This is a genomic window from Sphingobium agri (genome assembly GCF_023051225.1).
GTDB lineage: Bacteria > Pseudomonadota > Alphaproteobacteria > Sphingomonadales > Sphingomonadaceae > Sphingobium > Sphingobium agri.
The window spans coordinates 54,056-165,396 of the sequence record NZ_JALKHS010000018.1; the positions used below are offsets into that span (position 1 = coordinate 54,056).

Consider the following 111,341-nt stretch of genomic DNA (forward strand, 5'->3'; position numbering starts at 1 on the left):
GCGCGGATCGAGCGCGATGCGCACAGGCAGGCGCTGGACTACCTTGATCCAGTTGCCGGTCGCGTTCTGCGCCGGGATCAGCGCCAGCGACGATCCGGTGCCGCCCGAAAAGCCGACGACCTTGCCATGATAGACGACATCCCCGCCATAAATATCCGCAACCACCGTCGCGGGCATGCCGACGCGGACCTGCCGCAGCTGCCGTTCCTTGAAATTGGCGTCGACATAGACTTGGGCAAGCGGCACGATGCTCATGATCGGGTTCCCTTGCGCGACGCGCTGGCCGACCTGCACCTGACGCCGCGTCACGACGCCATCGATCGGCGCGCGGATGATCGTGCGGCCAAGGTCAAGCCGCGCATTTTCCAGCTTCGCCTTGGCGGCAAGCACGGCGGGGTCCGTCTCGATGGTCGATCCGCTGACAAGGGCGTCGTTCGCCGCAAGCTGCCCTTCGGCTGCGCCCTGCGTCGCCCGTGCCGTCGCCACGCCCGCGCGCGCCTGCTCCAGGCCGGCCCGCGCCGCAGCGAACGCCTTGCGCGCGCTGGTCACTTCCTCACCCGAGACCGCGCCTTCGGGCGATAGCGCCTCGCGCCGCTGAAGGTCGACCCGCGCCTTTTCATAATCGGCCTGGGCAGCGGCAAGCTGGGCGTTCGCCTGGGCTATGTCAGCGCCGCGCGCCCGCACCTGGGCGGAAAGCGACGTGCTGGTGGCCGCAGTCTGGCGGAAGCGGCGGCGCGCTTCGGCGAGGTCAGCCTCCGCCTGCGCAACGGCAATCCGCGCGTTGGTGGGGTCGAGCCGCACCAATATGTCGCCGCGCTTCACCGCCTGCGTATCGGTCACCCGCACTTCCACGGCCTGCGCGGAAATGAGTGGCGTCACCTGCGCGATCTCGGCATTCACATAGGCGTTGTCGGTGCTGACATGATTGCGGCCGATCAGCAGATACCAGAGCGCATAGATCGCGCCGATGACCAGCACGGCCAAGCCTAAGCGGACCAGCCATTTCTTGCGCTGCTCCATCCGCGCGCTCTTGTCGGCGCTGCCCGCGTCTGTGCTGGCGGTATCGGCGGTGAATTCGGGGGCTGCATCAGCCATTGGGCAGGTCCTTGGACGAGGTGCCGCGGGAGGCGAAGCCACCGCCCAGCGCGCGAATGAGGGCTATGTCAGTGGAAAAGGTGAGCGCTTCCAGCTCCGCTACGGACTGACGCGCGGAAAGCAGCTGATCCTCGACATTCAGCACGTCGAGAAAGGTGAAAAGCCCGCCGCGATAACGTTTCTGCGCAATCGCATAGGCTTCTTCCGAAGCGGCCAGAGCCGCCCGTGCTTCGGTCAGCCGCTGCTCCAGCAAGCGGCGGCCGGTGACGGCATCCGCCACGTCGCGATAGGCGCCCAGCACGGTCCGGTCGTAATTGGCGACGGCTTCATCAAAGGTCGCCCGCGCGCCCCGATAGCGGCCGCTCAGCTCGCCGCCATGAAAGATAGGCAAGCTGATCGCCGGGCCCACCGTGCCGAACAGCGAATCCTTGCTGAACAGCTTGTCGACGAACGATCGGGGTCCGCTTTGCGAAGGATCGGTGAAGGAGGAGTTGTAGCCAAGCGACTGCACGCCAACCAAGGCGCTCAAGCGAATGGCCGGGAAGAAATCCGCGCGCGCCACCTTGATCCGCTTGGCCGCCGCTTCGGTCCGCGCGAGCGCGGCGGCGACATCGGGACGGCGTGCGACCAGGTTTGTGGTGACATCGGCAGGCAGGCCCAAGCCAGTCAGCGCAGCCAGACGCGGCTGCGTGATGGCAAGGCCGCGATCCGGCCCCGCACCGATCAAAGCAGCGATCTGATGCCGCCGCACAGCGATGGACTGGTCAATGCCTGCCAGCGCGGCGCGGGCTGCGGATACCGTCGCATCGGCCTGCCGCACGCTGCCTTTCGTTTCCAGCCCATTGCGCTGCCGATCCGCCACCAGCTTCTGGCTCGCGGAGCGGATGGCGAGCGCGCGTTCTTGGATCGCCCGTTGATCGAACAGGCGGGCAAGGTCGGCATACGCATCGCCGATGCCGGTCGTAAGCGCCAGCCGCGCCTGCTGCGCATCGAAGCGCGCGGCCTCCGTTTCCGACGTGGCGGCAGCGAGCGCGGCCCGGTTGCGGCCCCAAAGGTCGAGATCGAAATTCAGGTCCAGCGCGACCTGACCCGTGCCCAGCCAGCCCTTGGGCACGAAATCCTTCGGCAGACCCATATTATAGCTCTGCTTCGTCGCGGCGGCCGAACCGTTGAGATCGAGCGAAGGCGCAAGCGGAGCCCCGGCCTGCTGGGCAGCGGCGCTTGCCTGCCGGAAGCGCGCGGCGGCGGCGGCAAGGTCGGGCGATCCCGCCAGCCCCTCCTCCATCAACGCATCGAGTTGCGAGTCGCCATAGGCCTTCCACCATCCGTCGGCGGGCCAGAGCGCGGTGCCCTGGCCGAACGTCTCCGACGCGGCGATGCTGGAAGCAGGCCGGGGCGCAGGCGCCTTGCCCAGGTCGGGCACAGCCGCGCAGGCGGACAGCGCCAGCACCGCCGCCGTCAGGCTTCCAGCATGAAGGAGATGGGTCAATCGACGTGTAGACATAGGAAACCGTACCATGTGGTATGAAAAACGCCTTTGCGCCTGCCGCATGACCTTGTCAACCAAATTATCGTACTATATGGTACGCTTTTATGACAGCCCCGACCGACACTGCCTGCCTGTCCCGCCGCGAAGTCCGGCGCCGCGACCGCCGCGACGCCATTATCGCCGTTGCGAAGCGATCGTTCCTCGAAACTGGTTATGCCGCGACGACCATGTCCTCCATCGCCGCTGAACTGGGCGGGTCGAAGGGCACCTTGTGGAGCTATTTCCCCGGCAAGGAAGAATTGTTCGCCGCCGTCCTGCGCGACGCGACGAAAGTCTATCATGCCAGCCTCGCCCAGTTGCTCGACACCGGGGGCGAGCTTGAACCCACGCTGCTGCGCTTCAGTCACGACCTGCTGCGCAAGGTGACGTCGCCGGACGCAATCGCGCTGCACCGGCTGGTCGCGGCAGAGGCGAGCCGCTTTCCCGAAATGGGCGCGATCTTCCATGAACTGGCCCCGCTCTACACCCGCAACCTGCTGGCCCGTTTCCTTGAAGGAGCGATGGACAAGGGGCAGTTGCGGCGGGCCGATGCCATGCTTGCCGCGCGGACGCTAGTGGTGCTGACGCTCTCGGGCTGTCATCAACAAATGATCTGGGGCGAGATAGATGCACCTGAAGCCAAGCAGATCGACGCCGATGTGTCCTTCGCGGTGGATTGTTTCCTGCGCGCCTATGCGCCCGATGCCGAAGCGCCGAATCCCTGACAGACGCATTAACCATTTTTTTGCGCACTTATCCTAGATCAAGTCGTGGAGGAGATCCACGCGATGCAGTTCTTCAGGGCAATGGACAGCAGCGACAGCGCCAGGACGGAAGGCGCTCGGCCGCTTCGCCGCCGCAGGCTGCTGCTGATCGACGAGGACGAAACGGCCCGCGCCGTGATCGGGCGGCGCCTCTCCCACCTCCATCATGACGTGGCGCTTGCTGAAAATGGCTTCGTTGCCCTGAATCGCCTTCTCGCGCGCCCAGCCGACATCATCCTCATCGACATGGGCCTCAAAATCCTGCCGGCGATCGCTACCATGAGGAAGATCCGCGCGGCCGGGCTCTCGGGTCAGGCAAGCTTCGTGATGATCGCGGGGCGGCAGGACAGCGGCAGCGTCGTCGAAGCGTTGGAAGCGGGTGCGGACGATTATGTCGCCAAGCCGTTCGACTTCGCCGTCCTGGATGCGCGGCTGCGCCAGCTCTGCCAGCGCACGGACGAGATCAATGCGCTGACCCGCCACAATGCCGAACTCGATGCCCGCATCGCGCGCCGCGCCGTGGAACTCGGCGAAACCCGCGACGCCCTGCAGCTGTTGCAAGCGGACCGGGCACGGCTGGTGTCTTCCATCCAGGCGCTGAATGACGAGATCACAAGGCTGAGCGCTGGCCGGGCGTGACGCCGCGCGCACCTTAGAGACCACCTTCCAAAACCCGTTCGCCCTGAGCCCGTCGAAGGCCTCTATCGACAAGCTCAGCCCGAACGGATTTCGGAATTACTCTAACGCTTCAGCCAGCGCGTCGCGGCGAACCAGCCACTGATCCCCACCGACATGACCACGCAGACCGCCACCACGCCCCAAAACGCCCAGCGCTCATGGGCGAAGGGTATGCCGTTGACGTTCATGCCGAGCAGCCCGGTGAGGAAGGTCAAAGGCAGGAACACCAGCGCCACGACCGATATGATCAGCGCCTGCCGGTTCATCTGCTCGGCGCGCAGGTCCGTCAGCTCTTCATGGGCCAGCGCCGATCGTTCCCGCACCGCCTCCAATTCCTCGGCCATGCGCGCGCAGCGGTCCGCCGCTTCCTGCAAATGCAGCCGGTCGTCGGGATGCAGCCAGGGCGCGTCCGCCGCCGACAATCTTTCCAGCGCCTGCCGCTGCGGCGAGATGAAGCGGCGGTAGCTGATCGCCGAGGCACGGATTTCCGATACCTGCCGTCGCACGTCCGCCGCGCCGCTGTCGCTCAGGCTGCTTTCGATCTCATCCAGATCATCGCCAAGCTGCGCGACTTCAGGGTCGAGCGCTTCGGTGATTTCCTGTGCGAAGGCGGCGATGAGGTCGCCCGGATCGCGGATTTCCCCGGCAAGCATCCGCTTCACCACCGGCTCCATCGCCGCGAGCGGGCGGTAGCTGACGGTGATCACGCGCGCATGTTCGGCCCACAGGCGGATCGACACCAGCGGATCGCCGCCCGCGCCCTCATCCGCGCCCAGGCCGCGCAGGTTGATGAGCGCGCCATGCCCCATCAATGTGCAGCGCGGCCGCGTCTCCTGCGCCAGCAATGCCGACAGCGCTGCCTGCGGCATATGGTCGCAGCGCGAGACGATGCCGTGCGCATCCTCGCGCCAGCCATCGGCATGGACCCAGCTGAAAGCCGCATGATCCGCCTGCGCGCAAAAATCGTCGAGCGAGATTTCGCGCGCTCCGTCGCCATTATAGACGAACACCCGGCTCATCGCGGCATCTCCAGCCATAGCGACAGCCCCTCGCCCGGCGCTTCCGGCGGCGCGTCGGCAGGGATGCGCACGGCATCGGCGCGCGCACGATCAAGGATCGCGGGCGGCACGCGGGACTCATGATAGATGCGGTCAGCCTCCCCCAGCAGGCGGGCGGCGCGCAGCGTCAGCTCATCGGGATCACCTGACAGCAGACGCAACGCGACCAGGCGGGAAGGTTCGGCCTCCCCCTGCTCCGCCAGCCAGCGCGGCACCGCATCGGCAGCATCCTCGCGCAACGGGTCGATCAGCCCTCCCGCCGACAGCCCGGCATCAATTGCCCGGCGGCGCGCGCTCGCATCGGGCCAGCGCGCGCGGATGGCGGCGCGCGCGTCGTACAACGCGGCGGCGAGCGTCCCCAGCCGCTGTGGCAAAAGCGCCTCGATCCGCTGGCGCAGCGCCTTGGCCAGTCCCGCCGAAGCCCCGCTCGTGCCAATGGCGATCAGCACAGGCTCCCGATCGATGATGGCGGGCAAGGTGAAGTCGCAAAGCTCCGGCCGGTCGGTCGCATTCACCAGCACGCCGCGTGCCTTCAGCCGGGCGACCGTCGCATCATCGCCGTCAGCGACGATAGCGATCCCCGCGTCCGCATCCTCACCGACAATATGAGCGCCCACCCGTTCCAGCAGCCGCCGCTTGGCCTCCGCCGCCTCGCCCTTCCCCGTCAGGATGACGGCCCTGCCCTTCAACACCAGGAAGACGGGCAGGCTTTGCATCAGCCCTGCACCCAATCGGGGATTATGTCCGCCTCGATCAGCGCCTCGATCGGCGGGCGGGCGCGGACCACCGCCCATTTGTCGCCGGACACCAGCACTTCGGGCGTCAGCGGGCGGCTGTTATAGGTCCCCGCCATGGTCGCGCCATAAGCGCCCGCCGTCATGAAGGCGACCAGATCGCCCGCCTTCACCACATCCATGTCGCGATGCATTGCAAAAGTGTCGCCCGTCTCGCACACCGGCCCCACCACATTGGCGGTCTCCCGCGCGCCCGAAGGATCCACGGCACGGATATCATGCCAGGCATCATAGAGGCTGGGCCGCATCAGGTCGTTCATCGCCGCATCGACGATGACGAACGGTGCCTGCGCCCCCTGCTTGACCCGTACCACCCGTGACAGCAGCGCCCCTGCATTGCCGACGATGACCCGGCCCGGCTCGAACATCAGCCGCACGTTCCACCCTTGCGTCACCCGCGTCACCATCTCGCCATAGGCTTGCGGCAGCGGCGGAACAGGAAGCGAGGGATCGTAGGGAACGCCAAGTCCGCCGCCAAGATCGGCGGTGCGGATATCATGCCCCTCGGCGCGCAGCTTCTCGATCAGCGCGCCGACTTTGATGAAGGCCGCCTCAAGCGGTGCAAGGTCGGTCAGCTGGCTGCCGATGTGAACGGCGACGCCCCGCACGTCCAGGCCCGGCAGGTCGCGCGCAGCGGCATAGCTTTCCAGCGCCCTGTCATAGGGGATACCGAACTTGTTCTCGGACTTGCCGGTCGAAATCTTGGCATGCGTGCCCGCGTCCACATCGGGGTTGATGCGATAGGCGACAGGCGCCCTCTTCCCCATCGACAACGCCACCTCGGACAGCATCTCCGCTTCCGGCTCGCTCTCCAGGTTGAACTGGAAAATGCCATGGTCAAGGGCAAGGCGCATTTCCTCCGCCGTCTTGCCGACGCCGGAAAAAACGATGCGGCTGGCCGGAATCCCCGCCGCAACCGCCCGCAGCAGCTCGCCGCCCGACACCACGTCCGCGCCCAGCCCCAGCTTCGCCAGCGTCGCCAGCACCGCGCCATTGGGATTGGACTTGACGGCAAAGGCGATCAGCGGATCGTCCAGCCGTGACAGGGCATCGCGAAAGACATTGACGTGGCGCGTCAGCGTAGCGGTCGAATAGATATAGACGGGCGTGCCGACCGCCTGCGCGATCTCCGCCATCGGCACCTGCTCCACATGCATGGCGCCGTTCACATAATCGAAATGGTCCAAGGCTTGTCTGTCCTAGCGAAGCGTATCAGGGCTGGTTTTCAGGCGGCAGGTCGAACGGATCATCCTTGCGCAGTTCCGACTGCGAAAGGATGTCGACGCTCCGCTCCGGCCGCGACTGCATGGTTGGCGTCATCAGCTGCTGCGCGGTGGGCGCGGCAGCAGCGCCGACCGGCACCGCTGGCATTTTCTGCCCTTCAATGGGTTTCAACGGCTGCCGTCCGCCACAGGCCGCGAGCCCGAGCGCCAGCAGGGCAAAGACGACGTTCTGACTTATGGCAATCCTCATGCCGTTTCCTTCCGCGCCTCAGCGATACGCGCACGCACCTGGTCAGGCGCGGTGCCGCCATGGCTCTTGCGGCTGGCGACCGACGCATCGACCGTCAGCACCGCATAGATGCGCTCATCGATGCGGGCGTCAATGGCCTTCAGCGTCTCGATCGGCAGGTCGGCGAGCGGCGTGCCCGCGCTCTCCGCCGCCGCGACGGCCCGGCCCGTGATATGATGCGCCTCGCGGAACGGCACATTGGCTTCGCGCACCAGCCAGTCGGCCAAATCGGTGGCGGTGGCAAAGCCGCTCTCCGCGAGGCCGCGCATGCGATCGGTGCGGAACGTCACCGTCTCAATCATCCCGGTCATCGCCGCGATCGAGAGGCCCAGCAGATCATGCGCCTCGAACACCGGCGGCTTGTCGTCCTGCATGTCCTTCGAATAGGCGAGCGGCAGGCCCTTCATCGTGACGCAGAGCGCATTCATGCAGCCCATGATCCGCCCCGCATGGCCGCGCACCAGCTCGGCGGCATCGGGATTGCGCTTCTGCGGCATGATCGAGCTGCCGGTCGAATAGGCGTCGGGCAGCTTGACGAAGCCAAAAGGCTGGCTCGCCCAGATGATGAACTCTTCCGCCAGCCGCGACAGATGCAGGCTGCATTGCGTCGCCGCCATCAGATAATCGAGCGCGAAATCGCGGTCGCTGACACTATCCAGGCTGTTGTCGGTCGGCTTGGCAAAGCCCAGCGCCGCCGCCGTCGCATGTCGATCGATCGGGAAACCGGTCCCTGCCAGCGCCGCCGCGCCCAGCGGGCATTCATTCGCCCGCGAGCGCGCATCGGCAAAGCGGCTGCGGTCGCGGCGGATCATCTCATAATAGGCCATCAGATGATGACCCAGCGTCACCGGCTGCGCGGATTGAAGGTGCGTGAAGCCCGGCATCACCGCATCGGCATGCTCCTCCGCGCGCGCCAGCAGCGCCTGCTGCAACGCATCCAGCCCCGCCTCGACCTCATCGATAGCGTCGCGCACCCACAGGCGGAAATCCGTCGCCACCTGATCATTGCGTGACCGCGCCGTATGCAGCCGCCCCGCCGCCGGGCCGATCAGTTCGGCGAGGCGAGACTCGGTCACCATGTGAATATCTTCAAGGTCCAGGTTCACCGGCACGCCATTGGCTTCATATTCAGCCGCAATGGTGTCGAGCCCCTGGGCGATCGCCGCCGCGTCGTCGGCCGAAACGATGCCTTGCTTGGCCAGCATCGCGACATGCGCCTTCGACCCTGCGATGTCCTGCTTCCACAATCGCTTGTCGAACGGGATGGAGGCATTTATCTCGCGCATGACCGAAGCCGGGCCCGCTGCGAAGCGTCCGCCCCACATGCTGTTGGAGCTCCCGTTGCGATCTTCCCCGCCCCGATCGTTCTTGCCCTGCGTAATGACTCTGCTCCTGCTGGCTGGCCTCGGCGCGTGCGATAGGCAATCGCCGGGCGCGGGGCAAGATCAAGCCAATAGCAGCGCGCAAGTCCCGCCGACAAGCGGCGAGGCAATGGGCGCGCCGCAAAGCGCCAAGGGCGATTTCAGCTACACGCTTGACCGCTCGAAGGCAGGCGCAGCCGCCCCGGATTTTGCCTTCGCAGCCCCCGACGGCGCGGACGCGACCTTGCAGGATTTCGCGGGCAAGCCGTTGCTCGTGAACCTCTGGGCCACATGGTGCGCGCCCTGCGTCGCGGAAATGCCCACGCTCGACGCCGTGGCCAAGGCTTATGAGCCGAAGGGCCTCGCCGTGCTCACCATTTCGCAGGACAGCCAGGGCGAAAGCGTGGTGAAGCCCTTCTTCGCCAAGCACAGGCTGCCGCACCTCAAAAGCTTCATCGATCCGGAAAATCAGTTCGGCTTCCACTATGCGACCGGCATGCTCCCCACGACCGTCCTCTACGACCGGCAGGGCAAGGAGATGCTGCGCGTCGTCGGAGCCATGGACTGGAACAGCAAGGAAGCACGCGACCTCATCGAGACGGCGCTGAAATCCTGACGTTCGCCCTCTCCACACCCGACATGCTGACTAAGGCCAGGTCAGCAATCCTAATACGAACCACGTCTGAAATTCCGCTACCCAGCCTGCATGCAAATTGCGCAAGCAAGTTGCAGCTTTCTCAATCGCATGATTGCGCGCTGTAATAGCGGCTAACCACCACCTCTTCGTCTTTCCCACTGCACGATAACGCATAAGCGGGGGGCAATAGATGAAACGATTATCCGCATTCCGGCTTTCTCTTGTTCTGGCTTCCTCATGGTCTGCTTGCGCCATGGCACAGGAAACGCCGCAGGAAGCCCAGGCTGACGACGGCGGCGCAATCATCGTCACGGGCACCCGCGCGACGGGCATGCAGGCCGCCGAAAGCGCCGCGCCCATCCAGGTGCTGAGCGAAGAGGCGATCAGCCATGTCGGCCAGCCCAACCTCAATCAGGTGCTGACGCAAATCGTCCCCAGCTTCACCGCGCAGACGCAGGGCACGGATCTTTCCAGCTTCTCCCTGTCCGCCCGGCTTCGCGGCCTCAGCCCCAATCACACGCTGGTGCTGGTCAACGGCAAGCGTCGTCATGGCAACGGCATCCTCCAGGTCATTTCCGGCGCGTTTCAGGGCTCGGCCGCGCCCAGCATCGACCTCATCCCGCCGGACTCCGTCGCCCGCGTCGAAGTGTTCCAGGAAGGTGCCGCCGCCGTCTACGGCACCGACGCGATCGCGGGCGTCATCAACTTCATCCTCAAGGACCAGGACGAAGGCGGCAGCTTCAAGGTCACCGGCGGCCAGCATTATGACAGCGAGGGCGAGCTGTTCTCCGTCTCGGGCAATATGGGTTTCAAGCTCGGCGAGGACGGCTTCTTCAACCTGACGCTGTTCCACCGGCGGCAGGATTACACCACGGTCGGCGAAGGCCAGGTTCAGGTAACGCAGCGCGACGGGACCCTGCAAACCAATGCGCCCGCGCAATGGGCAAACCTCGCTGGCGACGCTCTTTCGGGCATCAACGGTGGCCAGCCACGCACGAAGCTGACGCTCGGCTTCTACAATATGGGCTATGATTTCGGCGGCGTCGAACTCTACAGCTTCGGCGATTATGCCCGCCGCGAAGGCTGGGCTCGCCAAGGCTACCGCCATCCCAAGCGCATCTGCTACGAACCCGGCAACCTCGGCGGCAGCGTGACGCCCGCACCCTATGATCCCGGCATCTGCTACAGCGATACCGGCATCTACGGCATGGTCCCGCTTCAGCATGTGGTGGAGGACGAATATAGCTTCACCATCGGCGCGAAGGGTGAATTTGGCGGCGGCTGGAACTACGATATTTCCGGCACCTATGGCGCCCAGAAGGACAGCATCTACACCGAACAGTCGGCGCACCGGGAACTGTGGCAGGAAAGCTTTGCCGCGGGCGGCGCAGCGCGGGCGATCACGCCCAGCAGCGCCTATGACGGGGGTTTCAAGCTGGCGCAGACGACCATCACCACCGACATCCGAAAGGAATTCGAAGTGGGCATGGCCAGCCCGCTGACCTTCGCATTCGGCGGCGAATATCGGAAGGATGAATATGAAATCCTTCAGGGCGACGCCGTCTCCACCTACAAGACCGGCGTTCAGTCCTTCCCTGGTTACAAGGCAACGGACGCTGGCGATTATCAGCGCAGTTCGAAAGCCGTCTACGCCAACCTGATCGGCGAGCCACTGGACGGCTGGAGCGTCGATCTTGCCGGGCGCTATGAGGATTATACCGACTTCGGCGACACCGCGATCTGGAAGGCGACGACCCGCTACGACGTCTCGCCCGCCTTCGCGCTGCGCGGCACCGTCAGCACCGGCTTCCGCGCGCCGACGCTCGCGGAACAGAAATATTCGACGATCAGCGTGGGTCCGACCAGCGCGGTGGCTCAGCTGCCCGCGGGCACGCCCGCAGCCCAGTTGCTCGGCTTCGGACCCCTGAAGCCCGAAAAGTCGAAGAATTTCTCCGCCGGTGTCGTGTTGCGGCCAGTGCCGAAACTCGCAATCACCCTCGATGGCTACATCATCAAGATCAAGGACCGCATCACCGGAACGGCGGCGCGCAATGCCGTCCTGAACGGGATCGTGCAGCCGGGCGCGAGCGATATATTGAACGCGCTGAGCGCAGCAGGGATCGTGCTCGACAGCGCCCTGTTCACCGGCGGCACGATCGGCGTGTCGAGCTTCACCAACGGCATCGACACGAAGACTTGGGGGCTCGATTTCTCGGCGAGCTACCCGGTCGCGCTGGATTTCGGCTCCCTCAACCTGTCACTGACCGCAAATTACAACAAGACGAAGATCACCGACAACAAGGTCGGCTACCCGATCTTCAACGCAGCGTCGGAAAGCAATATCGAACGGTCCAACCCGGACTACAAGATCGTCGCCAATGCCCTGTTCAAGAGCGGGCGGTTCACCCTCAACCTGCGTGAAACTTTCTATGGAAAGACCAGCGTCCTTGTCCGCCCGGCCTTCACGCCAGCGGGCGGATTCATTCCCGATGGCGGCTTCCTGATCGCGGACGGCGCCTTGGTGGGCGGGGTCAACGCCAACCAGCTCTACTTCAACGGCGTGGTGAAAGCGGCGGCCATCACTGACCTGGAGGCAAGCTATGACTTCACCGACAATGTGACCTTCGCGATCGGCGCGAACAACCTCTTCGACAAGCGGCCGGAAATCCCCGCCCTCATGCAGGGCGTCACCCCCGGCGCGGGCGTGTCGCCCTATGTCAATGGCACGGGCACTTACAACGCCTATTACGGCCACGGCCCCTATGGCACCTCCGGCGGCTATTATTACGCGCGCCTGGACTTCAAATTCTAAACAGCCCGTCAGGGTCGCGAACGGAGGCCGGTTTCCCAAAATGGGAGCCGGCCTTTTCCCTCTGACCGTCACCCCAGCAAAAGCTGGGGTCTCAGGCCCCACTGCACGACTTCTCCTGAGATCCCAGCCTCCGCTGGGATGACAGCACTTTAAAGCGAACGCGCCTCGCGCACCACCAGCACCGGCACGCCATCGCGCACCGGAAAGGCAAGCCCCGCAGCCTCCGACACCAGTTCGCTCCGCTCCCCATCCCAGCGGAGCGGCGTCCGCGTCACCGGGCAGACGAGCTTCGCCAACAGAAAGGGATCAGGCCCGCTGCTCACTGCATCGTAGCCCCGCCATCGGGCTCCATCCGGCCGACGATCTGCATCAACTGGATGATCCGATCGCATCGCTCGCTTAAAGTATCCGCTTCCAGCAAAGTCTGCTTGGCGGCCGGATCGAACGGCGCGATCTGGGCAATGCCGTTCACCAGCGACGTATCGTCAAGCCGTGACACCGCCGTCCAATCGACGACATAGCCCAATGCTTCGGCAAAGCGCCGCGATTCCTGCTCCAAGGCGGCACGCTCGACGGCATGGAGCACCTCATCCTCGCCCACCTCTTCCACGTCCGCCTCGATCTGGCGAAAAGCGGTGGTGACGTCGAGCTCGCGGATCACCCGAAAACGGGCCAGCCCTTCCAGGATGATGTTGAAGCGGCCATCGTCCAGCAGCTCGAACTCGCTGATCCGGCCGAGGCAGCCGACATCGTAGAGCGCAGGCTTCGCCCCTTCCCCGCGCGGCTGGATCATGCCGATGCGCCGGTCGCGCGCCATCGCATCGTGGATCATGGCCCGGTAGCGCGGCTCGAATATATGCAATGGCAAGTCCATGCCCGGCAGCAGCAAGGCTCCGGGCAAGGGAAAGATCGAGACGCGCGCGCGGTTCACCGGCCGCGCCGTCAGGAAAAGAGGATTTGCGACAATTTGCGCCGCTGCCCCGCGACCCACGGGTCCTCAAGGCCGGTCGCCTCGAACAGCTTGAGCAGTTGCGCCTTGGCCGCGCCCTCATTCCATTCGCGGTCGCGGCGGACGATCTCCAGCAGTTCCTCGGCAGCCCGGTCCCGATCGCCATTGGCCATCAACCCACCGGCCAGTTCAAAGCGCGCGTCATGATCATCGGGGTTGGCCGCAACCTTCGCCTCAATGCCGGAAAGGTCAGAAACGGGCTTCGCATCCCGCGCCAGCGCAATGGCGGCGCGGGCGCGGTCCACCGCCTGCTCCTTCGCCAAATCGGCGGGCAGCGCGGCCAGCACCGCCTCCGCCTCGTCCAGCTGCCCAAGCGCCACCAGCGCCCGCGCATGGCCGGAAGCGACCTCCGCATTGTCGGGCACCATCTGGCCGATCTGCTCGAACACGGAAAGCGCGCGGTCAGCCTCCCCGCCCGCCAGCATCTCCTCGCCCATTTCGATGAGCGGGGCGATTTCCTGAAGCTGCGCCTTTTCATCCGATTCGATCGGCAGCTGCGCCAGCAACTGGTCGAGATATTGTTTCAGCTGCCCTTCGGTGCGGGCCTGGCTGAGGTCAGCGACCGGCTGGCCCTGAAACACGGCATAGACGGTCGGGATCGACTGGACGCGGAATTGCGCGGCGATGAACTTATTCTCATCGACGTTGATCTTGACCAGCTTCACGCCCTTGGGCGCATATTCGGCGCACACCTTTTCGATGACCGGCGTCAGCTGCTTGCAGGGTCCGCACCATTCCGCCCAGAAATCGACGATGACCAGGCTGGTGCGCGACGGGTCCACCACGTCGCGGCGGAACGCCTCCACCGCTGCCTTATCGGTGTCGCTCATTCCTAGGGTCGCCACTGCCGTCTTCTCCTGCCTTGTTGCGGTTGGGTGCCGCCTCCATAGAACGCCTTATGTGGGGCGTCACCCTTTCCGCACAAGATCAGAAGGTGTAGCCGACCCCGACCGCGCCGATCCACTGGTTCCTGGACCCGGCGATGCTGACCACGGGCGAGTCCGCATAGTCGCCCAGCATGCGCGAATATCCGCCCAGCGCGAACAGGGCCCAACCCTTGCGGATATCGCCCGACAAGGACACGCCGCCCGTCAGGTTGACGCCGATCTTCTTGAAACCGGCCCCCTCGCCCGCGCGCGAATAGGCGGGCAGGCCAGACGCCAGCGCCCCGGCGGCATCGACGTCATAATAATAGCGGCCATATTTCTTGCCCACATAATCGGCCGAAACGCCCAGGCCCACGAAGCTGCGCGTCGAAAGCGGCGTGAAATATTCGATGGCGGGCGTCACGATATAGCTGCTATGCGCCCCCGCGACATCCTTGGTCACGGCGACGCGCACCGACAGATTGTCATAATCGCTGGTGATGATGCCCGTCTTGCCGACGCCGACGAAGCCGCCCAGCTCCACCGCCACGTCACGCTCGCCCAGCGCCCGCACCGCGTCATCCTTGATACTCTTGAGGCTCGACCGGTCGAAGCGGACGCCCGCGACAGGCCCCAGCTGAAGGTCGATGTCCTGACCCCGGTTCGGGATCACATCGAAATAGAGGCTCGGGCCCCGGGTCCAGAAGGCGAAGTCGCTTACCTTGCCGCGCAGCTGCGGAACGGGGATCACGCGATAATCGTCCGACCCTTCATAGCTCGGGATGACGGCGGCCCCGATGCCGACGGTGAGTGCATTGCTATCCTCAACCTCCTTGACTTGGGCATAAGCGCTATTGGCGGCACCCAGCGTAATAAAGGCCAGGCCCGCGAACACTATCTGGCGATGATTCATAAATCCCCTGTTCCCACGAATATGGTCAGCGCCTAGAATGTTTCGCTGCCATTACGGTTCCGATTAACTTCAATCAGAGGAAATATTTGATCTTTACGTCCTGACGCACCGCCGATCCCGTCATGGCGAATTGCGCGGATCGGAAGCTCGGCGCGCCAAAGCGGATCGCCGGGTTCCGGGAAAAGCCCACGCCCTCGCGCGGGATACCGGCAAAGGTATCCAGCTTCCCATTGCCATTTTCGTCATGGATGATGGCGATGGCATAAGTCCCCGGAGCCATGTCGCCCAGGGGAATAGCCGCGCTCGTGGCGGGCACCACCAGATGGCGCTTTTGCGGGTCCTTGCTGCAATCCGGGAAATAGGCCGCCGAGCGCGCCACGCAGATGAGCAGGTCGCCCTTCATGGATCGCAGGCCCTGCACTCCAATGCTGAGCGGCTGGGCCTCAGGCGCCGGGGCAGCGCCGGAACCGGCCATCAGCGCCCCCGCCAGCAACAGCAGCTTCCCCCTCATCGACGCCCTTTCCTGAACTCGCCCAATCCCCGATCCGTCCCGCACAGCCGGTCCCAGACACGGAAATAGAGCCCGTAATTGCAATTATATTGTTCATGATGCCGCTGATGATGACTGGCCGTGATCAGCCAGCGGCCCGCCGGACCTTGCACCATCCAGCGCGGAAACATCTCCCAACCCATATGATTGGACACGCCCATCACCGTCATGATCGTCAGCACGCAGCCCAGCGCCGCCACATGGATGGGGATCAGGAAGACGAGCGCCGGAATGACGATCGCGCCGCTCAACGCCTCCCACGGGTGAAAGCTCATCGCCGCCCAGGCCGTGGGCGGACGGCTGGCATGGTGCACCGCATGGGCCGCGCGGAACAGGCGCGGACGATGCATCCAGCGATGCGTCCAGTAAAACCAGCTGTCATGCGCGGCGAGGTAGAGCAGCACCGAAACCGGCAGATACCAGAGCGGATAGGCGCCGACATCCGTATAGATGCGCGTCCAGCCCTGCGCCTGCCATCCCCAGGCGACCACGCCCGCCGGGATGCCGTAGATCAACGCAGACGCCAGCGACCATGCGATCTCCCGCCGGATCTGCGGGTCGAGCCCGGCATAGAGGCCCGGTTGCCGGACACGGGTCGCGAAGGCAAAGCCGCCGCTGGTGATCAGGTAGCGCACCGCCACGATCGCGCTCATGGCAAGAGCGGAAAGAAGGATCGCGGCCAGCATGGGGTCGACTATAAGCGGCAGCACCCGGCCCGTCACCCCTTCAGGTCCCTCCATCAGGTCCGCGGACGCGCCTGGCGGTAGCTGCCCAGCATGCGCACCCACTTGCTGTGGAATTCCAGTTCGGCAAGCGCCCGGTCCACGGCGGGATTGCCCGGCATACCCTCGATGTCGCAGAAAAACTCCGTCGCCGCGAAGCTCGCGCCCCGCTGATAGCTTTCCAGCTTGGTCATGTTGACGCCGTTCGTCGCAAAGCCGCCCATCGCCTTGTAAAGCGCGGCGGGCACATTCTTCACCTCGAACAGGAATGTCGTCATCACCGGCGCGTCGCCGGCCTGCGGCATCTGCGGCTCGCGCGACAGCACGAGGAAGCGCGTCATATTGTCGTCGCTATCCTCGATATTCTCCGCCACCATCTTAAGGCCATAAAGCTCTGCCGCCAGATAGGGGGCGACGGCGCCTTCGCCGGGCTTGCGCGATTCAGCCACCAGCGCCGCCGCGCCCGCCGTATCCGCATAGGCGACCGGCTGGATTCCCCGCTCGCGCAGATAATGGCGGCATTGCCCCAGCGCCTGCGGATGGCTGATCGCGCTTTTGACCGGGCTGTCGTCCACCGCCATTAGGCAGTGGCGAATGCGCAGGAAATATTCATCGACGATATGCAGCCCCGATTCGGGCAGCAGGAAATGCATGTCTGCGACGCGCCCGTGCAGGCTGTTTTCGATCGGAATGATCGCCCGCGCCGCGATTCCGCCGCGCACGGCATCGATCGCATCTTCAAAGGCGAAGCAGGGCAGCGGCACCCAATCGGGCGCATATCCAAGCGCCGCGAGGTGCGAATTGGCGCCCGGCGCGCCCTGGTAGGCGATGGCGCGCGACGGGTCGGCTGCGGCCTTTTCAGCGAGTTCCGCGACCAGCGCGCGGGCGGGGGCAGGATAGTTTTCCATGGATGCAGCGCGCTTAGGCACTCCTCCCCGCGCGCGCAAGCGGAACGGGCGCTTGGCCGCGCACCGCCCCGGCGCCCCGCCGTTCAACCATGCTTGCACGTTCGCTCTTGCGCCATTATGGCAGCGCGCTAGAGGGGGCGCGGAAACCAAGCCGCCAGAACAGAAATTCAAGGGAATCCAAGCGAAATGAGTGATCGTTTCAACACCGTTGCAGGCTGGGCGTTGTTTGCGGGAATCATTGCGCTGGGTGGCGGCATCGTCAGCTCCAAATATTTCCATGCTGAACGTCCCGAAAAGATGGGCTACGCGATCGAAGGCGTCGAGGCCGAAGGTGAAGGCGGCGCGGCCAGCGGCCCCGGCCTCAACACCCTGCTCGCCAGCGCCGATGTCGCGGCCGGTGAAAAGGTCTTCGCCAAGTGCGCCGCATGCCACACCATCAATCAGGGCGGAGCCAACGGCATCGGCCCCAACCTCTTTGCGACCGTGGGCGAAGCCATCGGCCAGGGCAAGGGCGGCTTCGCCTTCTCCGACGCGCTCAAGAGCAAGGGCGGCAACTGGACTTTCGAAAATCTCGACCATTGGCTGAAGAGCCCGCGCGAATTCGCGCCCGGCACCAAGATGACCTTCGCTGGCCTCGGCAACCCGGCCGACCGCGCGAACCTCATCGCCTGGATGAACACGCAGGGCTCCAACCTGCCGCTGCCCGCCGCCGACGCGGCACCCGCCGACGCCAGCGCCACCCCTGCTGAAGCCGCAGGCAACGCCACGAACGCCGCCGAAAGCGTCGAAGGCAAGGCCCCGGCCAACGCCGCACCCGCGACCGGGCCCGCTGCCCCCGGCAAATAAGGGCTAGCCCCTTCTGACGAACTGACGGGCGCGGCACGATTGCCGCGCCCGTTGTGTTTAGGGGGTAAGCGGCCCATCCGGAACCAAAGCCAGGAGCGCGCACCTGCTCCCCCTCCCGCAGGCGGGAGGGGGTTAGGGGGTGGGCCTGCGCAACGCTCGTGTGGTTCCGACCGCTGCTCACCCCATGCTTCAATCATCAAGCCCATCCAGTCACCTCACCTACCGCTCGCCCACCCTCTTCCCGTCGCTCGCCACGGAACATCGGCATGCGCTTCGGGTTCAGGCTCGTCTGCAACACAGCAGCAAAGCCCAGGAAAGGACCCGGTCATGGTACAGGCATCAGCTATTTTCGACTCACACGCAGAGGCCGAAAGGGCAGTATCGGAACTACGCACGCTCGGCGTGAATGACAGTGACCTGTCCGTCATCGCCCACCATGGCGGCACGACCACGACCACCAGCGGCGACGGCGAGATCACCGACGAGCACCATCGGAACATTCTCCGGGGCATTCTGGGTGGCGGCGCGCTGGGCGCAGGACTGGGCGTCGCGGCGCTGGCGATCCCCGGCGTCGGGCCGCTCGCAGCCGCTGGCGCCATCGCTGCCTCGGCCGTGCCCGAAGCCGTCGGCATCGGCGCTGTCGTCGGAGCGATCGGCGGAAGCCTCAATGAGGCGCTGACCAAGCACGGGGTCAGCAAGGAAGACGCCGACTATTATGGCGGCCGTTTGAAGGATGGCGCCGTGCTCGTCACGGTTGCCGACGCCGGACTGGATGCCGGGCGCGTCCGCGAGGTGCTTTACCGCAACGGCGGCCACAACGCGTCTCAGGCCCGCAACGCCACCATCTAAAAAACGCATGGAGCCGGAAAGCATCGCTTTCCGGCTCCTGCTTACCCGAGCTGTTCCTTCACCGCTCCGCCACCAGCAGCTTGTCGATCTTGCGCCCGTCCATATCGACGATCTCGAACCGCCATCCCTGATCCTCGATGAAGTCGCCCACTTCCGGCAGGCGCTTGAGCAGCCACAGCGCATGGCCCGCCACCGTCGCATAGTCGCGGTCCTCCGGCAGGTCGATACCGATCCGGTCCGCCAGCAGGTCCACCGGCATCTGCCCCGACACCAGCAAGCTGCCATCGTCCCGTTCCACGACATCGGGCTCGTCATGCACGTCGCGGTCGGATGCGAAGTGGCCCGCGATCGCCGACAACAAGTCGGCAGGCGTCGCGATGCCTTCGAAATGGCCATATTCGTCATGCACCATGACCATCGGCACGTCCGCGCGGCGCAGCACTTCCAGGGCGTCCATGGCGTCGACCTGGTCGGGCACCACCTCCACCCGGCGCATCAACGATCCGACGTCGAGCCGCTCGCCCCGGAACAACGCCGTCATGATGTCGCGCGCCTGCACGACGCCGATAATATCCTCCACCGTGCCGCGTCCCACCGGAAGCCGCGTGTGGGGGGTCTGGAGCAGCCTTGCGCGGACCGTCTCATCGTCCGCGTTGATGTCGATCCAATCGACGTCCATCCGCGGCGTCATGACCTCGCGCACCGGGCGGTCGGCCAGCCGCACCACGCCCGAAATGATGGCGCGCTCGCTTTCCTCGATCACGCCGGAACGGCTCGCTTCCGCCACGATCAGGTGCAGCTCCTCGGCCGTCACATGATGTTCGGACTCCCGCGTCATGCGCAGCAGGCGGAAAATGAGCGCGCTCGACCCGTCCAGCACCCACACGATGGGCGCGGTGATCTTCGCCAGCCACAGCATCGGCGTCGCCATGACAACGGCGATCGGCTCGGGCGCGCGCAGGGCGAACTGCTTGGGCACCAGCTCACCGATGATCAGCGACGCGTAGGTCGTCAGGCCGATCACGACCGCAAAGCCGAGATTTTCGGCAACGTTGGGCGACAGGCCCAATAGCTGCAACCGCTCACCCACCGGCCCACCCAGGCTCGCCCCGGAATAGGCACCCGCGACAATGCCGATCAGGGTGATGCCGATCTGGACAGTGGACAGGAACTTGCCGGGATCGCTCGCCAGCATCAGCGCCGTGTGCGCGCCGCGCCGCCCCGCCTTTTCCATCGCCTGCAAGCGCGGACGGCGGGCGGATACGATCGCCAGCTCCGACATGGCGAAGACGCCATTCAGCGCGACGAGCGCCAGAATGATGACGATATCTACCCAGGGAAAGGGCGTCGGAGCGTGCGGGGGGATCGTGGCCATGGTGGTCAGCTACGCCCTATAACCCTGTTTCTTACAATTTCACAACCGTTGCATCATCTGGGGTTCAGTTCGCTGGTGGAACAAAAGCGGCGGTTCGATGATTGGGGCCTGCATCCGCGCTTTCGGGTGCAAGATAAATAAGGGAACTCAAATCTATGCGGATTTCTCATCGCATCCTGGGTACGGCGGGACTAGCCGCCATGCTCGCCACCGCCGCCTGCACGACTGATCCCAACACCGGCCAGCGGCAGATTTCGAAGGCCGCGATCGGCGGCATCGGCGGCGCGCTCGGCGGCTATCTGCTGGGCGATCTGGTCGGCGGCAAGCGTGACCGGACGGAAAAGATCCTCGGCGCAGGCATTGGCGCGGTCGCCGGCGCAGGCATCGGCGCTTACATGGACGCGCAGGAGCGCAAGCTGCGCGAGGAAACCGCAGGCAGCGGCGTCGACGTGATCCGTGACGGCGACAATCTGGTGCTGCGCATGCCGTCCGGCATCACCTTCACCACCGACAGCGCCGCCGTCCAGCCGCAGTTCCGCCCGACGCTGGACGAAGTGTCGTCCGTGTTGGCGCAATATCCCAAAACCTATATCGACGTGTACGGCCACACCGACAGCGACGGCGCGGACGCCTATAACCAGACCCTGTCCGAACGCCGCGCCCAATCGGTCGCGGACTATCTGACCAGCCACGGCGTCCAGTCGGCCCGCATCGCGACGCGCGGCTTCGGCGAAACCCAGCCCATCGCCTCCAACGCCACCGCCGAGGGCAAGGCCAGCAACCGCCGCGTGGAAATCAAGATCGCGCCGGTTACGGAAAGCGACATCCGGGCCTAAAGCCTGCCGCCATGACCAAAAAAGCCGGGACGCGCCCCAAGCGCTCCCGGCTTCTTTACCCTCTCCTCCGTTCGACCTGAGCCTGTCGAAGGGCTCTTCTTTCTTCATAAGAAGTAAAGAGCTTTGACAGGCTCAGCCCGAACGGAGAAGGACCTCAGACGGCGTGCCGCACCTCAAAAACTCGCCTTCAACCCATCGATCACGAACTGCGCAGCCAATGCGGCCAGCAGCACTCCGAGAAGCCGCGTAATCACCGCCTCGATCTTGCTGCCCAGCCGCGCCATGATCGGCCCCGCCGCCAGCAATGCCCCCAGCATCAGCGCCAGCGTCACCACCACCGCACCGATCACCACCAGCCGCTGGCTGATCCCGTCGGCCTGCGACATCAGCAGCATCACCGTCGCGATCGATCCCGGCCCGGCGATCATCGGCATCGCCATCGGGAATACCGACACGTCCTCGACCTCAGGCGTCTCCGCGATCTTGTGCGCCCGGTCCTCGCGCCGCTGCGTGCGCTTTTCGAACACCATGTCCATCGCGATGATGAACAACATGATCCCGCCCGCGATCCGGAAGCTGTCGAGCGCAATGCCCAGCACGCCCAGCAGCTGCTTTCCCCACAGCGCGAAGATCAGCAGGATGACCGCCGCAATCCCCACCGCGCGGATCGCCATCGCCCGCCGCTGCGCATGGCTCGCGCCATTGGTCAGGCTGGCATAGATGGGCGCGCAGCCCGGCGGATCGATGACCACGAACAAGGTGACGAAGGCGGATATGAACAGTTCGATCATGCTCCCGGCGCCTTCACCCGATCATCGATCACCACCTCATAATCCGTGCCGTTCCAGACGCGCACCATGACCTGCCGTCCGCCATCGGGCGCAACCTCCGCGCTCCAGATCAGGCTTTCATCGGCAGGCGGAACCGCAGCTTTCGCCTTGGGCACCACTCCGTCAGGCGCTTTGCCGCGCTTGCACGTCGCGACCTTGCCCACCAGAAATTCCGGCGCAGGACGGGGAGCGCCCAGCGTATCCCCATGGTCGAGCACCCATTTCCACGCGCCCTGCTTGTCCCGCCGCCAGATCGTCGTGAAATAGCCGACCGTTCCATCCGGCCGCTGCCAATTGCCCGTGCTCGCCGCCATGTTGCCGTCGCACGACACATGGATGACGGATGGCGTCCAACTCACCGGCTGCGGCGGATCGGCCCGGCCCTTCAGCCATTGTTTCGCCAGCACCCGTTGCGGCACGAACATCACCGCATCATCGGCAGCGGTCGCGCGAAAGGCGGTCCACTGCCCCTTGTCCCGCGCCAGCCGGTTGAAGGCGATTTCGGCGGCGAAGACGGAACTGGGATCAGGCTGATGCCGCATCGGCGGCCGCGCCGCGACCAGCCCCGTCAGGCAAGCCGCGATCAGGACGGCCCGCCTTGCCGTCACAGGCCCTCCGGCTTTGCCAGCCCCGCGCGGGCATGGGCCGCTACCAGCGTATTGCGCAGCAGCACCGCGATCGTCATCGGCCCGACGCCACCCGGAACCGGGGTGATCGCCCGCACATGCGCCAGCGCCTCGGCCGTCGCGACATCGCCGACGATCCGGCTCTTGCCATCCTCCGTGTCCGTCACGCGATTGATGCCGACGTCGATCACGGTCGCGCCCGGCTTGATCCACTCGCCCTTCACCATCTCGGCGCGTCCCACGGCGGCCACGACGATATCGGCGCGATGCACGACCGACGCCAGATCCCGCGTGCGGCTATGCGCGATCGTGACCGTGCAATTCTCCGCCAGCAGCAGCTGCGCCATCGGCTTGCCCACGATGTTGGATCGGCCGACGACCACCGCCTCCATGCCCGACAGGTCGCCCAGCTCGTCCTTCAGCAACATGATGCAGCCGAGCGGCGTGCAGGGCACCAGCGCCTCCTGCCCCGCCGCTAGCCGCCCGCTATTGACGACATGGAAGCCGTCCACATCCTTGGCCGGATCGATCGTCCCGATCACCGCCGCCTCGTCGATATGGCCGGGCAGCGGCAGCTGGACCAGGATGCCGTCCACCCGGTCATCCGCGTTCAGCTCCTCGACCAGGTCGAGCAATTCTTCCTCGCCGATGCTCGCGGGCAGCTTGAATTCCAGGCTTTCCATGCCCGCCTCGACCGTCATCTTGCCCTTGTTGCGGACATAGACGGAACTGGCCGGGTCCTCTCCCACCAGTACGACCGCCAGCCCCGGCTTGCGCCCGGCGCGCCCGACGAACGCGGATACGCCATCAGCCACCTTCGCGCGCAGCGTGGCGGCGAAAGCCTTTCCGTCGATGATCTTGCCGATGGTCATGCTGCCTCAACCCATTCCCTGATGATGGCGGACAGCCGCGCCAACGCGTCGGCACCGCCCTTGATACGCAGCCGCTTTAGCCGGTTGCTGTCACCCGATTCCAGCGAAAACGCGCTGCGTGGCCAATCCATCTCCTTGGCGAGCAATGCAACGAGCGCCCCGTTCGCCTTTCCCTTTTCCGGGACGGCGCGAACCCGCGCGCAGAGCCACTGCGCGCCTTTCTCATCCGTCCAGCACCCGCCAACATCCTCACGCGCCGCGCCCGGTGACAACCGGACGGAAAGCAGCAGGTCAGTCCCGTCCTGCCGCCAGACGCTCACACCAGCCCGAAAATCGGCGGCAAAATGGCCTGGCGGATGATCAGGATGGCGAGCAGCACGACCATCGGCGACAGGTCGAGCGCGCCAAGGTCAGGCATCACCCGGCGAATGGGATTATAGATCGGCGCCGTCATCCGGTCGAGCGCCACGATGATCGTGCGCACGATGTCGCTGGACGTGTTGATGACATTGAAGGCGATCAACCAGCTCATGATCGCCTGTATGATGATGATCCACCACAGCACATCGAGCAGGATGACGATGATCTGATAGAGCGCGTAGGCCATGTGGTCTCCAATTGATTGCCGATGCTCTAGCCGAGCGGGGCATGGCGCGACAAGAGTCCCTTTCGCCATCACCCTCTCGCCCCACTCCGTCATCCCAGCGGAAGCTGGGATCTCAGGAGAGGATACGCCAAGCCGCCCAAGATCCCAGCTTCCGCTGGGATGACGGACAAAGGAAGGACGGATTGCAAACGACGATTACCGGCGCACTAAAGTCCCCGCACCGCGCTTGGTGAAAATCTCCAGCAGCATGGCATGCGGCACCCGCCCGTCCAGGATGACGGCAGCATCCACGCCGCCCTCGACCGCCTTCACGCAGGTCTCCAGCTTCGGGATCATGCCCCCGCTGATCGTGCCATCCTCCTGCAATATCTTGATCGCGGCCGGATCAAGGTCGGTCAGCAACTGCCCCTGCTTGTCCAGCACGCCCGCCACATCGGTCAGCAGGAAGAAGCGCGAAGCCTGAAGCTCCGCCGCGATCGCGCCCGCCATCGTGTCGGCATTCACATTATAGGTGTGCCCATCCGCACCGATGCCCACCGGCGCGATGACCGGAATGATGCCGCTTTGAGACAGCGTGTCCAGGATCGACCGGTCGACCTTCACCGGATCACCGACGAAGCCGAGGTCGACATTGCGCTCGATGCCCGAATTGGGATCAGGCGCGCGCGTATCGCCAACCTTTTCGCACAGGACCAGCCCGCCATCCTTGCCCGAAATGCCGACCGCCTTGCCGCCCGCGCCGGAAATCCAGCCGACGATTTCCTTGTTGATGGAGCCTGCCAGCACCATTTCGGCGATCTGCGCGGTTTCCTTGTCGGTGACGCGCAGCCCGTTCACGAAATGCGATTCGACGCCCAGCTTCTTGAGCATTGCGCCGATCTGCGGCCCGCCGCCATGGACGACGACGACATTGATGCCGACCGCCTTCATCAGCACCACGTCCTCGGCGAAATCGCGCGCCGCTTCGGGGTCGCCCATCGCATGGCCGCCATATTTCACGACGAATGTCTGCCCCGCATATCGCTGCATATAGGGCAGCGCCTCCACAAGCGTTTCGGCCTTGGCGAGGAGAGCGGGATCGGGGGCGTGCTTGCTGTTCATGTGCGCGCGCAATAGGGCCTTATAGATGCGGGGGCAAGTTGGTGCAGAAGGACTATAATCCCCTCTCCCCTTCAGGGGTCGGCCGGAGGCACGTGACTCTGGCCGAGGTGCCGAGCGCAGCGATGGCGAGAACCCGTTCCCTCTCTCCTTCAGGGGAGAGGGTGCCGAGCGTAGCGAAGGCGGGAGAGGGGAATGCTAAACCCTGGCGTAAATTCCCTCTCCCCAACCCTCTCCCCTAAAGGGGAGAGGGAGCCGGTTGCTCAACACCTCGTCCCGAAACCCAAGCTCGATCCAGCGTCCCGCTTCCAAGCCGATCATCGCGAATAAAGGCGAGCAATCCACCCTCACCAGGCCATCCGATACTTCACCCCCATCGCCTGCGCCAAATGCCGCTGCCGCCGCTCGACCGCCTCGCCGAACAGGTCCACATCCACGCCTTTCAGCCGCAGTTCCAGCGTATCGCCATCCATCTCCAGCGTCGACGCGAGCAGAGGCCCCTCGACCCCGCCGGACAGCCGCTGGCCAAGCCGGATCGCCAGCCCCCACAAGGTCGCGCGCTTCAACGCAGCGACAGAAGCCAGCCCCGCAATCCCGGCAGGCGGCGTGGACGATCCTCCGAAATTGCTGTGCAACGCCTGCGCCAGCATCGCCCGCTCGCATGCAGTGATGCCCACCCAATTGCTGTGCAGGGCAATCTCCACCCCCCGCTCCGCGCGAAAGTCCGGATTGGCGCGCCAGCCGACATCGGCCAGCAGGCACGCCGCGCGACGAATCCGCCGCCAGGACGGCTCGTCATCACGGAACAGCGGCCCGATCCACCGGTCGATCATGTCGCCATGGCCCGCAAAGCGCCCCTGCGCCTCGCCCTCCGCCTCCGCCGCGACCAGCAAGGGATCATGCGTCCGGATTTCGGCGGGCAGGTCTTCGAACAGCAGCCCCTCGCGTAGGCCATAGGCGGACACGATCAGCTCGCTCGACTGCAATTGCCGGACGACCACCGACAGCAAAGCCGCCGCATCGGGCAAGGTCGGCACGCGCGATCCGGTGATTGCCGGAATGTCCTTCAGCCGCGCGCGCCCGACATGGGACACGATCCGCGTCAGCTGCTCGGCGCGGGAAGCGGGCATCGCATATTGATGCACCACTGGCAGCGGAAAGTGGGTCAGCTGCATGTCGAACCGGGCCAGCGCGCGCCACGATCCACCCACAAGATAAAAGGGCAGGTCAGGCCCCGCGCTCCAGCCCGCCTTCGCCAGCATCTTCTTGACGCAGCGTTCCAGCGCGCCCGGCCCCTTCGCCCGGATTTGCGGCAGCCGCAGCACGCCCAGCGGTAGCGATATCGTCTCATGCACCGCGCCATCGCGAATTCGCGCCAGCTCCAGGCTGCCGCCGCCCAGGTCCCCTACGATGCCGTCCGCGCCGGGAATGCCCGACAGCACGCCATAGGCCGCCGCGACCGCTTCCTGCCTCCCCGACAGCAGTTCGACCTCAAGCCCCATCTCCTGCGCGCGCAGGATAAACTCCTCGCCATTGGCCGCGTCGCGCACGGCCGCGGTGGCGACGCAGCGCACGTCCCGCACCTCCATCTCGCGGCAAAGATGGGCAAAGCGCCCCACGGCCCGCAATCCGCGCTCCATCGCTTCCGGCTCGATCCGCCCCGTCTTCCCGAGCGACGCGCCCAGGCCCGCCATCACCTTTTCATTGAACAGGATGAACGGAATGCGCCGTGGCCCGTCATAGACGACCAGGCGAACGCTGTTGGACCCGATGTCGATGATCGCCGTGCGCGCCTTGGCATGGGCGGGGGAGGTCACCATCGTTTCGGCGATGGCGCGCACCTGGCTCAGCATCGAATTCATGGCGCTTCAGGCCCGGCCGCGCAGGCGCAAAGTCGGCACCGTCCCGCTGTCCATCGCCGCGCCCCGGCCCGACAGCGACGGGTTTGTCATGAAATATCGGTGCAGGTTGAACGGCCGATCGCTCGAATCCACGCGCGCATAATGGCCGTCGCTGTCCAGCTCCCAACTCTGTTCGGTGTCGATCAGGTTGGCGACCATCACCTGGTCCAATATCTGGTCGTGAACGGTCGGGTTCTCCACAGGGGCAAGAAATTCGACGCGGCGGTCAAAGTTCCTCGGCATCCAGTCCGCCGAGCTGATGAACACCTTCGCGCCATTATTGGGCAGCGCCTTGCCATTGCCGAAGGCGGTGATGCGGCTATGCTCCAGAAAGCGCCCGACCACCGATTTCACCCGGATATTCTCCGACATGCCCGGCACCCCCGGCCGCAGGCAGCAGATGCCGCGCACGATCAGGTCGATCTCCACCCCCGCGTTGCTCGCCGCATAGAGCTTTTCGATGATCGCCGGATCGACCAGCGAGTTCATCTTCGCCCAGATATTGCCCGGCCGCCCGGCACGGACATGCTCAATCTCCGCATCGATCAGCTGGCAAAGCCGATTGCGCAGGTCGCGCGGGCTCATCACCAGCTTTTCCAGGCTCTGCGGCTCGACATAGCCGGTGATGTAATTGAACAGCGCGGCGGCATCCCGGCCATAGGCGGGATCGGCGGTGAAGAAGCTGAGGTCAGTGTAGATGCGCGCCGTGACCGGGTGATAATTGCCCGTGCCGAAATGGCAGTAGGTGCGGAACGCCTCGCCTTCGCGGCGGACGACCATCGACACCTTGGCATGCGTCTTCCAGTCGATGAAGCCATAGACCACCTGCACGCCCGCGCGCTCCAGCGCGTCGGCCCACATCAGGTTCTGCTCTTCGTCGAACCGCGCCTTCAGCTCCACCACCGCCGTCACCGACTTGCCCGCCTCCGCCGCATCGATCAGCGCGCGGATGATCGCCGACTGCTTGCCCGCGCGGTACAGCGTCTGCTTGATCGCCACTACATCGGGGTCGGACGCCGCTTGTTTCAGAAACGAAACGACCACATCGAACGCTTCATATGGGTGATGGACGACGATGTCCTTCGCCCGGATCGCCGCAAAGCAATCCCCGCCATATTCGCGGATTCGTTCAGGGAATCGCGGCGCATAGGGTTCGAACTTCAGGTCGGGCCGATCCTCATCGACAATGCCGCTCAGGTCGCCGATGCCGACAAAGCCCTCGACCTCGGCAATGATCGCCTCATGCCCCTGGAGCATGTCCTGCAACATTTCCTCAACCGGTTCGGGAATGCGCTCCTCTATCTCCATGCGGATCACGCGCCCCCGCCGCCGCCGCTTGATGGCGCTGCGGAAATAGCGGACCAGATCCTCCGCCTCTTCCTCGATTTCGATATCGGAGTCGCGGATGATGCGGAACACGCCGCTGTTGCGCACCCGATAGCCGGGGAAGAGGTCGCCCGAAAAGCGGCGGATCACCGCCTCCAAAGCCATGTAGCGCGCCGGCGCGCCCGGCACCCGGACAAAGCGGGCCAGCGAGGACGGGATCATCACCAGTTCGCGGATCGGCTGCTTGTCCGACAGCCGCTCCAGATCGAAGACGATCGACAGCCCCTGATTGGGGATGAAGGGGAAAGGATGCGCCGGGTCCAGCGCCTGTGGCGTCAGGATCGGGAAGACCTGGCTCAGGAAATGCTCCCGCAGCCATGTCTCGCTGCCCGCATCGATCTCGCTGGCGGGCCCCATCACCTCGATCCCGACCTGCGTCAGTTCACCATGCAGCGCGCCCCAGACCTTCTGCTGCGCCGTCATCAGGCGCGCGGTCTCATCGGCGATCGCGGCAAGCTGTTGCGCGGGAGTTAGCCCATCGGCCGACCGCATGTCGACATCCTGCAGCTGCTGGCCCTTTAGACCGGCCACGCGCACGCTGAAAAATTCATCCAGGTTCGCCCCGGAAATCGACAGGAACCGCAGCCGCTCCAGCAGCGGATGCGCGCGGTTCATCGCCTCTTCCAGCACGCGCTGGTTGAACGCCAGCCAGGACAGCTCCCGGTTGAAATAGCGGTCGGTGGGTAGTGTCAGGCTGGCGGACGGATCAGCTTCGGCCACGTCTCTCTCACTATGATGAGGGGTGCGGATCGTCCGCCACTATAGGCAAGAAACCCGCCGCTTGCAGACTCTCTTTGGCCATAGCGACGGAAATCTTACGTCCCGATGACAATGCCGCCTCGTTAAGCAGGCGCGTCACCTCGGCGATAGCGGCATAGCTGCGCTCGATCCGGCGGAGCAGCCAGTCGGGCAAATCCTGCCCATATCGTGACCCCGCGCCCCCCAGCGCCCGTTCGATAAGTGCGCGGGCGAGCGGCTCGTCCGGCTGCTCGATCGCAACATGCGGCGCGGCGGCAAGGCGCGACCGCAGGTCCGGCAGCGCCACGTCCCACAGCGTCGGCGCGCTGTCCCCGATCAGCAGCAGCGGCTTGCCGCTCGTCTGCGCATCGTTCCAGGCGTTGAACAGCAGCCGGTCCTCCTGTCCTTGCGCATCGTCGATCACCATGCCCCCGCTCATCGCGGCGAAGCGGCGGCCCAGCATCGACCGCCCCGACCGGGCCGGACCGCTCAGGACGCTGATCGCCAAGGGCCATTCGCGCCAATTTTCCAGATGGCGAACGGCGACATGATTGGCGTCGCTGACCAGGAAGTCATCGTCCGTCCCCTGCCCTGGCCATTCGAACGGCAGGCTTATCTGGCTCATTGCGGCGCTGACGTCCCCGCTCCCGCTCCGGCAGGTGCCGCCGCCCCGCCCCGGCGGATGCGCAGCGCATTGCCGGAACCCGTCACGGTGAAGCCTCGCGCCTGAAGCCCGGCGCGCAACGCTTCGACACTGCCGTCGAAGCTCACCTGCATCACCGACGTGCCCCCCAGCGCAAGGCTGCTCGTCGCCGCCGACCTGACGCCCAGGATAGAGCGCACCGCCGCCTCACCCTGCGCCACCGATCCGACATCGGGCGTATCGAACTGGATCGAAAAGCTGCTGGTGGTCGCAGATGGCGTTGGCGTTTCCAGCGTCTCCAGCGGCTGCTCGGTCGCATTCTCGATCTCGAGCGCGTCGGGATTGACCGGCTCCTCGATGATCAGCGAGGGGTCAGGCCGCAAACGCCCGTCATTGAGCGCGGCTGTATAAAGCTGGTCGATCCGCCGCGCGGCCTCATCCATCATCTGCGGCAGCGCGCTTTCGGCCGATGCGCGAAGCGAAAAGCTGCCGATAAGCGTATCGTCCGGCCCATAGCGCGCGGTGAACGTGCCCCTTACCGGGCCGCCCGGATATTCCCGTTGCAATCGGGCGATCGGCACCACCACGTCGGCCGCGCCATATTGGTCCAGCAGCACGCGCCACCACAACCGCCCACGCCGCCCCACCTGGCCCGCATTCAGCAGGATGGGGTCGGCGATCGAACCGCTCACCCGCACATAGTCGATGGCGCTGTCCCCGGTGCGGAACCGCGCCCACGCCTTTTGCCATTCATTGATCCGCTCATAGGATACCGCAGACCCGCCGTCCCACATTACCGGAATGACCAGCAGCGGCGGCGAACGCATGACATTTCCGGACACGCCCAGCAGCTGCCCCGTCCGCGCGCGGTCGAACAATATGCCCAGCGTCGCGACATAGCGCGTCGGCCCGATCTGCTCATATTCGATCTCGATGCCGGAAATCATCGCTTCCAGCTGCGAATCGGACAGGTTCGGCACGCCCGCCGCGCCATGGGTGCGCGTCCACAGCATCCGCCAGCCCTGCCGCTGCGCCAGCCGCCAGCCCGCCTGCCGCGCGCTGCTGGCGTCCTTGCCCATCACGTCGACTTTGATGCCGCCCACCTGATAATCGCCGCCACTGGCGATCGGCGGCACGCCGCGTTCGCCCTCCATCTGCGCGAACAGGGCCGCAGCCGCGAGGCCAAGCATGATCGCACCCAGAATCTGGACGGGCCGCGACAAGCGGCGAAGCAGCGAAGAAGGCCGGAAAATCTGGCTTTGGAAGGCAGTGGACAGGCTCACGCGCGCCCTTTTGGCGGGATTTCCCCCATCTGCCAAGCGGCAACCCATTTGCCGTTCCGTTTTCCGCATCATTGCTATAGTGGGCGCGGGCATGAGCGACACCGAATCCTACAGCTACGCCAAGGCTGGCGTGGACATCGCGGCAGGCAATGCGCTGGTCCGTGCCATCGCCCCCCTGGCCAAGGCGACCCGCCGACCCGGCGCGGACGCCGAACTGGGCGGCTTTGGCGGTTTCTTCGACCTCAAAGCCGCTGGCTATGACGACCCTCTGCTGGTCGCGGCGAATGATGGCGTCGGCACGAAGCTCAAGCTCGCGATCGACCATGACCGCCATGACGGCGTCGGCATCGACCTTGTCGCCATGTGCGCCAACGACCTCATCGTGCAGGGCGCGGAGCCGCTCTTCTTCCTCGACTATTACGCCACCGGCAAGCTGGAGAGCGGCGTCGCCGAACGCGTGATCGCGGGCATCGCCGAAGGCTGCAAACAGGCCGGCTGCGCCCTCATCGGCGGCGAAACCGCAGAAATGCCGGGCATGTACGCCGCCGGAGACTATGACCTTGCCGGATTCTGCGTCGGCGCGGTGGAACGTAGCCAGGCGCTCACCGGCAACAAGGTGAAGGCAGGCGACGTCCTCCTCGGCCTCACCTCCTCGGGCGTCCATTCCAACGGCTTCTCCCTCGTCCGCCGCCTCGCCGCCGACAAGGGGTGGAAGCTCGACCGCCCGGCCATCTTCGACAATGAAGTGCTGTTGATCGACGCGCTGATGGCCCCGACCCGCATCTATGTGAAGCCGCTCCTTCCGCTGGTACGCGGCGGCAAGATCAACGCGCTCGCCCACATCACCGGCGGCGGCCTTCTCGAAAACATCCCCCGCGTCCTGCCCGAAGGCTGCCATGCCGTGGTCGATGCCGACGCATGGGAACAGCCGCGCCTCATGGCCTTCCTGCAAGCGCAGGGCCATATCGAGCCGGAAGAAATGGCGCGCACCTTCAACTGCGGCGTCGGCATGGTGCTCGCCGTGGACGCTGATGCAGCCGACAGCGTAACCGCCGACCTCGAAGCCGCAGGCGAAACAGTCGTCCGCGTGGGGCTGGTCGAAGCGGGCGAAAAGGGTTGCACCGTCAAGGGCAGCCAGGAGACCTGGAGCGCCAAGGCCGACTGGACCGCCACGCATCTGGGTTAATCAACCAATCCCCCTCCCGCTGGCGGGAGGGGCTAGGGGAGGGCATGTCACAGGGTCGGCTTGAGCAAGCCTACCCCCGACACCTCCCGCAGCGGCAGGGAAGTTCCCCATGCAAAAGGCAAAAGTCGGCGTTCTGATTTCCGGACGCGGGTCCAACATGGCGGCGCTGCTGTACGCCGCCAAGCATCCCTCCTGCCCCTATGAACTCGTCCTGGTCGCCGCCAACGACCCGGACGCCGCTGGCCTCATCCTCGCCCAGGCTGAAGGCATCCCCACCTTCGCCCAAAGCCACAAAGGCCTGAAACGCGCCGAATTCGACCAGATCATCGACGCGAAGTTACGCGCGGCAGGCGCGGAATATGTTGCGCTGGCCGGTTACATGCGCCTGCTTTCCCCGGAATTCGTCAGCGGCTGGGAAGGTCGGATGCTCAACATCCACCCCAGCCTTCTCCCTAAATATAAGGGCCTAGACACGCACCAGAAGGCGCTCGACGCGGGCGACAGCCATGCGGGCTGCTCCGTCCATGTCGTCACCAGCGAACTGGACGACGGCCCGGTGCTGGCGCAGACGGAGGTCGCGATCCTGCCCGGCGACACCGCCGACAGCCTTGCCGCGCGCATCCTCATCGCCGAGCATCAGCTTTACTCCCGCACCCTCGCCGACTTCGTCACACGAGAGCGCCTCTCGCCCCTTCCAAAATAGGATTTCCCCTGATCTATCCTGCCGGATGGAACAGCCTCTCCCCACTCCGCCCTCCGCGCGCGACCTACCGCCGCCATCCAGCCATGGCCGCTGGACCCCAGGCCTTCAGCGCCTCTTCCTCACCGCGCTGATCGAAACCGGCAACGTCTCCCAAGCCGCGCGGTCGGTCGGCATGTCGCGGTCCAGCGCCCACCGCCTGCGCCAACGCCTCACCGGCACCGCGTTCGACCGCTGCTGGAACGACGCGCTCAAGATTCACGCGACGCGCATGGCCGATCCCTTCGCGCTGGAAACACGCCCCCGCGCCCCCGCCTGATCCTGTCGCCCACCTGTCGCGTTCCCGCCGCCTTTTCGTCGCGATCCCCGCGATTTCAGCCCAAATCAGCCAACGACACTGTGAACTTCGGCCGTCCCAGCCTCTTTCCTTAGCCGCCTACGATCCCCATAGAGTTCAGCCATGACCCACAGCCCAACCGCCGCCATCGAAATCACCAACCTCACCAAAGTCTATGCAGGCGGAAAGCGCGCGCTCGACAATATCAACCTCACCATCCCGCGCGGCCAGATCTACGGCCTGCTCGGCCCCAATGGCGCTGGCAAGTCGACAACGATCAACATCCTCGCCGGCCTCGTCAACAAGACCAGCGGCACCGCAAAAATCTGGGGCTTCGACATCGACCAGAACCCCCGCAATGCCAAGAACAGCATCGGCATCGTGCCGCAGGAAATCGTCTTCGACCCCTTCTTCACGCCGTTCGAAACGCTGGAAAACCAGGCGGGCTATTATGGCGTGCCCAAGGAACGCCGCCGCTCCCTCGAACTCCTGCGCGCCGTCCATCTGGAGGACAAGGCCAACGCCTATGCCCGCACCCTCTCGGGCGGCATGAAACGGCGCCTGCTGGTGGCGAAGGCCATGGTCCACTCACCGCCGATCCTGGTGCTGGACGAACCCACCGCAGGCGTCGACGTCCAGCTACGCCAGCAACTCTGGGCCTATGTGCGCGAACTCAATGCGCAGGGCGTGACCATCGTCCTCACCACCCATTATCTCGAAGAAGCCGAGGAACTGTGCGACCGCATCGGCATCATCAACCATGGCCGCGTCATCACGGATAAACCTACCCGCGAACTCATCGCCATGGCGCAGGAGAAAGTCGTGCAGGTAATTGTCGACCGCGACATCACCGCTCCGCCCGATGCGCCCTGTTTCGAAAAGGTCGAACTGTCGGACCAGCGCACGCTCACCATCACCTACATGAAGGACCGCGCCAATGCCGGGCAGGTGCTGAGCGCCGTTCAGGCAAGCGGCCTCTCGATCGTGGACGTCGTCACGAGGGATCCGGATCTTGAGGATGTTTTCCTCAACCTGACGGCGGCGGCGTGACAGAGGGCCTCAAAGTTCCCCCTCCCGCTGGCGGGAGGGCGTTAGGGGGTGGGCCAGCGCAACCTTTCCAACCGCGTAACACCGCTCGGGCCAAACAGCTCAGAAGAGCGGCACCGCCCGCCGAGCGGCTGTTGTGGCAAGCGCTACGCGCTCGCAAACTTGGCTTCAAGTTCAGCCGTCAGATGCCCATTGGCCCCTATTTTGCCGATTTCCTATGCCGCGAGCTAAACTTCATCATCGAAGTCGACGGGGACAGCCATGATCAAAGCGTCGACTATGATGCACGCCGAGAAGATTACTGCCGCTCCCTCGGCTATCAAATCTTGCGCTTTTCCAATGCCGATGTGATGAAAAACCTCGAAGGCGTCATAACGCACATCCAGACCACCCTTGCGCAGGCCCACCCCCGGCCCCTCCCGCAAGCGGGAGGGGAGCAGTAGAAGTAATGCCCACCACCACCCACGACGTCGTCATCATCGGCTCCGGCGCGGCAGGCCTCACCGCCGCCATCAACCTGGCGCAGGATCGCAAGGTGGTCGTCCTCGCCAAGGCAGCGCTCGACAGCGGCTCGACCAACTGGGCGCAGGGTGGCATCGCCGCCGTCCTCGACGCGGGCGACAGTTTCGAAGCCCATGTCAACGACACGATGGTCGCAGGCGCAGGCCTCAACAATCGGGAAACGGTGGAGTTCGTCGTCTCCGAAGCCCCCGCCGCCATCGAAAGGCTGGCAGAACTGGGAGTCCCCTTCAACGGCGGCGAAGAGTTCGGAGAACGCTGGCACCTGACGCGCGAAGGCGGGCACAGCCACCGCCGCATCGTCCATGTCGACGACGCCACCGGCCATGCCGTGCAGGTCGCCTTGCTCAAGGCCGCGCGCGCCAACCCCAACATCACCCTGCTGGAGGATATGGTCGCCATCGACCTCATCACCTCCCGCCATGGCGAGCGCTATTCGGGCGACGGTCATGTCTGGGGCGTCTACGCCTTCAACAAGCGGACCAAGCATGTCGACGCGCTGCTGGGCCGTGCGACGATCCTCTGCACCGGCGGAGCGGGCCGCACCTACCTTTTCTCCACCGCCCCGCGCGGCGCGACCGGCGACGGCATCGCCATGGCCTGGCGCGCCGGCTGCCGCGTCTCCAACATGGAGATGAACCAGTTCCACCCGACCTGCCTCTACAATCTGGAGGTCAAGAATTTCCTGATCACCGAAGCGGTACGCGGCGAAGGCGGTCACCTGAAGCTCCCCACCGGCGTCCCCGGCGGCGGCGAGCGTTTCATGCCCCGGTTCGATCCCCGCGCCGAACTTGCGCCCCGCGATGTGGTGGCACGCGCCATGGACCATGAGATAAAGCGGCTCGGGCTCGACTATGTTCATCTCGACATCAGTCACAAGGAACCCGAATTCGTCCGCACCCACTTTCCCACCATCTACGCGCGGCTGCTCGACCTCGACATCGACATCACCAAGGAACCGATCCCGGTCGTCCCGGCGCAGCATTATACCTGCGGCGGGGTCATCATCGACCTGGACGGCCGTACCGACCTGCCGGGACTCTATGCTGCTGGCGAAGTCACCGAAAGCGGCCTGCATGGGGCCAATCGCCTCGCGTCCAACTCGCTGCTCGAATGCTTCGTCTTCGGCGAGGCGGCGGCCCGCCATATCCGCGCCCATTGGGGCGAACTGCCGCCGCCCCCAGCGATCCACCCATGGGACGAAAGCCGCGTCACCAACAGCGACGAAGAGGTCATCGTCCAGCATAACTGGAAGGAAATCCGCCGCTTCATGTGGGACTATGTCGGCATCGTCCGCACCACCAAGCGGCTTGAGCGCGCGCAGCACCGCATCGACCTGCTCGCCAAGGAAGTGGACGAATATTACGGCCATTTCCGCGTGACGCCCGACCTGATCGAGTTACGTAACCTTCTGGAGGTCGCCCGTCTCGTCGTCCGCTCGGCGCTCCGCCGCAAGGAAAGCCGGGGCCTGCACTATACGCTCGACTATCCCGACATGCTTCCGCAAGCGGTCGACACGGTACTCGCGCCCTGATGGCGGTCGGCTCAGCTCGACAGGAACCGCTTCACCACGGCGCTGAACCGCGCGGGCTGGTCCGCCATGATGACATGGCCGCTCGGCCCGATCGGCGTCAGCTTCAGGTCCTTCTTGGCCGCATAGGCGCTGCGGAAATTGCGCGCGATTTGCGCCGACTGCGCGGCGTCAGCCCCGACCGCATAGACCACCTCCATCGGCACGGCGATCCGTCCAAGCTGCGGCCCCAGATCGACATTGGCGAGATCGCGAAGCGCATTGGCGATGACATCAGGATCGCTCCCCTTGGCCCCCGGCGAATCCGCGACGATCTGCGCCAGATAAGCCCGGCCCGCCTTGGTGCCGGTGAAATACTGGCTCAGCTGGTTGGCGAGATAGCCCATGCCCCGCGCCGTGCCGCCGACCATCGCCGCGCCTTCCGGCAGCATGTCGACGACCATGATCCGCCCGGCTGCGCCCTTCAGGCCCAGCATCATCGCCAGCGTGCCGCCCATCGAATGCCCGACCACCGCGGGCCGCACCAGCCCGGCCGCCTTGATGTAGCGCGCAATCTCATCAGCCAGCGGCTGCACCAGCGGCCCGCTCGCATTGGCATCGGCTGCGAGCCCGGCAAAGCCGCGCACATGGACAAGGTGCCAGCGATAGCCGGGCAGCTTCGCCATCATGCCGCTCCACAGCGATGGCCCGCTGGCGAGCCCCGCGATCAGGATCACGTCGCGTCCCGCCCCGCGCGTCGTCACGGCGATCCGGCGCGATGCAAAGGGCGCGGCCGACGCGCTCTGATGCCGCAGCAATATCAGCCCGGCGCAAGCGCCCGCGCCCATCCGCAGCAATGCCCGCCTGTCGATGATCGATCCGTCCATGCGCCCTTCCTTGCCCATCCCTGCTTAACGGCGGGTGAGCGCTGCTCGGCCATATCGTTCAGGCTCCTTACATCGCAAATGTGGAATCATTCGTCGCATCGTCCTTGTCAGCCGAAGGGTGCCGCAGGCCTAAATGAAGGAGAAGTCGGGGATATTCATGGACAAGCGAAATAAGGGGCGCAGCCTGCGTCCGGACGGGGGATCGCTCCGCCTCATCCTGTTGGTTGCGGCACTTTCCGCGTGCGTCAGCGCTCCCATGGAGCCGCAAGCCAGCGCCGCCCGGCAGGTGCAGCCCACGACGGCCACATTCCCGATCAAGCGCGTCGCTAACCCGCCCAAGACTTTCGACGAACTCGACGTCGATCAACGCCAGACCCCGCCGCCTGCCCTCGTCAGCGTCGTGCGCAACCTCGGGCAGAGCTTCAATGGCAAGGTCGGCATCGCCGTCCGCCGCATCGGGGCCGACTGGACCGTCGCGTGGAACGGAACCTCACTCTTCCCGCAGCAAAGCGTATCGAAGCTCTGGGTGTCGATGACCTTCCTCGACGCGGTCGACCGGGGCAAGATCCGCCTGACCGACACGACCACGATCACGCGCAAGGACCTCACCCTCTTCCACCAGCCGACCGCCGCGCTCGTCGGGACCAGCGGCTGGACGACCAGCTATTCCGACCTCATGCGCCGTGCGATGACGCAGAGCGACAATACCGCGAACGACACGCTGCTGCGCGCGGTCGGCGGCCCCGAAGCGGTGCGCGCCTACCTCGCGCGGCGGACGATCAAGGATATCCGCTTCGGCCCCGGTGAGCGGCTGCTGCAATCGGCCACCGCCGGGCTTGACTGGCGGCAGGATTATTCGATCGGCCGCAACTTCTACGCCGCCCGTTCCCGCCTGCCCATGTCGGTACGGACCAAGGCGCTCGACAATTACCTCTCCAATCCGCCGGACGGCGCTGCGCCCTCCTCGATCGTCAAGGCGCTGGCAAAGCTCAAGGAAGGCGAGATGCTGTCCCCCGCGTCAAGCCAGTTGCTCATGTCGATCATGAGCGAGGCGAAGACCGGCCCGCAGCGCATCAAGGGCGGCGTGCCTCCCGGCTGGAAATATCTGCACAAGACCGGCACGGGCCAGGAATTGGCTCCACGCTCGACCGGCTATAACGACATCGGCATCATGACCGCGCCCGACGGCACCAGCTATGCCGTGGCGGTGATGATCGGCAGCACGACAGAGCCTATCCCGGTCCGCTGGCAGCTGATGCAGGCAGTCGCGAAGGCCGTGGCCGCGAACCACGAGAAGCGGTAGGCGCGGCCTTATTTGCCCAGCATCCGGTCGAGCGCATCCGCGATCGCCGTCATGCCGGGCAGCGTGGGATGATAAGGCGCGCTCACCGGCTTCCCTGGAACAGGATAGCCGTTCATCCACGGATCTGGCGCGCAAACATCATGCCCCTTGGTCAGGCGCGAAGCAGCGAGGATCGCCCCGCCCGTCTCCCGCGCCACCCGCGCCGTCAATGCCGCCAACCGTTTCGCTACCTGACGCGCTCCATCCGCCTGCTCCGGCGAAAGCGGCGCCGCCGCGCAACCGCCCCGCTCGGGCAGGACGGCAGGATAATCGACCCAGATCAGCCGAGCCTTTGGCGAACGCTGCCGCACCTCGTCCGCGATCCGGCGAAGCGCAGCTTCCAGCGCCGCCCACTTCTCCTCAGTCGCCGGGACAGCGGGCGGACAACGGACGCTGCTCGCCGCATTCGCCCTCTGACAGGATGCCGCCATCACCCCCCCGATGTAGCCGACATCATTACCGCCGATGGTGATCGTGACGAGCCGCGTCTCCGACGTCAGCGCATCGATCTGCGGCGCAATCCCCGCCCAGCCATCAAGCACACCGCGCGTCGTCGCCCCGCTGCAACTGACATCGTCAAGCTGCAGCCCCCGCCGCTTCGCCAGTTGCTGAGCATAATTATTCGCCGACCGTGCGCACAGGGTCGGCTTGCTCCCGGCAGAAGGCGCAATCCCCGGTCCTGCGGCAAAGGAACTGCCCATTGCCACATAAGCGGCGCCGACCGGCATGGCCGCATCGTGGCGCACACGCTGATCATGGGCACAACCTGCCGTCATCAGCCCTGACAGAAGCGCACAGTAGGGGAAAAAGCGGATCATGCGCTTGTCGCTCCTCAATCCAGGTTCGGCCGCAGCCAGCGCTCGGCGGTCTCCACATCGATCCCGCGTCGCTGCGCATAATCCTCCAACTGATCGCGCCCAACCCGCGCCACGCCGAAATATTCCGCCTGCGCATGTCCGAAATAAAAGCCGCTGACCGCCGCTGTCGGCAGCATCGCGAAGCTCTCCGTCAGCGTCACACCCGTCGCGTGATGGGCATCGAGCATGTCGAACAGCAACGGCTTGAGGCTATGCTCCGGACAGGCCGGGTAGCCGGGCGCGGGACGGATGCCGCGATATTGCTCGCGGATCAGCGCCTCGTTGGTAAGCTGTTCCCCCTCGGCGTAACCCCACAGGGCGGTACGGACATAATGATGCAGCCGCTCGGCAAAGGCTTCGGCCAGACGATCGGCCAAGGCTTTTAAAAGGATGTCCGAATAATCATCGATCGCCGCCTTGAAGCGCGCAAGATGCGGCTCGATACCATGGATCGAGACAGCAAAACCGCCCATCCAGTCGCCATTGGGGCTGATGAAGTCGGCCAAACACATATTCGCCCGCCCTTCGCGCTTGGCGATCTGCTGCCGCAACATGGGCAGGCGGACATGCTTTTCGTCTTCGACATGGACGATGATGTCATCGCCTTCGCGGCGGCAGGGCCATAGCCCGACCACGCCGCGCGCCGTCAGCCACTTTTCGCTGACGATCCGGTCCAGCATCTTCTGCGCGTCGTTGAAGAGGCTCGTCGCGCTTTCGCCAACCACCTCATCCTGCAGGATCGCCGGATAGTTGCCCGCCAGTTCCCAGGCCCGGAAGAAAGGCGTCCAGTCGATATAGTTGATGAGGTCCTTCAAATCCCAGTCGGGGAAACTATGAATACCCGGCAGCAGCGGGCGGGGAGCCTTCAGCGCCTCATCCATCTCGAACGCGTTGGCGCGCGCGTCCTCGATCGAGAGCAACTGGCTCTGCCCCTTGCCCTCGCGCGCGGCGCGGACATGGGCATAATCATCCTTTGTCTTCTGGACGAAGTCGGTCTTCTGCGTCTCGGACACAAGAGCCGTCGCGACGCCGACCGCGCGGCTGGCGTCCAATACATGCACGACCGGACCAGTAAAGGCTGGGTCGATGCGCAGCGCGGTATGCACGCGTGAAGTGGTTGCGCCTCCGATCAACAGCGGCATCGTCATGTTGGCGCGCTGCATTTCCGCCGCCACCGTGACCATCTCGTCGAGCGACGGGGTGATGAGGCCGGACAGGCCTATCATGTCCGCGTCATTCTCGTTCGCTGCCTTGATGATGTCCTGCCACGGCACCATCACGCCCATGTCGATCACTTCAAAGCCGTTGCACTGAAGCACGACGCCGACGATGTTCTTGCCGATATCATGCACGTCGCCCTTGACGGTCGCCATGATGATCTTGCCCTTGCCCTTCGCGCCGGGCTCCTTGGCCGCCTCGATGAAGGGCAGGAGGTGTGCCACCGCCTTCTTCATGACGCGCGCCGATTTCACCACCTGGGGCAGGAACATCTTGCCCGCGCCGAACAGGTCGCCGACCACGTTCATGCCGTCCATCAGCGGGCCTTCAATGACATGGATCGGCTTTTCGGCGGCCAGGCGCGCTTCTTCCGTATCCTCGACCACCCAGCTGTCGATGCCCTTGACCAGTGCATGTTCCAGCCGCTTGGCGACGGGCCAGCCGCGCCATTCCTCGGCCGCCTTTTCGGACGCGGCATCCTTGCCCTTGAAGCTTTCGGCCAGTTCGACCAGCCGGTCGCCCGCTTCCGGATCGCTGTTCAGCAGCACATCCTCGCACGCCTTGCGCAGCGCCGGGTCGATGGCGTCATAGACGTCCAGCTGCCCGGCATTGACGATCGCCATGTCCAGCCCCGCCGGGATGGCATGGTAGAGGAAAACCGAGTGCATCGCCCGCCGCACCGGCTCGTTGCCACGGAAGGAGAAGCTGAAGTTCGACAACCCGCCTGAAATATGGACATGCGGGCAGCGTGCCTTGATCTCGCGGCACGCCTCGATGAAATCGACGCCGTAATTATTGTGCTCTTCGATGCCCGTCGCCACCGCGAAGATATTGGGATCGAAGATGATGTCCTCGGGCGGAAAGCCGATGGTCATCAGCAGCTTGTACGCGCGCTCGCAAATTTCGACCTTGCGGTCCTTGGTGTCCGCCTGACCGGTTTCGTCGAAGGCCATCACCACCACGGCCGCGCCATAGGCCATGCATTTGCGGGCGTGGTCGAGGAATGCTTCCTCACCCTCCTTCATGCTGATCGAGTTGACGATCGGCTTGCCCGAAACGCATTTCAGCCCGGCCTCGATCACCTCCCATTTGGAGCTGTCGATCATCACCGGCACCCGGCTGATGTCCGGCTCGGACGTCATGAGCTTCAGGAAGGTCGTCATCGCCTCCACGGCGTCTAGCAACCCCTCGTCCATATTGACGTCGACGATCTGCGCGCCATTCTCAACCTGGTCACGGGCAATGTCGATGGCGGCGGCATAGTCGCCCGCCATGATCAGTTTCTTGAACTTGGCCGATCCGGTGACGTTGGTACGCTCACCGATGTTGACGAAAGTGGCGGTCGATTGGGTCATGTCATTCTCTTCCCCCCTCCCGCGAGCGGGAGGGGCCGGGGGTGGGCTTTCTCGGGATGACGCCTCGACCGGCCCACCCCCTAACCCCCTCCCGCCTGCGGGAGGGGGAACAATTTACGCAGCGATGTGCATGGGCTCCAGTCCGGCAAGCCGCGTAACCACCGGCAATTCCGGCACGATCCGCGGCTTATGCCCCGCCAGCGCCTTTGCCACCGCACCTATATGCGCAGGGGTCGTGCCGCAGCAGCCGCCGACCATATTAACTAGGCCCTCATCCACCCACTGGCGGATCAGGGTCGCCGTCGTCTCGGGCAACTCATCATATTGGCCCAACTCGTTCGGCAGCCCGGCATTGGGATAAGCCAGGATCAGAGTATCGGCATTCTTCGCCAGCTCGGAGAGATAGGGCCGCAGCAAATCCGCGCCGAACGCGCAATTCACCCCAATGGTCAGCGGCTTCAGATGCCGCAGCGAATACCAGAAGGCGTTGATCGTATGCCCGGACAGGTTCCGCCCCGACATATCGGTAATGGTGAAGCTCAGCATCAGCGGCACGGGCCGCCCCGCCGCCGCCTCCGCCTCGCGCGCAGCCATGCCCGCCGCCTTGGCGTTCAGCGTGTCGAAGCAAGTCTCCACCAGCAGGAAGTCCACCCCGCCCTCGATCAAGGCATCGCACTGCTCGCGATAGTCCGCCTTCAGCGTATCATAATCGACCTCGCGATAGGCCGGATCATTGACGTCGGGCGAAATCGACAGCGTTTTGTTGGTCGGCCCGATCGACCCCGCCACGAAGCGCGGGCGGCCGTCCTTCGCAGTCGCGGCTTCACATGCCTTGCGCGCGATCTGGGCAGCCGCGATGTTGATCTCCCGCACCAGATGCTCAGCTCCATAATCGGCCATCGCGATCTTGGTGGATGAGAAGGTGTTCGTCTCGATCATGTCCGCACCGGCATCCAGATAGGCGGTGTGAATGCCCTCGACGATATCCGGCCGCGTCAGGCACAGAAGGTCGTTATTCCCCTTCTGATCCTTCGCCAGATCGAGCGATCCGCGATAATCCGCCTCGGTCAGTCCATGCTTCTGGATCGACGTGCCATAGCCACCGTCGAAAATCATGATCTTTTCAGCGGCAACGGCTCGAAAGCGCTCCTCAGCGGTCATGCCGTCTTCTCCGTGTTCGCAGGCCGCAAACCAAGCAGATGACATATCGCATAGCTCAGCTCCGCCCGGTTGAGCGTATAGAAATGAAAGTCGCGCACCCCGCCCGCATAAAGCTTGCGGCACAATTCCGCCGCCAGCGTCGCGGAAACCAGCTGCCGCGCGGCGGGCAGATCGTCCAGTCCTTGAAACAGCTTGCCCATCCAGCCCGGCACATCGGTATTGCACATCGCCGACATGCGCTGAACCGCGGCGAAGTTGCTCACCGGCATGATGCCCGGGATGATGTCTGCCGTAATCCCTGCCGCTGAAGCAGTGTCGCGGAACCGGAAGAAGGTTTCCGGTTCGAAGAAGAATTGCGTGATCGCCCGGGTAGCACCCGCATCCAGCTTGCGCTTCAGATTATCGACGTCGCTCTGCGCGCACGCCGCATCGGGGTGCGTTTCGGGATAGGCCGCGACCGAAATCTCGAACGGATGGCGCTTGCGCAAGCCTTCGACCAGCTCGGCCGCGCCCTGGTATCCTTGCGGATGAGGCATGAACTTCGTGCCCGCTTCCGGCGGGTCGCCACGCAGCGCGACGATATGCCGAACGCCCGCGTCCCAATAGGCGTCGGCCACCTCGTCGATCTCGGCCTTGCTCGCCGCCACGCAGGTGAGATGCGCAGCGGCCGACAGCGGCGTTTCCTTTGCGATCCGCGCCACCGTGTTATGCGTCCGCTCCCGCGTCGAGCCGCCCGCTCCATAGGTCACGGACACGAACTTGGGCGCCAGCGGCGTCAGCGTCTCGATCGCCGACCAAAGCTGCTCTTCCATCTTCTCCGTCTTGGGCGGGAAGAATTCGAAGCTTACATTCAGATCGCCTGCCAGATCCGCATAGAGCGGCGCTTGCCAAGCCCGCGCGGCCTCTTCGCTGGAGGGGATGCTTAGGGTCATAGGGAAAGTCGTCCTTCGATGGGCAGGATGCGCGCGCCCCGGCGGCGGCCCAGCCATAATACTACCGTCAATTCCTGGCTGGGCAGCACTTCTACCCGTTCCAGTTCCAGGCCCGCGTCCGCGAACCAGCTTTCGATCTGCTCATCGGAAAAGCCAAGCCGCGCATGCTGGTCGCGCAGCCGAAGCTCTTCCCGTTCATGCGCCGCGAAATCGGCGATCAGCACACGCCCGCCGCCCGTCGTGACGCGCGCGGCCTCCGCGATCACCGCTTCAGGCGCCTGCGCATAGTGCAGAACCTGGTGCAGGACCACCGTGTCCACGCTGCCCGGCTCCAAAGGCAAAGCCGTGAAGTCGCCCAGAACCAGCGCATATTTATCGCCTGCATCTTCCGGCAGCTTGGCCCGTGCCAGCCGCAGCATGTCGGGGCTGCGATCCAGCGCCGTCACCTGATCGGCCGAACGCCCGAACAGCTCTATCATCCGGCCAGTGCCGGTGCCGATGTCGAGCAGATGGCCGATCGTTTCGGGTCCGAGCAACGCCGTCATCACAGCTTCGACATCCACATCCGGCACGTGAAGCGATCGGATCGCGTCCCATTCGTCGGCATGTTCGGCAAAATAGCTTTCCGCCGCGCGCGACCTGTCGGCGCGGACAGCTGCCAGCCGGGCGAGGTCGGCCTTTTGCCATAGCTCCTCGCTTTCCGACGGTATCAGCTGATCGAACAGCGCCAGGAAGGGCGCTATTACCTCGCCCCTCACCAATCGCAGAAACACCCAATTGCCTTCCTTGCGCCGCTCGACCAAGCCCGCTTCAGCGAGAATGCGGACATGGCGGGAGACGCGCGGCTGGCTTTGGCCCACAACTTGGGCGATCTCGCCCACCGCAAGTTCCATCGCGCGCAGCAGATAGATGATGCGCAGCCGCGTCGGGTCGCCTAGGGCGCGAAAGATGTCGAGTGCGGCGCTCATGACATTACCATATAAAGAAATCTTTATATGCGTCAATGGCCGTACGCAAGATCGGGGCCGATCGCTGGTTCAACTCCCGCAAATGCGCGAGTCGCACTATGGGGATTGCCTTGAGTCGTTCAAAGCATTACGAATCGGCCCCGCAGGCGCAAAGGGGGGTGAACTTTTCTCCGAGAGTGGTCTGCACCGTTTTATCTCTGAGAGGGGTTTGCCCATGTCCAAGTCGATTGCTCTTTCGCTCGTTCTCGCCGCATCGCTCGGCCTCGCCGCTTGCTCGAAGGGCGAAGAAAACGCCGCCAACGCTTCGGCCAACGCTGCTGAGAACGCTTCGAATGCTGCTGACAACGCCATGAACGCTGCCGAAAACGCTGCTTCGAACGCTGCCAATGCTGCTTCGAACGTCAGCAACACTGCTGAAAACGCTGCTTCGAACGCGATGTAATTTCCCTCCTCGGGATTTTCGGAAACAGGGCCGCCCGGCAACGGAGCGGCCCTTTTCTTTTGCGCGGCCTACACGACATGAAAAGGGCCACCCTTTTCAGGGCGGCCCTCCTTGTTCAACGGTAAGTGGCTGATCAGCAGTCGCGATCGATAGCCCGGCCGGCCAGCGCACCTACGCCCGCACCCACGATCGCACCGGTGGTGCCATCGCCGCGGCGGCCATAGCGGCCACTGCCCTTGCCAATCTCATTACCCAGCAGGCCACCGGCGATCGCACCTATGATCGTGCCGCCCGTGCCATTGTCCCGGCAGCGATAGCCACCGCGATAGCCCCGGTAATAATTGTTGCGGTAGTAGCGGTCACCCCGGTAGCCGCGATAAGAGTCACCGCGATAATAATCGCCACGGTAGCCGCGATAGCCCCGGTCGCCACGATAATAGTCGCCGCGCTCGTAACGGCCCCAGCCATCCCGCGCCTGCGCAGGCGCTGCAGTGACGGCGAAGGAAGCAGCGCCCATTGCCAGCGCCGCCCCCATATTGATCAGAAACTTGGTCTTCATGGCGTGCTCCTCAATAATCTTGCTCTCGACCCGGTGAGCCATTGACGCCGCACCTTCGATTGCACCCCTTTTGACCGATTCGCATTGAGCCGAGCCTGAATGGGCGTGTCAGCCGCCGTTCAGAAAAAATATCCGCTTCCACTGTGATGCGGGCGCACCAAGCCTCGGTCCCGACCGGCGACCTTACACCAAAAGCGCTCGGCTGTCGCCAAGGGGAGCAATCAGCCGTTGGTGGAGTGCGATGGATTGCCTATGGCGAGGCGATGCGCCGTATCCTGATCGTCCTGTTGCTCGCGATCCTGCTTTTGCCAGCGCCCCACAAGAACAAGCCTGAACTGCTCAAAGCGGGCCCGCTGCTCGTCACGGTCCGTCCCCTGTCCCTGAACTCGGCAGATCCCGCGGACAGGAGCGCAGGGGCGCTCGACTATCTGGGAGGCTGGCAGCTGAGCAGCCCGCATCATGGCTTCGGCGGCATATCCTCGCTCCTAGTCGACGAACAGGATCAGGTGCTGGCGCTCAGCGATTCCGGCACGCTCATGGGTTTCGCTCTCACGCCCAATCCCAAAAACAGACATTCTTTCATCGCGCCGCTGCCTGTCCGCCCGCAGGATAAGGACCAGCCTTGGTGGGCGTGGGATTCAGAGGCGATCGCCTACGACGCTGTCACCAGCAGATATTGGGTCGGCTTCGAGATGCTCCAGCGCATCTGCCGCTATGCACCGGGATTTTCGCGGGTAGAGGCGTGCCGCACCTGGCCTGAAATCGAAGCGTGGCCCGAAACAGGGTCGATCGAATCCATGGCGCGTCTTCCGGACGGCCGCTTCCTTGTGATCGCGGAAATGGGGATGATGGCGGATGGCAGCCATGACAGCCTGCTTTTTGCTGCCGACCCCGCCGAAGAGAGCACCCCACGGCCCACACGCCTCCGCTACGTCGCCCCGCGCGGCTATCGCCCCACGGATGCCGTTGCTCTCGATGATCGTCACATTCTGGTTTTGAACCGCCGCGTCACATTGCGCGACCTGTTCACGGCGACGCTCGCCCTGATCGAGCTGCCCGACCGCCCAAAGCCGGGCGACCGGCTGATCGCTCGCACCTTGGCCCGGCTCGCGCCGCCGCTGTTGGCGGACAATTTTGAAGGGCTGGCGGTAACGCGGGAGCACGGACAAACGATCGTCTGGATCGCGTCAGACGATAATCATGAATTCTTCCAGCGTACCTTGCTCCTGAAATTCGCCCTGCGTGGAGCGCCCGGCTCTTCGTGAGCCGTAAGCGCAGCTTTGCTCCGCCCGCTACACCCGTTCGGGCTGAGCTTGTCGAAGCCTGCCCTGAGCCCGTCGAAGGGGTTTTTTCTTTCTGGAGAACAGTAGAACCCTTCGACAAGCTCAGGGCGTACGGTTTTCGAAACTATGCCGACTGAAATACGACGTCCTAAACCGAACGACACCTCGCTCATTCCTCGTGGACGCAAAAAAGCGGCCCGTTGCCAGGCCGCTTCTTAAAGCCGAAACGAATCGAACCGAATCAGGCGGCTGCGGCAGCCTGCTTCTTGACGATGTCGCGCTTCAGGCGGCGCGCCTTCAGCGACAGCTTTTCATCGCTGGTCTTCAGCAGCCAGTTGTCCAGGCCGCCATTATGTTCGACCGAACGCAGACCATGGGTCGACACGCGCAGCTTGACGGTGGTTTCCAGCGTTTCGGAAATCAGCGACACATTCTGCAGGTTGGGCAGGAACACGCGCTTGGTCTTGTTATTGGCGTGGGAAACATTGTGACCCACCTGGCGGCCCTTGCCGGTCAGCTCGCAAATGCGCGACATAGTCAATCAACCTTGTAGTTCATGTTCGTTCGGAAAGCGGCGCCAGTAGCGGGATTCCGGATGGCCGTCAACCCGCCAAGCCGGTGAGATCGGACCGCTTGCGCAACCCTTTCCGCCACTCGGACGTTTGCAGCCGATAGACGAAAGGAGGGCGCAATGCGACTCATTGGTGGCTTGTTGCTGATTGTTCTGCTGGTGCTGGCCGCCGGCATCGCGACCGGCTTTGTCGATCTGCAAAAGACCCAGGAAGGCAGCCTTCCCAGGATCGCCGTCGAGGGCGGTCAGCTCCCCAAATTCCAGGCCGACGTTGCCAAGGTCGAAGTGGGCACGCGCAATGAAACGGTCGAGGTGCCGACAGTGGACGTAAAGAAGCCCTGACCATTTCTCGAACGGACGAGGATGCTGTAAGGGCGTGCCGATGGCACCGCCCTTCCCCCTTCCCGGACCGATGCGCCGCGCGCTTGAATTGGCGCGCGCTGCGGAGTTGGCGGGCGAAGTGCCGATCGGCGCGGTCGTCACGCTCGACGGGCATATCCTTGGCGAAGGGGAAAACCGCAACCGCCGCGACCGTGATCCCACGGCCCATGCCGAAATAGTTGCCCTGCGCGCCGCGGCGGAGCGGCTGGGCGATTTCCGCCTAACCGGCTGCGACCTTTGGGTAACGCTCGAACCCTGCCCGATGTGCGCGGGGGCGATATCCCACGCGCGCATCGCCCGCCTCTATTATGGCGCTGCCGACCCCAAAGGCGGCGCGATCGAACAGGGCCCAAGGCTTTTCACCCAACCCCAATGCCTCCACCGCCCCGAAGTTTATGGCGGGCTCGGGGAAGCGGAGGCGTCAACGCTGCTGCGCGACTTTTTCGCTGCCCGCCGTTGAGTAATCGATGCGATAAAGGGTGTAGGGCAAGGCAAAGCCGCTCTTGAGCGTCACGGGTTTGAGCCAACCGGGAACCTCGCCGCGTATCAACCCCGCATAGAAGCCGCGCGGGCTGCGGGACTGGTAGACTGTTCCTTCCGGAAACCCAGGACAGATCAGCAGATAGGTGGCATGATGCCGCGCAGCGATCGGCCGGAATGCCTCTGCGGTGCCATCGAAGGCATGATGCAGGTCCAGGATCACTGCTCCGTTCCGGTGATAGGGCCCTGCAACGGCGCTGTGATGCGTCGTGGCGATCAGGCGCGGCCCCAGATCGACCATAGTGAATATGGTGGCGGCCGGAAGCTGGTTCAGCACCTCCAGCGCTGGCAGCGACCGGCAACGCCCATTGGCCTTGTTGATCGACTGCAATCGGCTCTTCGCCGCCGGACGCTGGACCTTAGGCTTTTCGCCGGTCACGCCCGCCCATAATTGATTGATCTGCGGGTAAAGCGGCGTCGCGAACGCGGCTACGCCCAGCAGCGCGGCTCCGGCGATGCCGAACGCGCGGGCAACGGGCCTGCCGGAAAATATGATCTGAAGAACACGATGCGCCGCCCATGCCGCCGCCGGAATGGCGAGCAGCTGCGCGGCAGGCCCCGCCCGCAACTGCCAGAAAAGCAGGGCGGTTGAAAACAACATCATCAGCCCGACGGTGGCCCAGGCCCATAGCCGGTCGCTATCACGCCGCGACTCCCACAGCGCCCAGATCAGGCCGAACAATCCCGCAACCGGAATGGCCATGAGCGGCACGATCAGGCTGCGCGCCTGAACCGTGATCGGCTTCGCCTCCCTAATATTGGCGAGCCACAGCCGCTCCAGCTCCGGCGAAATCTGATAGGCGCCCGTCAGGCACTGCGGCCAGTTGAGCCATGCAAAGGCGGCGACGGCCGCGCCAACCACCACGCCAGCGCCCAATCTCGCCTGCCAGCTTCGAAGCGGCAGCACCGCCAGCAGCGTCATCCCCGCGCCCACGGCTCCGAATATCGCCACCCAAATGGGCGAGATAGCGTCACACACCATCTGCCGGTTCGCGTAGCTGGCGAAGAGCAGGAACAGCACCGAAATCGAACCGGCAAGGCTGAGCGCATAAGGCAGCATCCGCCTCGCCGCGCCTTCCTTGAACACCCAGCGTAGCGCGATCAGCGCGCCGCCTGCCGCCAGATAGACGATCATCTCCATGCCGATGGTGATGGAAAGCGCGCTGCTCACGCCCGCGACGACGCCGCCGCGCAGCCAGTTGCGGTCGACAAGCCCCGCCAGCATCAGCACCGTCAGCGCCAGTTGCCAGCCATGGTGATCGACCCGCATCGGCAGGAACATGGCTATGCCCATCTGCGCTGCGAACGGCGCCAGCACCGCCAATATCCAGCCATTGCCTCCCGCCAGGCGACGAGCGATGAAGCCCAGTCCTAGCATGAGCGGCAACAAGGGAAGCGTCGGCGCGATGGCGCAGGCAAGCCGGTCGGCCAGCCCCTGCTCCAGAAACGCCCGGAACAGCAGCATCAACGCCGCGAGGGGCAGATCGACCAGCCTGGACCAGTGGATGTTGAACCCGGCGGGCGGGTCCAGACGATATTGCCTCAGATCATACCAGCCCTGTCCCGCCAGCCAGTCCTTGACCTGCAAATACCGCATATTGTCGTCGGTATCATTGAGCGTCAGCCAGTGGATGGCTGGCCAGCGCGAATAGAGCAGCCAGCTGACGGCCGCGACCCACATCAGGAAGGTCAGCCATTTCCAGTGCACCTGCGCCCAGGCAGATATCCAGACCAGGGCGCGCCGGATTCTTTCCCGCACGGTGAAGCCGCTTTGCAAGTTCATGGCCGGTGGATTAGAGCGTTCGCATCAAATCGCAACGGGGCCTTCATGAAATTGCTGTCACGCCTGACGCCAGAGCGGCAGGCCCTGTTCTGGCAGATCGTGCGCTATGGGCTGAGCGGCCTCTTCATCACAGCCTGCCAGGCGGTGATCTACTGGACGCTCGCCGCCCTCGCGGGGTGGCACCCGCAGCTTGCCAATGTCACGGGCTATGTCGCGGCGGTGATGATCGGCTATGTCACGCACAGCCTCTTCACCTTCCGCGATCAGGGCAGCGATGGAAACCACGCCGCACGCGGCGTCAAGTTCGTGGCCGTGTCACTGCTGAGCTACGCGCTGAACGCTCTCTGGGTCTTCCTGTGCGTCACCCAAATGCAATGGCCGGAATGGTCGCCCATCCCGGCCATGCTGTTCGTAACGCCAGCCGTGGTGTTCGGCCTCAATCGTCAGTGGGTATTCCGTTAGCGTCCCCTTAATGGACGAAGCGAGCGACCACGTCCCTGTAGGACCGGCTGACCTTCACCTGAGCGCCCGATTCCAGCACCAGGAAGCATTCGCCATTGGTGTGCGGCTTCACCTGCCGCACCTGGCTTAAGTTAACGATGGTCGATCGGTGCACCCGCTGGAAATTGCGCGGGTCGAGCCGCTTTTCCAAGTCCTTCATCGTCTCGCGCAGGATGAGGGAATTATCCGCCGTGTAGATGCACATATAGTCGCCCGCGGCATCGATCCGCTCGATCGAATCCACATCGACCCGGAAGATCTGCCCCCGGTCCTTGATGTTGATGAGCTTTTCGAAACGGTTCGACGAGGGTGCCTCTTCATCGGCGTTGAATTCGTTCATCGCATCGGGCGCGACCTCCGCCAGCACTTCGCGCAGCTTCTCCGCTTCCTGCACCTGCTTCTTTTCGGAAAGGCGCTGGCGCACCCGGTCGAGCGCGTCGGCCAGGCGGCCTTCATCGACCGGCTTCATCAGATAATCGACAGCCTGCGCCTCAAAAGCCCGAATCGCGTGATCGCTATAGGCGGTGCAGAAGATGAACAGCGGCGGTTCGACTTCCATCAGGCCCTGGACAACGGAAAAGCCGTCAAATCCGGGCATCTGAATGTCGAGGAACACAAGGTCGGGTTTATGCGTCTTGATAGCGCGGATGGCTTCACGGCCATTCGAGCAGGTTTCTACGATTTCGACATCCTCATGCGCTTCCAGACGGAGCTTGAGGCCTTGGATAGCCAGGCTTTCGTCATCGACGAGGATTGTTCTAATGGTCATGCGGCCACTTTCGATGGTTCATCCAGATTAAGCGGCATTTCGATATGGACCGAAAAGCCGCCTGGCGTGGAACGCGTTTCAAAGCTCTGTCGTTCCCCGAACGCCTGGATCAGGCGGTCGCGGATATTCGCCAGGCCAACGCCTGTCCCTTCGCTCATGGGAGTGTTCGGCCGCGTGAACCCTTCGTTCAATCCCGGACCCGTATCGGACACGACGATCCGGACGTTTTCACCGGCAGGCTGCGCCGTAATGGCGATTTCTGCTCCCTCTTCCTTGGGTGTGACGGCATATTTGATGGCATTTTCGACCAGCGGCTGCAGCAGCAGGGACGGCAATCGCGACTGCGCCACCGCCGGGTCGATGTTGAAGACCGGCCGCAACCGGTCCTCGAACCGCATCTTCTCGATTTCAAGATAGAGTTTGAGCGTCTCTACCTCCTGCTCGATCGTCACCTGCGCGGTCGGCTCGTTGATCAGCGTGTAGCGCAGGAAGGACGACAGGCGCGACAGCATCGCATTTGCCCGATCGGTCTGCTTGAGCAGCACAAGGGTCGAAATGCTGTTCAGCGTATTGAACAGGAAATGCGGATTGAGCTGGTAGCGAAGCATCGCCAGTTGCGCGCTTGATGCCTGATTTTCCAGAAGCAGCAGCTGGTCCGCCTGCTCCTCCACCTGCAGATAGAAATTGATGGCGTAATACAGCGCCGACCAGGCACCGAGCAATGTGATGCTGAGATAGAAAGCGCCCAGGAACAGCTGCACGCCAGCCGTATCGCTCCCTCGGTTCTGGGTCGAAAATACCCATGCGTCGATGAAGGCGACCAGACCGGCGGCCAGCACCACCGTCACGATCGAAGCGCCCCAGGTGATGATCGGCCGCTGCCTTTGCAAAAAGCGGAAGATGACCGCGATGAGCAGCGTTACCGAATAGCCGGACACCGTCGATATCATCACCGGGATCAGGCTGGAAAGCGGCTGCCCATTCGCGATGGTAGACGACCCACGCAGCAGGAAGGCCCCGGCCCACCCGACCGATTGCAGATTCCAGAAGGCGCGGTTCTTGTCAGCGAAAAAGGGCTGAGGCTGAATACGTTGGACAGACATCGCCGCCAGCCTAGGCGAATTCAGGCCCAGGGTGAAGCCACCCGCATCACGCCGCGGTAGCAGCTTCCTGATCCATCGGCGTGACTTCGTCAGGGCAAAGCCAGACAAGGTCCCTCAACTCAAGCGGGCGGCCGTCATGCGCCTGTATGGTCACCCGGCGGATCGGTTGGCCGTCCCGCTTGTCGGCCAGCACCTGGCAGGACAGCGGACCGCATCCCCATTTCTCGCCCCATTGGCGCAGCGCGATCATGACGGGGGCCAGCTCCTGCCCTTTCTCGGTCAGCCGATATTCGATTTTCCGCCGATCGCACTGCATCGGCTGGCGCAACATGATCCCGTTTTCAACCAGGCGCGAAAGCCTGTTCGCCAGGATGTTGCGGGCTATGCCAAGCGATGACTGGAAATCTTCGAAATGCCGGATGCCCGATAAGGCGCCGCGGAGGATGAGAAACGACCAGCGCTCACCCATCGCCTCCAGTGCGCTCGGCAGCGCGCACTGTTCCAGATCCTGCGCCAGATTATGCTTCATCGTCCGCCTAGATAGCTCAAAGCCACGGCCCATGCAAAAGTGCAGCCATTTGCCCCAAGATGGGATTTTTTTGTTGCACAGCAAGATGCTTCCCGGACAATCGGCAATACGATGCTGCGTCAATATGAACTTGTTGAGCGGGTGAAGCGCTACGATCCGGATGCGGACGAAGCGATGATCAACCGCGCCTATGTCTTTTCCGTCCAGAAACACGGGTCCCAGAAGCGCGCCAGCGGCGACCCCTATTTCAGTCATCCCATTGAAGTCGCAGGCATCCTGACCGACTTCAGCCTGGACGATCAGACGATCGTGACGGCGCTGCTGCACGATACGATCGAGGATACGCTCGTCACCTATGACGAGATCGAAAGCGCGTTCGGCAAGGATGTCGCCAGGATGGTCGACGGCGTCACGAAGCTGTCGAAGATCGAGGCGATGTCGGAAAATGAGCGGGCGGCGGAAAATCTCCGCAAGTTCCTGCTCGCCATGTCGGACGACATCCGTGTGTTGCTGGTCAAGCTCGCCGATCGGCTGCACAATATGCGCACGCTGCATTTCATCAAGAATGAGCAGAAGCGCCGCCGCATCGCCCGCGAAACGATGGACATCTATGCCCCGCTGGCCGAGCGGATCGGCATGTATGATTTCATGCGCGAGATGCAGCTGCTCGCTTTCCGCGAGCTGGAACCGGAGGCCTATGACAGCATCACCAAGCGCCTCGAACAGCTGAAAGAAGGCGGCCACGGCAAGGTCGACCGTATCGGCGCGGAATTGCAACTGCTGCTCGGTGGCAAGAATCTGTCCGTCACCGTGTCCGGCCGCGAAAAGCACCCCTATTCCATCTGGAAGAAGATGCAGGAACGACACATCAGCTTCGAACAGCTGACCGACGTCATGGCGTTCCGCGTGATCACCGACACGACGGAAGACTGCTACCGGGCGCTCGGCTTTATCCACCAGACCTACAAAATGGTCCCCGGCCGGTTCAAGGATTACATCTCCACGCCCAAGCGCAACGGCTACCGGTCGCTGCACACCACCGTCATCCACCAGGACAATGCGCGCATCGAGGTGCAGATTCGCAGCCGCGACATGCACAACGACGCCGAACTCGGCCTCGCGGCGCACTGGGCCTACAAGCAGAAGGGCGACGCGGCCGATCATCATGCGGCATGGCTGCGTGACCTCGTCGAAATTCTGGAACAGAGCCAGGATGCGGACGAACTGCTCGAACATACCCGCATGGCGATGTACCAGGATCGGATATTCGCCTTCTCTCCCAAGGGCGAGCTGCACCAGCTGCCCAAGGGTTCCACCCCGGTCGACTTCGCCTATGCGGTGCACACCTCCCTCGGTAACCAGACGGTGGGCGCGAAGGTCAACGGCCGCGTGGTCCCGCTGCGCACCAGCCTTGAAAATGGCGACCAGGTCGAAATCCTCAAATCCGAGGGGCAGGAACCGCAACCGGGCTGGCTGACATTCGCCATTACCGGCAAGGCGCGCGCCGCCATTCGCCGCTATATCCGCCAAAAGCAGCGTGGCGAGGAAGTGGCGCTGGGTGAGAAGCTCTATGAGGAAATCATCGGCCGCTTCTCCCCCGAACTGGCCAGCGAACTGGGCGACAAGGCGCTGAAGGCTGCGTTGAAGCGCTTGAAGCTGGAGGACCGTGCCTCTTTGATGGTCGCCATCGCCACGCACCGCCTGCTGGACTCAGAGGTGATGGAGGCGCTCGTCCCCGGCTCCACCAGCGTCGAAGGCGTCGAAGAAGCCCATCCGCGCCAACACGCCCCCGTCTCGATCCGTGGCCTCACGCCCGGCATCGCCTATAATCTGGGCGATTGCTGCCACCCCGTGCCGGGCGACCGCATCGTCGGCGTCCGCCGCACGGGCGAACCGATCGAAGTGCACACTATCGACTGCCGTTCGCTCGAAGCCGGGCAGGATGACGATTGGGTTGATCTCAGCTGGGACAGCAGGTCCAAGGGCGGCACCGCGCGCCTGCAGGTTATCGTCAAGAACCAGCCCGGCGCCCTCGCCGCCGTCGCGAACGTGTTCGGCGCGACCAAGGCGAACATCCTGAACCTTCAGCTGGTGAACCGCGAAGGGCCGTTCCACACCGACATCATCGACCTGGAAGTCAACGACGCCCAGCACCTGAACCGCATCCTCTCGGCACTCCGGGCCCTCGACATAGTGGTGCAGGCGGACCGCGTATAAGCGGCGTGACCTCCCCCTCCCGCAGGCGGGAGGGGGCTGGGGGGTGGGCCAGCGCAACCTCGATCCTTCAGAATATGCTCGCGCAAATCCGAACCTGTATCCCGAAAATCACAATCTGCGAAAAACCATCCTATTTCGCTCCACACCCTCCCATTCCCGCTGTCCTACACAGCCCCAACCTGCCTATCTCCCAGCGGTCTTTGAAAACGTCGAACCGCTTCCCACCACGCCTACGCGCGCTCGCGCACGCGCGCGCATATGGTGTGAACTTCGGTGCAGAAACGGCGGTTTTCCGCCATTTGCCCGGCCTGCGTCAGAATCCGCGTGACACAAGGCGTCCTATTTTGTAGAGGCCCGCGCAGCAGGCTCCTTCGGGAGTCTTCCGTCCGAGACAGTTGGTGAAGGGAATTTGCCCTTCTTAATCTCCAGCCTAGACGGGGAAAAGTTCTCTACCGGCCGGGCTCTGCCTGTCCGGGTCTGCCTGTTCTCCCATGAGGATGCGGGCCAGTCGATCTCTCCCCTTCGGACTTTAGTGCCCCGCGATCCGTCGCGGGTTTTAGCCGTTCGCTGGTTCGCCAGTGGACATGAAGTGGAGAATGGCATGGATCGTAATCAGAAAGCTGAGGTCGTTTCCGCGCTGAACGCACATCTGGCAGAAGTTGGCGTGGTCGTCGTGACCCGCAACCTCGGCATGACGGTCGCTCAGTCGACCCAATTGCGTCAGAAGATGCGCGAAGCCGGTGGCACCTACAAGGTTACGAAGAATCGCCTCGCCAAGATCGCCCTTGAAGGCACCGACTATACCGGCATCAGCGACCTGCTGACCGGCTCTGTCGGCCTCGCCTCCTCGGCCGATCCGGTTGCAGCCGCCAAGGTTGCAGTCGAATTCGCCAAGACCAACGATCGTCTTGAGATCGTTGGCGGCGCGATGGGCGAAGTGCTGCTGAACGCGGAGGGCGTGAAAGCGCTCGCCTCGATGCCGTCGCTGGATGAACTGCGTGCGAAGCTGGTCGGCCTTCTGGTCGCCCCTGCTACCAAGCTCGCAACCGTCACCCAGGCGCCGGCTGCCCAGCTCGCGCGGGTCTTCAACGCCTATGCGGAGAAGGACGCGGCCTGATCGCCGTCGTCTCGACCGTCAATACACGTTTTCAACTCTTGATTTTGCGGGGTTCATCCCCCGCCCAGAAGGGAAATTAACATGGCAGATATCAATGCTCTGGTCGATCAGCTGTCGGCCCTGACCGTTCTCGAAGCCGCTGAGCTTTCGAAGGCCCTGGAAGAAAAGTGGGGCGTTTCGGCTGCTGCTGCTGTTGCAGTTGCTGCTCCTGCCGGTGGCGCCGCTGGTGGCGCGCCTGCTGAAGAAGCCAAGGACGAATTCGACGTCGTTCTGACCGGCGACGGTGGCAAGAAGATCAACGTCATCAAGGAAGTCCGCGCTATCACCGGCCTGGGCCTGACCGAAGCCAAGGCGCTGGTCGAAGGCGCGCCGAAGGCTGTCAAGGAAGGCGTCGGCAAGGAAGAAGCCGAAAAGCTCAAGAAGCAGCTGGAAGAAGCCGGCGCGACTGTCGAACTCAAGTAATCGGATCGCTCCGCCTCGCGCGGGGCACCGATCCAGCTCAGCTGGAACAAGGGGCGGTATCTTCGGATGCCGCCCTTTTCGTGAGCGCCTAGCAACTCCCCGTCAGGCGCGGTCCAGGGCCCCGATCAACGCCTGAGTCAACAGCCTGACCTTCTCATCTTCAGCATCTGCATCCACCGCTTCTTCCAGCGCGGACGCACTGCTGCTGATCTCTCCATAACCAAATATCCCGGCAACCCCCGCCAACCCATGCGCGAGTTGCAGAAGCCGGGGGCAATCGCCCGCCGCCAACGCCGCCTCGATCGCCGCGCGATCGGACGCTGCCCGCTGCTGAAAACGCTGCCGCATCTCCTGCATCTGCCGTTCCATGCCGCTCATGGCTGAAGCAATGTCCGCACATTCCCAGCAAGACTCATCGGATCGAACGGCTTGGCCAATACCGCACGCGCACCAAGCGCCTTCAAGTCCGTCACATGCCGCGGATGCGTCTTCGCCGTTATGAATGCGGCGGGGATTTCGCTGGTGTCCGGATCGGCGCTCAACGCCGCCAAGGTCGTCGGCCCATCCATGCCCGGCATCATCACGTCAAGAAGGATGAGCGCAGGCTGCCATTGCTTCGCCTGTTCCAATGCTTCAGCGCCAGACGCCGCCGTGCGCACCTCAATTTCCGGGTCCAGTTCAAGCGACATGACGGCTATTTCCCGCAAGTCAGCTTCGTCATCGACATACAGGATGCGGATCAACCCGGCCTCTCCTTCAGCTCGCGGTGACGGCAGGCAGTTCTACACGGAAGGTCGCGCCCTTTTCCGTCTCCGGGTCGAGCGTGATACTGCCGCCATGCGCCTCTACTATGGCCTTGCTGATCGCCAGACCCAGGCCGGTGCCTGCATGACCTTGTTGATGGGCGCCGTCCTCCTGTTCAAAACGCTTGAACAGTCTGGCCCGGAACTCCGGCGAAATACCCGGCCCTTCATCAGCCACGCTGATGTGCGCACTATCGCCCGCACGCTGCAGCGAAACGCGGACCGTGCCGCCGGAGGGCGAGAATTTGCAGGCGTTCGACAAGAGATTGGTCATGACTTGGCACAGACGGTTGCTGTCAACCTTCGCCACCACGGCGTCAGTTGGCCTTTCGAAAGCGAGCCTGACGCCGAAACGCTCCGCATAGGGTTCGATCTGCTCAATCGCTTCCGTCAGCAGCAGGCCCAGTTCCCGCCCCTCGAAATGGAAAACCAGTTTGCCTGATTGAAGCTTGTCCATGTCCAGCAGGTCGTTGACCAGATGGATCAACCGCTCGGCGTTCTTGCTGCCGATCGCAACCAGTTGCTTGGCCCGGTCGGGCAGCTCTCCCGCAGCCCCGCCCGCCATCAGTCCCAAGGCCCCCGAGATAGCTGTCAATGGCGTGCGCAGTTCATGACTGACCGTCGATACCAGTTCGTCCTTCAACCGGCTGATCTGCCGTTCCTGGGTTACATCCCGTGCGGTCATGATGAAGCGCCCGCCGCGGATCGATTCGCGCCTTATGTCGAGGATACGGCCGTTCCGGCGCTGAATTTCCAGACGCCGACTATCGCTTGTGCGGATGGACTCCACAAAGCCCGTAACGATCTGATCCGGATCGCCAGGACCCAATTCGCCACGCTGCGCCGTGAGCCGGATGAGATCACGCGCATCCCGGCCGCCCGTGACACTATCGGGAGCATAATCGAAGAGATCGACGAAAGCCTGATTCCAAAGCATCAAGCGTAAATCCCGATCGACCACCGCGACGCCACCGCTGACGTTTTCGACCGTCAGCTTGAGCAACTGGCGTTCGTCGTCGAGCTTACGCCGATGCTCCTCCGCCGCAAAACCCTCCACCCTGAACTCGATGAGATCGACCACCGTCCGCGCAAGTTGCGCAAGGCGCTTTTGCTCCTGCTCCCCAAAATCGCGGGGCTCGTGATCGATGATGCAGAGCGTCCCGATCGGCTGCCCGTTGGCCACCCGCAACGGCGCACCCGCATAGAAGCGGATGTGCGGCGCGCCGGTAACTAACGGATTGCTGCGAAATCTGGGGTCCTTTGCGGCATCCGGGACTACCATCACCTCAGGCTGCAAGATCGCGAAGGCGCAGAAGGCAACGTCACGCGGCGTATGGGTTTCATCAATCCCGCATGCGCCGCGAAAACATTGCGCGTCCGATCCCACGATCGACACCAGCGACATGGGCGCGTCGAACAGGTCGGCGGCGAACTGGGTGATATGATCGAAGGGCTGTTCCCGGCCGATGCCCCCCAGCCGATAATGCTCCAGCGCTTGCAGCCGGTCAGCCTCATCCGCCGGGATAGGGGGTTTTACCGTGCCAGAATGCTGTTGGCGCTCTTGCGTCCCTGACATCTGTCCTCACATCCGACATGTCGTCATCACATAAGTCCACACCTTATCTGGCGTGAAATCAACTACTTCCTGAACCATTCAGGATCATAGCGGGTCAGGATCAAGGTACAGATAGCGTTCGTCAAAGCTGGCGAGGGACTTCAAGCCCTCAAGATCCACAATCTGCGCTTCCCCCCGCTGATAGTTCAAAAGCCGCTGCTCCCGCAAATGACGCAGCGTGCGATTCACATGAACGGGCGTCATACCCAGGCTATCGGCGAGTTGCGATTGGCTCATCCCGAGATTGAAGCGGGCACTTTCAAGACCAACGACCTGCAGCCGGACCTGCAGTTCGCAAAACAGCGCCGCCAGCCTTCCAGCTGCGGACCTTTGTCCCAATGACAGTTCCCATTCGCGATTCATGGAGGCGTCCAGATTGGTGCTGAACCAATATAATCGCCCCAATCGCGGCCATTGTTCGATCAGTTGGCGGATATGCTCATGAGGCACCAGGGCCACGGCACAGTCCGTCAGCGTCATCACATCATGTTCAAGGCGCTTCAATGTAAAGCCGTGCAGGTCGACAAAATCGCCGGCGATATGGATTTGCGTGATCTGCCGCTTGCCGTCGGCGAGGTCCTTGAAGCGGCACATGACACCTTCTAGGAGCAAGGTGCTGGCTTCCAAAAGCTCCCCTTCGTGAACGATGGTGCTGTTGCGCGCCACTCTCTTGCCTGGTGGGACGATGGCCCGGATCGCCGCCTCTTCCTCACTGGAGAGCGGATGGCGGAACCTAAGTTTGGCGAGATGCGCCGCTATCATCGCGGTCTCCTGGGTCGAGCCGGAGACACACGGCCTCGCTGAAGGTCACTCGCCCGATTTCTATACCAGCTTCGTTCCTTATATCGATCCAGCCGGTAAGATCGACCATGCCCCTCAGCACTTCTTCGCTCAGGATGGAGCGGATACTCCTTATAGCCACATCACGGGCATCCTCTTCATCAGCTAGTTCGCGGCCCTCCTTGTCGCTGGTGAAGCCGGTGCCATTGTGAAGATCAAAGTGAAGGCGGCGCATGGCAGGGGAACGCCGCCCTCACCGGTAAGTTTCACGGATCACTCGAGAAGTGTTGCAGGAGCGCCGTCACTTCCGGACGCCACCTCCTCTTCAATCAACGCGCTGCCAGAAGAATTGGACGCTCGCCTGAAGCGTCAGCCAAATGTTCGGCGCGCAGGCTGTTCAGCATCGTATCCCTTTCCCGCGCGTCATTGGCGACGATGACCCAGGCTTCAAACTTTGATCCTGGCCGCACTTCCTGGGGTAAAGGATAAAGCGATCCCATCGAGCGGATAGCCCGCATCGATATGCGATCGACATTCCGCGATGTGGAAGAGCCTGCTAGAGAGATATTTTCCGGCCGCCCCTGTTCTCCAAGGCGAAACTGGACACGGGAGTAACCGGTCGATGCTGCATCCCGATAAAGAGATGTTGCTTGACGGATGCTCCGAGACAATCTCGACGCTGTGCGGTCCGTCCACTTTTCATAGCTTATCGCGCTCTTGTCGGGTGCAACGACGGTGAGTTGCCCACCCTGTTTCGCATCGGCGGCAATCGGCATAGCCAGGCAGACGCAAAGCGCCGCCATTACAGGCTTGGCATACATAGAGGCCTCCTCTGTTTATCTATCGATTTTTACTGAAAAGCCACTGCGGCAGCGTCATACCGGCCGAGAGCAGCAACAGCCTTATATGGCAAGGCCGATCGGTAGGGTAATAAATTAACGCCAGCGATGTCATGGGCCTATGATTATTTCATACGACCTTCATGTTCGCGTCATATTCGAACTTAACTGCTGCATCTATGTCCGGATACGAAAACCTGCGCCTAAGCCAGCATAAGGGTTGGATTTTCGCGATTTCCCCTACGGCAAGGCTATGGCGAATCACTTTGAAGGGCGCATTTAATTGGTGATTGCCAACCCGATGGCTTCGCCGACCTTGATGCCATCAATCGCAGCGGACAATATCCCACCCGCATAGCCAGCGCCTTCACCCGCAGGGTAGAGTCCAGCGACGTTCAAGCTTTGAAGATCTTTCCCCCGCGTAACTCGGATTGGGGAGGAAGTGCGTGTTTCCACCCCTGTCATAACGGCGTCGGGATGGTCGTAATTGGCGATCTGTCGGCCAAAGATAGGCAAGGCCTCACGAAAGGCCTCTGTCACGAAATCGGGGAGGCAGGATGACAAGTCCGTCATCTTCACGCCCGGCTTGTAGGAAGGAACAACTTCCCCCAGCGCCGTGGATGGCCGCCGCGCGAGGAAGTCACCCACCTTCTGTCCCGGCGCCCAGTACGAAGAGCCGCCCGCAATGAACGCTTGGCTTTCCCAATGCCGCTGAAGATCGATACCAGCCAGCGGACTACCGGGGTAGTCACGTGCGGGATCGATACCGACGACTAAACCGGAGTTGGCATTGAACTCGGCCCGGCTATACTGGCTCATGCCATTGGTGACCACGCGGCCTTCTTCGGATGTTGCCGCAACTACGCGGCCGCCGGGGCACATGCAAAAGCTGTAGACGGTGCGGCCATTCTCGCAATGGTGCGCCAAGCTATAGGCCGCCGCGCCCAACAGCGGATGGCCCGCGCAATTGCCGTAACGCGCGCGATCAATCCAGCTTTGCGGATGTTCGATCCGCACGCCGATGGAAAATGGCTTCGCTTCGATATGCACGCCGCGTCGGTGCAGCATTTCGAATGTCGGACGGGCGCTGTGCCCTACCGCAAGCACAACATGGTCGGCCTCGATGAAGCTGCCGTCGGATAGATGCAACCCGCGCAGCCGCTGCGTCCCGTCGGATCGCCGCTCCAGTTCCAGGTCATCGACCTTATGCTGCCAGCGATACTCGCCGCCCAACTCCTCAATCTGGCGGCGCATGTTTTCGACCATCGAGACCAGTCGAAATGTCCCGATATGCGGATGCGCTTCAGTCAGAATATCTTCAGGCGCGCCAGCCGCCACAAACTCTTCCAGCACCTTGCGGCCGAGAAACCGGGGGTCCTTCACCCGGCAGTAGAGTTTGCCGTCAGAAAAGGTGCCCGCGCCGCCTTCACCGAATTGCACGTTGCTGTCAGGGTTCAGCTCGGCCCGTCGCCACAAACCCCAGGTATCCTTGGTCCTCTCACGCACCACCTTGCCGCGGTCGAGGATGATGGGCCGGAAACCCATCTGCGCCAGGATCAATCCGGCAAAGAGACCGCAGGGGCCTGCACCGACCACGACCGGCCTCTTGCCCGACCATCCTTGCGGCGCATGGGCGACGAAACGATAATCCGTATCCGGCCGTCGGCGCACGTCATGATCATGGGCGAGCCGCTCAAGCACCTCCGCCTCATCGGCGAGCGTGACATCGACGGTATAGACCAGCTGGATCGCATTCTTGCGCCGGGCGTCATTGCCCCGGCGCACGATCATGTGACGCAAAAGCTCCGATGCCTCTATCCCCAGCCGCGCACAAATGGCGGCGAGCATCGCGTCGGCCGGATGGTCGAGGGGCAGCTTAAGGCCGGAGAGGCGCAACATGGCGCCGCCTCTAGCCGCATTTGCCGCCCCGCTCCACCCCCTCATGAGGATAGGCCGACACCTTTTCAGAGACGCGCGCGCAGCCCGGCATAGATCGCACGTCGCTCAATGGGGTAGAAGGCGGCACTGGCTTCGTTCGCCGGGGTCAGCGGATTGTCCCGCTTGTAGTTGACGAGCGCTCCTATGTCGCCGATCGCTCGCTTGCCCGTCAGGTTGCGGGCGTCGATGAAGAAACTGACAGCTTTCGTCAGTTGCGCCTGCGCCCCGAGGTTGAACGTGGCATAGCCATCGACCCGCTTGCTGTTGGCATAATCTACCCAGGCGCCCTGTGGGACCCATTCGACGGCCGGAGCGACGCTGGCGCGATCCGTCCCCAACCTCAGTTCGGCCCGATAGAAATGGCGCGGCACGACGGGGAGGCAATTGTTGCCAAACTGCGCGTCGCCCCGGAATCGGAAATCGCTATATTGATAAACCTGCCGCAACGCCGTCCAAGGTGAGATCTTCAACTCTAGCGCTACCTCCACACCCTGATGCAGCGTCCGGCCCGCGTTGAAGGTGGCAGCCGGGATAACCCCTGGCTGAACATTATATTGAAGCAATTCGCCCTTCAGGTCCGCACGGTAGATGCTTAGATCCCACCGCGCCGGACCCAAGCTGCCGCGCGTACCGATTTCCGCCGTCCAGGCCCGTTGCGCGTCAAGCGGCGTGAAGCCAGGCAATGCCAATCCGCCAGAGCCGACCGCTGTTTGCCCCAATTCGATGAAGCCCGGGAGTTCCACCGACCGGCTATAATTGGCGTAGAACTGCATCGCTTGAGATGGTTCAAACAACAGCCCGAATTTTGGAGCGAAACCATCAAACTTCGCCTCCCCGCTACGTGCAGGGGCAAGGCGGTTGTCAAGTCGCCGTTCGCCATGCGTGTAGACGCCGCCTGCGATCAGCCATAGTCCTCGAACGGGCGCTATCCTCGCTTCCGCATAGCTGTTAATCGTCCGAGCACGCGCCTTCTGGATGGAGGTGGGAACACCTGCCTTACCATTGATGTTCACAAACTGCCGGAAGTCGCCATGACCAAAGCGCGCCTGCGTGCCGAGCGTGATTCCAACCGGAAGCCCTCGTATGTCGCCCGCCAGTTCCAGGCTCGCGAACAGCCCGCGGTCTTCGGATTTCTGATCCACCACCTGGTAGATGGGATGATCCAGCGCCTTGGCGTTGAAATAGGCGCCAAATGCAAATTGTCCGCCGTCCAGCTGCACCGTGGTCCGATTTTGAAAGCGGATCGAATCGATGTTCCTCGCCTGATCCCCTGCGAAATTACCGCGCGCCGGGTCGTTCAGAGCATCCATTTCGTTCAATGCGCCCGACAATTTTTGCCTTATCGACTGTGCGCTGACGTAGAAGCGGGTTTCCACACGCTCGCTGAGCTTTATCCCGACATTGCCGTTGAAGCGCAACGCACGCCTCTCGCCATGAGCGCGGTCACCATCGGACCGGTCGGCGGTAATTGCTACCCAGGCATCTCCACGGTCATCCGCATAGCCATAGGCGGCCTTGGCCCGGAGCGTATCAAAAGAACCGCCATCGACGCGCAGTTCAGCCCCAGACGCTGTCCGCCCGGTCGGCGTCACTGCGTTGATCGCGCCGCCCAGCGTCGATCCACCAAGCCGCAGAGCATTGCCGCCGCGATACACCTCCAGATGCTGGAAAACCTGCGGGTCCAGTTCCTGAAAGTCCCCATTGTCATCGGCCATGTTGATGGGAATGCCATCCTGCAACAGGGTCAAGCCGCGCATATGGAAGCCTCGCGAAAGGCCAGAGCCGCGGATCGAAATCCGAACCTCCTGCCCGAAGCGGGGCTGCGTGTAGACGCCAGCCGAAAAGGCAAGCGCATCGCGCAGCGATACGGCCAGCTTGTCCTCGAAATCCTTGGCAGTGACGATATCGGCGCCGCCAGCGGTACGGCTGATATTGGCGGCGGCATCCTCAGGGGTCGAGGCAGCCGTAACAACGATGCGGCCTTGATCGCCCGCCTCATCAGCCAGGGCGGGTACGGACATCAGAGAACAGGCAAGTGCGCACAGCGAAACGCTGCGCAAAGCGGTAGGTGCAGACATGAATTCATCCTCATGAAAAATCGTGCCGCGCTCAGCGCGGCATAAGCGGCATTGTCAGGAGGATTGAGGGGGACCGGATGATGGAGGCGGGGGCGCCGCAAGCCTGGCGATCAGCCCTGTTTTGAGGGCGAAGGCAATGGGCCCGAAAACCGTCTGCCAGGCTGGCAGGGGCAGATCGGCCAATAGCAAAGGCGGCACCATCGGCTGCACTGATGCGGCGAAAGCGCAATGCTGCTGAATGGGGCCGCCCTCATCGGGCGAATGATGCACCTTGCCGGGCGCCTCTTCGCGATCCACCATGACGCGGACGGCGCCCTGACCGGTGCAGAGCGTCACCATCACGCCGTGCGAGGTCCGTACCGGCATGAAACCGGCAGGCGTGACGAGCTGGATCGCGAGGACAAGCAGCCCCAACGCAGCCAAAAGGCCCCGCGCAAGTTCTGATCGTCTGATCGCCCCCATCATCGGAAGCCGCTTAGCTCCCCCAGCCCACCCTGTCATCAGGCCAAATCGTTCCAGATCACACTTGACGTTAACGTAAAGCTCTCCTAGCTAAGGCGCCATGGACCAGCGCAGCAGCATCGCGGGCATTGAGCTGCCCGATCACAAGGAACGGCAAAGCTACACGATAACCGACCTGTCCGAGGAGTTCGGCGTCACCGCGCGCGCGCTCCGCTTCTATGAGGATGAAGGACTGATCGCACCCGAGCGCCAAGGTTTGGCGCGCATCTATTCCCGCCGCGACCGCGCCCGCCTCGCCTGGATCCTCCGCGGCAAGAGGGTCGGCTTCAGCCTGGCCGACATTCGCGAGATGATCGACCTTTACGACGCGGATGAAGAACATGAGGAGCAGCGGCGGGTCACAGTTGCCAAGTGCAAAGCGCGTATCGAACTGCTCACCCGCCAGAAAAGCGATATCGACGCCGCAATCGCGGAACTGTCGGACTTCGTAACCGCTCTCGACAGACCGTGACACTTCGCCCTGCCAAGAAAAGAAACATCGGAGAAGATCATGCCCAGCTATTCAGCCCCCATCCGCGAAACCCGTTTCGTCCTCGACCATGTGGTAGGGCTTGAACGCTACGCAAACCTGCCGGGCTTTGAGAGCGCGACGCCGGATCTTGTCGACGCGATTCTGGCGGAAGGCGGCAAGATAGCGGAGGAGGTGCTCTTCCCGCTCAACGCGGTCGGCGACAAGGAAGGCTGCGTCCGCCATCCCGATGGCAGCGTGACCACGCCTTCCGGCTTCAAGGAGGCGTTCGACACCTATGTCGAGGGCGGCTGGACCACGCTGCATGCGCCTGTGGAATATGGCGGACAAGGCTTGCCCAACGTCGTCGCATCCGCGGTCGGGGAATATGTGCTTTCGGCCAATCACAGTTTCGAAATGTATCACGGCCTGACGAGCGGGGCTGTCTCCGCATTGCTCGCGAAAGGCAGCGAAGAACAGAAGCAGAAATATATCCCTAACATGGTGTCGGGCAAATGGACTGGCACGATGAACCTGACCGAGCCGCATGCGGGCACGGATCTGGGCCTGATCAAGACCAAGGCGGTGAGCCAAGATGACGGCAGCTATTCGATCACCGGCACGAAAATCTTCATTTCATCGGGCGAGCAGGACCTCACGGAGAATATCATCCACCTGGTCCTCGCCAAGACACCCGATGCGCCGGAAGGCAGCAAGGGCATTTCGCTCTTCGTCGTTCCCAAGGTTCTGGTGAATGATGACGGCTCGCTGGGTGAGCGTAATGCGGTCTCCTGCGGGTCACTGGAACATAAGATGGGCATCCACGGCAACGCGACCTGCGTCATGAATTATGACGGAGCGAAAGGCTGGATCGTGGGCGAGGAGAATAAGGGCCTTGCCGCCATGTTCATCATGATGAACGCCGCGCGGATGTGGGTCGGCATGCAGGGGCTGGGACAGGCCGAGGTCGCTTTCCAGAACGCGGTCCATTATGCTCGCGACCGGCGGCAGGGCCGCGCGCTTACCGGGCCGCAGGACAAGGATGAGAAAGCCGACACTCTCTTCGTCCATCCCGACGTGCGCCGTATGCTGATGGAAGCCAAGGCACTGACGGAGGGACTGCGCGCGCTGATGCTCTGGGGTGCGCTTCAGGTCGATCTGGCGCATCATGCCGCAACGGATGAGGAGCGGCAGGCCGCTGACGATCTGGTCCAGCTGTTGACCCCCGTGCTGAAAGGCTATGGCACCGACAAGGGCTTTGACGTTGCGGTCATGTGCCAGCAGGTTTTCGGCGGTCACGGCTACATCTGGGAGAATGGCGCCGAACAATATGTGCGCGACGCTCGCATAGCCCAGATTTACGAGGGCACTAACGGCGTTCAGGCGATGGATCTTGTCGGCCGCAAGCTGCCCATGAACGGCGGCAGGGCGTTGCAGGCTTTCCTGAAGATGGTCGCTGACGAGGTAGCTGAAGCGAAAGGCAATGCGCGGCTGGCGGGCGTGGCGGAAGCGCTGGAGAAAGCGAGCGGGCAGCTAGGCGCGGCGACCATGTGGCTGATGCAGAACGCGATGCAGAACCCCGACAATGCCGGGGCTGGCGCGGTGCATTACATGCACATATTGGGGATTGTCTCGACCGGCCTGATGTGGCTGCGCATGGCGAAGGCGGCGGCTGAGTTGCTGGAGGCGGGCGAAGGCGATGCGCGCTATCTGGAAGCGAAGCTGGTGACGGCGCGGTTTTTTGCGGAACGTGTCATGCCGGATGCCGGGGCGTTGCGGCGCAAGATCGAGGGCGGGGCGGAAAGCTTGATGGCGATCGATCCGGACATGTTCCTGGCGGCTTGAGGGTGAAGCTGAAATTGATTTAAAGAATGAAGTAGCGAGAAAACGCTTTCCCGACATATAATGTACGGTACAGTTCTATTATATGTCGGCGGGGGAGATGGCGATGCGTCATGTAAAGAAGCTCGCGGGGCTGCTGGCGCTGTGCGCTGTACAGGGGACCGGTTTCACCCAGACGCCGCCTGCCAAGCCGAACCCGATCGAAACTGATGGGACGGTGAACGTCCCCGCATTTCGCCTTCCCCCGTCCGTCTATCTGAGCGAGGAGGCGAAGAAGGCGCTTCCACGGCGTCCGCTGGATGCCAACGACATGCTGACCCAGCTGATCGAAAAGAAGCGCGTTCCCGCGACCCGGGAGATGATGACGCGCGGCGGGGCTTCGATGGTCCGCAAGCTGGCAGAGGAATATCGGGTCAACTATCGCGAGGTCACGGTTGGCGGCGTCCACGGCTATCTGATCACGCCTGACAAGCGGAGCGGCCGGAACAAGAATGGCAACATCCTGATCAACCTTCCCGGCGGCGGATTCATCGTGGCGAACGCTGCGGCAGGCGGATTGCAGGAATCCATCCCCTTGGCGGGCCGGACCGGATTTGAGGTTCTGACGATCGACTACCGGCAAGCGCCCGAGGCTGTCTTCCCGGCGGCGAGCGAAGATGTGGCGGCGGTCTATCGGGAATTGCTCAAGACGCGCAAGGCTTCGCAGATCGGCATTTTCGGCAGTTCGGCCGGTGGCTTGCTGACGGCCCAGGCGATCGCCTGGTTTCAGCATGTGAAGCTGCCCGCGCCCGGCGCGGCGGGGATATTCTGCGCGTCGGCGGATGCGCGATGGGCTGGCGACAGCTGGTACACGTTCAAGCCGATGCAGGGACTGACCACGCCCGCAACGCTCGACGAGCGTTTCTATTATGGCAATCACGACCTGCTCGACCCGCTCATGTCGCCGATCATGTCGAGCGATACGCTGCGCTATTTCCCGGCCACCTTATTGGTGACCTCAACGCGCGCGGGCGAAGTCAGCGCTGCGGTCAACACCCATCGCGAATTGATCAAGGCGAAGGTAAAGGCCGACCTGCATGTCTGGGACGGGCTGGACCATTGTTTCTTCGCCAACCAAAATCTGCCCGAGGCGCAGGAGGCGCTGGATGTGATGACGGACTTTTTCCAGAAGAACCTGCGGAGATAATCACCCTTCGACAAAAGGAAAGCCGGGGACGGCCTTTCCGCACCCGGCTTCATGCGTTGGCAGCAGCGAAGCGCCTTATTCGCCCCACAGCTCCTTGAGCTTGCTGAAGAAGCCGGTGGACTGCGGACATTCCTCGCCGGTTTCGGTTTCCCGGAAGGCTTCCAGCAATTCCTTCTGCTTGGCGGTCAGGCGAGTGGGCGTTTCGACATCGACCTGGATGACGAGATCGCCCTGCCCCCGCCCGTTCAGCACCGGCATGCCCGCGCCACGCTGGCGGATCTGCTTGCCGGATTGAATGCCGCTCGGGATCTTGATCTCATGCCGCTGGCCGTCGAGGCCGGGTACTTCGATGCAGCCGCCAAGGGCCGCTGTGGTGAAGCTGACGGGCGCGCGGCAGAAAAGGGTCGTGCCGTCCCGTTCGAACAGGGAATGCCGCTTCACATGCAGGAAGATGTAGAGGTCGCCAGCAGGAGCGCCGCGCGCGCCCGCCTCGCCTTCGCCGGACAGGCGGATGCGGGTGCCTTCATCGACGCCCGCCGGGATGTTGACGGACAGCGTCTTGGGCTTGTCGACACGGCCTTCGCCGCGACAGGTGCGGCAGGGGCTTTCGATGACCTGGCCCGCGCCATGACAGCCGGGACAGGTGCGCTCGACCACGAAGAAGCCCTGCTGCGCCCGCACCTGGCCATGACCGCCGCACGTGCCGCAGGTCTTGACGCCGGTGCCGGGCTGCGCGCCCGATCCATCGCAGCTTTCGCAAGGGGCGGAGACTTCGATCTCGATCTCGGTCTTCTTGCCATGATAGGCTTCGTCGAGCGTGATCTCCATGTCATAGCGCAAGTCCGCGCCGCGCCGTTGCGTCTGGCGGCCTGCACCACCAAAGCCGCTCTGGCCGAAGATCGTTTCGAATATATCGCCGAGATCGGAAAAGCCGCCCGCGCCGCGTCCGTTGAAGCCGCCACCGCCGCCATTCTGGGCGTTGGTGTAGGCCGCATGGCCATAACGGTCGTAAGCGGCGCGCTTCTGCGGGTCTTTCAGACATTCATAGGCTTCGGAGACCGCCTTGAACTTGGCCTCGCTGTCGGTGCACCCGCCAGTGCGATCCGGATGATATTTCATCGCGAGCTTGCGATAGGCGCTCTTTATCGCGTTCCCATCAGCTGTGCGCTCGACTTCGAGCAGTTCGTAATAATCCACTTCGGTACTCATTAAAAAGCCCTCTCCCCTTCAGGGGAGAGGGTTGGGAGAGGGGCAATGGGGAACGTTAGATATCCTGTTGCCATCGCCACCTCTTCTAACCCCCTCTCCCCGGCCCTCTCCCCTGAAGGGGAGAGGGAGGGGGTCTGTTACGCCTTGTTGTCGTCGACTTCCGAAAATTCAGCGTCGACGACATCGTCATCAGCCTTGGGCGCTTCGGCGTCCGGAGACGCAGCCTGGGCCTGCTCCTTTTCATAGATCGCCTGGCCAAGCTTCATCGCGACCTGGGCGAGTTCCTGCGCCTTGGCCTTCATCGCTTCAGCGTCGCCACCCTCGACAGCCGACTTCGTCGCCGCGATCGCGGTTTCGATTTCGGACCTGAGGCTTGGCTCCACCTTGTCGCCATGCTCATTGAGCTGCTGTTCGGTGGTGTGGATCAGGCTTTCGGCGTTGTTCTTCGCCTCTGCGCCTTCACGCCGCTTCTTGTCCTCTTCGGCGAAGCGTTCGGCATCCTTGACCATCTGATCGATGTCGGCGTCGCTGAGGCCGCCCGAAGCCTGGATGCGGATCTGCTGTTCCTTGCCCGTACCCTTGTCCTTGGCATGGACGTTGACGAGGCCGTTGGCGTCGATGTCGAAGGTGACTTCGATCTGCGGCACGCCACGCGGCGCGGGCGGGATGCCGACCAGGTCGAACTGGCCGAGCAGCTTGTTGTCCGCCGCCATTTCACGTTCGCCCTGGAACACACGGATCGTCACCGCCTGCTGATTGTCGTCAGCGGTCGAATAAACCTGGCTCTTCTTGGCGGGGATCGTCGTGTTGCGGTCGATCATGCGGGTGAACACGCCGCCCAGCGTCTCGATGCCGAGGGAGAGCGGAGTGACGTCGAGCAGCAGCACGTCCTTGACGTCGCCCTGAAGCACGCCCGCCTGGATCGCCGCGCCCATGGCGACGACTTCGTCCGGGTTGACGCCGGTGTGCGGTTCCTTGCCAAAGAACTCCTTCACGGCCTCGCGCACCTTGGGCATGCGGGTCATGCCGCCGACGAGGACGACTTCGCTGATTTCGCTGGCGGAGATGCCAGCGTCCGCCATCGCCTTCTTGCAGGGCTCCATGGTGCGCTTGATGAGGTCAGTCACCAGACGCTCCAGATCGGCGCGGGTGATGTTCTTCACCAGATGCTTGGGGCCATTCTGGTCAGCGGTGATGAAGGGCAGGTTGACTTCGGTCGACTGAGCCGAGGACAGTTCGATCTTCGCCTTTTCAGCCGCTTCCTTCAGACGCTGGAGCGCCAGCTTGTCCTTGGTGAGGTCGATGCCCTCATCCTTCTTGAAGCCTTCGGCCAGATATTCGACCAGCTTGGCGTCGAAATCTTCGCCACCCAGGAAGGTGTCGCCGTTGGTGGACTTCACTTCGAACACGCCATCGCCGATTTCGAGGATCGAGATGTCGAAGGTGCCGCCGCCAAGGTCATAGACCGCGATCGTCTTGCCGTCCTGCTTCTCAAGGCCATAGGCGAGCGCCGCCGCCGTAGGCTCGTTGATGATGCGCAGCACTTCGAGGCCCGCGATCTGGCCGGCGTCCTTGGTCGCCTGACGCTGGGCATCGTTGAAATAGGCCGGGACGGTGATGACCGCCTGCGTAACCGTTTCGCCGAGATAGCTTTCGGCGGTTTCCTTCATCTTCTGAAGCGTGAAGGCGGAAATCTGCGAAGGCGAATAATCCTTGCCGCCCGCCTGGACCCATGCGTCGCCATTGCCGCCCTTCACGATGTGATAGGGGACAAGCTCCATGTCCTTCTTGGTGGTCGGATCGTCGAAGCGGCGGCCGATCAGGCGCTTCACCGCGAAAATCGTATTGTCAGGATTGGTGACGGCCTGACGCTTGGCGGGCTGGCCGATCAGGCGCTCGCCATCCTTGGTGAAGGCCACGATCGACGGCGTGGTGCGCGCGCCTTCCGCATTTTCGATCACCTTGGGCTTGCCGCCGTCCATCACTGCCACGCAGCTGTTGGTGGTGCCAAGGTCAATGCCGATTACTTTTCCCATCTTGTCCTCTTCAAACCCCAAATCACATCAGCGGTTGACGGCCCCATACCTCACGAAAGCGCCAAGGCAAGGCCGTTTGCGGATGGGATATAGGCGCGATCTTCCTTGGCACAAGAAGCGCGGACGATTACCGTAACAACCGACCGGAAACGAGACAGTCACGAAAGTTCCCCGATGCGCGCACCCTTGTCCCTTTTTGCCTTGGCTACTCCCTTTGCACTTGCGGCCTGCGGCGATCCTGCCCCGACCTATATCGATCAGGCCTGGGTGCGGCTCAGCCCCAACAAGGACACGCCTTCGGCCGGTTATTTTGTCGCCCATGGCGGCGATACGGCGACGCAGTTGCGCGGCGTGCTGACCGATTATGCACTCAAGGTCGAGATGCATGAGAGCATGGATCATGGCGGCACGATGAAGATGCAGAAGATCGACGCCGTCGACATTCCCGCCAAGTCGAAGGTCGCCTTTGCGCCCGGCGGCAAGCATCTGATGATCTGGGGCATCAACGACACGGCGGTCAGCCGCGGCAAGATGAGCTTCACCTTCCTCCTTGCCAATGGCGACCGCCTGCTGGTGGATGCCGTGATCCAGAAGCCCGGAGCGCCCGCCCCGAAGGCCGGGGAGCCCGCCGAGCATTGACCAGCCGGAGCCTGACGCCGGGAGAGGTGGCGCTCGCCCGATCGGTGTTCGGCGACGCGATCGCCTATGACCGGGTGCGGGCGCATAATCGCAAATGGTGGCCCTTCCAGCCTGCTCGAGTCACCATGTCGCCCGATGGCGATATCTGGTTCAACCCCAGGAGCGGGCTGTTTTGCGATGATTTTTGCGGGTCGGCGCTTCACCTGCAGGGGCATTTCATCCACGAAATGACCCATGTCTGGCAGGCGCAAAGGGGCGGCAAATGGTATCTGCCGCTGATGCGCCACCCCTTTTGCCGCTATGGCTACGACATCGTGCCGGGGCGGCCGTTCGAGCGCTATGGGCTTGAGCAACAGGCGGAGATCGTGCGCCATGCCTTCCTGATGCGCCGGGGTGCGCGGGTGGAGGGAAAGCCGCCTTTGCCGGTTTATGAAGAGCTGATCCCCTTCGTCCGCGCCTGAGCGATGAACATCTGCTAAGCTATTCGCATGCGGCTGCTCACCCCCCTCATGCCCCTGGCGGCTTTCTTCGCGACACCGGCACTAGCGGAGACTGCGCCTGCGGAACGGGCCGGTCACTATTATCTGCATGGGGTGATGGAAACCGGATCGGAGCTGATGCTTCGGCCGGACGGGCGCTTTCAATGGTATCTCGTCTATGGCGCGCTTGATCTGTTTGCCGAAGGTCGCTGGCAGGAGGCGGATGGCACGGTGCGGCTTGAGGCGGAGCCGACGAAGGATGTGCCGCAGCCTGGTTTCAAGACGCTGACCTTGACGATCAGGGGCAAGGAACTGGTGCCGCCCGACGGCCGCGGGGCTTATGCCCGCGCCACGAACGAGGTAGAGTGACCTTTAGCTGACGGCTGGTTCGAGCAGGCGGATGCTGCCCGCATCGGCATCGATTTCGGCCCGCACGCCAAGCGGCAGGCTGAACTGGTTGGCGACATGGCCGATGGCGGCGCCCTGGAATGCGGGGATGCCGAGGGGCCGCAGATGTTGCTCAAGCACTTGCGACAGGGTGAAGCCGCCATAGGAGGGGCCTGTCGCGCCGCAGCTGGTGCACTGGCCGAACACCAGCCCGGCCAGCTTGCGCAGCACGCCCGCGAGCGACAATTGGGTCAGCATCCGGTCGATCCGGTATGGCGCTTCGTCCACATCCTCCAGGAACAGGATGGCGCCTGTGAAATCGGGGAGCCAGCCTGTTCCCATGAGCGCCGTCAGCACGGTGAGGTTGCCGCCCAGTAACCGGCCGCTCGCCCGCCCGCTGCCGAATGTGCGGATGCGGCCGCCCAGCGGGACCAGCCGATCTTCTTTCGCCTGCGGGTTGGTCAACAGGGGCGTGGCGCCGTCAAAGGCGATCGCCCGGAACGCGTCCCAGCTGAAGCGCGGCCAGCTGCTGGCGGCGTTCGGGCCATGGATCGTGGTAAAGCCCGCGCGTGCGGCGAAGGCCATGTGCAAGGCGGTGATGTCGCTGAAGCCGATGAGCAGCTTTGGGTTGGCGCGGATGGTGGTGAAATCGAGATAGGGCAGGATGCGCGCGCATCCCCAGCCGCCGCGGACGGCGAAGACGGCCTTTACCTCGCGGTCGGCGAACATCGCGTTCAGATCGGCGGCGCGGTCTTCATCCTTGCCCGCGAGATAGCCGTGGCGCTCGAGCAGGTGCCGGGCGGGCTTGGGCTTGAGGCCCATCGCTACGATCGTTTCCTTCACCACATCCAGATCGAACAGGTCGTCGGTGAAGCCCGCCGGTTCCACAAGGCCGACGATGTCGCCAGGGCGCAAGCGCGGCGGCTTTACGTGTTCAGGCGGGGGCGCTTTCGCTGCCACCAAGGCAGCCCCCATGCCCGCCAGCATCATCCGACGGTCGAACGCTGGACAGCCGCTCAAAAGGCGCTCCCATCCTTGCGCTGATAGCCTCCCCCCGACCAGCGAAGGTCGATGTCGGGATAGTGCGCATCCCCCTTCGGCACGCGCCCGAAGGCGAGGAATTCGCAATCGCCGTCACTTTCGTTGACGAGATGATGGCCATTGGGCTCGCCCTTGGGGAAGGCGGCCATGTCGCCTGCCTGCATGGCGAAGCGGCCTTCATCCTCGATCAGCACAGCTTGCCCGCTCAGCATGACGACGAATTCGTCCTCATCTTCATGCCAGTGACGCTGCGACGAAGCGGCGCCGGGTTTCAGCACCACATGGCTGACGCCGAAGTCCGCAAGGCCGGAGCCCGGACCCAGTCTTCGCACCCATCGCCCCTCCACCACAAGCGCATAGGGATCGGGATAGCCGGTCCTGTTGGTCTGTTCCATGGCTGCAAGATCGATCTTGGGCATGATCTTTTCCTCCGCTGGCAAAGGCGCTCGGCTTTCGCTAACGCAGCGCCATGAGCATGACCAGCACCAATGCCGATGTAGTGGACATAGCGCGCAAGCTGATTGCCTGCCCTTCGGTGACGCCCGCCCGGGGCGAAGTCTTCGCGGTCCTTGAAGCGATGCTGGTGCCGATGGGCTTTACCGTCGATCGCTTTGTCACCGGAGAAGCGCCCGATGGGCCGGTGGAAAACCTGCTTGCCTGGCGGACGACGGGCGCGGGCCCGCACTTCGCTTTCGCGGGGCATCTGGACGTGGTGCCGCCGGGGGACGGCTGGACCAGCGATCCCTTTACGCCGGAGATTCGCGGCGACCTGCTCCATGGCCGTGGCGCGGTCGACATGAAAGGGTCGATCGCCGCCTTTGTCGCTGCTCTTGCCAGCGTTCCCGATGATGTGCCGGGGACCGTCAGCCTCATCATCACCGGCGATGAGGAAGGCCCGGCGGTTTACGGCACGCTGGCGCTGATGGACCGCATGGCAGCGCACGGATTGCGGCCCGACCTTTGCCTGGTCGGCGAGCCGACTTCCTCCCAGCGGCTGGGCGACGTCATCAAGGTCGGGCGGCGCGGCTCGGTCAACATGTGGATAAAGGTGGACGGCGTGCAGGGGCATGTCGCTTATCCGCACCTGGCCGACAATCCGGTTCCGCGCCTCGTCCGCATCCTCGCGGCGATCGATGCCGTGGTGCTGGATGAGGGCACGGACTGGTTCCAGCCGAGCAATATCGAGATCACGAATCTAGAGGTGGGGAATCCCGCCACCAATGTCATTCCCGCGGCCGCCCATGCCCGCATTTCCATCCGCTTCAACGACCAGCATAGCGGCGCGCAACTGATCGAGCGGATCAGCGCGATTGCGGCGACCGAGGGCGGTATCGTTAGCGCGAAGATCAGCGGCGAGCCGTTCTTGACGGAACCAGGCGCGCTATCCAGCCTTGTGGCGGGCGCGATCAAGGACGTGACGGGGGTCGAGGCGGAGCTTTCCACCACCGGCGGCACATCGGACGCGCGTTTCCTCTCCCGCCTTTGCCCGGTGGTGGAGTTCGGGCTGAACAATGCAACGATGCACAAGCTGGATGAGGCCGTGGCGGTGCAGGACCTTGAGGACCTGACCCGGATTTACGCCCTCGTCATCCGCCGCGCACTGGCGGCCTGATCGTCAAACGGTGCGGCGCTGGCCTAGCGGCGATACGGCGAAGCGGGACAGATAGTCCTGCTCGCTCATCGGACGGGCGAAATGATAGCCCTGGAACAGGGTGCAGCCGATGACGCGCAGCATTTCCATCTGCGCTTCGGATTCGACGCCTTCGACCACGACTTCCATCCCCAGCCCCTGGATGAGGCCGACGACGGCGCTGCAGATCGTGCGTGCTTCCGCCGAAATGGCGATGTCGCGCACCAGACTGCGGTCGATCTTGACGCGATCGACGGGGAGTTCCTTCAGGCGCGAGAGGTTCGAATAGCCGGTTCCGAAATCGTCGATGGCGATCCGCACGCCTTCGTCGCGCAACGCCTTCAACTGGCCAAGCACGCGGCTGTCCATCTCCATCGCCAGCGACTCGGATATTTCCAGCTCCAGCATCTGCGGGGGCGTTTGATGCGCGGCCATGGCGTGCCGCAGGCGCAGGAAGAAATCCGCCTGCGACAATTCCCTTGAGGAGATGTTGACCGCGATACGCTGGCCGATGTCGGCCTTAGACCAGCGTGCCGCGGTCTCGCACACCCGTCCCATGACCCAGTCACCCAGCGCCACGATCGCGCCGCTTTCCTCCGCGACTGGCACGAAGAAGCCCGCCATGACCATGTCGCGTTCGGGATGGGCCCAGCGGATCAGCGCCTCCGCCGTGACGATCCGGCCGCTGGTGGCCTCGACCTGAGGCTGGAACTCCAGAATGAACTCATCCCGCTGCAAGGCCAGCAGCAAGTCCCTTTCCAGCTCGGCGCGATCGGCGGCTTCCAGCGCCAGTTCGGCGGTGAACATCTCTGCCCGGTTCCGCCCTTCATGCTTGGCATGATACATGGCGATGTCCGCCGAGCGCAGCAATGCGGACAGGGTGTCGCCATGGTCGGGATAGCAGGCGATGCCGATCGATGCGCCCAGTTCGATATGCTGGCTGCCAAGGTCGAAACGCTCGCTGAGCGCGAACTGGATCGCGCGCGCGATGCGGATGGCCGATTCGCGGCCGGGCAGTTGAGGGAAGAACATCGTGAATTCGTCACCTGCCAAGCGCCCGATGACGGCATCGCTGATCCCGGCGCTGACCTGGGCCATGACGACTTCGCGCAGGCGGCCCGCGACACGGGCAAGCAACTGGTCGCCCGCCGCATGGCCCAGTGTGTCATTGACGCCCTTGAACCCATCGAGGTCAATGAAGAACAAGGCGGCCGAAGCCACCTCGTCGCGCTCCGCCAACAGCCTCTCGACTTGCCGGCAGAAGCTTGTGCGGTTCGCAAGGCCAGTCACCTGATCGAACAGGGCGAGCGTCTGCACATGGTCGAGATTGGTGCGCACCTGACTGAACAGGCTGGTCATCGCAACCGACAGGTCGGGTAATTCCGCCACGATTTCGGGCGGCACGGGGGATTGCAGGTCGCCATGGGCGGCAGCGACCAGTCTTTCCGTCGCCCTGTCGATCGCGCTGGCGGCCGCGACGACAGCCTGGCGGGCCGATGCCCAGCTCATCGTGCCGCACAAAATGGCTACGATCAGCGATCGGCCTATGCCCAGGATGTCGGTCGCCTGCCCCTGCCCCAGCACGAGCGACAGGATGAACACCAGCGCCCCCGCGGCGCAGGCGAAGGCGGTGGCGCGGCTTTTCAATGTCACGCCCTGCATGTGCCTCCCGCCCAGAGCGTAGCTCGACAATGAGCCACGGATGGGCTGGTTATGGCCAATGCTGGTTAAGAAAAGGTCATTGGCGCGCGTCGCACCGGCTATTTTTTGCGCCGCAATATGATGTAGATGGCGCCCGTGCCGCCATGCCGTGGATGGGCTTGGCGGACACTGGCGATACGGTCCGCATAGGCGCTTGTTTCAAGCCAGTGGCCGATCTCTCCGCGAATTGCGCCGCGCCGGGATTGCTGGCTGGAAGCCGAGAGTTTCGGGGGCTTGCCAGTGATGATCAGCAGAATCCGGTGATCGCGCGCCAATGCCGATGACAGCGCCTGATTGAGCCTGGCATGCGCGCTCGACAGGCTGTGTCCGTGCAGGTCGACCGTCATGTCCGGCATCAACGTACCGCTGCGGATGCGGCGTTCCCAGCTTGTATCGAGCATGGCTGCCGGAGCGCGGGTGGATGGGGCATCGACTGGCCGGGGGGACAGCGGGGTCACGCTTCGACCAGTGGAGATCGCAACGGGCCGCTCGGTAATGGCCTCAGGTAGCGGGCGCGGACGCAGCGGCCTCACGGACTGCGTCAGGGTGTTCCAGATTGCCTGTTCGTCTGAAGACAGATGCCGCCGGGCCATCGCCAGCCACGCTTATTGCTGTGCGAGGCGTGCCGCCGATCCGATCGGCAACAGGATTAATGCGCTGCCGCGTGCCGACATGCCGCCCGCTATTTCCCGGGCTCGCGTGCCTGCTCCCCAAAAGCTGTCGAAACGGTTGGCGCCCTTGATGGCGCCGCCGGTATCCTGCGCGATCCAGATGCCATTGGGCTCCGCACGATCAAGGGACAGCAGCACGGGCGCGCCAAGGGGAACATAGCGGGGATCGGCGGCCACCGTCGCTTCTGCCGTCACCGGCACGCCCAGCGCGCCCAGCGGTCCGGCCCCCGTCAACTCCCGGAAGAAGACGAAGCTTTTATTCTCGTTCATGATCTGCGCACCCTCCGCGGGATTGGCGCGCAGCCATGCCATGATATCCTGCATCGACCCGGCCTGGATCAGCCCGCGATCCTTCATGAGCTTGCCGATCCCGGTGTAATCGCGGCCATTCTGCCCATCATAGCCGATCCGCATGATCCCGCCGCCGGGCAGCAGCAGCCGTCCGCTTCCCTGCACCTGGAGGAAGAAGAATTCGACGGGATCGGCGGCCCAGGCAAGTTCCAGACCCCGGCCTGCCAGAGAGCCCGCCACGATCTGCGCGCGCTCGTCGAAGGGCACGAAGTTGGTCCCCTGCACCTTGCCGCGAATGGTCTTGCCCTTCAGGCTGTCGCTGAACAGGCCGAGATTGACGTCGATCAGGTCCGGCGGGCGGCGATAGATCGGCACCTCATAGCCGGGCTGCCGGACGCGCGATCCGGGGATTTCCGGCTCATAATAGCCGGTGACGAAGGCCGTGCCGGGGCCGACTTGCACCGCTTCGAAATATCGGGAGAAAAATTCATTGGCGCTCGCTTCGGGCCAGCTGGAGGCGGCGGCGCACGCGCTGTTCCAGTCTGACCCCTGGGTGAGGCCGCTCTGGTCCGTGCGCTTCATCAGCGACGGGCAGGAAATCCGGAATGCCTCAAGCGCCTTGCGGGCACGATCGCCGGGCTGGATCAGGGAGGTGACATCGGGCCCACGCGTTATGCCTGCGGCGAGAGCATTTTCCGTGGTTGCGGCGGGCGGTGTCGGCGTGGCTGTCGGCAGAGTGGGGCGCGGGGTCGCGGGGACCGGCTGCGCCGCGACGTCCGATCCGCGTACCGGGCCGGATGGAGCCGGGCCTGACGCGCCAGGCGGAATGACACCGCCCGCGCACGCCGACAGCAGCAGCGCCGCAAAGGCCGCCGCCCACGCATGCCGGAAGCTCATGCAGCCTCGTCGGTTTCGCTGAGCTTCCAGTTGGGATCGGTGCTGCGCAGGTCGCGCGTGAAGGTCCAGATATCGTTGGTGCTGACCGCGTCAGTGAGCGAGCCTGCGACGACATTGCCGTCCTTGTCCCTGGTCACGGCCGCAATGTCCGCTTCGAACCGCAGCGACACTTCGGCGATGCGCCCGTTCACATGGGCGCCGACGATCTGCGCCTTGTCGATGCGCACCAGCCGGTTGTCGAGCACATGACCCGCCGCCTCCCGCTGCGCGATCGCCTCTTCGAACGAGGTCAGCACGTCCGTGTCGCACAGCCATTCCAGCTCCGACCGGTCGCCGCGCCAGAAGGCTTCGAGCACCATCTTGTAGGCCGCCTTCGCACCATCCACGAATTGCGGCACGTCGAAGGTCCGGTCCGCCGCGATCAGCGCGCGCACGCCCGCTTCGCCGCCCGGCGCGATCAAGCCGTCCGCCAGGCGAACCGAATCGCCGGGCATGTCCGATACCGGACGCGGCTGAAGCACGGTGACCTTCGCTCTTTCCTCCGCCGGGCGTAGCGCAGGCTCCTGCTCATGCCCTGTCCGCTTTCCCAGCACGGAATAGAGCCGCAGCGCCAGGAAACCGGCGATGAGCGCGAGGATGACGATTACATACACGGGCCGAGGCACCCTTTAGTTTAGATCTGAAACCACAACGCAGCCAACATAGGCATGTTTCCGCCCATATTCAAATGGCGCCTTTCGGCAGGCGGCATTGCCCTGCCCGGCCGCCCCTGCTAAGCGCACGGGCCATTGTCCCAAGGCTTTTCGCCAGCGGACCAACAGGAAAATCAGGGAACAGAGATGGCCGACGAAGCCGATACGATCCAGACCAGCGCGGGCAACGGCGCGGACACGAGCCCGCAGATCGCGCTCATCAGCCAATATGTGAAGGACCTCTCGTTCGAGAACCCCAATTCGCCGGCCGTCTACCAGTGGCCCGATCAGCCGCAGATCGACGTTCAGTTCAACATCGGCGCCGACAAGGTGGGTGACGAGGTCGTCGAGGTTTCGCTGAAGATCGAAGTGAAGGCGACTGCTCCTCAGGGCACGGCCTTCGCGGTCGAACTGCTCTATGCCGCCCTCTTCGGCATGCGCAACGTGCCGGACGACCAGTTGCAGCCGTTCATGCTGGCCGAAGCGCCGCGGCTGATCTTCCCCTTCGCCCGCCGCGTTCTGGCCGATGCGATCCGTGACGGCGGCTTCCCGCCATTGCTGCTCGACCCGATCGACTTTGGCGGCCTGTATGAGCAGCAGGCTCAGGCGATCGCGCAGACGGCGGGCGAGCCGGCCGGTCACGCCTGAGCCTGGGAATGACCTTCATTTCCGTTCGCCCTGAGCTTGTCGAAGGGCAGTCCTTTTCTTCAGGTAAGAACAGGGCTTCGACAGGCTCAGCGCGAACGGCGATAGAGGTTTTGCCATGAAACTGGTGAAGGCGCTTGGCTCGGTCGGCGGGTTGACGCTTGCCAGCCGCATACTCGCCCTGGTGCGGGATTCGCTGGCGGCGCGCTATGTGGGCGCGGGATTTGCGTCGGACGCCTTCAACGGCGTCGCCTTCCGCCTGCCCAACATGTTCCGCGCGCTCTTTGCCGAGGGCGCCTTTTCCGCCGCCTTCATCCCCATGTTCAACCGCAAGGCGGCAGGGCCCGGAGGCATTGCCGAGGGCTATCATTTCGCCGAGCGCGCCTTGGCCGTTCTGCTGCCCGTGCTGATCTTCTTCACCGTGGCGCTCGTTGCTGCGGCTTGGCCTGTAACATGGCTGCTGTCCGGCGGCTTTTCGCGGCAAAATCCGACGCCGGAACAGTTCGCCTTCGCCGTGCTCCTGTCGCGCATCACCCTGCCCTATCTTGCGCTGATCAGCCTTGCCTCGCTGCTCGGCGGCATCCTGAATTCGCTCGACAAATTCTGGGTCAATGCCGCCGCGCCGATCCTGCTGAACCTCGCCATGATCGCGGGTCTGTGGCTGTTCCACGGCGCCGACGAATATGAGACCGCGCGGGTCCAGGCCATATCCGTAACGGTGGGTGGCGCGCTTCAACTGTTGTGGCTGATATGGGCCTGCCGCCGCGCTGGCGTATCGATGAAGCTAAAGCGGCCGCGCCTGGATGCCGATGTGCGTGAGTTGCTGCGCCTGATCGTGCCCGCCGCCGCTGGCGCTGGCGCGTCGCAGATCAACCTGCTCATTTCCACCGCCCTGTCGGGATGGCTGCTCGCGTCGGGATCGATCACTTACATCTATTATGCGGACCGGCTGAACCAGTTGCCGCTCGGCCTGATCGGCATCGGCCTTGGCACCATCTTGCTGCCGACAATCTCGCGCATGCTGTCGACCGGGCAAGAACAGCAAGCGATGGATACCCAGAACCGTGGGATCGAACTGGCGCTGTTCCTGACCCTGCCCGCCACCGTGGCCTTCATCACCGTAGCCGAGCCCATCGTGCGCGGCCTGTTTCAATATGGGCGCTTTACGGCGGAAGATGCGCAGCGGTGCGGATGGGCCTTGTCAGCCTTTTCGATCGGTTTGCCATCCTATGTGCTCGTGAAGGTGCTGACGCCCGGCTATTATGCGCGCGGCGACACGAAAACGCCGGTGCGTTACGCGATGCTGTCGATCCTCATCAACATCATCGGCAATATCACGCTGATCCCGCTGATGGCACGAGCGGGCCTTGGCCATGTCGCGCCGCCGCTGGCGACCGCGCTGTCATCCACAGTCAACGTCGCCATGCTGTATGCGACATTGGTGAAGCGCGGGCATTTTGCGGCGGATGCGCAGTTGCGCAGGCGGTTGCCACGCCTGGCGGTGGCGGCGGTCGTGATGGGCGGCGCGCTGTTCGCGGGAGAAGAGCTGCTGGACCCATGGCTCGGCGGCGCGATGATCCAGCGCTATATCGGCCTTGCCCTGCTTGTCGGCGCGGGCATAGCGCTTTACGGGGTGGCCTGTTTCCTGACGGGCGCCTATCGGGTGTCCGACCTGAAGGCGCTGATGCGCCGCAGGGGCTCAACCGCAACCTAGAAGAACGGATAGAAACATGCGCGTCCTTTCCGGCATCCAGCCGACCGGTAATCTGCACCTGGGCAATTATCTGGGCGCGATCCGCAACTGGGTGCGGATGCAGGATGAAATGGACGGCGACAGCCAGTGCTTCTTCTTCCTCGCCGACATGCATTCGATCACTGTGCATGAGGCACGCGAGCAGCGCATCCGCAACGTGCGCGACATGGCGGCGGCACTGGTCGCCGCCGGGATCGATCCCGATCGTTCGGTGCTTTTCAACCAGGCACGGGTGCCCGCCCATGCAGAGCTGTGCTGGTTGCTGAACGGCACGGCGCGGATCGGCTGGCTCAATCGCATGACGCAGTTCAAGGACAAGGTGGGCAAGGACCGCGAGGGCGCATCGATCGGCCTGTTCGTCTATCCCGTGCTGCAGGCCGCCGATATCCTTGCTTACAACGCCACCCATGTGCCCGTGGGCGAGGACCAGAAGCAGCATCTTGAACTGGCGCGTGACATCGCGACCAAGTTCAACACCGATTTCGGCGTCGAGCTTTTCACGCTGCCGGATCCGATCATTCCCAAGGAGTCGGCGCGCATCATGTCCCTGCGCGACGGGACGGCGAAGATGTCCAAGTCGGACCCGTCGGACATGAGCCGCATCAACCTTACCGATGACGACGATGCGATCATGCAGAAGGTGAAGAAGGCGAAGACCGACCCCGAGCCCCTGCCTGAAACGGCCGAAGGCCTGGCGGGGAGGCCGGAAGCGGCCAATCTGGTCGGCATCTACGCGACCTTGGCCGGAAGCTCGCCTGACGCCATCTGCGCCGAATTTGCCGGCAAGGGGTTTGGCGCGTTCAAGCCTGCGCTGGGCGAACTGCTGGTCGAAACGCTGCGGCCGATCCGGACGCGCTTTCTGGAATTGCGCACGGATGACGCGGCTCTCGACGCGATCCTGGAAAAGGGCGCGGCCCAGGCGCGAGCGGCAGCGGAGCCGACGCTCCGCGCCGCTTATGACGCGACGGGGCTTATGCGCTGAAGTCTGGAACTGCTTCACTGAGCGACCTGCGGCGGCCTGCCCCGGCAGAGCGTTCAAATGATGTTCAGTTGCATTCTGCTATGGCCGGGAGCAAGATTGCACCGAGCCCTTCCAGATTGGGACGCAAGACGATGAAATATAAGAAGAAGATCGGCATGGTCGCGGCCCCTGCTCTGGCATTGGTCGCTCTTTCCGGCTGCGCGACATCCTTCAAGGCGGACGTCGCCCGGTTCCAGCAATTGCCCGCTCCGGCTGGGCAGAGCTTCACCGTGGTGGCGGACGATCCCCGGCTCGCTGGCGGTCTGGAATTCGGTCAATATGCAGGGCTGATCGGCCAGCGGCTGGCGCAGACGGGATACACGCCCGCATCGGACCCGGCGCGGGCCGACCTGATCGTCCGCGTTGCCTACCATGTCGACAATGGCCGGGAAAAGGTGCGCTCGACCGGCTTCGGACCTGCTGATCCTTATTTCTACGGCGGCTGGGGCTGGCGAGGCCGGTGGGGACGCCCGTGGGGCTATGGCTTTTATGACCCGTGGCTGTTCGGCCCCGGTTACAGCGATGTCAGCAGCTATACCGTTTATACGAGCGACCTCAGCATGAAGATCGATCGGGCAGCGGACAACCGGCGCCTTTTCGAGGGCAAGGCGTCCGCACAGTCGCTGTCGAACAAGCTGACCTATCTTGTGCCCAATCTGATCGACGCCATGTTCACCGGCTTTCCGGGGCAGAATGGCGAAGATGTAAAGATCACCCTGCCACCTGAACGGAAGGGCTGATCTTCCAGGGAACCGCGAGCGGGTTTTGAGCGGTGTCAGGATCAGGGCAGACGGCGCGCGGTGACGATCCGCACGGGTTGCTGCAGCATCTGTCCTTTCATCACGCCCTCGCCGGCCGTGGGCGATTTGGGCGTCGACAGGATCGAGCGGACGGCATCCATGCCTTCCACGACATGGGCGAAAACAGCAAAGCCCTGATTGTCGCCAGGTGAGGCGGGCTGCGCGTCCATGCTCGGCATCTTTCCAAGCACGATGAAGAAGTCGCCGGTTGCGCTGCCGGGCGCATAACGCGCCATGGACAGCGCGCCGTCATCATGGGTGAGACCGGTTTTCGTGGTCGGCTCATGCGCGATGGGCGGCAGGACGCGGGCGGGATCATTTTGCGTTCCGCCCTGCACGAAACCATAGTCCGTCGTTCCCACAGCCCGGTAGAAGCCGGTTCCGTCCAGTCGCTTCTGATCGACATAACGCAGGAAGTTGCGCGCGGTGACCGGCGCTTTGGCGACATGTACCGCTATGATGATCCGGCCAGCGTTGGTGTCGAGCGCGACCTGAACATCTTGCGCGGGCGGCGAAGCGGGGACCTGAGCGGCGGCCGGGACGAAGGACAGCAAGGCGGCGAGCAGGAAAGCGGCGTGGCGGATCATGGCCTGATCCTAGCCGTTCTCCGATAATCTGTCAGCGTCAGTTTTCCAGCTGCCGCTGCAGCGTGCGAATGTCGGCGTCTATGTCGGCATTAGTCTGCCGCAGTTCCTCGATCGTGCGCACGGCATGGATCACGGTGCTGTGATCGCGGCCGCCGAAGATGCGTCCGATTTCCGGAAGAGAGCGAGGCGTCATCTTCTTGGCAAGGTACATGGCGACCTGCCGGGGCCGCGCGACGGCGCGGGCGCGACGCTTGGAGCGCATTTCGGCGGCGTCGATCTTGTAATGCGCGGCGCAGACCTTCTGGATCTCGTCCACCGTGATGCGGCGCGCGTTGGCGCGCACGGCGTCGGCGAGCATGCTTTGCGCAAATTCCAGATCGACGGAGCGGCCGGTGAGTTGGCCGTAGGCGATGAGTTTGTTGAAAGCGCCTTCCAGCTCGCGGATGTTGGAGCGGATGGAGCGCGCGAGGAAATCGACGACGGCGTCGGGGACCGGCGGATCGCCCGCTATGGCGCGCTTGGCTTCCAGGATGGACAGGCGCAGGTCAAGGTCCGCCGGGCGGATGTCGGCGACGAGGCCGCCCGCGAGCCGGGAGAGGATGCGAGGGTCGATCGAATCGAGCAGCTGCGGCGCGCGATCGGCGGTCACGACGATGCGTGCGCCCGAGTCGATGAGGTCGTTGATGGTGTGCAGGAATTCCTCCTGCGTCGAACCCTTGCCCGCGATGAACTGGATGTCGTCGATCAGCAGCAGGCGGGCGGCGCGCAGACGCGCCTTGAACATCATGGTTTCGTTGGCGCGCATCGCGTTTACGAATTCCATCATGAACCGCTCCGCCGACATGTAGAGGACGGGCGCGCTGGGCGAGTGGCTGGAGAAATGCTGGGCAATGGCGTGGAGCAGGTGGGTCTTGCCCTGCCCCGTGCTGCCATGGATGAAGAGCGGGCTGAAGCGCGGCTGCGCTTCTGCGGCAATGGCCTCAGCCGCGGAAAAGGCGAGATGGTTGGATTCGCCCGTGACGAAATCGGCAAAGCTATGGCGCGGCTGGAAGTTGCAGGCGGGCGCGCCCTCGACGGGGATCGGGGCAGCAGCAACCGGTTCTTCCGCCGGAGCAGATTCGAGCAGGCGCGGGCCGACCGCATTGGGCGCGCGGCGCAGCCTGACCTCGCGGACACCCACGCCAGCGCAGCGCCACGCCATGCACAGCCGATCACCAAAATGACCGGAGACGAAATTGGCCGTGAAATCGGAAGCGAACAGCAGGTCCAGCGTCTGGGATTCCGGGCAATAGTCACCCAGCTGAGCAGCCTTCAGCCACTGGTCGAACATGCGCGGGCCGATGTCGCGGCGAAGCCCGGCGCGGATCGCATCCCACGCCGATTCCAGACGCGCATGGTCATGCGATGCCTGAACGCTCGAACTATTCGCCACTGCCGTGAAACCCTTCATAAACAGTCGACCCCCATCAACTGTGCCCCTGGCTGGCAGGGACAATCAGACGCAAGAAGACCTTTGGGAAAGCAGCACTTTCCCAACATATCTGCGTCAACAAACCTAATGACGATCGCCGGAAATCGATTCGAGTGGCGACCAGAGAGTTGAAAATAGACAGGCATTCTCCGCCTGATCAAGGGCAGGGCCATTCAAAAATGTGAAATAAAGACGTTGACTCGGAAAACCGGGGAAAACCGGAAATCCTTGTTTATGTCCTTATATTTCAACGACTTAATCAATATACGGATTCGGGCACTTTTGCTCGAATCGTTGGGGAATCGCGGGAATCTGCGGGACTCCGTTACGGCTGCGTGACGGACATATGAAAAAACCCGCCCCAGAGCGGGACGGGTCTTTTCAATTTATTTGACGATCGAGTGAAGCGGCTCAGGCGAGCGCGCTGACTCGCTTCGTGAGACGGCCGAACTTGCGAGCCGCGGTATTCTTGTGCAGGACGCCGCGGGCAACGCCACGGGCCAGTTCAGGCTGGACGGACTGAAGCGCCGTGGCCGCAGCCGCCTTGTCGCCAGCGGCGAGAGCGGTTTCGACCTTCTTCACCAGGGTGCGGATCCGGCTGATGCGGGCGCCGTTGATTTCGGCGCGGCGTGCGTTGCGGCGGATGCGCTTCTTGGCTTGCGGCGTATTGGCCATTTAAAGTCCTCAGTCTCGTCAAATCGCGTGAATAGGGCTCGTCGGAATCGCCAACCAGCCCCGTGAAGGTGCGCCCCTTACAGGGGATAAGGCGGAGCGTCAACGGCAAGACGCGTGCTATTTCTGGCATTTCGGGCAGTAGAAGGTCGATCGGCCACCATCCACGCGGCGCCTGATCACCCCGCCACAGGCGCAGCTTTCCCCTTCCCGGCCATATACGCGCCACTGTTTGGAGAAATAGCCAAGCTCCCCGTCGGGTCGGGCATAATCGCGCAAGGTCGATCCTCCGGCCGCGATCGCGGCTGTAAGCACTTCGCGAATCGCGTCGGTCAACAGGCCGAGCCGCGCCCGGCTGATCCGCCCGGCTTCCCGCGTGGGAGAAATGCGAGCCATGTTGAGCGCCTCGCAAACATAGATGTTGCCCAAGCCCGAGACGATTCGCTGATCGAGCAGCGCCGCCTTGATCGATGTCGACTTGCCCTGGAGCGCGCGAGCCAGATAGGCGGCGGAAAATTCGGGGCCGAGCGGTTCGGGACCCATGCGGGTAAAGGGGGCATAAGCCTGCCACGCATCGCTGCGGACAAGGTCGAGCGAACCGAAGCGGCGGGGATCGTTCAGCGAGAGCAGATGGCCGTCGCTGGTCTCAAGCAGCAGATGGTCATGCGCGCCGATCTCCGCCGGATCGATTCGCCAGCGCCCGGACATGCCGAGATGAAAGATGAGCGTGTCGCCACGATCCGTCTCTATCAGCCCATATTTTGCGCGGCGGGCGAGCGAAGTGACGGTCGCGCCGGTCAGCCTCTGCCGCAGGTCGACGGGGATCGGGAAACGCAGGTCGGCCCGGCGTGGTTCGACGCGGGTGAGAACCGTGCCCTCCAGGACCGATCGAAGTCCCGCGACCGTGGTTTCGACTTCTGGCAATTCGGGCATTCAGATCGTTCCGGAAGCTGTTGTGGAGGCAGTGACAAATCACTGAACATTTTCGCCGATCTGGGGTGTTTCCACCGGACATGCAAATGCTCTAGGAGGCTGGCCCATGAACGACACCGCTTCTTTCGGCTATCGCGACGTGGATGCCTCTGAAAAACAGGGGATGGTCCGCGCGGTCTTTTCCAATGTCGCGTCCAAATATGACCTGATGAACGACGCCATGTCGGCAGGCGCGCACCGGCTGTGGAAAGATCAGTTCGTCAGTCGCGTGAAGCCCCGCAAGGAGGAAGCGATCCTCGACATGGCGGGCGGCACGGGCGACGTCGCTTTCCGCTTGGCTAAGCATGGCGCGCGCGTCACCGTGTCCGACATCAATCCGGAAATGCTGGCCGTGGGCGTCGAGCGCGCGAAGAAGAAGGGCCTGGAAGGGCTGATCTGGTCGGAGCAGAATGCGGAGGAGCTGACCTTCAAGGATCGCAGCTTCGACGCCTATACGATCGCCTTTGGCATCCGCAATGTGACGCATATCGACAAGGCGCTGCGGGAAGCGCACCGGGTGCTGAAATTTGGCGGGCGGTTCTTTTGCCTGGAATTTTCGACGACGACCTGGCCGGGATTTTCCGATGTATATGACGTCTACTCCCATCGGCTGGTGCCCAAGCTCGGCAAGCTGCTGGCGGACGACGAGGACAGCTACAGATATCTGATCGAATCGATCCGGCGCTTTCCGCCCATGCCTGAATTCGAGCGGATGATCCGCGAGGCGGGTTTCGTGCAGACGAAGGTCGAGCCGATCCTGGGCGGATTGGTGGCGATCCATTCGGGGTGGAAGATTTGATGGTGCCGAAGCTCGCTTCGCTCGCGCCCACCCCCTGCCCCTCCCGCCTGCGGGAGGGGAGCCAGTAGTGCCATCCCACATCACGCATATCTGGCGGCTGCTGAAATGGGGCCGGACGCTGGCGCGGCATGGCGCTCTGCGAGGGATTGAGCGCGATCCGCTGACGCCAGCGCCGGTCCGGCGTCTGGTGCGGGTGGCGCGGGTCGGCGCCAGGGTGCCCAGGCAGCCGCGCTATGCCGATGCGTTTCAGGCCATCGGGCCAGCGGCAATCAAGCTGGGGCAGACATTGGCGACGCGCCCCGATCTGGTCGGCGATGAAGCGGCGAACGATCTTCTGCGGTTGCAGGACGCGCTGCCGCCCGTACCGTTCGCTACGATCCGCGCGCAGATCGAGCAGAGTTTCGGGCGTCCGTTGGAGAGCATCTATCGCAGCTTCGACGAAGTACCGGTAGGCGCGGCTTCAATCGCGCAGGTGCACCGCGCCGTCACGACCGATGGACGCGATGTGGCGGTGAAGGTGATCCGGCCCGGCGTCACGGACCAGTTCAACCGCGACATCCAGACCTATGAGTGGGCGGCTGCTCATATGGAGATGCTGGGCGGGGAAGCCGCGCGATTGCGGCCGCGCCTCGTCATCGCGAACCTCAAGCGGTGGACGGCACGGGAGCTGGACCTGCGCCGCGAGGCCGCATCGGCATCCGAGCTGGCCGAGGCGATGGAGGCGATGCCCGGCTATCGCGTGCCGGTTATCGATTGGGATCGCACGACCGGCAAGGTCATGACGATGGAGTGGATCGACGGGATCAAGATCTCCGACCGCGACGGCCTGATCGCGGCGGGTCATGACGTGAAGGAACTGGCTGCGCGGCTGGTCAACGCCTTCCTGCGGCAGGCGATCGCCGAAGGTTTCTTCCACGCCGACATGCATCAGGGGAACCTGTTCGTCACCGGCAATGGCGACATCGTGGCGATCGACTTCGGCATCATGGGGCGGATCGACCGGCGCGCGCGTATGTGGCTGGCGGAGATTCTCTATGGCCTGATCACCGGCAACTACAAGCGGGTCGCCGAAATCCATTTCGAGGCGCAATATGTGCCCGGCCACCATAATGTTGAGGAGTTCGCTACCGCCCTGCGCGCCGTCGGCGAGCCGATGCGGGGCAAGCCGGTGCGCGAGCTTTCGGTCGGGGGCATGCTGGACGGGCTGTTCGCCATCACCCGCGATTTCGACATGCAGACGCAGCCGCACCTGCTGCTGCTTCAAAAGACGATGGTGATGGTGGAAGGCGTGGCGACCGCGCTCGATCCCGACATCAACCTGTGGGAAACGAGCGGCCCTTATGTGAAGGAGTGGTTGCGCGCGGAACTGGGGCCGGAGGCCAAGGCCGCCGATGCGCTGATCGAAAATTGGCGGACGCTTCAGCGATTGCCGGGCCTTGTGCGCCGGATCGAGGAAGCATTCCCGGAGAAGGGCGGCGCGCCGCCGCCGCCGCCGCTGACCGAAGTCAGGCTGATCCGCATCGGCGGCGGTTGGCGCTATGCCGCCGTGGCGGGGATCGCCGCGGTGACTGGAGCGGTCGTTACGGCCCTGCTACATCTGCAGCTATGACTCAGCGCCGCATTCTCCTGATCGTTGCCGGTGGCATTGCCGCCTACAAGTCGCTGGAGCTGGTGCGGCTGCTCAGGAAGCGCGGCATCGCGGTGCGCGCGGTGCTGACCGGCAGCGCGACCAATTTCGTGACGCCGCTGTCCCTGGGCGTGCTGACCGAGGATCATGTCTATGGCGACATGTTCGACCTGAAGGAAGAGCGGGAGATCGGGCATATCCAGCTCAGCCGACAGGCGGATCTGGTGGTGGTCGCGCCCGCGACGGCGAACATCCTTGCCAAGATGGCGAATGGCATTGCCGACGATCTGGCAACGACGCTGCTGCTGGCGACGGACAAGCCGGTGCTGGCGGTGCCTGCAATGAATGTGCGCATGTGGCATCATCCGGCAACGCAACGGAACCTGGCGCGCCTCCATGCCGATGGCGTCCACCTGATGGAACCCGATAGCGGCGAGATGGCTTGCGGTGAGTTCGGCAAGGGGCGCCTGCCTGAGCCCGAAGCGATCGTCGCGGAGGTTGAGCGGCTGCTTGAACGTCCGGCGATGAAAGACCCGCTTGCCGGGCAGCCGGATTTTGAAGGGGCCGAACTGCCGCTCAAGGGACGCCATATCCTGATTACCGCCGGGCCGACGCATGAGCCGATCGATCCGGTGCGCTACATCGCCAATCGTTCTTCGGGGAAGCAGGGCTTTGCGATCGCGGCGGCGGCGGCGCGGGCTGGCGCGCGCGTGACGCTGGTGGCGGGGCCGGTGCATTTGCCGACGCCTGCGGGCGTGGACCGCATCGATGTGGAAACAGCGCGAGACATGCTGGCTGCGGTCGAAGGCGCGCTGCCCGCCGACGCGGCGATCATGGTCGCGGCGGTTGCCGACTGGCGCACGGCTGATGCGTCCGGGCAAAAGCTCAAGAAGGATGGATCGGGCAAGCCTGCCCCGCTCGCGCTGGTGGAGAATCCGGACATTCTTGGCACCTTGGGCAAGCATGCACAGCGCCCTGCCCTGCTGATCGGTTTCGCCGCCGAGACCGAGAAGGTCGCGGAACATGCGCAGGCCAAGCTGGCGCGCAAGGGCGCGGACTGGATCATCGCCAATGACGTATCGGGTGACGTCATGGGCGGCGACAGCAACAGCGTGCATATCGTCACGGCCGACGGCATCGAAAGTTGGGAACAGCTGCCCAAGGATGCCGTCGCCACTCGCATCATGGAAAAGGTCGCTCATGCCCTCCCCCCTCTCCCCCATTGAAATCCGCCTGAAGCGCCTGCCCCATGGCGAGGGGCTGCCGGTGCCCGCCTATGCGACCGAACATGCGGCGGGCATGGACGTCATGTCTGCCGAGGATGTGATCATCGTACCAGGTGGGCGGCATGCGGTGGCGACGGGCTTCGCGATGGCGATCCCCGATGGGTATGAGGTGCAGGTGCGGCCAAGGTCGGGCTTGGCGCTGAAGCATGGGATCAGCCTGCCCAACACGCCCGGCACGATCGATGCGGATTATCGCGGCGAATTGAAGGTCATCCTCATCAACCTGGGCACCGAGCCCTTCGTCATCTCGCGGGGTGACCGGATCGCGCAACTGGTGGCGGCGCCGGTGCAGCTGGCGCGCTTTGCCGAGGTCGAGGAACTGGACGAGACGGTCAGGGGTTCGGGTGGTTTCGGATCGACGGGAGTGAGTTCCTCATGACCTTTTCCGACGAGCAGTTGGAGCGCTATGCCCGCCACATCGTCCTTAAGGAGATTGGTGGCGCGGGTCAGGCGCGGCTGCTGTCGGCCGATGTCGCGGTGATCGGTGCGGGCGGCATCGGTAGCCCCGCGATCCTCTATCTCGCGGCGGCGGGTGTGGGCACGATCCGGGTTATCGATGACGACCATGTCGCCCTTTCCAATTTGCAGCGGCAGGTGCTGTTCGGCACCTCCGACGTGGGCGCCCCGAAGGCTGAGGCCGCGATGGCGGCGGTTGCCAAGCTCAATCCCGACGTAAAGCTGATCCCCATCAACGCCCGGATCGATGCGGATAATGCCGCCCTCATGCTGCGCGATGCGGATGTCGTTCTGGACGGATGCGACAGCTTCGCGACGCGGTTAGCGGTGGCGGATTGCGCGCAGCGACTGCGCATTCCGCTCGTGTCGGCCGCGGTCGGGCCGTTCGAGGGGCAACTTGCGACCTATCGCGGCTGGGAAGGCGACCAGCCCTGCTATCGCTGCCTGGTCGGCGATCCGCAGGATGCGCCAGAGCGGAACTGCTCCGAGACCGGCGTGATCGGCGCGCTCACCGGCGTGATGGGCAGCCTCGCCGCGCTGGAAGTCATTCGCGCGCTCGTTCCATTCGGCGCGGACATGGCGGGCAAGCTGCTGCTCGCCGACCTGCTTTCCATGCGGTTCCGCACGGTCAGCGTCGCCAAGGACCCCGGCTGCAAGGCGTGCGCCGCTGAGCTATGCGCGAACTGAGGATCGTCGTCGCCACCGCTGACGCAGAGCGGCTGCGCGGCGCATTGGTGCTGGCGAGCGCGCAGGCGGCGCTGGGGGGAGCGGCCAGCATATTCCTGCAATTGGATGCGGTGGCGCTGCTGCGGCACCCGATTACAGCTGCCGGGGACGCAGCACATGCGGCGGCTGGCCTGCCACTGCTTGGAACGCTGATAGACGAAGCCGCCGCGCTGGGCGTGACTATCCTCGCGTGCCAGAGCGGCCTCATGCTGGCGGGCATGACCGCAGACATGCTCCCGCCGGAGGTGGAAGCAGGCGGCCCCGTCTCCTTCCTGCAGGAGACCAGCGACGAGGCCCGCCTGCTCTTTGCATGAGCTTTCACCAAAGCCCCTTCTATTGACAGACGGGGCGGCCCATTTATGGGGAAAGGGCGGCTTTTTGCGCTGCTTGCCTCCACTCACAGAAAGACCTGTCCCTTGTCCGCCATGCTCAAGATCACCCTGCCCGATGGTTCCGTGCGTGAAGTCGCGCCCGGCACTACTCCGGCGGATATTGCGGCGGCGATCGGCCCTGGTCTGGCCAAGGCGGCGATCGCGGCGCGGGTGGATGGCGAACTGCGCGATATCATGCGCCCGCTGGAGCAGGATTCGCAGCTCGCTTTGGTGACGAGCAAAGACGAAGCTGACGCACTGGAACTGGCGCGGCATGACTTCGCGCATCTTTTGGCGGAGGCCGTGCAGGCGCTGTTCCCGGGGACGCAGATCACCTTCGGCCCGGCGACGGACGATGGCTTCTACTATGATTTCGCACCGAAGGACCGGCCCTTCACGGAAGAGGACCTGCCTGCGATCGAAGCGAAGATGCGGGAGTTGATCGCGGCCAACAAGCCTCTTCGCCGCGAGGTGTGGACGCGCGAAGACCTGATCGCGCGCTGGAAGGCGGAAGGCGAGACGTTCAAGGCGGAATGGGCGGCCGAGCTTCCTGAGGGGGAGGAGCTGACCGTCTACTGGTCGGGTGGCGACTGGCTCGACATGTGCCGCGGGCCGCATCTGGCTTCGACCGGCAAGCTCGATCCCAACGCCTTCAAGCTGACGCGTGTGTCGGGCGCCTATTGGCGCGGCGATCAGAAGAATGCGATGCTCTCGCGCATATACGGCACCGGCTGGCTGAACAAGAAGCAGCTCGACGCGCACCTGACGCGGCTTGAAGAAGCCGCGAAGCGCGACCACCGCAAGCTGGGCGCGGAGATGGACCTGTTCCACCTTCAGCAGGAAGCGCATGGCTCCGTCTTTTGGCATCCCAAGGGCTATCTGATCTGGCGGGAGCTGGAAGCCTATATGCGCCGTGCCATCGATGCAGGTGGCTATCGCGAGGTCAAGACGCCGCAGGTGATGGACGCGCGCCAATGGGAGCAGTCCGGCCATTGGGGCAAATATCGCGAAAATATGTTCGTCATCCCCGACGAAGTGCCGAACGTCGAGGATGAAGGGCCGCTGGTGTCGGACGATGCCGACTGGATGGCATTAAAGCCCATGAACTGCCCGGCGCATGTCCTGATATTCCGCCAGGGGATCAAGAGCTATCGCGACCTGCCGCTGCGCTTTTACGAGAATGGTTGCTGCCATCGGAACGAGCCGCATGGAGCGCTGCATGGGCTTATGCGCGTGCGGCAATTCACGCAGGACGATGCGCATATCTTCTGCCGCGAGGACCAGATCGTCGCGGAGGTGCAGGCATTTTGTGAGCTGGCCGACCGGATCTACAAGGATTTCGGCTTCACCTACTCGATCAAGCTGGCGCTGCGCCCCGACAAGCGCTTCGGCACTGAAGAGATGTGGGACAAGGCCGAGGAGGAACTGCGCAACGCCGTTGCCGCCGCTGGCCTCAACACGCCGGAATATGGGTGGGAAGAGTTGCCGGGCGAAGGCGCCTTCTACGCGCCGAAGCTGGAATGGCATCTGACCGACGCGATCGGGCGGACATGGCAGGTGGGCACGATCCAGTCGGACCGGGTTCTGCCGGAGCGACTCGACGCTTCCTATGTGGGCGAAGATGGCGAACGGCACCGGCCGGTGATGCTCCATAGGGCGATTTTCGGGTCCTATGAGCGCTTCATCGGCATATTGATCGAACATTATGCGGGCAAATTCCCGCTCTGGCTCGCACCGGTGCAGGCGGTGGTCGCGACCATCGTTTCGGATGCGGACGACTATGCGAACGAAGTGGTGGAGAAGCTTCGTGCGGCGGGAATTCGCGCGGAAGTCGACGTCCGCAACGAGAAGATCAACTATAAGGTGCGTGAGCATAGCCTTGCCAAAGTCCCGAATTTGCTGGTTGTCGGCCGCCGCGAAGCCGATGAAGGCACCGTGGCGTTGCGCGAGCTGGGCAAGGAAGGCCAAAGCGTCCTTGCCGTCGATGATGTCATCGCGCGCCTTGCAAAGGACGCGCTGGCTCCCGATATGCAGTGAGGCGGCAATGCCACATGGGGCCGGTGAATCCGCAACTGCGGACTTGCCGCCCCTTTCGGCTTTGCGCTAAAGACCCCGCCAGATTCTTGAAGTTTCCATAGGAGAAGCCGCTATACGTCCCCCAATGATGCGCCGCCCGATGGCGCCGCCGCCTAAGTCCGGTCCCCGTTACAATGAGTTCATCACCGTGCCCAAGGTGCGCGTGATCGACGACGAAGGCGAAAATCTGGGCGTGATGTATACGCAGGAGGCTATCGAGCGCGCCTATGAGATCGGGCTGGACCTGGTCGAAGTGTCGCCGACCGCCGATCCGCCGGTTTGCAAGTTCCTGGACATCGGCAAGTACAAGTACGAGGCCCAGAAAAAGGCGAACATCGCCCGCAAGACCCAGAAGACGCAGGAACTCAAAGAGATCAAGATGCGTCCGAACATCGACGATCATGACTATGATACGAAGATGAAGAAGGTCCATGATTTCATCGGCGACGGCGACAAGGTGAAGATCACCCTGCGCTTTCGCGGCCGCGAATTGTCGCACCAGCAGCTCGGCATGCAGCTGCTCCAGCGCGTGGCGGAAAATGTCGGCGAGATCGCGAAGGTCGAAGCCTATCCGCGCATGGAAGGCCGCCAGATGCTGATGGTGCTGGCGCCGAAATAAGGCTTGCCGCTTTGGCAGATGCAATTGGGCGGGGTCTGGGTTCAGGCTCCGCCCATTTTGTTATGGAGACGCCGGAGCACGGAGCGTGAAGCAGTTGCAGGGCGCGAGTTCGATGAGGGTCGACAGCGGGCTTCGGCTGGTTCATGCATGAGGCGCGGCAAAGATAAGCCGTGGTCTTGTGAAGCTTTTCCGACCCATCGGCTCGGTGAGTTTCAGCTTTTATGCGAAGCGTTTTCCGGACGGACCGGCAAGTCCGGTTGGTGCGGGCCGCTCGAAATGGCAGAGAGGGTGAATATGTTCAGCCACATCATGGTGGGTGCCGACGACATTCAGGAATCCAAGCAATTTTACGACGCGACGCTGGGCGCACTGGGCATCCCCCCGGGTTTCATCGACGACAAGGGCCGCGTCTTCTACATGACGCAAAGCGGCGTGTTCGCGATTTCCAAGCCGCTGAACGGTGAACCGGCAAGTGCTGCAAACGGGGGCACCATCGGCTTTTCCGTTTCTTCGCCCGAGCAGGCCGATGCATGGCATGCGGCGGGCATCGCGGCGGGCGGTGCGACTTGCGAAGACCCCCCGGGTGTTCGTGACAGCGGTGTAGTCAAATTATACCTCGCCTATCTGCGCGACCCGGCAGGCAACAAGCTGTGCGCGCTGCACCACATGGCGGGTTGAGTTAGATCGGGGCTTCAGGAGCGCGGCTGTAGCGCTCCTGAATTTTCGCGTTTCAGGTCAGTTTGGAACGACCAGATATTTTTCGCCGGTGCGCCGGGCATTGTAAGTGAGCACTGCGTCGCGGCTGAGCGCTTCGGACAGTGAAATATGGCCCATATAGTGGCTGGCGAAGGTGGTGGTGATATTGTCCATTACGCGCTGCTTCATCCGTTCGATCGTTTCCGGCCCGGCGCTTTGCAGGAAGGGGAAGAGCAGCCAACCTCCGACAGACCAGCCAAAGCCGAAGCTGCGCGTCAGGATGGTGGGCGAAAGGTCGAGTGCGCCGTAAATATAGGCTTGTTTGGGGCTGTCAGAGCCATAGCGGCTGTACGGGGCGTCCTTGCTGGCAACCTGTTCCATGGCGTGCAGGATCTGGCTGACGAGATGGCCGCCACCGATCGCGTCGAAGGCGATGGTCGCGCCAGTTGCGGCGACGGCGGCTTCCAGTTGAGCGGCGAACCCTTCTTCCGAACTGTTGAGCACATGTTCGGCGCCGATATCCTTGAGGATAGCCACTTGAGCATCGTTGCGCACGATGTTCACCAGCGGAATGCCATCTTCCTGGGCGATGCGCACCAGCATCTGGCCAAGGTTGGAGGCCGCGGCGGTATGAACGATCGCCGTGTGCACTTCCCGCTTCATCGTTTCGACAAAGCCCAGCGCGGTCATGGGATTGACGAAGGCGGACGCGCCCTGCTCCGCCGTCACGTCGTCGGGCAAGACCATGCAGGCGCGGGCATTCACGGTGCGATATTGCGCGAACATGCTGCCGCTGATCAGGGCGACGCGCTTGCCCAGCAGCGCCTGTGCTTCCGGCGCTTCACCAGCGGCGATGACCGTGCCCGCGCCTTCATTGCCGATCGTCATTGGCTGACCGACCCGCCCTGCAAGCGCGCGGCGCGCGGCGTCGGGCATTCGTGCAACGATGCGGCCTTCGCTATATTCGGCGTTCTCGACGTCGGCGGACGCGAAGAGCAGCGCGAGGTCGGACGGGTTGATGGGCGCGGCCTCGACACGGACCAGCACTTCGTCCGCCTGCGGAGGTGGGAGCCTCTCCTCGGCGAGTTCCACGATCAAGCGACCATCCGCATCCAAGGTCGACAGGAGTTTCAGGCCTTGGATCTCGGTCATGTCGCTTTCCTTTCTTAGGCTGAAGGGCGGGCGCTGTAGAGGCTCGGGTACATCGCCTTGAACGCGGCGAGCTTGGGCATGTCCCACCGCTTGATATAGGGATGCCGCGGGTTGCGGGTCAGGAAATCCTGGTGATAGGCGTCAGCGGACTGGAAGCCGGTGAACCGTTCCACCTTCGTCACGATCGGGTCGCGCCATAGGCCTGCCTTGCCCAATTGCGCGAGATAGGCGCGGGCCGCCTTGTCCTGGCCGGGCGTCAGCGGAAAGAGCGCGCTGCGATATTGGGTGCCGCGATCGGGGCCCTGATAGTTGAGCGTGGTGGGATCGGCGATGACCGAGAAGAAAACGCGCAGCAAGGTGCCGTAGCTCACCTGGCGCGGATCATAGGTCACGCGGACGGCTTCGGCGAACCCCGTGTCGCCCTGGCTGACGCGGTCATAATCGACCTTCAGTTTGGCAGGGCCACCGGCGAACCCGGACGTGACGAGGCGCACTCCCTTGATGTGGGAGAAGACGCCCTCGACGCCCCAGAAGCAGCCGCCAGCGAAGACAGCGGTTTCGAGCTTACGCGTCGCCGGAGCGTCTATCGCGGGCACGGGAGCAAGCACGGGACGCTCGGCGCGCAGGGGAGAGGCGACGGCGATGGCCGCCGAGAAGGCGAGGAGAAAGGCGTTAACGCGCCGCATGTTCGATCGCCTGCGGAGCGCTCTCGGGCGCGGCCATGGCGGGGGTGGTGAGCGCAGGAGGCTCGGCAACGTGAAAGGCGAACAGGCCAGCGGAGCCGATCGCGAAACCACCAAGGAATCGCAGGAAGAGGTCCGACTTCAGGAATGTCAGCATGGCTTTCTTCCTTTCTATCTTTGCCTGGGCGGAGTGGGATAGCAGCAGGCGCGTTAGCCTTTGGTGAACAAGGCCGACCAATCAGTTTCGAGTTGAAACGCGATATAGGCGGCCGGGTTCTGGCTGCAAGGGGCTGTTTCGGACGCAGGTCCGATTTTTTTCAACAAGAGCGGTCCCTCCCCATATTCGAATGGGGAGGGATGATCAGCTTACTTGAGTGCGGCGCAGGCTTCCTGGATGCGCTTGCATGCCTTGGCCAGCACCTCTTCCGACGTCGCATAGCTGATGCGGAAGGCGGGGGAGAGGCCGAAGGCGGCGCCGTGAACCGCAGCCACGCGGGCTTCGTCGAGGAAGTAGCCGATCAGCGTTTCGTCGCTGTCGATCAGTTGGCCCTTGGGCGTCGTCTTGCCGATCACGCCGCTGGCGTCGGGATAGACGTAGAAAGCGCCTTCGGGCGTCGGGCAGTCGAGGCCTGGCGCGTCGTTCAGCATCGACACGACCATGTCGCGGCGCTTCTTGAAGGCGGCGTTGCGCTCTTCCAGGAAGTCCTGATCGCCGGTCAGCGCGGCGACGGCGGCCGCCTGGCTGATCGAGCAGGGGTTCGACGTGGACTGTGACTGGAGCTTGCCCATAGCCTTGATGATCCATTCGGGACCACCGGCGAACCCGATGCGCCAGCCGGTCATCGAGAAGGCCTTGGAGCAGCCGTTGACCGTCAGGGTGCGCTCATAGAGGTCCGGGCAGACCTGCGCGATGGTCGCGAAAGGGGTCGGCGCGTACCAGACATGCTCATACATGTCGTCGGTCATGATCAGGACATGCGGGTGACGGCGCAGCACCTCGCCCAGCTCTTTGAGCTCGTTCGCCGAATAGGCCGCACCCGAAGGGTTGGACGGCGAGTTCAGGATCAGCCACTTGGTGCGCGGGGTGATCGCGGCGTCGAGCTGCGCGGCGGTGATCTTGTAGCCCTGGCTCGCGGGGCCTTCGACGAAGACCGGGGTGCCGCCCGCGAAGTTCACGATGTCGGGATAGCTGACCCAATAGGGCGCGGGGATGATGACTTCATCACCCACGTCCACGGTCGCGACCAGCGCGTTGAACAGAGTGTGCTTGCCGCCCGAATTCACGCTGATCTGGCTGCGCTTATAGTCCAGGCCGTTGTCGCGCTTGAACTTGAAGGCGACGGCGTCCTTGAGGTCGGCGGTGCCGTCGACGTCGGTATAGCGGGTCAGGTTCTTGCGGATCGCGGCGATGCCCGCTTCCTTGACGAAGTCGGGCGTGTCGAAATCGGGTTCGCCCGCCGAGAGACCAATGACATCGACGCCATCGGCTTTAAGGGCATTCACGCGCGCGCTCATCGCCAGGGTGGCGGAGGGCTGGATGCGACCGAGGGCAGCGGAAGTCTGGCTCATCGTGACACTCTTTCTGATGGATAGTGAATCCGCCCGGGCGGACGCGAGGCTCCTTAGTGCGCTATCACGCGGTGGGCAACCGCCAGTTGGGATGGGGTGGCTTCATCCTCTTCGTCATACCAGCGAAAGCTGGAATCTGGCGAGGGGCCGTAAACCTAACCTGAGATCCCAGCTTTCGCTGAGATGACGGCGTTATTTGACCAGCGACGCGGCGACCATGCCTCTGGCGGCGTTGCCGATGAAGAAGCCGTGGGCAAGGTCGCTGGGGCGCAGGTCGTGTTCGATCGCTTCGCCCATTTCGATGAGGCTACGGCGCAGGACGCCGGGGAGCAGTCCGCGCGAAAGCGGCGGCGTCACCAGCTTGTCGCCCCGTTCGACGAAGATCGAGGAGAAGCAGCCTTCGGTAAGGAAGCCATCCTCGTCCGTCATCAGCACTTCATAGGTGCCCCCCCGCTTCAGCGCATCGCGGTAGACGCTGCGATCCGTCGTCTTGTGGATCAGGCGCAGGTCGTTGGAGGAGCTCTGGCGGGGAACGATAGCCACATGCATGATGGCCTGTGGCCAAGTGCGATGTTCGCGCACCTCTATCGCGATCGAGCCGCGCCGCGAGACAAGGAGGCGAAGGCGGCTGCGTTCGCGCAGGCGAAAGGTCGCGGCCTGCAATTCGTTGCGGACTTCATGGCGGTCGAAGCTGAAATCAAGCGCCTCAGCGCTTTCCTTCAATCGTTCCAAGTGCAACTCCAGCAGCCTGATGCCCTCGACGGGATCGAAAGCCATGGTTTCGAGCAGATCAAACCGTCCGTCAGCCAATGACATCGAAACTATTCAAGCCCCCTATTGTGCTGCGGTCGTGAGGAAGCGCCCCTTGGCCAGACATTCCGCCCACTCGGATACCGCATCCGAGTCCGCGACGATGCCCGAACCCAATCCCAGGCGCCCTTCCCTGCTGCCTTCTTCAACCCAAATCGTGCGAATGGCAACATTGAAGGCGGCATCTCCATTGGGATCGATCCAGCCCATGGTGCCTGTGTAGATGTCGCGGGGATAGGCCTCCACCGCGTCAATGATCTCCATCGCCCGCACCTTGGGCGCCCCGGTGATCGACCCGCACGGGAAGAGGACGCGCAATATGTCGATCGGTGACAGGCCGGGCAGCATCCGGGCGCGGATGGTCGAGACCATCTGGTGGACGGTCGGATAGGTTTCGACATGAAAGAGGTCGGGCACCGTCACCGTGCCCGCGCGCGACACGCGGGACAGATCATTGCGTAGCAAGTCGACGATCATGAGATTTTCGGCGCGCTGCTTGGCATCCTGCTCCAATTCGCGCGCCAGCGCCGCGTCGGCCAACGGATCGACCGCGCGGCGGGCGGTGCCCTTCATGGGCCGCGCGGTCAGCTGCCCGCGCACATTGGTGAAGAAGAGTTCGGGCGAAAAGGAGAGGATATTATGCGCGCCGGTGCGGATGATACCGCCATAGCCGGCGCGCTGGCGCGGGCGGATAGCAGCGTAAAGCGCCATGATGTCGCCGGTGAAGCGGGTGGAGCAAGGGAAAGTCAGATTGGCCTGATAGATGTCGCCTGCGCGGATATAATCCTGAACCCGGGCGAAGGCAGCGTGGTAGGTCTTCTCGTCCAGCAGGGGACGGGGCGCTTCGACCGTGGCGGTGGCAGGATCGGGAAGCAGGTGCGGCATCAGTGCCGGGTCGATCAAGCGGTGACCTTCGAACAGGCCGAACCAGAGCAGCGGCATGCCCGGTTTGCGATCCCCTTGCCCAGCAGCCAGGGCAAGCAGCCGGTCCTCCAAGACAAGGCCGGCCTCATAGCTCATATAGCCTGCCGCGTGCATGCCCAGTTCCGCCGCTTCTGCAAGGCGATCAAGCGCAGGCTGCACTTCCTCTAGGCTGTTCGCGCAAATGACTTCCACAGGGTCGCGATAGAGGCGCGCAGGCGCGGGATTGCGCTCTCGCGCATCGTCGAACAGGACAAAGGCTTCGGAAGAACCCGGCAATCGCATCCGCGCCGTCTTAACAGCCTTTTGGCCGGGAGGAAGGGTGGCGGATGTTTAAAGCCTTGTTGCGTGGACCGGCCGTCAGCCATAGGGACGGTGCATGAGCGATCATCCTTCTACCGATGTGGCGGCGAGGCCGCTCAGATCCGCAGTGCTGTCGGGGCTGAAGGGGCGCTGTCCTGCCTGTGGCGTAGGCGCGATGTTCGCGCGGTTCCTGAAGCCGAGTGCGGCGTGCAGTGCGTGCGGGCAGCCGTGGAATGTGTCGCAGGCCGATGACTTTCCGGCCTATATCGTGATCCTGCTGCTGGGGCACATATTGGTGCCATTGATGATTGAGGTGAATAGCGCGCTCGCCATTCCGCTGGGAATGCAGGCGCTGCTGTGGCCGGGGCTGGCGATGGTGCTGGCAGGAGTAATGATCCAACCGGTCAAGGGAGCGGTGATCGCGTTTCAATGGGCGCGGCGGATGGATGGGTTTGCTGGTTAAATCAGCGCCCGCCGGGTTCCGGGCTGGTTTGTTCACGCGGAGATGCGGGATTCCTGTGTTGGAGCAGGACCCATCCGGGCCTCCACTCTTCACCATCTCGCCTATTTATGTGGAAATCCCAGTCCCGTTCGGGCTGAGCTTGTCGAAGCCCTTTTCTTCTAAGAGGAAGAGAGCCCTTCGACAGGCTCAGGGCGAACGGTGGGAACGCGCGGCCTGGCATCACGAGACCCCAGCCTGCGCTGGGGTGACGGCTATCTGTTGAGGTCCGGTTGCGCTGAGTCGGCGAGAATCCGATCAGTCGGGCTTGCGCAGGAAGTTGCGTTCCATGGCTTCGCGCAGGCTGGCGTCGATGATGCGGCGGCCTTCGGAGCCATGGGTGACGACGGTGGTGTCGCAGGTGGCGACGCAGACGCCCTTCTGGAATGCGGCGGAGCTGACGGTCCAGCTGGTGCGGCCGATATGGCCGATGCCGCAATGGACTTCGAACGGATAAGGGAAGTGCGATTCTTCGACGAAGTTCAGCGACACGGCGGCGACCAGCCAGCGGACGCCCTGCTCCTGCGGATGGCGGCCGAGATGATGGTGGAAGCGGATGCGGGCGGTTTCGAAGATACCCGAGATAGCCACATTGTTGATGTGGCCCATCGTGTCGATATCCTGGAAGCGCGTGTCCATGCTGGTGATGAAGCTGTATGCTTCCGGGCTCAGCCGCCAGGATTCGGGTTTTGCCATGTCCTGCTTTCCGATGGTTGTCCTTTAAGGCTCTTAAGCTTCATGGGCGCGGATTCAATCGCCTGGACAAAATTGGCGTCACTGCGACCTTTTTGACACAGCCGATGTTTGTGGCGGCGCAACAGAGGCTCGCGCGGCCCAGCGATGGACTTTTGCCCCCCATTTCTGCCAAAGCCGGTGAATGATCGACCAGCCGCAGAATGTTCGTATCGAAGATGGCGTTTTCCTGGGCTTCGTGCTGCTGGTGTCGGTGGCGTTCGCCCTGGTGATCGAACCATTTTTCGCGGCGATCCTGTGGGGCGTGATCGCGGCCATATTGTTCGCGCCGATCAACCAGAACCTGTTGCGGCAGATGCCGGGTCGCCCGAACAGCGCCGCCAGTCTTACCCTGTTGCTGATCGTCGCGGTCGTCATCCTGCCGGCGATCGTCCTTGGCGTGGCGCTGGTGCAGGAAGCAACGCTCTTCTACGCCAAGGTGCAGTCCGGGCAGATCAACATTCCCGCGATGTTCAATGCGTTTCAGGCCAGCCTGCCCGACTGGGCATCGGCACTGCTGGAGCGGGTCGGCATCACCAATTTCGCGACCGTGCGAACCATGTTGGGCGAAGGAATCGCCAACAGCTTTCAGTCCGTCGCGGCTCAGGTCTTCCAGATCGGGCAGAGTGCGTTCAGCTTTTTCGTGGCCTTGAGCGTCTCGCTTTACCTCACCTTCTTCCTGTTGCGTGACGGGTCCGCGCTGGCGGCGCGGCTCGATCGGGCGGCACCGCTGCGCACCACGCACAGGCGGGCGTTGATGGAGCAATTCGTGATCGTCATTCGCGCGACGATCAAGGGCAGCGTCGTCGTGGCCATCGTCCAGGGCATGATCGGCGGTATCGTGTTCTGGATGCTGGGCATACAGGGGCCGCTGCTGTGGGGCGTGCTGATGGGCTGTTTCTCGCTGATCCCGGCGGTGGGCACGGGGCTCGTCTGGGTGCCGGTCGCGCTATACCTGCTGGCGACCGGCGCCGTGGCGAAGGCAATCATCCTCGTCGCCTGCGGCCTGTTCGTCATCGGCCTGGTTGATAATCTGTTGCGGCCGATATTGGTCGGGCGGGATACGCGCATCCCGGACTATGTGGTGCTGATCACCACCTTGGGCGGCATCGACATGTTCGGATTCAACGGCATCGTGATCGGTCCGGTGATCGCGGCGCTGTTCATCGCGACATGGAACATCGTCACGCGGATGCGGACCGGGAACGGCCTTGAAGGACCACTGACGCAGGAAGAGGCGCGGCCCGTCACGCCCGAGTTCTGAAAGGACCGCGCTGTTTCCCGTCAGGGTGCTCCGGCAGCGGTGCCGAACTTCTTGTCGAGAGCGGTGACCTGCTCGCGATGATGCTCGATCAGTTTGACGGTCGATTGGGCCAGTTTTTTGAGCGCGGGATAGTCGCCGCGGTTGGCGTAGCTGCTCTGCAGGTTGAACGCTTCCTGATGCGCGGCGGATTGCTGGCCCACATATTGGGCATCGAACTCGGCGTCGCTTGCGCCCTTCAGGTTCGACAGCATCGCCTGGCGGCGCGCATCCATATGGGCAGGTATCGCGATATTGACCGGATTATCGGCGACGAACTGCTTGAGCGCGGCGCTCGTCTTCTTGTGATCGTCGATCATCATCCTGGCGAAGGCCTTCACCTCCGGCGCCTTCGCGCGAACGAGGGCCATTTCGCTGGCCTCGATCTCATACATGTCGCTGATCGCGGCTTGTGGGATGTAGAAGGTGGTGGTCACCGCGTCATTGGGGCTGGAGACCCCTTCGGGCTTAGGCCCCTCATACTGTTTGGCGACGGTGGCGGAGCCATTGGCGACTTGGGTGTCTCCGGCGACGCCGCTCGTCTGGTCGCAGGCGGCAAGGAGGAGAAGGGCCGCGCTCCCCAGCAACAGCGATGCGGGGCGGATCATGGCTGCGTCCCCTGCCCGCCCGTGCCCGGCGCGCCGATGCCCGGCATAGTGTTCGAAGCGCCGCTATCGTTCGCCGCGTTGATCGCGTCCTGCTGGTCCGTGCCGCCGGGTACGCGGCCGCTCTCATTCTGGGCGGCGGGGCTGCATGCGGACAGGAAAAGCCCGGCGCATATAGTCAGGGAAAAGGGCAAATGATCGTGACGAAACGACATGCTGCTCTCCAGAAAATAGGGAACAGCAAGAACGTCGACCCGGCATGACAGGTCGCAGGGGCAGCGCCAACCTACATTAGCGCGCCGCTGCTTTTGGCTCCCGCGCCACCTTCAAGAGGTGACATTGTCGGCAATGTCTTCGGCCAGGCGGTCGAGTTCCGCCGGCTGCCTTTTCTGGGCAACAAGGGCATAGGCCAGTTCCCCCTCCTGCCAATAGGCGACCGTCTTGCCGTCGCGGGTCAGCACCGCCGGTTTGGCGGGCGCGACATCATCGTCTCGGACGGCGAAGAGAGAGACGGGACGGCTGGCCTTGTCGCTGATCGTCATCTGGAGGCTGGGGCCGCTGTCGGAGGGAAAAAGCTGCACATCGGTGACGCGCCATCCATGAGGCAGCACGGGCAACGCGATCCGAGCGGATGATCCCACTTCACCGACGTTGAACACCGTCGGCGGTGAACGGCGCAGGGCCGCCCGCATTTCCGCGACTTCATGGGACTGCAAAGCTTCCTGTATGAAATATTCTTCCGCCTCGACCCGCTCGACCGGCAAGCCCTTTCCAACGAAAAACCAGCCGCCACCAATGACCAGCATGATAGCGGCAGCGCGCGCCAGTCGGCTTGCGCTAAATCGGCGTTTGGGCGCGGCAACGGGCTGGCGCGATGATGGCGGCGTCACAGAAGCTCCGGGCTTCGATGCAACCGCGTTCGGGCGACGGAATACCGCATCGAAATGCCCGCCCCCGTCGCCGGGGTTGATGCGGGTAAAGCCGTGACGCTCGAGCAGGCCGAAGACATCGCTTGCTTCATTGCCGTAGCGGCCGAGGTTGTGATCGTCGACCTCGACGATCGCGCCGCAGGTTTGCGGCAGGGCCAGGATCGGCTGCAATCCCTGCAGCACGGCATATTCAAATCCCTCCACATCGATCTTCACGGTGATGGATCGATCGCCGATCAGCTTCATCAGCCCCGGAAAGTCGCTGATTGCCAATGTCATGACCCGTTCGGCCGCTTCGACCGGCTCATGCGCGATGGAGAAACGGCCGGAATGGCCAACGGCGCTATTGTCGAGCAGGTCAGGGCGGGTGAGATCGGCCAGAGCCATGTTGAGCGGCAGCACATTGCCAAAGGCGTTCAGCCCGATGTTCCGCACCAATTTGGCAAAGGTGGAAAAACAGGGTTCGAAGGCGACGACGAGCCCGTCCGGACCCACGCGCTTGGCCGCCAGCAGGGTGAAGATACCGCAATTGGCCCCCACGTCGATGAAGCAGTCGCCCGGTCGAAGACGTTCCACCTCATTGGACACACGCACGCCGTAGCGTCCGGTCACGCCGAGCAGATGGGTGCGATCCCGCCCATCGAAGGCCAGGCAAACATCGCCGTAGCTCGACCGGACCGGAGTGCCGTTCAGCAGCTCAGCAAAAAACGACAAAAGCCGCCACTTCCCCCGGAAGTGTGGCAGCCGATGAACATAGAGGTTCAACAGCCAAGGGCGGCCCACCCTGAAACCCGGCATCAGCGCACCTCATTTCAACTTCGGTTACACGTTACGGCAAGGTCATTCTCCAGCAGCACACTTTTCCGGACTATTCCGTCCGTCATATCCTGCACGGCCTGCCTCATCTCGCGGCCATGGCATGCGGGCCCTTCGACGGCTGCCGCCCAGCCATCCAATGGCGCAAGTCCATTTGAAGAATGTCCTGCAGGAGCAGGATATCGTCCCGGTAAAAGTCCCGGAGCATCTGCTGCAGTTCGTCGGTCAAGGGCGGGTAGCGCACGGGCGCTGCCAGCGACGCGCGCAGTTTTGCCAAATGACGGTTGGCCCGAAGCGGATCGAGCATCGGGCGCATCGGCTGCAAGACACGGCGCAGTGGCAGCGGCAACATGGGGCTGGCGCTGTCATTCTTCCGGCTGGCAACCTCTTCGGGTGCGATATGCACCGGCACGCCGATGTGGGTGCACACGTCGGCTATGACCTGCTCCGGCATCTCCCGCACCGATTCGTAGAGGATCACCTGAATCTGATCGCGCTGGTAATGTTGCAGGAAGCGGCGCAGATGCGCGCCGTAAAGGCCGCCCGACAAAAAGCGGGATTGTTCGGGATTGGCGCCCTTCAGATATTTCGCCGGATCGCCACTGACCCAGCCACGGCGGAACAACATGCAATAGTCGGAGTAAGCCCGCTGCACGGGGTCGCGCAGCTGAACGATCAGCCGTGCGCTGGGGATCATGGCAGCCATGCGCTCCGCCGCTAATGGATGTGCCAGATAATCCGCCGACTTTTCCCCGATGATCCGGTCCGCCGGAGCAGCGTCGAAGAGCGAGGCATACCATGCCGGGCCACGATCATATTCCGAACTGAAATAATGCGGTTCCGCCCCGGGGAGCCATAATTGGGGGTGATTGCGGAGCTGATGGGCGATCCATGTGGTTGCACCCTTCATGGCGCCGATCACGACGAAGCTTGGCTGTCGATCAGTCATGACCTTGAGATAGGCGGGTTGCAGGCGCGAGGCAGTAGAGCATCGGTACGATCCGAATAGGGTTAGCGTCCCCTATCCCTTTGGGCAGAAATCGGCTCCCGATCCCTTTTTCTCACCCGAAAGGATGGGTGGAGCCGGGCCAGCTGGCCTCAAGTATAGGTGGCGAAATGGTGCGGCGCATTCTGGCAGCTTTATCCTATGGTTAGGCCTGCCGTCGCCGCCTGGAGCGCGGCCGTTCGGGAGCTAATGCGGGACCGCATGAAAATCATCGTTATCGCCAGCCTCGCCTATTCGCTGATCAACTTCCGTGGACGGCTGATCGCCGCGATGATCGGGAACGGACATGAGGTCGTCGTCTGCGCACCGGGCCGCGATCCTGAAATAGAGGAAAAGCTGGCGGCAATGGGCGCAACCTATCTGCCCATGCCGATGGCGCGCGCGGGCATGAACCCGTTCGCCGATCTGGGTACGTTGACATGGCTGATCCGCTGCTTCCGGGACAACCGGCCGGACGCGGTGCTTGCCTATACCCAAAAGCCGATCATCTATGGCGGCATCGCGAGCCGGTTTTTCCCGTCGATCCGCTTCTACGCCATGGTGAGCGGCCTTGGCCATGTCTTCAGCGATGGCGAATCGCGCCTGCTGCCCTATGTGCGCCGCATCGTTTCGATCCTCTACCGGCAGGCCCTGGCCAAGTCGAAAGCGGTGTTCGTCTTCAACAGCGACGACCGCGGCGAGATGATGCGGCACAAGATACTGCGCGGGACGAACCGGGTGATCCAGGTGCCAGGGTCGGGCGTCGATCTTTCGCATTATGCACAGGCTCCCGTGCCGCCGGGGCCGCCCGTCTTCCTGATGATCGCCCGGCTGCTGCGGAACAAGGGTCTGATCGAATATGTCGAGGCGGCCAGGATCGTGCGGGCGCGCTTCCCGGATGCGCGGCTGCAATTGCTGGGGCCGCTCGATGAAAATCCGGCCGCTGTTTCGCGGGAAACGGTCGCGCAATGGCAGAACGAAGGCGTCATAGAATATCTGGGCGAAACGCGCGACGTCCGCCCCTATCTGGAGCAAGCCAGCATCTTCGTGCTGCCGAGCTGGTATCGGGAGGGCTTGCCGCGCACGATATTGGAAGCGATGGCGGTGGGGCGCGGCGTAATCACGACCGACATGCCAGGATGCCGGGAGCCGATCAGGCAGCGGCTGAACGGCTTCACCGTCGCACCGCGCGATGCAGGCGCCCTCGCCGATGCAATGATGCGGATATGCGCCCAGCCCGATCTGGCAGGCAGACTGGGCTCGGCCGCGCGCGAGACGGTCGAAGAGCGTTATTCGGTCGAGATGGTGAATGCACTGCTGCTTTCGACAATGGAGATGAACAAGCCCCCTGCCGAGCAGCCCCGTAGGGCGAGGGCCAGCGCGCCGATGCTCGCCGGGGAATCCTGATGGCCGTCAGGCGCCTGATCGACATGCTGGTGGCGGCCGCCGCCCTGCCGCTGGCACTGCCCGTCATGGCTGTCATCGCCACCGCCATAAAGCTGACCGATGGCGATCCTGTGCTGTTCCGGCAGGTCCGCGTCACGAAGGGAAGACGGCGGTTCGAACTCATCAAGTTCCGGACGATGACCGACGCGCGCGATGCGCGAGGGCATTTGCTGCCCGACAGGATGCGGACCACGCGGCTTGGCCGCTTTCTCCGCCGTTCGCGCATGGACGAATTGCCGCAGCTTTGGAATATCCTGACCGGCGCCATGAGCCTGATCGGGCCCCGCCCCTTGCTGCCCGCGACCATAGAGGAAGCCGGAGAAGCTGGGCGGCGACGGTGCGAAGTCACCCCTGGCCTCACGGGTTGGGCGCAGGTCAACGGCAACGCCTTGCTCGGCGAGCAGGACAAGTTCGCGCTGGACCTCTGGTATATCGCGAACCGCTCTTTGCGGCTCGACGTCATGATCCTCATTCGCACAGCCGGCGTGGCCATATGCGGCGAACGCTTCAACCCGTCATCGATCAGGAGGGCGCATGAAGGCCATAGTCGTCGGCGCGGTTGAAAGTACGCGGATCGCGGTGACTTGCCTGGGCGCATCCCGGCAATGGGATCTGGCAGCGGTCTTCACGCTGCCATCGGATCTGTCCCACCGTCATTCGGATTTCGTCGATCTTACGGGAGAGGCAGAAAAGGCGGGCGCGCGCATGGTGCGCACCGCCAATATCAATTCCGACGCCGCGTTGCAGGCGATCCGCGATCTTGCGCCCGATTACATCTTCGTCATCGGTTGGTCGCAGATTTGCGGCGAAGAATTCCGGGCCACCGCGAAAAGAGGCGTGGTCGGCTATCACCCCGCGCCGCTGCCGCGTCTTCGGGGACGGGCCGTCATCCCTTGGACGATCCTGCTGGATGAACC

General features: G+C 63.5%; 115 protein-coding genes and 1 pseudogene (2 of these 116 running past the window's edge). 47 read left to right on the plus strand and 69 right to left on the minus strand.

Annotated elements, in window-relative coordinates:
• Positions 1-1,095 carry the 5' portion of an EmrA/EmrK family multidrug efflux transporter periplasmic adaptor subunit gene (locus tag MU848_RS15825; protein ID WP_201515070.1) on the minus strand. The gene continues 69 nt to the left of window position 1, outside the view, so 1,095 of the gene's 1,164 nt are visible here — the first part of the coding sequence; it begins with the start codon at positions 1,093-1,095; its stop codon lies beyond the left edge, outside the window.
• Entirely contained in the window at positions 1,088-2,599 is a 1,512-nt protein-coding gene (locus MU848_RS15830; RefSeq protein ID WP_247234083.1) for an efflux transporter outer membrane subunit, read from the minus strand. Before MU848_RS15830 ends, MU848_RS15825 begins: the two co-directional genes overlap by 8 nt.
• A gap of 89 nt (positions 2,600-2,688) precedes the next feature.
• On the opposite strand from MU848_RS15830, the gene MU848_RS15835 reads away from it, so the two are divergent.
• A complete protein-coding gene (locus tag MU848_RS15835) occupies positions 2,689-3,348 on the plus strand; it encodes a TetR/AcrR family transcriptional regulator (protein ID WP_247234085.1) in 660 nt (219 codons plus the stop codon).
• A gap of 63 nt (positions 3,349-3,411) precedes the next feature.
• Positions 3,412-4,026: a response regulator transcription factor gene (locus tag MU848_RS15840; protein ID WP_380801021.1), complete on the plus strand. Its 615-nt coding sequence runs from the start codon at positions 3,412-3,414 to the stop codon at positions 4,024-4,026.
• A 101-nt stretch (positions 4,027-4,127) separates the two neighbouring features.
• Here MU848_RS15840 and MU848_RS15845 read toward each other — a convergent pair whose 3' ends face one another.
• The 5 genes from MU848_RS15845 to argH are packed head-to-tail and all read right to left on the minus strand — an operon-like array spanning position 4,128 to position 8,754.
• Complete coding sequence (locus MU848_RS15845) at positions 4,128-5,084, minus strand: zinc transporter ZntB (protein WP_380801086.1); 957 nt, start codon at positions 5,082-5,084, stop codon at positions 4,128-4,130.
• A complete protein-coding gene (locus tag MU848_RS15850) occupies positions 5,081-5,839 on the minus strand; it encodes a precorrin-2 dehydrogenase/sirohydrochlorin ferrochelatase family protein (RefSeq protein ID WP_247234089.1) in 759 nt (252 codons plus the stop codon). Before MU848_RS15850 ends, MU848_RS15845 begins: the two co-directional genes overlap by 4 nt.
• On the minus strand, positions 5,839-7,104 hold the full coding sequence (lysA, locus tag MU848_RS15855) for a diaminopimelate decarboxylase (protein WP_247234091.1): 1,266 nt from the start codon (positions 7,102-7,104) through the stop codon (positions 5,839-5,841). The genes MU848_RS15850 and lysA overlap by 1 nt, the downstream gene beginning before the upstream one ends.
• A gap of 25 nt (positions 7,105-7,129) precedes the next feature.
• Entirely contained in the window at positions 7,130-7,390 is a 261-nt protein-coding gene (locus MU848_RS15860; protein ID WP_247234093.1) for a hypothetical protein, read from the minus strand.
• Complete coding sequence (argH, locus tag MU848_RS15865) at positions 7,387-8,754, minus strand: argininosuccinate lyase (RefSeq protein ID WP_247234095.1); 1,368 nt, start codon at positions 8,752-8,754, stop codon at positions 7,387-7,389. The genes MU848_RS15860 and argH overlap by 4 nt, the downstream gene beginning before the upstream one ends.
• Positions 8,755-8,809: 55 nt before the next feature.
• On the opposite strand from argH, the gene MU848_RS15870 reads away from it, so the two are divergent.
• Both MU848_RS15870 and MU848_RS15875 read left to right on the plus strand, forming a co-directional pair.
• Complete coding sequence (locus MU848_RS15870) at positions 8,810-9,406, plus strand: TlpA disulfide reductase family protein (protein WP_247234097.1); 597 nt, start codon at positions 8,810-8,812, stop codon at positions 9,404-9,406.
• Between the two features lie 211 nt (positions 9,407-9,617).
• A complete protein-coding gene (locus MU848_RS15875) occupies positions 9,618-12,239 on the plus strand; it encodes a TonB-dependent receptor plug domain-containing protein (protein WP_247234099.1) in 2,622 nt (873 codons plus the stop codon).
• 149 nt (positions 12,240-12,388) lie between these two features.
• On the opposite strand, the gene MU848_RS15880 is transcribed toward MU848_RS15875, so the two are convergent.
• The 7 genes from MU848_RS15880 to MU848_RS15910 all read right to left on the minus strand — a co-directional run bounded on the left by MU848_RS15880 (position 12,389) and on the right by MU848_RS15910 (position 17,207).
• Positions 12,389-12,562, minus strand: a complete 174-nt coding sequence (locus tag MU848_RS15880) for a Trm112 family protein (RefSeq protein ID WP_097090880.1) — start codon at positions 12,560-12,562, stop codon at positions 12,389-12,391.
• Positions 12,559-13,170, minus strand: a complete 612-nt coding sequence (locus MU848_RS15885; protein ID WP_097090879.1) for an LON peptidase substrate-binding domain-containing protein — start codon at positions 13,168-13,170, stop codon at positions 12,559-12,561. Before MU848_RS15885 ends, MU848_RS15880 begins: the two co-directional genes overlap by 4 nt.
• Before the next feature lie 11 nt (positions 13,171-13,181).
• Positions 13,182-14,078, minus strand: a complete 897-nt coding sequence (locus MU848_RS15890) for a tetratricopeptide repeat protein (protein ID WP_247234101.1) — start codon at positions 14,076-14,078, stop codon at positions 13,182-13,184.
• Positions 14,079-14,175: 97 nt separating this feature from the next.
• Positions 14,176-15,027, minus strand: coding sequence for a MipA/OmpV family protein (locus MU848_RS15895; protein ID WP_247234103.1), 852 nt, complete (start codon positions 15,025-15,027; stop codon positions 14,176-14,178).
• Positions 15,028-15,100: 73 nt separating this feature from the next.
• Positions 15,101-15,538, minus strand: a complete 438-nt coding sequence (locus tag MU848_RS15900; RefSeq protein WP_247234105.1) for a DUF2141 domain-containing protein — start codon at positions 15,536-15,538, stop codon at positions 15,101-15,103.
• A complete protein-coding gene (locus tag MU848_RS15905; protein ID WP_247234365.1) occupies positions 15,535-16,263 on the minus strand; it encodes a sterol desaturase family protein in 729 nt (242 codons plus the stop codon). The genes MU848_RS15900 and MU848_RS15905 overlap by 4 nt, the downstream gene beginning before the upstream one ends.
• A 53-nt stretch (positions 16,264-16,316) precedes the next feature.
• Positions 16,317-17,207: a prephenate dehydratase gene (locus MU848_RS15910; RefSeq protein ID WP_247234107.1), complete on the minus strand. Its 891-nt coding sequence runs from the start codon at positions 17,205-17,207 to the stop codon at positions 16,317-16,319.
• 186 nt (positions 17,208-17,393) lie between these two features.
• Here MU848_RS15910 and MU848_RS15915 point away from each other — a divergent pair, with 186 nt between their 5' ends.
• Both MU848_RS15915 and MU848_RS15920 read left to right on the plus strand, forming a co-directional pair.
• On the plus strand, positions 17,394-18,053 hold the full coding sequence (locus MU848_RS15915) for a c-type cytochrome (RefSeq protein ID WP_097090874.1): 660 nt from the start codon (positions 17,394-17,396) through the stop codon (positions 18,051-18,053).
• Between the two features lie 327 nt (positions 18,054-18,380).
• Complete coding sequence (locus tag MU848_RS15920; protein WP_141397797.1) at positions 18,381-18,902, plus strand: hypothetical protein; 522 nt, start codon at positions 18,381-18,383, stop codon at positions 18,900-18,902.
• Positions 18,903-18,960: 58 nt separating this feature from the next.
• Here MU848_RS15920 and MU848_RS15925 read toward each other — a convergent pair whose 3' ends face one another.
• Positions 18,961-20,277, minus strand: coding sequence for a hemolysin family protein (locus tag MU848_RS15925; protein ID WP_247234109.1), 1,317 nt, complete (start codon positions 20,275-20,277; stop codon positions 18,961-18,963).
• Positions 20,278-20,432: 155 nt separating this feature from the next.
• Between MU848_RS15925 and MU848_RS15930 the strand changes: the two genes are divergently transcribed.
• Positions 20,433-21,113 carry an OmpA family protein gene (locus MU848_RS15930; protein WP_097090871.1) on the plus strand — a complete coding sequence of 227 codons (681 nt, stop codon included), beginning with the start codon at positions 20,433-20,435 and terminating at the stop codon, positions 21,111-21,113.
• A 173-nt stretch (positions 21,114-21,286) separates the two neighbouring features.
• Here MU848_RS15930 and MU848_RS15935 read toward each other — a convergent pair whose 3' ends face one another.
• From MU848_RS15935 to MU848_RS15980, 10 genes are all read right to left on the minus strand, one after another.
• Positions 21,287-21,904, minus strand: coding sequence for a MarC family protein (locus tag MU848_RS15935; protein WP_247234111.1), 618 nt, complete (start codon positions 21,902-21,904; stop codon positions 21,287-21,289).
• A complete protein-coding gene (locus MU848_RS15940) occupies positions 21,901-22,551 on the minus strand; it encodes a YybH family protein (RefSeq protein ID WP_247234113.1) in 651 nt (216 codons plus the stop codon). Before MU848_RS15940 ends, MU848_RS15935 begins: the two co-directional genes overlap by 4 nt.
• On the minus strand, positions 22,548-23,441 hold the full coding sequence (folD, locus tag MU848_RS15945) for a bifunctional methylenetetrahydrofolate dehydrogenase/methenyltetrahydrofolate cyclohydrolase FolD (protein ID WP_247234114.1): 894 nt from the start codon (positions 23,439-23,441) through the stop codon (positions 22,548-22,550). The genes MU848_RS15940 and folD overlap by 4 nt, the downstream gene beginning before the upstream one ends.
• Positions 23,438-23,761, minus strand: a complete 324-nt coding sequence (locus MU848_RS15950) for a DUF167 domain-containing protein (RefSeq protein WP_247234115.1) — start codon at positions 23,759-23,761, stop codon at positions 23,438-23,440. The genes folD and MU848_RS15950 overlap by 4 nt, the downstream gene beginning before the upstream one ends.
• Complete coding sequence (locus MU848_RS15955; RefSeq protein ID WP_097090866.1) at positions 23,758-24,048, minus strand: YggT family protein; 291 nt, start codon at positions 24,046-24,048, stop codon at positions 23,758-23,760. The genes MU848_RS15950 and MU848_RS15955 overlap by 4 nt, the downstream gene beginning before the upstream one ends.
• Positions 24,049-24,243: 195 nt before the next feature.
• Positions 24,244-25,149: an acetylglutamate kinase gene (argB, locus tag MU848_RS15960; RefSeq protein WP_236575039.1), complete on the minus strand. Its 906-nt coding sequence runs from the start codon at positions 25,147-25,149 to the stop codon at positions 24,244-24,246.
• A gap of 344 nt (positions 25,150-25,493) precedes the next feature.
• A complete protein-coding gene (locus MU848_RS15965) occupies positions 25,494-27,008 on the minus strand; it encodes a Ppx/GppA family phosphatase (protein ID WP_247234116.1) in 1,515 nt (504 codons plus the stop codon).
• A 6-nt stretch (positions 27,009-27,014) separates the two neighbouring features.
• Positions 27,015-29,153 (minus strand): RNA degradosome polyphosphate kinase, encoded by a 2,139-nt coding sequence (locus MU848_RS15970; RefSeq protein ID WP_247234117.1) that lies wholly within the window; start codon positions 29,151-29,153, stop codon positions 27,015-27,017.
• A 10-nt stretch (positions 29,154-29,163) separates the two neighbouring features.
• Complete coding sequence (locus tag MU848_RS15975; protein WP_247234118.1) at positions 29,164-29,796, minus strand: chromosomal replication initiator DnaA; 633 nt, start codon at positions 29,794-29,796, stop codon at positions 29,164-29,166.
• On the minus strand, positions 29,793-31,004 hold the full coding sequence (locus MU848_RS15980) for a heavy-metal-associated domain-containing protein (RefSeq protein ID WP_247234367.1): 1,212 nt from the start codon (positions 31,002-31,004) through the stop codon (positions 29,793-29,795). The genes MU848_RS15975 and MU848_RS15980 overlap by 4 nt, the downstream gene beginning before the upstream one ends.
• Positions 31,005-31,188: 184 nt before the next feature.
• Here MU848_RS15980 and purM point away from each other — a divergent pair, with 184 nt between their 5' ends.
• From purM to nadB, 6 genes and pseudogenes are all read left to right on the plus strand, one after another.
• Complete coding sequence (gene purM / locus MU848_RS15985; protein WP_097090861.1) at positions 31,189-32,283, plus strand: phosphoribosylformylglycinamidine cyclo-ligase; 1,095 nt, start codon at positions 31,189-31,191, stop codon at positions 32,281-32,283.
• Between the two features lie 109 nt (positions 32,284-32,392).
• Positions 32,393-32,965 (plus strand): annotated as a pseudogene (gene purN, locus MU848_RS15990) (phosphoribosylglycinamide formyltransferase); the annotation flags it as partial.
• Between the two features lie 46 nt (positions 32,966-33,011).
• The gene (locus MU848_RS15995; RefSeq protein ID WP_247234119.1) at positions 33,012-33,302 is read left to right on the plus strand and encodes a LysR family transcriptional regulator; all 291 of its coding nucleotides are present in this window, start codon (positions 33,012-33,014) and stop codon (positions 33,300-33,302) included.
• A gap of 141 nt (positions 33,303-33,443) precedes the next feature.
• Complete coding sequence (locus tag MU848_RS16000) at positions 33,444-34,370, plus strand: ABC transporter ATP-binding protein (RefSeq protein ID WP_247234120.1); 927 nt, start codon at positions 33,444-33,446, stop codon at positions 34,368-34,370.
• Complete coding sequence (locus MU848_RS16005; RefSeq protein ID WP_247234122.1) at positions 34,367-34,810, plus strand: endonuclease domain-containing protein; 444 nt, start codon at positions 34,367-34,369, stop codon at positions 34,808-34,810. Before MU848_RS16000 ends, MU848_RS16005 begins: the two co-directional genes overlap by 4 nt.
• A 5-nt stretch (positions 34,811-34,815) precedes the next feature.
• Positions 34,816-36,420, plus strand: a complete 1,605-nt coding sequence (gene nadB / locus MU848_RS16010; RefSeq protein WP_247234124.1) for an L-aspartate oxidase — start codon at positions 34,816-34,818, stop codon at positions 36,418-36,420.
• 11 nt (positions 36,421-36,431) lie between these two features.
• On the opposite strand, the gene MU848_RS16015 is transcribed toward nadB, so the two are convergent.
• Positions 36,432-37,283 carry an alpha/beta fold hydrolase gene (locus tag MU848_RS16015; RefSeq protein WP_247234126.1) on the minus strand — a complete coding sequence of 284 codons (852 nt, stop codon included), beginning with the start codon at positions 37,281-37,283 and terminating at the stop codon, positions 36,432-36,434.
• A 157-nt stretch (positions 37,284-37,440) separates the two neighbouring features.
• Between MU848_RS16015 and MU848_RS16020 the strand changes: the two genes are divergently transcribed.
• The gene (locus MU848_RS16020; RefSeq protein WP_247234128.1) at positions 37,441-38,586 is read left to right on the plus strand and encodes a serine hydrolase; all 1,146 of its coding nucleotides are present in this window, start codon (positions 37,441-37,443) and stop codon (positions 38,584-38,586) included.
• Positions 38,587-38,594: 8 nt separating this feature from the next.
• Here MU848_RS16020 and MU848_RS16025 read toward each other — a convergent pair whose 3' ends face one another.
• The 5 genes from MU848_RS16025 to MU848_RS16045 form a co-directional block, all read right to left on the minus strand.
• Complete coding sequence (locus MU848_RS16025; RefSeq protein ID WP_247234130.1) at positions 38,595-39,443, minus strand: SGNH/GDSL hydrolase family protein; 849 nt, start codon at positions 39,441-39,443, stop codon at positions 38,595-38,597.
• 14 nt (positions 39,444-39,457) lie between these two features.
• Positions 39,458-42,055, minus strand: a complete 2,598-nt coding sequence (gene metH / locus MU848_RS16030; RefSeq protein ID WP_247234132.1) for a methionine synthase — start codon at positions 42,053-42,055, stop codon at positions 39,458-39,460.
• A gap of 114 nt (positions 42,056-42,169) precedes the next feature.
• Positions 42,170-43,216, minus strand: a complete 1,047-nt coding sequence (locus MU848_RS16035; RefSeq protein ID WP_247234134.1) for a homocysteine S-methyltransferase family protein — start codon at positions 43,214-43,216, stop codon at positions 42,170-42,172.
• Complete coding sequence (gene metF, locus MU848_RS16040; protein WP_247234135.1) at positions 43,213-44,148, minus strand: methylenetetrahydrofolate reductase; 936 nt, start codon at positions 44,146-44,148, stop codon at positions 43,213-43,215. The genes MU848_RS16035 and metF overlap by 4 nt, the downstream gene beginning before the upstream one ends.
• Positions 44,145-45,116, minus strand: coding sequence for an ArsR/SmtB family transcription factor (locus MU848_RS16045; protein WP_247234137.1), 972 nt, complete (start codon positions 45,114-45,116; stop codon positions 44,145-44,147). Before MU848_RS16045 ends, metF begins: the two co-directional genes overlap by 4 nt.
• A 214-nt stretch (positions 45,117-45,330) precedes the next feature.
• On the opposite strand from MU848_RS16045, the gene MU848_RS19085 reads away from it, so the two are divergent.
• Entirely contained in the window at positions 45,331-45,558 is a 228-nt protein-coding gene (locus MU848_RS19085; RefSeq protein WP_097090850.1) for a circumsporozoite protein, read from the plus strand.
• A gap of 133 nt (positions 45,559-45,691) precedes the next feature.
• Here MU848_RS19085 and MU848_RS16055 read toward each other — a convergent pair whose 3' ends face one another.
• The gene (locus MU848_RS16055) at positions 45,692-46,117 is read right to left on the minus strand and encodes a glycine zipper 2TM domain-containing protein (RefSeq protein WP_097090849.1); all 426 of its coding nucleotides are present in this window, start codon (positions 46,115-46,117) and stop codon (positions 45,692-45,694) included.
• A 263-nt stretch (positions 46,118-46,380) separates the two neighbouring features.
• Here MU848_RS16055 and MU848_RS16060 point away from each other — a divergent pair, with 263 nt between their 5' ends.
• Positions 46,381-47,382 carry an esterase-like activity of phytase family protein gene (locus MU848_RS16060; RefSeq protein WP_247234141.1) on the plus strand — a complete coding sequence of 334 codons (1,002 nt, stop codon included), beginning with the start codon at positions 46,381-46,383 and terminating at the stop codon, positions 47,380-47,382.
• A gap of 259 nt (positions 47,383-47,641) precedes the next feature.
• On the opposite strand, the gene rpmB is transcribed toward MU848_RS16060, so the two are convergent.
• Complete coding sequence (gene rpmB, locus MU848_RS16065; RefSeq protein ID WP_097090848.1) at positions 47,642-47,935, minus strand: 50S ribosomal protein L28; 294 nt, start codon at positions 47,933-47,935, stop codon at positions 47,642-47,644.
• A gap of 156 nt (positions 47,936-48,091) precedes the next feature.
• On the opposite strand from rpmB, the gene MU848_RS16070 reads away from it, so the two are divergent.
• Both MU848_RS16070 and MU848_RS16075 read left to right on the plus strand, forming a co-directional pair.
• Complete coding sequence (locus tag MU848_RS16070) at positions 48,092-48,313, plus strand: hypothetical protein (RefSeq protein WP_097090847.1); 222 nt, start codon at positions 48,092-48,094, stop codon at positions 48,311-48,313.
• A 40-nt stretch (positions 48,314-48,353) separates the two neighbouring features.
• Positions 48,354-48,812 carry a nucleoside deaminase gene (locus MU848_RS16075; protein WP_247234143.1) on the plus strand — a complete coding sequence of 153 codons (459 nt, stop codon included), beginning with the start codon at positions 48,354-48,356 and terminating at the stop codon, positions 48,810-48,812.
• Here the strand turns inward: MU848_RS16075 and MU848_RS16080 are convergent.
• On the minus strand, positions 48,774-50,675 hold the full coding sequence (locus MU848_RS16080) for a hypothetical protein (protein WP_247234145.1): 1,902 nt from the start codon (positions 50,673-50,675) through the stop codon (positions 48,774-48,776). The genes MU848_RS16075 and MU848_RS16080 overlap by 39 nt on opposite strands.
• A gap of 45 nt (positions 50,676-50,720) precedes the next feature.
• Between MU848_RS16080 and MU848_RS16085 the strand changes: the two genes are divergently transcribed.
• Positions 50,721-51,137 (plus strand): GtrA family protein, encoded by a 417-nt coding sequence (locus MU848_RS16085; RefSeq protein ID WP_247234147.1) that lies wholly within the window; start codon positions 50,721-50,723, stop codon positions 51,135-51,137.
• A 7-nt stretch (positions 51,138-51,144) separates the two neighbouring features.
• On the opposite strand, the gene MU848_RS16090 is transcribed toward MU848_RS16085, so the two are convergent.
• The 3 genes from MU848_RS16090 to MU848_RS16100 are packed head-to-tail and all read right to left on the minus strand — an operon-like array spanning position 51,145 to position 53,577.
• Positions 51,145-51,945 (minus strand): LytR/AlgR family response regulator transcription factor, encoded by an 801-nt coding sequence (locus MU848_RS16090; RefSeq protein WP_097090843.1) that lies wholly within the window; start codon positions 51,943-51,945, stop codon positions 51,145-51,147.
• Positions 51,942-53,048, minus strand: coding sequence for a sensor histidine kinase (locus MU848_RS16095; protein WP_097090842.1), 1,107 nt, complete (start codon positions 53,046-53,048; stop codon positions 51,942-51,944). Before MU848_RS16095 ends, MU848_RS16090 begins: the two co-directional genes overlap by 4 nt.
• Positions 53,049-53,094: 46 nt before the next feature.
• A complete protein-coding gene (locus MU848_RS16100) occupies positions 53,095-53,577 on the minus strand; it encodes a winged helix-turn-helix transcriptional regulator (RefSeq protein WP_097090841.1) in 483 nt (160 codons plus the stop codon).
• Between the two features lie 111 nt (positions 53,578-53,688).
• Here MU848_RS16100 and MU848_RS16105 point away from each other — a divergent pair, with 111 nt between their 5' ends.
• The 3 genes from MU848_RS16105 (at position 53,689) to rplL (ending at position 57,373) form a co-directional block, all read left to right on the plus strand.
• Positions 53,689-55,794 (plus strand): RelA/SpoT family protein, encoded by a 2,106-nt coding sequence (locus tag MU848_RS16105; RefSeq protein WP_097090840.1) that lies wholly within the window; start codon positions 53,689-53,691, stop codon positions 55,792-55,794.
• A 601-nt stretch (positions 55,795-56,395) separates the two neighbouring features.
• Positions 56,396-56,911 carry a 50S ribosomal protein L10 gene (gene rplJ / locus MU848_RS16110; RefSeq protein ID WP_247234149.1) on the plus strand — a complete coding sequence of 172 codons (516 nt, stop codon included), beginning with the start codon at positions 56,396-56,398 and terminating at the stop codon, positions 56,909-56,911.
• A gap of 81 nt (positions 56,912-56,992) precedes the next feature.
• Positions 56,993-57,373: a 50S ribosomal protein L7/L12 gene (rplL, locus tag MU848_RS16115; protein WP_097090838.1), complete on the plus strand. Its 381-nt coding sequence runs from the start codon at positions 56,993-56,995 to the stop codon at positions 57,371-57,373.
• 102 nt (positions 57,374-57,475) lie between these two features.
• Here the strand turns inward: rplL and MU848_RS16120 are convergent, their stop codons facing one another.
• From MU848_RS16120 to MU848_RS16160, 9 genes are all read right to left on the minus strand, one after another.
• Complete coding sequence (locus MU848_RS16120; protein ID WP_247234151.1) at positions 57,476-57,751, minus strand: Hpt domain-containing protein; 276 nt, start codon at positions 57,749-57,751, stop codon at positions 57,476-57,478.
• Positions 57,748-58,116: a response regulator gene (locus MU848_RS16125; protein ID WP_247234153.1), complete on the minus strand. Its 369-nt coding sequence runs from the start codon at positions 58,114-58,116 to the stop codon at positions 57,748-57,750. The genes MU848_RS16120 and MU848_RS16125 overlap by 4 nt, the downstream gene beginning before the upstream one ends.
• A gap of 13 nt (positions 58,117-58,129) precedes the next feature.
• Complete coding sequence (locus MU848_RS16130; RefSeq protein WP_247234155.1) at positions 58,130-59,752, minus strand: GAF domain-containing sensor histidine kinase; 1,623 nt, start codon at positions 59,750-59,752, stop codon at positions 58,130-58,132.
• An 84-nt stretch (positions 59,753-59,836) separates the two neighbouring features.
• Positions 59,837-60,553: a Crp/Fnr family transcriptional regulator gene (locus MU848_RS16135; protein WP_247234157.1), complete on the minus strand. Its 717-nt coding sequence runs from the start codon at positions 60,551-60,553 to the stop codon at positions 59,837-59,839.
• The gene (locus MU848_RS16140) at positions 60,525-60,806 is read right to left on the minus strand and encodes a DUF6894 family protein (protein ID WP_247234159.1); all 282 of its coding nucleotides are present in this window, start codon (positions 60,804-60,806) and stop codon (positions 60,525-60,527) included. The genes MU848_RS16135 and MU848_RS16140 overlap by 29 nt, the downstream gene beginning before the upstream one ends.
• A 94-nt stretch (positions 60,807-60,900) precedes the next feature.
• Positions 60,901-61,392 carry an energy transducer TonB family protein gene (locus MU848_RS16145; protein ID WP_247234161.1) on the minus strand — a complete coding sequence of 164 codons (492 nt, stop codon included), beginning with the start codon at positions 61,390-61,392 and terminating at the stop codon, positions 60,901-60,903.
• Between the two features lie 297 nt (positions 61,393-61,689).
• Positions 61,690-63,309 (minus strand): NAD(P)/FAD-dependent oxidoreductase, encoded by a 1,620-nt coding sequence (locus tag MU848_RS16150; RefSeq protein WP_247234163.1) that lies wholly within the window; start codon positions 63,307-63,309, stop codon positions 61,690-61,692.
• A 65-nt stretch (positions 63,310-63,374) separates the two neighbouring features.
• The gene (locus tag MU848_RS16155; protein ID WP_380801038.1) at positions 63,375-65,369 is read right to left on the minus strand and encodes a TonB-dependent receptor family protein; all 1,995 of its coding nucleotides are present in this window, start codon (positions 65,367-65,369) and stop codon (positions 63,375-63,377) included.
• Between the two features lie 111 nt (positions 65,370-65,480).
• Positions 65,481-65,891: a hypothetical protein gene (locus MU848_RS16160; protein ID WP_247234167.1), complete on the minus strand. Its 411-nt coding sequence runs from the start codon at positions 65,889-65,891 to the stop codon at positions 65,481-65,483.
• A 97-nt stretch (positions 65,892-65,988) separates the two neighbouring features.
• On the opposite strand from MU848_RS16160, the gene MU848_RS16165 reads away from it, so the two are divergent.
• From MU848_RS16165 to MU848_RS16175, 3 genes are all read left to right on the plus strand, one after another.
• Positions 65,989-66,399, plus strand: a complete 411-nt coding sequence (locus tag MU848_RS16165; protein WP_097090829.1) for a MerR family transcriptional regulator — start codon at positions 65,989-65,991, stop codon at positions 66,397-66,399.
• 39 nt (positions 66,400-66,438) lie between these two features.
• Positions 66,439-68,241: an acyl-CoA dehydrogenase C-terminal domain-containing protein gene (locus MU848_RS16170; RefSeq protein ID WP_247234169.1), complete on the plus strand. Its 1,803-nt coding sequence runs from the start codon at positions 66,439-66,441 to the stop codon at positions 68,239-68,241.
• Positions 68,242-68,344: 103 nt separating this feature from the next.
• Positions 68,345-69,424, plus strand: a complete 1,080-nt coding sequence (locus MU848_RS16175; protein ID WP_247234171.1) for an alpha/beta hydrolase fold domain-containing protein — start codon at positions 68,345-68,347, stop codon at positions 69,422-69,424.
• Between the two features lie 75 nt (positions 69,425-69,499).
• Here MU848_RS16175 and dnaJ read toward each other — a convergent pair whose 3' ends face one another.
• Together dnaJ and dnaK are read right to left on the minus strand one after the other, a co-directional pair.
• The gene (gene dnaJ / locus MU848_RS16180) at positions 69,500-70,633 is read right to left on the minus strand and encodes a molecular chaperone DnaJ (RefSeq protein ID WP_247234173.1); all 1,134 of its coding nucleotides are present in this window, start codon (positions 70,631-70,633) and stop codon (positions 69,500-69,502) included.
• A 137-nt stretch (positions 70,634-70,770) separates the two neighbouring features.
• Positions 70,771-72,669: a molecular chaperone DnaK gene (gene dnaK / locus MU848_RS16185; RefSeq protein ID WP_247234175.1), complete on the minus strand. Its 1,899-nt coding sequence runs from the start codon at positions 72,667-72,669 to the stop codon at positions 70,771-70,773.
• Positions 72,670-72,843: 174 nt separating this feature from the next.
• Here dnaK and MU848_RS16190 point away from each other — a divergent pair, with 174 nt between their 5' ends.
• The 3 genes from MU848_RS16190 to MU848_RS16200 are packed head-to-tail and all read left to right on the plus strand — an operon-like array spanning position 72,844 to position 74,156.
• A complete protein-coding gene (locus MU848_RS16190) occupies positions 72,844-73,308 on the plus strand; it encodes a copper chaperone PCu(A)C (RefSeq protein ID WP_097090825.1) in 465 nt (154 codons plus the stop codon).
• A complete protein-coding gene (locus MU848_RS16195) occupies positions 73,305-73,769 on the plus strand; it encodes a vgr related protein (protein WP_247234177.1) in 465 nt (154 codons plus the stop codon). The genes MU848_RS16190 and MU848_RS16195 overlap by 4 nt, the downstream gene beginning before the upstream one ends.
• A 27-nt stretch (positions 73,770-73,796) precedes the next feature.
• Positions 73,797-74,156: a hypothetical protein gene (locus MU848_RS16200; RefSeq protein ID WP_247234179.1), complete on the plus strand. Its 360-nt coding sequence runs from the start codon at positions 73,797-73,799 to the stop codon at positions 74,154-74,156.
• Between the two features lie 3 nt (positions 74,157-74,159).
• Here MU848_RS16200 and MU848_RS16205 read toward each other — a convergent pair whose 3' ends face one another.
• Both MU848_RS16205 and MU848_RS16210 read right to left on the minus strand, forming a co-directional pair.
• On the minus strand, positions 74,160-75,149 hold the full coding sequence (locus MU848_RS16205; RefSeq protein ID WP_380801089.1) for a S66 peptidase family protein: 990 nt from the start codon (positions 75,147-75,149) through the stop codon (positions 74,160-74,162).
• 41 nt (positions 75,150-75,190) lie between these two features.
• Positions 75,191-75,634 (minus strand): cupin domain-containing protein, encoded by a 444-nt coding sequence (locus MU848_RS16210; RefSeq protein ID WP_247234181.1) that lies wholly within the window; start codon positions 75,632-75,634, stop codon positions 75,191-75,193.
• A 50-nt stretch (positions 75,635-75,684) separates the two neighbouring features.
• On the opposite strand from MU848_RS16210, the gene dapE reads away from it, so the two are divergent.
• Entirely contained in the window at positions 75,685-76,827 is a 1,143-nt protein-coding gene (dapE, locus tag MU848_RS16215) for a succinyl-diaminopimelate desuccinylase (RefSeq protein WP_247234183.1), read from the plus strand.
• A gap of 3 nt (positions 76,828-76,830) precedes the next feature.
• On the opposite strand, the gene MU848_RS16220 is transcribed toward dapE, so the two are convergent.
• The 4 genes from MU848_RS16220 to MU848_RS16235 form a co-directional block, all read right to left on the minus strand.
• The gene (locus tag MU848_RS16220) at positions 76,831-78,507 is read right to left on the minus strand and encodes a putative bifunctional diguanylate cyclase/phosphodiesterase (RefSeq protein WP_247234185.1); all 1,677 of its coding nucleotides are present in this window, start codon (positions 78,505-78,507) and stop codon (positions 76,831-76,833) included.
• Positions 78,508-78,605: 98 nt separating this feature from the next.
• Complete coding sequence (locus MU848_RS16225; protein WP_247234187.1) at positions 78,606-79,139, minus strand: Smr/MutS family protein; 534 nt, start codon at positions 79,137-79,139, stop codon at positions 78,606-78,608.
• A 12-nt stretch (positions 79,140-79,151) separates the two neighbouring features.
• Positions 79,152-80,405 carry a murein transglycosylase A gene (gene mltA, locus MU848_RS16230; protein ID WP_247234189.1) on the minus strand — a complete coding sequence of 418 codons (1,254 nt, stop codon included), beginning with the start codon at positions 80,403-80,405 and terminating at the stop codon, positions 79,152-79,154.
• Entirely contained in the window at positions 80,402-81,058 is a 657-nt protein-coding gene (locus tag MU848_RS16235) for a Tim44/TimA family putative adaptor protein (protein WP_097090816.1), read from the minus strand. The genes mltA and MU848_RS16235 overlap by 4 nt, the downstream gene beginning before the upstream one ends.
• A 186-nt stretch (positions 81,059-81,244) precedes the next feature.
• Here MU848_RS16235 and secB point away from each other — a divergent pair, with 186 nt between their 5' ends.
• From secB to MU848_RS16255, 4 genes are all read left to right on the plus strand, one after another.
• Positions 81,245-81,745: a protein-export chaperone SecB gene (gene secB / locus MU848_RS16240; protein ID WP_247234191.1), complete on the plus strand. Its 501-nt coding sequence runs from the start codon at positions 81,245-81,247 to the stop codon at positions 81,743-81,745.
• Between the two features lie 115 nt (positions 81,746-81,860).
• Positions 81,861-83,456, plus strand: a complete 1,596-nt coding sequence (gene murJ, locus MU848_RS16245) for a murein biosynthesis integral membrane protein MurJ (protein WP_247234193.1) — start codon at positions 81,861-81,863, stop codon at positions 83,454-83,456.
• 16 nt (positions 83,457-83,472) lie between these two features.
• On the plus strand, positions 83,473-84,477 hold the full coding sequence (gene trpS / locus MU848_RS16250) for a tryptophan--tRNA ligase (RefSeq protein ID WP_247234195.1): 1,005 nt from the start codon (positions 83,473-83,475) through the stop codon (positions 84,475-84,477).
• Positions 84,478-84,608: 131 nt separating this feature from the next.
• Positions 84,609-85,256 (plus strand): DUF4136 domain-containing protein, encoded by a 648-nt coding sequence (locus MU848_RS16255; protein ID WP_247234197.1) that lies wholly within the window; start codon positions 84,609-84,611, stop codon positions 85,254-85,256.
• Positions 85,257-85,297: 41 nt separating this feature from the next.
• Here the strand turns inward: MU848_RS16255 and MU848_RS16260 are convergent, their stop codons facing one another.
• The 4 genes from MU848_RS16260 to mutM all read right to left on the minus strand — a co-directional run bounded on the left by MU848_RS16260 (position 85,298) and on the right by mutM (position 88,979).
• Complete coding sequence (locus MU848_RS16260) at positions 85,298-85,903, minus strand: peptidylprolyl isomerase (RefSeq protein ID WP_247234199.1); 606 nt, start codon at positions 85,901-85,903, stop codon at positions 85,298-85,300.
• Positions 85,904-85,940: 37 nt separating this feature from the next.
• Positions 85,941-87,353, minus strand: coding sequence for a chromosomal replication initiator protein DnaA (dnaA, locus tag MU848_RS16265; RefSeq protein WP_201515154.1), 1,413 nt, complete (start codon positions 87,351-87,353; stop codon positions 85,941-85,943).
• A 432-nt stretch (positions 87,354-87,785) separates the two neighbouring features.
• Positions 87,786-88,049, minus strand: a complete 264-nt coding sequence (gene rpsT / locus MU848_RS16270; RefSeq protein WP_097090809.1) for a 30S ribosomal protein S20 — start codon at positions 88,047-88,049, stop codon at positions 87,786-87,788.
• Positions 88,050-88,166: 117 nt separating this feature from the next.
• Positions 88,167-88,979, minus strand: a complete 813-nt coding sequence (mutM, locus tag MU848_RS16275; protein WP_247234201.1) for a bifunctional DNA-formamidopyrimidine glycosylase/DNA-(apurinic or apyrimidinic site) lyase — start codon at positions 88,977-88,979, stop codon at positions 88,167-88,169.
• A 106-nt stretch (positions 88,980-89,085) separates the two neighbouring features.
• Here mutM and MU848_RS16280 point away from each other — a divergent pair, with 106 nt between their 5' ends.
• From MU848_RS16280 to MU848_RS16320, 9 genes are all read left to right on the plus strand, one after another.
• Positions 89,086-89,817, plus strand: coding sequence for a class I SAM-dependent methyltransferase (locus MU848_RS16280; RefSeq protein ID WP_097090807.1), 732 nt, complete (start codon positions 89,086-89,088; stop codon positions 89,815-89,817).
• Between the two features lie 67 nt (positions 89,818-89,884).
• A complete protein-coding gene (gene ubiB, locus MU848_RS16285) occupies positions 89,885-91,426 on the plus strand; it encodes a 2-polyprenylphenol 6-hydroxylase (protein ID WP_097090806.1) in 1,542 nt (513 codons plus the stop codon).
• The gene (gene coaBC / locus MU848_RS16290) at positions 91,423-92,670 is read left to right on the plus strand and encodes a bifunctional phosphopantothenoylcysteine decarboxylase/phosphopantothenate--cysteine ligase CoaBC (protein WP_247234203.1); all 1,248 of its coding nucleotides are present in this window, start codon (positions 91,423-91,425) and stop codon (positions 92,668-92,670) included. Before ubiB ends, coaBC begins: the two co-directional genes overlap by 4 nt.
• On the plus strand, positions 92,645-93,109 hold the full coding sequence (gene dut, locus MU848_RS16295) for a dUTP diphosphatase (RefSeq protein ID WP_247234205.1): 465 nt from the start codon (positions 92,645-92,647) through the stop codon (positions 93,107-93,109). The genes coaBC and dut overlap by 26 nt, the downstream gene beginning before the upstream one ends.
• Entirely contained in the window at positions 93,106-93,873 is a 768-nt protein-coding gene (locus tag MU848_RS16300; RefSeq protein WP_247234207.1) for a HesA/MoeB/ThiF family protein, read from the plus strand. Before dut ends, MU848_RS16300 begins: the two co-directional genes overlap by 4 nt.
• Positions 93,861-94,226: a DsrE family protein gene (locus tag MU848_RS16305; protein ID WP_247234209.1), complete on the plus strand. Its 366-nt coding sequence runs from the start codon at positions 93,861-93,863 to the stop codon at positions 94,224-94,226. Before MU848_RS16300 ends, MU848_RS16305 begins: the two co-directional genes overlap by 13 nt.
• Positions 94,227-94,337: 111 nt before the next feature.
• Positions 94,338-96,320 (plus strand): threonine--tRNA ligase, encoded by a 1,983-nt coding sequence (gene thrS / locus MU848_RS16310; RefSeq protein WP_247234211.1) that lies wholly within the window; start codon positions 94,338-94,340, stop codon positions 96,318-96,320.
• A 124-nt stretch (positions 96,321-96,444) separates the two neighbouring features.
• Positions 96,445-96,978 (plus strand): translation initiation factor IF-3, encoded by a 534-nt coding sequence (infC, locus tag MU848_RS16315; protein WP_021238112.1) that lies wholly within the window; start codon positions 96,445-96,447, stop codon positions 96,976-96,978.
• Positions 96,979-97,272: 294 nt separating this feature from the next.
• Entirely contained in the window at positions 97,273-97,656 is a 384-nt protein-coding gene (locus tag MU848_RS16320) for a VOC family protein (RefSeq protein WP_097090799.1), read from the plus strand.
• Positions 97,657-97,713: 57 nt separating this feature from the next.
• Here the strand turns inward: MU848_RS16320 and MU848_RS16325 are convergent, their stop codons facing one another.
• The 6 genes from MU848_RS16325 to pabB all read right to left on the minus strand — a co-directional run bounded on the left by MU848_RS16325 (position 97,714) and on the right by pabB (position 103,094).
• Positions 97,714-98,826, minus strand: a complete 1,113-nt coding sequence (locus MU848_RS16325) for a zinc-binding dehydrogenase (protein ID WP_247234213.1) — start codon at positions 98,824-98,826, stop codon at positions 97,714-97,716.
• A 14-nt stretch (positions 98,827-98,840) separates the two neighbouring features.
• A complete protein-coding gene (msrA, locus tag MU848_RS16330) occupies positions 98,841-99,512 on the minus strand; it encodes a peptide-methionine (S)-S-oxide reductase MsrA (protein ID WP_247234215.1) in 672 nt (223 codons plus the stop codon).
• Positions 99,499-99,666 (minus strand): hypothetical protein, encoded by a 168-nt coding sequence (locus MU848_RS16335; RefSeq protein WP_176502162.1) that lies wholly within the window; start codon positions 99,664-99,666, stop codon positions 99,499-99,501. The genes msrA and MU848_RS16335 overlap by 14 nt, the downstream gene beginning before the upstream one ends.
• A gap of 209 nt (positions 99,667-99,875) precedes the next feature.
• Positions 99,876-101,078: a pyridoxal phosphate-dependent aminotransferase gene (locus tag MU848_RS16340; RefSeq protein ID WP_097090796.1), complete on the minus strand. Its 1,203-nt coding sequence runs from the start codon at positions 101,076-101,078 to the stop codon at positions 99,876-99,878.
• A 192-nt stretch (positions 101,079-101,270) separates the two neighbouring features.
• Complete coding sequence (locus MU848_RS16345; RefSeq protein ID WP_201531047.1) at positions 101,271-101,894, minus strand: aminotransferase class IV; 624 nt, start codon at positions 101,892-101,894, stop codon at positions 101,271-101,273.
• An 18-nt stretch (positions 101,895-101,912) separates the two neighbouring features.
• Positions 101,913-103,094 carry an aminodeoxychorismate synthase component I gene (pabB, locus tag MU848_RS16350; RefSeq protein WP_201531045.1) on the minus strand — a complete coding sequence of 394 codons (1,182 nt, stop codon included), beginning with the start codon at positions 103,092-103,094 and terminating at the stop codon, positions 101,913-101,915.
• A gap of 94 nt (positions 103,095-103,188) precedes the next feature.
• On the opposite strand from pabB, the gene MU848_RS16355 reads away from it, so the two are divergent.
• The gene (locus MU848_RS16355) at positions 103,189-103,575 is read left to right on the plus strand and encodes a DUF983 domain-containing protein (RefSeq protein ID WP_247234217.1); all 387 of its coding nucleotides are present in this window, start codon (positions 103,189-103,191) and stop codon (positions 103,573-103,575) included.
• Between the two features lie 294 nt (positions 103,576-103,869).
• Here the strand turns inward: MU848_RS16355 and MU848_RS16360 are convergent, their stop codons facing one another.
• Entirely contained in the window at positions 103,870-104,307 is a 438-nt protein-coding gene (locus MU848_RS16360; protein ID WP_097090792.1) for an acyl-CoA thioesterase, read from the minus strand.
• A 181-nt stretch (positions 104,308-104,488) separates the two neighbouring features.
• On the opposite strand from MU848_RS16360, the gene MU848_RS16365 reads away from it, so the two are divergent.
• A complete protein-coding gene (locus MU848_RS16365) occupies positions 104,489-105,607 on the plus strand; it encodes an AI-2E family transporter (RefSeq protein ID WP_097090791.1) in 1,119 nt (372 codons plus the stop codon).
• A gap of 20 nt (positions 105,608-105,627) precedes the next feature.
• Here MU848_RS16365 and MU848_RS16370 read toward each other — a convergent pair whose 3' ends face one another.
• The 4 genes from MU848_RS16370 to MU848_RS16385 all read right to left on the minus strand — a co-directional run bounded on the left by MU848_RS16370 (position 105,628) and on the right by MU848_RS16385 (position 108,942).
• Complete coding sequence (locus tag MU848_RS16370; RefSeq protein WP_247234219.1) at positions 105,628-106,251, minus strand: DUF4142 domain-containing protein; 624 nt, start codon at positions 106,249-106,251, stop codon at positions 105,628-105,630.
• Positions 106,248-106,463: a hypothetical protein gene (locus MU848_RS16375; protein ID WP_247234221.1), complete on the minus strand. Its 216-nt coding sequence runs from the start codon at positions 106,461-106,463 to the stop codon at positions 106,248-106,250. Before MU848_RS16375 ends, MU848_RS16370 begins: the two co-directional genes overlap by 4 nt.
• 111 nt (positions 106,464-106,574) lie before the next feature.
• Positions 106,575-107,891 carry an FkbM family methyltransferase gene (locus MU848_RS16380; protein ID WP_247234223.1) on the minus strand — a complete coding sequence of 439 codons (1,317 nt, stop codon included), beginning with the start codon at positions 107,889-107,891 and terminating at the stop codon, positions 106,575-106,577.
• Between the two features lie 187 nt (positions 107,892-108,078).
• On the minus strand, positions 108,079-108,942 hold the full coding sequence (locus MU848_RS16385) for a sulfotransferase family protein (protein ID WP_097090787.1): 864 nt from the start codon (positions 108,940-108,942) through the stop codon (positions 108,079-108,081).
• Positions 108,943-109,200: 258 nt separating this feature from the next.
• Here MU848_RS16385 and MU848_RS16390 point away from each other — a divergent pair, with 258 nt between their 5' ends.
• The 3 genes in view from MU848_RS16390 to MU848_RS16400 are tightly spaced (each overlapping or abutting the next) and all read left to right on the plus strand, a layout consistent with a single transcriptional unit that may run on beyond the window.
• Positions 109,201-110,385 carry a glycosyltransferase family 4 protein gene (locus tag MU848_RS16390; protein WP_247234225.1) on the plus strand — a complete coding sequence of 395 codons (1,185 nt, stop codon included), beginning with the start codon at positions 109,201-109,203 and terminating at the stop codon, positions 110,383-110,385.
• On the plus strand, positions 110,385-110,987 hold the full coding sequence (locus MU848_RS16395; protein ID WP_247234227.1) for a sugar transferase: 603 nt from the start codon (positions 110,385-110,387) through the stop codon (positions 110,985-110,987). Before MU848_RS16390 ends, MU848_RS16395 begins: the two co-directional genes overlap by 1 nt.
• On the plus strand, positions 110,959-111,341 hold the 5' portion of the coding sequence (locus MU848_RS16400; protein WP_247234229.1) for a methionyl-tRNA formyltransferase. It continues 538 nt past the right edge of the window; only the first 383 of its 921 coding nucleotides appear in the window; it begins with the start codon at positions 110,959-110,961; its stop codon lies off the right edge, out of view. The genes MU848_RS16395 and MU848_RS16400 overlap by 29 nt, the downstream gene beginning before the upstream one ends.

Bases quoted from the DNA above. Each gene is read 5' to 3' on its own strand.
- MU848_RS16280 (WP_097090807.1), top strand. From the start codon at position 89,086: ATGAACGACACCGCTTCTTTCGGCTATCGCGACGTGGATGCCTCTGAA.
- MU848_RS16360 (WP_097090792.1), bottom strand. From the start codon at position 104,307: ATGGCAAAACCCGAATCCTGGCGGCTGAGCCCGGAAGCATACAGCTTC.
- metF (WP_247234135.1), bottom strand. From the start codon at position 44,148: ATGACCCTAAGCATCCCCTCCAGCGAAGAGGCCGCGCGGGCTTGGCAA.
- dnaA (WP_201515154.1), bottom strand. From the start codon at position 87,353: ATGAAGGGTTTCACGGCAGTGGCGAATAGTTCGAGCGTTCAGGCATCG.
- MU848_RS16165 (WP_097090829.1), top strand. From the start codon at position 65,989: ATGGACCAGCGCAGCAGCATCGCGGGCATTGAGCTGCCCGATCACAAG.
- MU848_RS16155 (WP_380801038.1), bottom strand. From the start codon at position 65,369: ATGTCCGTACCCGCCCTGGCTGATGAGGCGGGCGATCAAGGCCGCATC.
- dapE (WP_247234183.1), top strand. From the start codon at position 75,685: ATGAGCATGACCAGCACCAATGCCGATGTAGTGGACATAGCGCGCAAG.
- MU848_RS16145 (WP_247234161.1), bottom strand. From the start codon at position 61,392: ATGTATGCCAAGCCTGTAATGGCGGCGCTTTGCGTCTGCCTGGCTATG.
- MU848_RS15845 (WP_380801086.1), bottom strand. From the start codon at position 5,084: ATGAGCCGGGTGTTCGTCTATAATGGCGACGGAGCGCGCGAAATCTCG.
- MU848_RS16395 (WP_247234227.1), top strand. From the start codon at position 110,385: ATGGCCGTCAGGCGCCTGATCGACATGCTGGTGGCGGCCGCCGCCCTG.
- argH (WP_247234095.1), bottom strand. From the start codon at position 8,754: ATGTGGGGCGGACGCTTCGCAGCGGGCCCGGCTTCGGTCATGCGCGAG.
- MU848_RS15915 (WP_097090874.1), top strand. From the start codon at position 17,394: ATGAGTGATCGTTTCAACACCGTTGCAGGCTGGGCGTTGTTTGCGGGA.
- MU848_RS16340 (WP_097090796.1), bottom strand. From the start codon at position 101,078: ATGAGCCAGACTTCCGCTGCCCTCGGTCGCATCCAGCCCTCCGCCACC.
- MU848_RS16385 (WP_097090787.1), bottom strand. From the start codon at position 108,942: ATGACTGATCGACAGCCAAGCTTCGTCGTGATCGGCGCCATGAAGGGT.
- MU848_RS16025 (WP_247234130.1), bottom strand. From the start codon at position 39,443: ATGATCCGCTTTTTCCCCTACTGTGCGCTTCTGTCAGGGCTGATGACG.
- MU848_RS16210 (WP_247234181.1), bottom strand. From the start codon at position 75,634: ATGCCCAAGATCGATCTTGCAGCCATGGAACAGACCAACAGGACCGGC.
- MU848_RS16365 (WP_097090791.1), top strand. From the start codon at position 104,489: ATGATCGACCAGCCGCAGAATGTTCGTATCGAAGATGGCGTTTTCCTG.
- MU848_RS15900 (WP_247234105.1), bottom strand. From the start codon at position 15,538: ATGAGGGGGAAGCTGCTGTTGCTGGCGGGGGCGCTGATGGCCGGTTCC.
- MU848_RS16095 (WP_097090842.1), bottom strand. From the start codon at position 53,048: ATGTCTGTCCAACGTATTCAGCCTCAGCCCTTTTTCGCTGACAAGAAC.
- rplL (WP_097090838.1), top strand. From the start codon at position 56,993: ATGGCAGATATCAATGCTCTGGTCGATCAGCTGTCGGCCCTGACCGTT.
- MU848_RS15910 (WP_247234107.1), bottom strand. From the start codon at position 17,207: ATGGAAAACTATCCTGCCCCCGCCCGCGCGCTGGTCGCGGAACTCGCT.
- MU848_RS15840 (WP_380801021.1), top strand. From the start codon at position 3,412: ATGCAGTTCTTCAGGGCAATGGACAGCAGCGACAGCGCCAGGACGGAA.
- MU848_RS16135 (WP_247234157.1), bottom strand. From the start codon at position 60,553: ATGATAGCGGCGCATCTCGCCAAACTTAGGTTCCGCCATCCGCTCTCC.
- MU848_RS16225 (WP_247234187.1), bottom strand. From the start codon at position 79,139: ATGGCCCGGCGGCATCTGTCTTCAGACGAACAGGCAATCTGGAACACC.
- MU848_RS15895 (WP_247234103.1), bottom strand. From the start codon at position 15,027: ATGAATCATCGCCAGATAGTGTTCGCGGGCCTGGCCTTTATTACGCTG.
- MU848_RS16055 (WP_097090849.1), bottom strand. From the start codon at position 46,117: ATGAAGACCAAGTTTCTGATCAATATGGGGGCGGCGCTGGCAATGGGC.
- MU848_RS15980 (WP_247234367.1), bottom strand. From the start codon at position 31,004: ATGCTTGGCCTCGCGGCTGCGGCCCTGTTCGCGCAGATGGAGGGCGAA.
- mutM (WP_247234201.1), bottom strand. From the start codon at position 88,979: ATGCCCGAATTGCCAGAAGTCGAAACCACGGTCGCGGGACTTCGATCG.
- MU848_RS16390 (WP_247234225.1), top strand. From the start codon at position 109,201: ATGAAAATCATCGTTATCGCCAGCCTCGCCTATTCGCTGATCAACTTC.
- MU848_RS16090 (WP_097090843.1), bottom strand. From the start codon at position 51,945: ATGACCATTAGAACAATCCTCGTCGATGACGAAAGCCTGGCTATCCAA.
- mltA (WP_247234189.1), bottom strand. From the start codon at position 80,405: ATGAGCTTCCGGCATGCGTGGGCGGCGGCCTTTGCGGCGCTGCTGCTG.
- MU848_RS15850 (WP_247234089.1), bottom strand. From the start codon at position 5,839: ATGCAAAGCCTGCCCGTCTTCCTGGTGTTGAAGGGCAGGGCCGTCATC.
- dnaK (WP_247234175.1), bottom strand. From the start codon at position 72,669: ATGGGAAAAGTAATCGGCATTGACCTTGGCACCACCAACAGCTGCGTG.
- thrS (WP_247234211.1), top strand. From the start codon at position 94,338: ATGCTCAAGATCACCCTGCCCGATGGTTCCGTGCGTGAAGTCGCGCCC.
- MU848_RS16045 (WP_247234137.1), bottom strand. From the start codon at position 45,116: ATGAGCGCCGCACTCGACATCTTTCGCGCCCTAGGCGACCCGACGCGG.
- trpS (WP_247234195.1), top strand. From the start codon at position 83,473: ATGCGCGTCCTTTCCGGCATCCAGCCGACCGGTAATCTGCACCTGGGC.
- MU848_RS16175 (WP_247234171.1), top strand. From the start codon at position 68,345: ATGCGTCATGTAAAGAAGCTCGCGGGGCTGCTGGCGCTGTGCGCTGTA.
- MU848_RS15905 (WP_247234365.1), bottom strand. From the start codon at position 16,263: ATGCTGGCCGCGATCCTTCTTTCCGCTCTTGCCATGAGCGCGATCGTG.
- MU848_RS15965 (WP_247234116.1), bottom strand. From the start codon at position 27,008: ATGAATTCGATGCTGAGCCAGGTGCGCGCCATCGCCGAAACGATGGTG.
- dnaJ (WP_247234173.1), bottom strand. From the start codon at position 70,633: ATGAGTACCGAAGTGGATTATTACGAACTGCTCGAAGTCGAGCGCACA.
- pabB (WP_201531045.1), bottom strand. From the start codon at position 103,094: ATGCGATTGCCGGGTTCTTCCGAAGCCTTTGTCCTGTTCGACGATGCG.
- MU848_RS15835 (WP_247234085.1), top strand. From the start codon at position 2,689: ATGACAGCCCCGACCGACACTGCCTGCCTGTCCCGCCGCGAAGTCCGG.
- MU848_RS16080 (WP_247234145.1), bottom strand. From the start codon at position 50,675: ATGAACTTGCAAAGCGGCTTCACCGTGCGGGAAAGAATCCGGCGCGCC.
- MU848_RS16255 (WP_247234197.1), top strand. From the start codon at position 84,609: ATGAAATATAAGAAGAAGATCGGCATGGTCGCGGCCCCTGCTCTGGCA.
- msrA (WP_247234215.1), bottom strand. From the start codon at position 99,512: ATGCGGCGCGTTAACGCCTTTCTCCTCGCCTTCTCGGCGGCCATCGCC.
- MU848_RS16355 (WP_247234217.1), top strand. From the start codon at position 103,189: ATGAGCGATCATCCTTCTACCGATGTGGCGGCGAGGCCGCTCAGATCC.
- MU848_RS16035 (WP_247234134.1), bottom strand. From the start codon at position 43,216: ATGACCGCTGAGGAGCGCTTTCGAGCCGTTGCCGCTGAAAAGATCATG.
- MU848_RS16020 (WP_247234128.1), top strand. From the start codon at position 37,441: ATGGACAAGCGAAATAAGGGGCGCAGCCTGCGTCCGGACGGGGGATCG.
- folD (WP_247234114.1), bottom strand. From the start codon at position 23,441: ATGACCATCGGCAAGATCATCGACGGAAAGGCTTTCGCCGCCACGCTG.
- nadB (WP_247234124.1), top strand. From the start codon at position 34,816: ATGCCCACCACCACCCACGACGTCGTCATCATCGGCTCCGGCGCGGCA.
- rpmB (WP_097090848.1), bottom strand. From the start codon at position 47,935: ATGTCGCGCATTTGCGAGCTGACCGGCAAGGGCCGCCAGGTGGGTCAC.
- MU848_RS16100 (WP_097090841.1), bottom strand. From the start codon at position 53,577: ATGAAGCATAATCTGGCGCAGGATCTGGAACAGTGCGCGCTGCCGAGC.
- infC (WP_021238112.1), top strand. From the start codon at position 96,445: ATGATGCGCCGCCCGATGGCGCCGCCGCCTAAGTCCGGTCCCCGTTAC.
- MU848_RS16075 (WP_247234143.1), top strand. From the start codon at position 48,354: ATGGCACCGCCCTTCCCCCTTCCCGGACCGATGCGCCGCGCGCTTGAA.
- MU848_RS16370 (WP_247234219.1), bottom strand. From the start codon at position 106,251: ATGATCCGCCCCGCATCGCTGTTGCTGGGGAGCGCGGCCCTTCTCCTC.
- MU848_RS16200 (WP_247234179.1), top strand. From the start codon at position 73,797: ATGCGGCTGCTCACCCCCCTCATGCCCCTGGCGGCTTTCTTCGCGACA.
- MU848_RS16000 (WP_247234120.1), top strand. From the start codon at position 33,444: ATGACCCACAGCCCAACCGCCGCCATCGAAATCACCAACCTCACCAAA.
- MU848_RS15930 (WP_097090871.1), top strand. From the start codon at position 20,433: ATGCGGATTTCTCATCGCATCCTGGGTACGGCGGGACTAGCCGCCATG.
- MU848_RS15890 (WP_247234101.1), bottom strand. From the start codon at position 14,078: ATGAGCGACACCGATAAGGCAGCGGTGGAGGCGTTCCGCCGCGACGTG.
- rpsT (WP_097090809.1), bottom strand. From the start codon at position 88,049: ATGGCCAATACGCCGCAAGCCAAGAAGCGCATCCGCCGCAACGCACGC.
- MU848_RS16335 (WP_176502162.1), bottom strand. From the start codon at position 99,666: ATGCTGACATTCCTGAAGTCGGACCTCTTCCTGCGATTCCTTGGTGGT.
- MU848_RS16220 (WP_247234185.1), bottom strand. From the start codon at position 78,507: ATGCAGGGCGTGACATTGAAAAGCCGCGCCACCGCCTTCGCCTGCGCC.
- MU848_RS15830 (WP_247234083.1), bottom strand. From the start codon at position 2,599: ATGTCTACACGTCGATTGACCCATCTCCTTCATGCTGGAAGCCTGACG.
- MU848_RS16170 (WP_247234169.1), top strand. From the start codon at position 66,439: ATGCCCAGCTATTCAGCCCCCATCCGCGAAACCCGTTTCGTCCTCGAC.
- metH (WP_247234132.1), bottom strand. From the start codon at position 42,055: ATGACCCAATCGACCGCCACTTTCGTCAACATCGGTGAGCGTACCAAC.
- MU848_RS16085 (WP_247234147.1), top strand. From the start codon at position 50,721: ATGAAATTGCTGTCACGCCTGACGCCAGAGCGGCAGGCCCTGTTCTGG.
- MU848_RS16205 (WP_380801089.1), bottom strand. From the start codon at position 75,149: ATGGGGGCTGCCTTGGTGGCAGCGAAAGCGCCCCCGCCTGAACACGTA.
- secB (WP_247234191.1), top strand. From the start codon at position 81,245: ATGGCCGACGAAGCCGATACGATCCAGACCAGCGCGGGCAACGGCGCG.
- MU848_RS16015 (WP_247234126.1), bottom strand. From the start codon at position 37,283: ATGGACGGATCGATCATCGACAGGCGGGCATTGCTGCGGATGGGCGCG.
- MU848_RS15975 (WP_247234118.1), bottom strand. From the start codon at position 29,796: ATGAGCCAGATAAGCCTGCCGTTCGAATGGCCAGGGCAGGGGACGGAC.
- MU848_RS16260 (WP_247234199.1), bottom strand. From the start codon at position 85,903: ATGATCCGCCACGCCGCTTTCCTGCTCGCCGCCTTGCTGTCCTTCGTC.
- MU848_RS16140 (WP_247234159.1), bottom strand. From the start codon at position 60,806: ATGCGCCGCCTTCACTTTGATCTTCACAATGGCACCGGCTTCACCAGC.
- argB (WP_236575039.1), bottom strand. From the start codon at position 25,149: ATGAACAGCAAGCACGCCCCCGATCCCGCTCTCCTCGCCAAGGCCGAA.
- MU848_RS16320 (WP_097090799.1), top strand. From the start codon at position 97,273: ATGTTCAGCCACATCATGGTGGGTGCCGACGACATTCAGGAATCCAAG.
- MU848_RS15995 (WP_247234119.1), top strand. From the start codon at position 33,012: ATGGAACAGCCTCTCCCCACTCCGCCCTCCGCGCGCGACCTACCGCCG.
- MU848_RS16060 (WP_247234141.1), top strand. From the start codon at position 46,381: ATGCGCCGTATCCTGATCGTCCTGTTGCTCGCGATCCTGCTTTTGCCA.
- MU848_RS16325 (WP_247234213.1), bottom strand. From the start codon at position 98,826: ATGACCGAGATCCAAGGCCTGAAACTCCTGTCGACCTTGGATGCGGAT.
- MU848_RS15925 (WP_247234109.1), bottom strand. From the start codon at position 20,277: ATGGCCACGATCCCCCCGCACGCTCCGACGCCCTTTCCCTGGGTAGAT.
- MU848_RS16150 (WP_247234163.1), bottom strand. From the start codon at position 63,309: ATGTTGCGCCTCTCCGGCCTTAAGCTGCCCCTCGACCATCCGGCCGAC.
- rplJ (WP_247234149.1), top strand. From the start codon at position 56,396: ATGGATCGTAATCAGAAAGCTGAGGTCGTTTCCGCGCTGAACGCACAT.
- MU848_RS15875 (WP_247234099.1), top strand. From the start codon at position 9,618: ATGAAACGATTATCCGCATTCCGGCTTTCTCTTGTTCTGGCTTCCTCA.
- murJ (WP_247234193.1), top strand. From the start codon at position 81,861: ATGAAACTGGTGAAGGCGCTTGGCTCGGTCGGCGGGTTGACGCTTGCC.
- MU848_RS15955 (WP_097090866.1), bottom strand. From the start codon at position 24,048: ATGGCCTACGCGCTCTATCAGATCATCGTCATCCTGCTCGATGTGCTG.
- coaBC (WP_247234203.1), top strand. From the start codon at position 91,423: ATGACTCAGCGCCGCATTCTCCTGATCGTTGCCGGTGGCATTGCCGCC.
- MU848_RS16190 (WP_097090825.1), top strand. From the start codon at position 72,844: ATGCGCGCACCCTTGTCCCTTTTTGCCTTGGCTACTCCCTTTGCACTT.
- MU848_RS15935 (WP_247234111.1), bottom strand. From the start codon at position 21,904: ATGATCGAACTGTTCATATCCGCCTTCGTCACCTTGTTCGTGGTCATC.
- MU848_RS16105 (WP_097090840.1), top strand. From the start codon at position 53,689: ATGCTGCGTCAATATGAACTTGTTGAGCGGGTGAAGCGCTACGATCCG.
- MU848_RS16300 (WP_247234207.1), top strand. From the start codon at position 93,106: ATGACCTTTTCCGACGAGCAGTTGGAGCGCTATGCCCGCCACATCGTC.
- MU848_RS16130 (WP_247234155.1), bottom strand. From the start codon at position 59,752: ATGTCAGGGACGCAAGAGCGCCAACAGCATTCTGGCACGGTAAAACCC.
- MU848_RS16120 (WP_247234151.1), bottom strand. From the start codon at position 57,751: ATGAGCGGCATGGAACGGCAGATGCAGGAGATGCGGCAGCGTTTTCAG.
- dut (WP_247234205.1), top strand. From the start codon at position 92,645: ATGCCCTCCCCCCTCTCCCCCATTGAAATCCGCCTGAAGCGCCTGCCC.
- MU848_RS16345 (WP_201531047.1), bottom strand. From the start codon at position 101,894: ATGTCATTGGCTGACGGACGGTTTGATCTGCTCGAAACCATGGCTTTC.
- MU848_RS16160 (WP_247234167.1), bottom strand. From the start codon at position 65,891: ATGATGGGGGCGATCAGACGATCAGAACTTGCGCGGGGCCTTTTGGCT.
- purM (WP_097090861.1), top strand. From the start codon at position 31,189: ATGAGCGACACCGAATCCTACAGCTACGCCAAGGCTGGCGTGGACATC.
- MU848_RS16305 (WP_247234209.1), top strand. From the start codon at position 93,861: ATGCGCGAACTGAGGATCGTCGTCGCCACCGCTGACGCAGAGCGGCTG.
- MU848_RS15870 (WP_247234097.1), top strand. From the start codon at position 8,810: ATGACTCTGCTCCTGCTGGCTGGCCTCGGCGCGTGCGATAGGCAATCG.
- MU848_RS15920 (WP_141397797.1), top strand. From the start codon at position 18,381: ATGGTACAGGCATCAGCTATTTTCGACTCACACGCAGAGGCCGAAAGG.
- MU848_RS15860 (WP_247234093.1), bottom strand. From the start codon at position 7,390: ATGAGGATTGCCATAAGTCAGAACGTCGTCTTTGCCCTGCTGGCGCTC.
- MU848_RS16070 (WP_097090847.1), top strand. From the start codon at position 48,092: ATGCGACTCATTGGTGGCTTGTTGCTGATTGTTCTGCTGGTGCTGGCC.
- MU848_RS16375 (WP_247234221.1), bottom strand. From the start codon at position 106,463: ATGTCGTTTCGTCACGATCATTTGCCCTTTTCCCTGACTATATGCGCC.
- MU848_RS19085 (WP_097090850.1), top strand. From the start codon at position 45,331: ATGTCCAAGTCGATTGCTCTTTCGCTCGTTCTCGCCGCATCGCTCGGC.